Raw genomic sequence first — 115,343 nt, 5'->3', positions numbered from 1 at the left:
ATTTCACAACAAAATACTTAGATAACATTTCAATACGATCATTTGCGATCTATAGTGTCGCAAATTATATCTATATAAGAATAAAATACTTTATGCAATTTGTTTTTCAAATTAAAAGATCTAAAATTTCAATTTTTCGATATAATCATTCTGCATCGTATAAAAACCAACCTTGACCAAACAGGATATACCCGGCAATTCTTTATGACTGAATATACCCGTCATCTTTCAAGTTGCCTCTTTGTTGGCTGCACTCACTCACCCCGGTCACATAGTTATCTATGCTCCCGGGGATTCGCTCCCTTGCCGTCGCGATACATCTTGAAATCCATAGGGTATAAAGCATTCAGATTGCCCTCATGTGTTGAAATTAACCGTTGGATTATCCTAATTACTCAAGATATCCAACTGGGTTCAATAAAGCCTGGAGTTAATATGGAAAACCGGAAAGATTCGACTCAACCTTCCCAGACGGATCAAATACTCAATGTCATATCCGAATTATGTACTATTCGTAAAATGCAAGCGGCTCCCCCACCAGAATCATGGCCTAGTACGCGTGATGTAGCGGAACAATGCGATTTCACCATCTACAAAGCACGTTATCTGTTATTGAAACTGGCTAACAAAGGATTAGTTATGGTAACTCCGTCTCCCATTAAGAATTCTCTCCGATGGTATATACCGGAAGACAAAATTAAGTCTATCTAATGTCAAACAATTCTGAATAAATGGATGTCTGTTCTGTACAGAATGGCCTGTCTATATAGTCGAAAATTTGAAGAAGCAACATACGGCCCTATGGCATTATTCATTCAAATCGCTATATTCTTTCCATGATAAAAGTCTCGGCAAAACATTTAAGCACAGAGATATCATAACCCATTATTATCATTTTATCTTAAGAGGAAGCCTGGCATGGAAAAATTGCATCGTTGGGAAAAGGATGGATATGTTGTCACTACAGATAAAAATAAATTAGATATTATGATCATACAGCAGTTTTTAACGAAATCCATTTGGGCAGAAGGAATTGACAAGGAAACAGTTAAGTTGTCGATCGAAAATAGCTTGAACTTTGGTCTATATAAAAATACTCAGCAAATAGGATTTGCTCGTATCGTGACTGACTTCACAACCTTTGGTTATCTTAGTGATGTTTTTATTTTAGACGACTATCGAGGATTGGGATTAGGGCGCTGGCTAATGACATGTTGCCTGGAACATCCCCAAATAGCACAGCTTCGTCATATTATGCTCGTCACTTCGATGGCACCGTGGCTGTATGAAAAAATGGGTTATTCCCCAGTGAACGAGGAAAACTTTGTTTGGCAAATTGTCCGGCCGGATATTTATACCCTATGGATTTCAAGATGCATCGCGACGGCAAGGGAGCGAATCCCCGGGAGCATAGCGAACTATGTGACCGGGGTGAGTGAGTGCAGCCAACAAAGAGGCAACTTGAAAGATGACGGGTATATAAACAACCCAAGATATGAGGCAATCATCACGAAAAATGCCCGATCACGTTGTCGGGCATTACTACGATAATAGCCACACTATTACGACAAGCAGAGAGCTACTGTTTTATCAACGTGTATCTTTTAACCAGAAATTAGAAACTGGCGTTAACACCTAAGCTGAAAGCATAAGTGTGATTCTGAACATCACCATCATTGCGCGATATTGACGCAAAAGCGCCCCAATCTTTTGTAATAGCAGCATTCATACCGATAACGTATTCACGCCAGTTAGTGTCTTGCTTTTGGCTTTTACTAACGAAAGATGTCTCAGTTGAGTTAATGGCACTACTAATCTGATAATGCCTATCGCCGAACTGATGGTTAAACCGAACTTCGGCATAAGGGTTAAAACGACTAAAATTAGTGTCCAGACGCCAGCCTAATGTTCCGACCTGAGAATCGTAACGTTGATCACCGAAATGCATAGCCGTACTGCTATTACCTGATTCACGATAACCCTTAACATAACTCTTATCCCAAGCGTACTGGATAATCGGGCTGGTCATCACCGTAGATGTCAGCGGAATATCCCAACCCGCGGTAATGCGTCCTCCCCACTGATGACCGGTTGTCGAAGCATGCTCCTTGCGCAGCCACTCATTGAGCACGATACCGCGCGTAATATCCTCATATTTCATGTCCAAATAGTGAAGATCGCCGCTAATCCAACCTTTATCGTAGTAACGCCATAAGCCATAAGTGGTGAATAGATAACCACGGCCATCAGCGCGGAAATGATTAACTGAGCGCTTATCCTGATAACGCGAGATCATCCCGCCTAACAGAATATTATCCGTGAGTTGATAGTCACTACCCAGTGTCAATGTACTGTTGTGATTTCCACTATAACCACCGAATACGCCTATTTTACTCTGCTCGTTACCCACGCTGCGCAGCTGCTGCAAACGGTTGTCAAGAGAGGCAAGCGCTCCTTTCACCGGCACATTGTTGGTATTCGTCAGTGACATAACCTGATGTGGAGCATTAAGGATTGAAATAGTGTACTGACCAACCATACGCTGTGCGTCTGGAGTTGGATGAAAATCGTCAGAGAACAAAAAGGATTTACTGGCATCAAAACCGGTATCATCAGAACTACAAATATTAGCATCCCTATCCCGAACACAAGCATAGCCTAAGGTATTGGAAAAACCGTAGCGTAAAGGATTATCAATGACTTCATGCAAAAGTGCATTAACATCAACCCGAACAATATTGCCGCCCTTCTTGCTAAGTGCGGTATCTTCTAATTTATTATAGCTGTCAACCAATGCTGAAGCGTTGCTACTTAATTTCTTATAACTATCCTCAGCTTTTTTGGCATCTTCCTTTGAAACTACTGACTCCATCTTTTTAAAAACACCGTCGATAATTTTAAGGCGAGTGTCTCTATCAATTGTGGTATATCCATTTAGTATCGCATGAATTTCATCCATCTGTTTAGAAGTGGCTCGTGTACCGATAACAAGCTCCAAAATCTTCGGCGTCATACCAACATCAGGAACCGTAGGCACGATCACTAATCCGGCCCCCTTATCGAGAAGCATATGTACTTGGGATGCAGCCGCTTTAGCGCTCCCTTCAACCATTCTTTGTGCGTCGCCTGGATCTCTCAATGCCGCCTGAATATCATTACCACCAACCCAATGAACATACATACCATTAGGATCAGCACGACCACCGTGGCTTGCCAAATAATTATCTACTTGATTTTGAGTATTGTTATCTTTGTTCACATCAGGAACAGCAGTCGATCCACCCACGGCGTAATTAGTCCCACCTTCATCGAAAGGCTCCAGTTTAGTCCCTAAATGTTGAGCAATAAGATCATTATACAACTTATTAGTTTTACCATTTATCATGTATCGATGACCTTTTCTACCATCACTCAAGCTATCACCAAAAACATATAGATGGTCATAAGCGTGTGCATTCGAAATTGCACTTATCGAAAGTGCTAACATGCCTGGTGTAAATATAAATGCCCTTTTCATTAATATGATCCTCAAGAAGTTATTTTATATTTATCATTGAACTAACCGTCCAACTGAAATGATCAATCCAAATCGAAACTACGTTAATGAGATATGACGCAATCCCCTTTCTGATTAACCAATACCTCATTATAGTTAGTAATAGAGAGAATTCCGCATTGTTTTTTTAGGTTTTAAAGTTTAGTGTTGCTTGATTGTTCAATTAATCAAATTGGTTAAATTTCAACTATCTATAAAAAGTAATATTAGACCAAATAGATTGAATTCTCTCCTTTGTTTCATGAAATAGATCACAAAACAGACAGCATAAGATTCTGATAAGAATAATGGATAGGAATAACGGCTAAGCCTGAGTAATATCTGAAGCGATCCATCACAACAAATGTGATAGTGTTAATTCATCATCGGTTTAGAGAAATAAAAGATTAAGAAGAATGAATATGAGGATTCAGCAAGCGATAAAGGCCGATTTCAATAAACTGATCGAAATCTGGGAAGCCTCGGTACAAGCAACACATGACTTTTTATCTGACGAACATATTAATCAACTACGCCCATTGATTCAGCATACCTATTTACCGATGCTGACGGTTTATAAAGCGATAAATGATAAACACGAAATACGCCATCCCCACATGACGCCACTATTATCAAGGCAGCGACAATCTCTTCGCTGCCCAAACCTTTATTTCAAATTAAATTCTATTGCTAAAGTAAGCTCCCTTGGCAAACCGGCCGGTTTTAGCCCTACCGACCGAGCTTGTTGGATAGCCGCAAGGGCAGCGCGGTCTAATTCATCAGCGCCTGAACTCTGCACTAATTGGTGATTCGTCAAATCACCACTATCCAGCAAGCTAAACCTGACCTGTACGATACCCTGTTGCTTCATCTTCTTAGCCCGACGCGGATAGCGTTTATGTTTTTCAATTTCACGACGTAAGGCGGACTGATAGCTTTGTAACTCATCAGCTCCAACGCCAGTGATCGGTTGACTGGTCGTCGCCTGACGAGCGCCAGCTTGTGAATCCACAGCATCTCTCCCTGCTAACTGAGAACTCCCCTCCGTTTGCTCTGGTTGATTTTGCTCTGCCCCTAGTTTACGCCCGCGCTCTGCTAGTTTTGGTTGAGGATCTTCTACCGGCTCTTTCTGTGGCTGAGGCTTGCTCTTCGGTTTAGCATCCGCATGTTTTTCTGGCGGTGGCTCCGGGCGTTCTTGTTTCCGTGGCTTATCCGCAGGCTTATTAAGGACTATTTTTGCCTCATGTGGCGATTCCGCTACCACTATCTCTGGCGGTAACGGGGGTGGAATAGGTTCCGGTTCTACCGGTTGTTCCTGTCCGGCCGGTGCTGCCGAAGCAACCATTTCTATTGACATACTCATTATTGGCGAATTCACTAATTGATTATTCGCACTGTCATCACGCAGTAAATGCCTCGCCATAAATCCAACAAGACCCGCATGTAACAGTAAAGAAGCAAACAAACCAATATAAAAACGATTTCTCATCATAACTTCAAGCCATCTTTCCGTTCGTTATCTGTGGAGATTGCCAGCGCTCTTAACCGCAACCGGCTAATCTCCCTTAAAGAGTCAGAACCGACTGGTGACACTAAGCTTAAACGTTCGCCCAGGCGCTGGCATCATGGAACGCGTTAACGGGTCCAGATAATAGCGATCGGTTAAGTTGGTGCCAGATAATTCAACAACCACATCTGGTGTAACCTGATAATTAATATAAGCATCTACAGTCATTACCGAGTTCCAACGCATCGGATTATTATTTATCCCTTTATAAACACCGGGTATTTTTTTCATTAACCATTTTTCATCCTTATTCTCCACACTGCTGTGATATAACACTCGGCTGCCGATTTCTAAATTTTCATCTAATAACCGGCCACCAATATTCAGATTAAGAGAATAACGAGGTGGGATAGTTGTCCTTAAAAAACCACCGGGAAAACCGCCATCAATACATTCAGGAACACCAAATTGGTTTCTTGGATCTAACATAAGTGATGCGGTTTTATCGCAAACTTTATTTTTAAGATTATAAGATAGACCAAAATGGGTAAAGAAATTACCGTTATCATAACGCCCCTGTAGTTCTAAACCGGATAATTTCTGTTTATCTAATTGAGTAAATACAAAGTTACTGTCACGGTCAAAAACATTCTCAATGATGGTATTATAATAAGCGAATCTAATATCCGCATTACGTTCCGCACCCAATAACTGACTTAAATCATGCACATAACCCACTTCCACTGTTTTACTACGTTCAGGTTTAAAAGCACATGTAGGCTTATCAGTCAAACCGGAAGAAAAGCCAACGGTATCCTCAAAAATACTTGGCATACGTACTGCTTCGGCATAGCGGGTATAGATACGTGCATTATCACTCACATAGGCTGTTGCGGAAAATACCGGCGCCCAGGCATGATCTTTACGTTTAGGTTGTTTAGACCAACGCTCTTGTTCACTTTTCGCTTTATAAACACCCTTATCACTATTATTTAGTATTTCTCCAGAGTCATCAATATAACGGCTATTCTGTTGAGCAGCACTGTATTCATATTTATACACTTCTTTATTCGTTATAGGATCAATAACGCGCTCATTCATATCAAGCTCCCCATTGAAATAAGGGTTATCTTGTTTATATAACTTACCATCGTCATGATATTTCCAAAGCACATCTACCGGCGCCATAGGGCGAAGAACTGAATCCCGTTCTTTTGATTCTGTGATCTTCTTTTCTTCATATTCTAAATATTCATCTAAATCATCAAAACAGTCATCAACGCAATTACTATATTTTTTATACAACATAGCTTCCTGCTCAGTAAGTGTTCTCAGATATCGTATCCCCTGGCCAACCAATTTTTCACTGTTACTATAACCAATATCACGGGCAGCCAAACGTTCATTTAAAAAATCATCCTTAGACCAATAACTTACCCGTCTAGCGCCAGCACTTAATGCCAACCATGAGGTAGGCCGCCAGTCAAAATTAAAAGCAATATTATTCTCCTGGCGGCGTCCTTTTCTTGGGGGTGATCGAAAACTAGAAAAATTCTTCCCTTTATAATCATCATGGGAACCTAAACGTTCCTGTTGTAGGCTAGCTGACAAGGTTAAATCTAAATTTGAGGTCAATTCGAAAGCATTAGAGAGATCAACACCCCAACGGTTATTATGGGTATTGGTAGAAGCAGTATCTACCAAGCGACCATCTTTATTTGGATCTCTTTCCTTACCATTTACATCCCAAACAGCATCCCGCTCTCGCGGTTCACGTGGATATCCCCCGGCAGTATTGGTATCGCTGATAGTACGGGTAATCCAAAATTTCATATCAAAATCAACCCATTTGTTCCCGTCAGGTTTCCATTTATAATCCAAGTTAAATGCCTGCTGATGTACATTCGCTAGCGGCCACTGTGGTAAAACGTTATTTTCTGCCCGAGCCCAACCAAGCCGCGAAGGCATAATCTCCCCGTAAATCGTTTTAGTATCGCGGATACCAAACCCAATCGTCTGTTGGTTAGCCAAATACCAGTTATTTTTAAACAACCAAGATTCCATTTCACTGGAGGTATTCGGCACTTCATTTCCGGGGCGATATATACGTGCAACAAAAGGCAAATAAGGATCATACGACCGGGTACCACCATCAAGGATCTCTATATCCTTTTTATTAATGGGATCATCATAGCGATGAGCACCCCCCTTACCGGCAAAATAGTTTCCTTTACTGCGATAACTATAAGCTGCCATTAAATCAAAATATTCCTGTCGGGTACCTAACGCTAGACGTATCGCATTATCTTTTAGGCCCAATAATTTATTATCTTTTGACGTTTTTGGCGTAATTTCTAACGCAGGATCAACATAATTAAATCCCTGATTAAAACCGGGAATATCCCGATAATCTTGCCCTAATTCCAGATGCGGTACTCGTTCCTTAACCGCATTACTGCTGGTTTCCAATTTCAAGTTAATACCAAATCGTTCGTCTATTGGTACCACATCATCAATACCCAAAGTTTTGATCATTACCGCCCCACCGATCGAACCTTTTACTCCACGTGTCAGTGATGGGCCTTTTTCTATCTCAATGCTGCTGATCAAGTTAGGATCAATATAATTACGATTATTCGCACCGTTATAACCACGCCAAGTGGTAATTGCCTGCTCAGTACCATCAATGGTAACAGGAACCCGTCCCTGCCCTTGAATACCTCGAATATTAGGATCTAATGCGCCACTGTTTCGCGAATCACCACTAAATACGCCGACTGCACTTTTTAAAACATCCGCTGGTGAAGCACCCTTATAACGTTCTACCAAATCCTTACCCAAGTAAATATTGGTAATATCTTTATCATAAACCGCATCATAACCTGCCTCATCTTTTTCACTGGTCGCTGAAACGTTAATTTTACCAAGGTCAGCCTTATTTTCAGCTGGCTGTTTAGATGATTGAGCCGAGGTTATTAGTGTTTCTGCATCAGAACGATAGGGCATCATACTGTAGGCTAATGCCAGCATGAATGTTATTTTGCTATATTTATTATTTAATTTATACATAGTCATTATCTGCCATAGTGTGGATTGAAATATACCCGTTATCTTTCAAGTTGCCTCTTTGTTGGCTGCACTCCTCACCCCGGTCACATAGTTACCTATGCTCCCGGGGATTCGTTCCCTTGCCGTCGCGATGCATCTTGAAATCCATAGGGTATAACTTGTTACTTCAATCAGTATCAAAAATACTTTTCAAACTTGACTAACACTTCATTTTTATTATAGGAATAGAGCCAATCAACATTACTACTATTTTTTCTAAATCGATAAGTAATTACCGGAGTTAAACCAAAAACTTCAAATTTAGGCATACTCACAATTGCCGCATAGAATTGTTCATTATCTTTACGACGTGCATTTAGAGGTACACTGTAATCACCAAATTGCCGTTGGCGTAATGCAGTAAATACCACTGCATTAATTCCCGGATATAATTGAGTGGAAATGCCCGCTCGCACGCCTTTTTGCTGATAATCATCCGCTTTTTCAACACTGGTTTTATTAACCCAATCACCACCCGCAAAGGTAATGGTTTGATCAGTTAAATAATAAGATAAGGTAGCATAAACAGAAGTCATATTACCGTCATTATGATTATAAAGTTTATGATAACGAAACTGCTTATATTCACCTTCCAAATTTAATGCCAGGTTTTTAGATAGAATATGCATCCATTCGGTTTTCACTCCCGTAGTACGATAACGGGAATGATTACCAACATAATTAAACTCAACGACTGGCCCCATTAGGAAATCATTTTGTTGTGTTTTATAACTATATCCCAAATAAGCAGAAGTAGTATTTTCATTCTCCTCACTGTGATGACGATAGCTTTCTCCATAAGTCATCGAACGTAAAAAAACACCATGATGACCACTTAGTGGATATATCTTACGTAACGTAGCATCATAACTAATACCGTTTGCCTTCTTTGCCATAGGCAACCTACGTTCAGTTATACAACCAACATCTTTATGATATTCAGTACAAGTAGGGGGCTTATCTGGCGACATATTCGTGTTATCGTTAAAGATATATCCCACGGAGAAAGATCCACGCCAGGAATTGCGCAAATTAATCGCCTCCTGATAATTAGTTATATTCTTAATGACTGCCGGTGGTAATTTATTTTCATTATCGCGACTAACTGCTGAAATCTCATTAAATAGTAAACTGGCTTCTCTATTTTTTTGATTCTCATAATAGACCCTGGCTAACTCTAATTTAACCCGGGTAAAATCAGGTTGTTGCTGCAAGATGGCCTGATAATGCAGTTCTGCTGCTGCCAAGTCACCCTGAGAACGCGCCAGATTTGCCTGAGCAAAATGGACCAATTGGGTATCATGTCCAGGTAACTTCTGGTATATCAACAAAAAGCGCTCGACATCCTTCACTTGTTGATGATTAATGGCTAAATAGAGCGCCTGACCAATATCATTCACATTATTTTCAACACTAAACGTTTGACCATTAAGTACTATCGATAAATGATCTGTCTTTTTATTTACAGTTTCATCTGTAACCAGCGCTTTTTCTTGATCTTGCAAATTTCGCTGTACGTTATGCCACAATCTTCTACCGGTATCTTCATCTGCCAACACCAGAGATGGCTTTATAAACAAACAGCTAATGAGTAAAGCAAAACGAACAATTGGGGTATTTAACATCGTTAATATCACTGCTTAATTGTCGAACCAAAAATAAGACAAAGCCCATATGAACTTTGTCTTATCCAGTCACCACAAACTCATATTATGGGTTCTTAATTCCGCCAAAGGCAGTATCTTTACTGTGATCTGCATTAAATTTAGCCACACCAGCTAAACTAGATGCATTATCGCCAAAGAAGTGACCATTGTTTGTCCCGACAAGATTTCCAGCGGTTGCCCTACCCGTAAATGAACCATCAGCTTTAATAACGGAATTAATACCAACAGTGAGCGCACTATTTGCTATTGAACCAGTCAGTCTTTTCTGACCGAAATCCGCAGTAAATGTCCCATGCAGGGCATTGCTACCACTATATTGGTTAACTCCTTTAACCGTATAAGTTGCGATACCACCGGTAGGTAAATTAGTCGTGACATCTTTACCGGAATAATAGGCGGTATGAGTAGTATCAGTCACCTTACCGGTTTGTGACCATTCCCCAAAATAGACATCAGCATTAGCCACTTTACTGAAATTAAACACCCCCATACCATTGTGGCTACCCGATCCAGGCATAGAAATTTTATGAATGCCATTCGCATCCGCTGTGGCATAACGGGTAAGCCCTGAGAAACTAACAATTTGACCACCAGCAATGGAATGTACCCCAACTCCTGGTTCCCCTCCAGGGCTTGCATGACCAGCACCACCCGCCCTAGTCACACCTACCTTAATGCTGGATTTATTCTTATCAAAATCTTGAGTTTGCTCAAAACCTGGGGCCGCTATAGCTTGTGTAACTAATCCACATGTACCTAATACTGCAATTAACACTTTAACCTTATTCATAGCATATTCCTTATGTTAACTAATTAAATGTTAGAGTATTGCTTATTACATAGTTTTAGTACCGTCCGAAGACTGCCGCGCATATTAACGCACTTTTAATAAAAAATGAAATGATAATCATTATCATAAAATAATCTTGTCTATTTGTATAGAATGGCAATTAATACAGCTAACCATTTAATTATTAAATAAATATTCACCATAACCATAATATTATAATAGATATAATCTTAGATGAATCACCAATAATGAGTGTAAAAAAATCAATACATACCGATATATGAATGAGAAATTATTTTAAAAAGAAATTAATGCAATGATTATTATCATCATAGAAACCATTTAATCTGAAATTAACTATTTCACATTAATCAAGAAATATTTGACAATGAGAACTAAAAATCAAAAAGATATATTTCACCTAAATGATTTAAATAGAAAAAACTATTATATCGAATATATACCCAATGGATTTCAAGATGCATCGCGGCGGCAAGGGAACGAATCCCCGGGAGCATAGATAACTATGTGACCGGGGTGAGTGAGTGCAGCCAACAAAGAGGCAACTTGAAAGATGACGGGTATAGAGAATTAAATGTAGATATGATAACTATTAGGCTAATATAGGTATTATTCAGGTTCTTTATATCCTTGCTGCATCAACTATGTGGTTAAATTAAGAAATTAACCGAGAAATCATTCCTCTCTGCCTAACCTTTAATATGATAAACAGCAAAATAGCGTTCACAAAAAGCCCCAAAACCAAGCCATACCAAAATCCTATAATTCCCATTCTCTCGGTTATCCAGTCTGTCAAAGCCAAAATAAACCCTAATGGCAAACCCACTAGCCAATAACCGAATAACGGTGCGTAAAATACCGAGCGGGTATCATGAAAACCCCGTAAAATACCGGATAAAGCTGCCTGGCAAGAGTCAAAGAATTGGAACAGGCATAACAGAAAGATTATGTTAAGCGCAATTATTATGACTCCATTGTCGTTAGTATAGAGTGAAATAAATGAACCTGCGAAATAGTAGATTAAAACACCAATAACTGCGGAAATAGATAAAATTAAAGCAATTGAGATCTTTATAGTACCTGTTAATGATGTTCTATCTCTCTTACCAATATAGGAACCGACTCTCACAGTTACAGCAGCTGCAATTCCCCCAGTTATGGTATAGATGATAGAGGTAATATTAAGCATAATATTATGTGCAGCAATGACTTGCGCCCCCAAAGGAGCAGCGGTTATCGCAATCACATCCAGAAAAACCATTTCAACAAAAAGAGCCAATCCACTTGGAATACCAATATAAAAAGTTTTAATCAAAGAATTATATTTTGGTAAACTGAAATCTGGCCTATATCGCCGATATTCCTTCTTTAGCAAAAAATAGATAACCAAGCATACAGCAATGAGATTATTAATAATTGCAGTTGTAATACCCGCGCCAATGCCCCCCATTTCTGGCAAACCCAGTTTTCCATAAATAAATATGTAATTTAATGGGATATTCAATAATAAAGCACCCGCAGACAAATACATTGCGATTTTTGTGTCTTCCAATCCTTGTAGAAATGAACGAAAAACGTTAAATATCATAACACTAGGAACACCACAGGCCAGAGCAATAACATAGCCCTGTGTGATTTCTAAAATATGCTCATCGATGCCTATAAACGAAAGTAGCCAGCTAACTAATATTAATAAAAGAATTATTGGTATCGAAAGTATCACCGCCAGAAACAAGTAATTTTTAAGACTGTCTTTAATCCCTTCGTCATCATGTTGCGCTTTCTGCTTAGCTACATCTGCGGCCAGCATGATAATCGTCCCATATCCTAATACAAATATAGGAAACCAAATACTACTTCCTAATGTTACGGCTGCTAAATCAGCCGTGGCATAGTGACCAGACATCACAATATCCACAAAACTCATTGCTGTACGTGCTATCTGACTAACGATGATAGGGAAAGAGAAAAATAAAAGTTGTTTTAACTCCCGCCGGTTTGAAAACTTAGCCATAAGAATCCTATTAATTTATTGGTTAGTGCCAATATTGATCATACTAACAATAAATTACGACCAAAATCATTTAAAAAAGTTTGAAAAAATCTGAACGATGAGTATACCTTCTATTTTCATTCAGGCAACAGTGAAGAAATAAATTAAAGCAATCTAACGAAAACTAACTATTTCACAGAAATTTTTGTGATCTTTCTAAAAGATTGGATATTTATTTGTATATTTTGTTCTCATTTTTTATTTTAATAGTTAATGTTACTTGGCTGAAATCGTTGAAGGCTTTTGTGATAATATCCACATTCTTAAAAAATAAAGATGCTAGCATAGCTAAATCAGATAATTAGTAACTTTTTCAAATTATTTCTTTAATTAATAAAGAATTATCGGAAATATATCCTATGGATTTCAAGATACATCGCGACGGCAAGGGAGTGAATCCCCAGGAGCATAGAAAACTATGTAACCGGGGTGAGCGAGTGTAGCCAACAAAGATATATGTCATCTTACCGTAAAAGAAGAGATCGAAAATGAAACCAGAAACTCTTGCTATCCACGGCGGATATTCCCCTGATCCAACAACTAAAGCCGTTGCCGTTCCTATCTATCAAACAACATCCTATGCGTTTGACGATACTCAACATGGTGCCGATCTGTTTGATTTAAAGGTTGAAGGCAACATCTATTCCCGCATTATGAACCCAACCAATGATGTATTGGAAAAACGGGTTGCTCTACTTGAAGGAGGAATAGCCGCTTTGGCCGTTGCATCTGGCATGGCGGCCGTCACTTGTGCGATTCAATCCATTGCTAGCGCTGGAGATAACATTATATCTGTTGCTAAGTTATATGGCGGCACTTATAACCTGCTAGCTCACACATTGCCGCGATTCGGTATTGAAACACGATTTGCTGAACACGATGATATTGCAGCATTGGAGTCACTGATTGATGATCGTACCAAGGCGGTATTTTGTGAATCTATTGGTAATCCAGCCGGTAATATTGTTGATCTGAAAAAATTTGCCGAAGTGGCTCATCGTCATGGCGTCCCCTTAATTGTTGATAACACTGTCGCTACTCCTGTGCTTTGCCGCCCCTTCGAGCATGGCGCTGATATTGTGATTCACTCTTTAACCAAATATATGGGAGGGCATGGTAACTCTATTGGCGGCATCATTGTCGATTCCGGCAATTTCCCCTGGAAAAAATATAAGCAACGGTTTGCTATATTGACTACCCCAGATCCCTCCTACCATAACGTCGTTTATACCGAGCAATTTGGCAAGGCTGCATTTATCGGGCATTGCCGCGTTGTACCGCTACGTAATATGGGCGCTGCACTGTCACCTTTTAATGCTTTCCTTATTCTACAAGGATTGGAAACACTGGCATTAAGAATGGAACGTCATACAGAAAATGCACTGAAAGTCGCTCATTATCTGCAAGAGCATCCTCAAGTTAGTTGGGTGAAATATGCAGGGTTGTCAGACCACCCGGAACATAAACTGGCTCAACAGTATGTGAATGGGAAACCGTCAGCTATCCTCTCTTTCGGTATTAAAGGCGGTCAGCAATCCGGCGCACGATTTATTGACGCACTAAAATTGATTGTGCGACTGGTTAACATTGGCGACGCTAAATCACTTGCCTGTCATCCAGCGTCAACAACGCATAGCCAATTAAATGATGAGGAGTTAATTAAAGCCGGCGTATCTCAGGATATGATTCGCTTGTCAATCGGCATTGAACATATCGATGATATTATTGCCGATCTTGCTCAAGCTCTGGATGCATCGAAATAATGTAAATCTGTCATATTCCCCGTTCCAATGAACGGGGTTCTATTCATCGATCCTCACGGCTTTTCATTGAAAAGTATGGGGGTAATAAGGAGTGGTCAAAGAGATTGTCTACAAATAAACTTGCTGATGGTCAATTCCACAAATTTGCCGTGGCATGGACACCAAGTGGTTATACATTTTATATTGATGATATTCCGCAAAATCTGGCGGGGTTAGATCAAGTTCCAATTTCAATCGCCAACCAATATATTATTTTAAGCTCCGAAGTACCACGCAATTATCCAGCACAAGGTTATGGCTCGATAAATAAAACAACCGCAACATTCGATGTTGATTACGTCAAAGTCTATCCGTATATACCCAATGGATTTCAAGATGCATCGCGGCGGCAAGGGAGCGAATCCCCGGGAGCATAGCAAACTATGTGACCGGGGTGAGTGAGTGCAGCCAACAAAGAGGCAACTTGAAAGATGACGGGTATATCGGTAATAAGAAATAATCATCGATATGGAAAAGGGTAAACAAATATTGGCGTCCAATAATTGGACGCCATTTTCTCATTAAAATTTTACATCTATTTTCGCCCACACCGTCCGGCCGGGTTCATTCACTGAGGTATTCGCTGAATAACCAAAGGTGCTATTACCGGCAAGGTTAAGGTGTTCGCTATATTCTTTATCCAAGATATTGTCAATGCCAGCGCTCACTTTTACATCTTTGTTAACCTTATAGGCAACATTGGCAGAGAATACGCCGAAACCTGAACTATTTTGAAAATCTTTGCCGACGACATTCCCCTGCCCCACGGCAATCCGATGCTGGCTGCTCACCAATCGCCACAAGCCGGTACTACTCCAATCACCACGTTCATAGGTCAAGCCGAAGCGGGCTTCCAAAGGCGGGATCTGAGGCATCGGCTTGTTATCCGTCCGGTTTTCTCCCCAAGCATAGGCAAGGCTGGCATCCGTTTTCCAATGATCTGTCAATTGATAACCAAAGCCCATTTCTCCACCCATGATATTGGCATTAACGTTATCAGCCTGGCTAATACGGGCATTTGTCGGGCTATATCTAAATAAAATGAAATCATTTACACGCCCTACATAGGCGGATACCCAACCATTAAAACGTTCCCCGGTATATTGAGCACCAATATCAAGCTGAGTGGTTTTCTCACTTTTTACCCCATCAAAAGCAGTGGTACTCCCCGTCGGACCATAGGTAGGCGAGAACAGTTCCCAATAGTCAGGGAAACGTTCGGTGTAACCAATACCGGCATAAAACATCATTGGCATAGCCGCCAAAGTATGCTCTAAGCGCATAAAACCACTCGGTAAAGTATCATTACGCTCTTTTTCACTATTACCCGCAAATTTCTTTACTCGGCTGCGATCAAGACGGGCACCGGTTATCAATTCGCTCTGTTCTGTGGCATACCAAGTTAGCTCACTAAATAGGCCATAGTTGTAGAATTGAGCATCCTTTTGCCATACATTACCTGCTTTATTACGATGGGTATTGGTTTGCGTATCTGCGCCACTTTCCAATTTGAAGTCTTGCCATAGCCAGGTGCCCATGACTCGCCCCCCGATAACACGACGATCCAGTTGCATCGACATACCGTGGTTCATATTCATGTGCATACCACATCCATGCTTACAACCCGAAGAAGACATCCCCATTGACATGGCGCTATTCGGAGAACGCAACGTGATATTGTCCATAATATGGTTGGTATAGTTGTAATAAACTTGGGCTTCAACCTTATCAAGCACCTCACCGAGATTAGATTTCTCAAAACGCACACCGAGACTTTCACGTTTGAATTGCGAACCGTCCATGCTACGTCCAGCATAACGCGCTTCTCCGTCCCCTTTTCCTGCGGTCAACTCAAGCAATGTATCTTTATCCGGAGTCCACCCTAACGCCAGATCACTATTCCATTTATCCCAACGTGAAGGAACGCGATACCCACCACCATCTTTGTAGTCATTTGAACGGGATTTATTTGCCATTAAACGTAAATATCCCAATTCATTGCCAATACTGGCATCCACATTGCCATCCCAACGGTCATTTGAACCCGTCAATCCACTGGCATTGATTTTTGCTCCCGGCTCATCAAATCGCGGATGTTCACGTTCAAACCTTATGGTCCCTGCTGAAGCACCGGCCCCCCACAATACCGTTTGAGGCCCTTTAATGACTGTCAGCAAATCATAACTTTCTGGCGAAATATAGGATGAAGGAGCATCCATTCTGCCGGGACAAGCTCCTAGCATTTCTGCGCCATCAGTCAGGAGCTTAATTCTAGAACCAAACATTCCCCGAAATACTGGATCACCATTGGTGCCGCCATTACGGATTTGAGCAAATCCAGGTATGGTTTTTAAATAATCAGAGCCGTCACTTGCCGGAACCGGTTGGCGGGGGGTTTTTGGCGAGGTGACAATTGCCAAAGGAGAATACAAAGGGGCGGTTACGGTAATCACATCCCCATCATTGGTTTTTGAACCCTTTACATGGTCGTGTACATCCGCTGCGGTTTCAGCCGCATAGCCATTAAAAGTCGCTAGCAAAAAAAGTGGCATGGCCGAACGGATACAATGGGATAGCCTGTTTTTTTTATGAGGAGAATTTTTTTCGAACATCATCTTTCCTTAATGTGAATCCACCTTCCGAAGAGATATTTCTATCAACAGCGGAATACGTTATAGAATCCAACCAAATCGTTTTTGGTATGAACACACTTTTCCTGACTCAATAATGAGCAGGACAAGACATTTCATTACGTTTAAATCAATGAGATGAGATCTGTTCAGGCGGAGCACGAGGCAACGAATCAGAAAAGATGAAATGCGGCAGAAAGGAAGCTACGGTTTGAATCGGTGGTGGCCGTGCAGTCAGCGAAGTTGACCAAAATAGCGGTGTATTCGCCAAATCCAGCATAGGTATATGGATCAGAAAAACGCAGTATCCACAGGCAATATCCTCCAACATCGACATACCACTACCATGCATACTCATCTGCATGCCATCATGCTGGTTAGTAACATATGATGCGGAAGAAACGTCAGAATGAGACATATTCCAAGGCATATCACCGTCAGATGACATCACCCTATGGCAATCGACCACTTTCGATGAATGAGCCTCACCAATGCGCACATGTTCCAGTGACCGGGAGATCACTGGCGCAATGAACAACATCAGTATCGCGAAAATACCGAGCCAAGCTGGCAGGCGGCTCCGCGAGGTATAAAATTGGATCAGTGACAAACTAAGCCTATTCTGTAGAGAACACATTCAGGGACGAGATTGTACGTATTTAACGACCAAATGTTAAAACACTTTATGCAGGAATGTCGCTTTGGCGACAGAATTTGTTGTTTTTTTAAAATCTGCAGGATTATTTTCATGAACATCGAGCAAAATCACAGAGATTAACGTCACGGGCAAGGGTATTTCCCCATGTATACCCTATGGATTTCAAGATGCATCGCGACGGCAAGAGAGAGAATCCCCGGGAGCATAGCAAACTATGTGACTGGGGTGAGCGAGTGCAGCTAACAAAGAAGCAACTTGAAAGATAACGGGTATAAAAAGTTTTAAACCACATAATCTCTCCTTATGCTGAATAAGATGATAGAGCAACTTCATTTTCATTAGCTATTCTTCTCATAAGAAGAAGGCAATTTAACAAAGAAGGTGTAGATAAAATAACTCAACAAAAAAACAATAAGTCCTACGCAAAATGCCTTTATCACGCTATTCTCTTTAAAAAATAGGCTCCCTGCTATGGCAAATAATATAATGAAACCAGTAGTCATCGTTTCTACAAAGAGGAAGAAAATAACACTTTTCCTTTCATCAAACTCATAAAGGGCTGTATTGATCGCAATACGAGTCATAATAAGACCAACGGATACACCTATCAGACTAAAAAATGAAAGCGCAATAAACTGACTAGCCCCAAGAGGAGAAATTAACAATAAAGTGGATGCAAGCAATGAAACCAAGACTAATGACTGTTTTAGCTGAACACTGGTCTCGAACCGTTTAAGTCTGACCATAATTTGATTACCCATAACTGCGGAAAAAAGATAAATTACAAATGCAACAGATGAACTGCCAAGCCATGCAAGGTAATTGGGAAGATTAAGGTAAACCTGATATTTGTATAATAAACCAATGGAATACATGAGTACTATAGATTCAAATATATTTCCTGTAATAAAAAACAGGGAATTCGGAACGTTTAATTTTACTACCGATAGAAAGTCTTTGAATTTGTAAAATCCCAATACATTATTATTGTTTTTTTCTTTATGAATACAATCCAGATCCTTTTTAGATTGAAAAATCTGTATCAACCTTAATATCATGATCATAGAAAAAATTGCTATTGCGGCCACTTTCTCATTAAAAAAACCAATCAATACAATTGTTATGCCAAGAAGAACAAATGGCAATATCAATCTGATGGAAAGATAATATTTAAAAGAATTGACATAATCTGCTGGTTCTCCGATTTTAAAAATGCTCATCATATTGTATGAAGGTCTGAATGTCGTTTTTAAGCATCCTGTTCCAGCCGCATCACACACAAATGACATAATAATAATAAACCAAGCGAGATAAAAACAACCAATATAAGATAAAGCAAAACCCGCTAAAAGAAAAAATGCGGATAATAATTTCAACCCAAATCCAATTACAGTTGTTTTCGCTAACCCAAAATTAAAACTCATCAGACTGCCAGAGGCAAACTCGATAATTAACGAAATAACCAATTGGGAAATAAGTGTAAATTCTAGTGAAAAATTACCTAAATGTTCATTGGTTGCAATAAGAGCCAACTCAAGTATCGTTACACTCATAGCAACACTACTATACATAGCATCTGCTCGCGCAATAGTGAGAAGAACCATCTTTACACGCTCTCCTTGTAGATTACACCCGGCTCAGTCAGTATTGTCCTATATAAAAATGAAGGAGCAGAAGCACGAGCGTAAAACATAATACTCAAATAGAGTGACTCTAGATCATAAGGTACCAAAATGTTCTTTTTATCCTTATTATCTTTACTATAAATATAATGTCTCCCTGGATGTTGATTCACATAATCTTCGTAGTCCAGTAATTCGACAAAGAGTTCATTACCTGAACTTTTTATATTGTTATAGAAAATATTACATGATGCTGTTGAAATACTATGGCTTGTAGAAGCTTTTATATGAAATTCATCAAAAACATCAATCAAAACACATTCATTAGAAAGAGAAAGAATATATTTCGAAACATAAATCCACCGTTTATGAATCGCACGAGTTATATCTAAAAACCGTCTGACTCTATCAAATAACAAGTGATTTTCTGCAATGGTTTGGTTGATATTAAACTCTACTAAAGCTCTTCCAGAATAAAGATTCGACATTCTCTCTAAGCTATCTTCATTCAGATGCAAATCTTGGTGACGTTTCATAAATAGCCTCCCAAATGCTATTAATGTTTAGTTTTTCAACTTGATGGTTAGCACCTTCTTGTTCAAGTAACGTGTTTTCTAGTCGTTTGCACCGTGATTTACACTGTTTATATAACGAGATCAAATCCTCATCAAATGGATCTGAATGCTGATCTAACCACACCGATACCCCTCTCCATTTCCATTTTTTCATCCCGGAAATATGTATCGTTATAATTTTATCCCAAATTACATTATCCATATCAGGCAGAACAGTTGCATCGGACTCAAGTGTTCGGCAATACCCAATATAATGCCCTAAATCGAAAGCAAAATAAGCCTTTGATTCTTCACAAAGTTTAACATAATAATCCCAAAAGTTTATATCGCCTAATTCGCTATACACGGGTGGGTTTTCCAAAGCAATCTCTTTTTCAAAAAACTCTCGTGCAAACAAAATATTTTTTGCAGTTACCAAAATACCTTCCTCATTAAGTGCAGGATTCGTTTGATGAGGTCCTAGAAAAAGATCTCCACAACGCCATATACCAATATCCTCTTCTAGATAGGAAATAGGTAGTTTTTTTATCAATTTTTTTAAACTAAGCATTTCTTCCTTAATAAGCTTACCTGAAAAATTGATATCAACTGGATGAAAAGAGATCGTCATGTTACCCATATTAGCCATCGCGACAATTTCATCATCAAACTCATCCCATACCCTTGCCCCCAGACTAAAATGCCCAATTTTATGAAAGATGCTATTCCTATCTTTATTTTTTTCATGATAAACGAAACGAAGTTTTTCAATATCACCACTCACACCAATACACATGTCTTTTATCTCATCCATTGATTCCCCCAATCACTAATCTAATTTAAGAAAAAACTTATCATTGTGTATTATTGCCGTCCACGCTTTGTATCATCACAATTTCTCCTCTTCTTCCACCAACACCTACTGTTTCAATACCAAAATATTTTTTACTTATTCCAAAAAAACGGGTGTTCTCTTTTATGGTGTTGCTTATCACATCTGTGTAGATATTAAAATCTTTGACTGCGGAATTCATATCAGAGAGATCATTTGCATGACAAAGTTCCCACAATACTTTAAATGGAATGTGCCTCAAATATACATTCCTTAACGAAAGAGAAGAAGATAACAATTTATTTTTTCTATTGTTTCTTATTACCTCCAAATTTAATGATATCGCCTCTTCTAACTGATGAAGCCAAGGCTTAGCAAATTTATCGATGAATAAATGATAAATCTTTTTTACCCCATTATCACTAATAAGCTCTCGACTGTTAGGCAGCCTATTTAAACTGAATAATTTTCCTAGCTTTTTTTCGAGATCAATTCTAACTGGAGTACCAGGATACAACATCATTAAATTAAAATAATGATCAAGGGACTCATGTTCAGCCATACCAGATTTGATCAAAAATGTCAGATTCTCGATAATCTCAGTTTTTGTTTGATCATGGTAAAACATGATAAAATCTAATCCAATATCAATTTTATTTTCTTGTAACGCCCTAATAGCATCGATATTCTCCTGTACTGTCACACGTTTATTCATATATTTGAGTTGAGTTTGAGAACCTGATTCAACACCCATCTCAACTAACCTTAACCCCTCTTTAGCCAGAGTAGGTAATTCTTCTCGTAGACGAAGTAAATAGCGAACTGTAGAAGAAGAGCTCCATGTAATATCACCATTTCCAATCTGATGTAACCCTTTAGAAAAGGCTAATACTCTATCTTTCTTCACAAAAAAATTCGCATCCATCATATAGACATGCTGGAAATCGTACTTTTCGCATGCTTCTTTAATCCAATTAACCAAAATATCAGCATCCACAGCACGCCATCTGGGGCCTTCTGCATCTGCGGCAATAATCGCACAAAATGAACAAGTTAGTGGACAACCTCTACTACTGGTAAACGCGATAGCTTTTCTTTTTCGTCCATCCCGTCTGTCAGTAAAAATCAAATTTTGCAAGCGTTCTGAATCATATTCCATGAGAGGGTTTACCCACTCCTCTGAAGGAAGTTGGTATTTCTCAACTCTACTTACCTGCAACTGATCATTTCTGTCGAAATAGACAGCATTCACTATATTTTTTCTAAAATACTCAAAATACAAATAATTCTCTGCTGGTATTGATTCACCATACAGCTTTTTAAACTGCTGGAAAATCTCCGCCAGAATTTTTACAGAATATTCTCCCTCCCCTTTAAAAGCCACACTATAAATATCTCTCCCAGTTTGCATAAAATTTTCTGCGGCTAAACTTATATGCGGACCACCGCAAAAAAGGAGAGAGTTAGGGATTAGATTTTTAATTATTTTCCCCCAAACTAATGCTGTATCAACATGGCTACTATAAATAGAAATCCCAACAATATCTGGTTTCCACTCAATTAAATCAGCTAATTCCTCTGTTCTGTCCTGAGTTAAATCTGAATAATCAAATATTTTGGTCTTGACAAAATTTGTATTTTTCTTAATATATGCGGAAATATTCTGAAGACCCAAAGGCATGATGACCTGCGGCCCTTCTCCATAAGGCAATGCAATTAATGCCAAGCGAATATTATTTTCACAGGACACTATATTATGGCAGTGTAAACCTCTGAACACTTTGTTCATATGAAAATATTCCATCATGAGTTACTTGGCATAATGTGAAAAAAAGTGGATATCTTTCAGCAAGTCGAATAGCCAAATTACTATCCTCAAAACTTTTCATAACCAATATTTTTTTTAGTTTTACCATTAATTCACCATTATGGAAAAAACAAAAACCTAGGTCTTCCAGACAGATAATATCATCCTTAACTTTTAAATACATATTTTCAAGCCCTTAGTGTAGCCTTACTCCTTATAAAAAGGAGTAAGGCTAAAAAATTAAAATTCAGGTGCTGTCTTACCCCCGATCGCTTCATAATCTACTTCAACAACAGCTGTCTCAATATCCATATCAGAAGCAATTTCTTCAAGAATTTCTATGTTTGTTACTTGAGTGATCATAGATACATCCTCCATTGTTATTTATGTGTAATGCAAAATTGGAATTTTCATTACACATAAGTATTGTAGGTTTTTTTTGGCTGTCAAGTCGTTATTGTATTTAAATGTTAATATTCAAAATACAAATAGTCATGGTTATCATTACATGAAACTATTACTTGTAATCACCGATCATACACTGAACCTTAAGTATTAAACCTCTCAAAAATACCCTCCAACATATTGTCTTTATTGGATTTTATTTGTTGAAACTTCAACGCGTTTTCAAGCTGATTCCATTCAATCAATTCAGTTTTTAACTGAGAACTTCGTTGAAGTTACACCTGCGATTTTTCATGCCATTCCATATGGTGCTTCATTAAAAGCTGGCGATCCCGTTATTGGTACAACTGGACAACCTGCCACGTTTCTGCTCAATTCCGCTAAATGGCCAGTAATTGGAATAAAGATAAGCAGAGATAATAAATCATCGTTACACACATCAATTTATTGATATGCTGGGTTTCCATACTACATCATGGTCGTAGACGCAATATTAGGACGTTCACGACCATGTACCGGCAAGAGGAATTTATTAACCGTGTTGGGTGGATTCATTACTTATTATTTGAAAAAGAAGAAACCGTCACTGAATTTTTCCATTCGAGAGTGACGGCTTAAGCAGAATTCAGGTTAACTTAACTCAGGAATCAACATACGAATAAAATTTGCTTGTTCCGGTGATATATCGTCGTCGTTGTTTATGGAATGCTTAACAAGCTCCAAGTTCGTGTCATTAATAAAATTTTCAGTGATTGAAATTCCTGCCACCAAATTTTTAACTTGATGATAGTGTGTACAAGGCGTGAAAACAATATCACCAGGATTCTGTATACAATGAATTCCTTGAGCATGAATGAAATCGGGATATAAGACCAGATCAGGGTTAAAAGCATCAACTTTGCCATAACCTATTTTCATTGCCTCTTCCGGCCCATAAAATATCCACTCTTTTCGACCACTAATCACCGCATTCCAAGCATGAGTAGAAGCAATATCCAAGTGCATACGAGAGCCACTATTTTTAGGCCCCATATATATCCAGCGAAGTAATAGTAATGCTGCTTCATTATGCAAAATATCGTCTGAAACACGTTGACGAATTAAGCAAGAAAAGTAGTCAGGCACCTCATAATCATTCACCAACGCTTTAAAATAGAGCGAAAACGGCCACGCAGAGGCGTAATAAGGATCAGGGTCTTCCACATCTTTTATATAATCAATATAGTCACCAAGAGACATATATTTATTATCTTTATTATTTGATGATCGAAATACTTTTATCAGGTGATGACCAAATTTTTGCTGAAAATAGTCCCATGTCCACTTTGTTCTTGCTACCCACTGTTCAGCGCCTCCTCGAATAATAAAAGGGACTCTATTCAGCATACAAGCAAACACATCCTCTATGGATGGCTCGGTGAACTCTACGCATTTCTGATAACCAGAATTAGAAAAATCTATCATATTTATATCGTTCCAAAGAATAAATAGTCTTTTCTATAACTGACTGAAATAACCAGCCAGTTATAATGCTTATGTTAAAAACATCAAAAAATTTCTTGTGAACCAGTGCCAAGCAATCTTAACTTAATGTTGGATAATTAATTCCGAAATAGTTGATTGCTGAACTTCTTCTAACCCATAAGGCAACGGCAATAGCTGTTTATAATGAGAATAATATCTGCTCTGATCTGCAAAATGAGGCGAATCAATATCAGAAGATTGCGAATAAGTGAGTAACCCGCGCGCATTAGGCCCTTGTTGATCAAATGCCACCAACATTATCCAACTAGAACCATAACGAATATGATATCCTTGATCAGTTAGCTCCGATTCCAATACTTCACCACTCACCACATCATTACCCACAGTATAATGATGTTTAGGAAATAGGGTTTCATCCCCATCCCATGTCGCGATCATATTAAAGCCGCCTTCTTCTTGAAATAATCCCGGCCAACTCATGCGATTACCTGCCGGTTTACCGTCAGGTGCGGTACTTTCAATAAATTGAAATTTACTTACCGGAGTATCTAAAGCCAGCCCCGTATTCTTCACATTAGCAACCGCCCGTGCTAACAAGGTAACAAGCTCTTCACTTTGTTTTAATTGGCGTGGCGTTGTTGCCGGGTGGGCTATATCAAACGGTACGGCAAAATGTTTTTGCTGATCAATTAAAAACGCTAATTCACGGAATATAATCGCGCCCCGACTATCCGCATTAAATTCACCGTTCCATTGTGATAGCAATTGACATGCCAGAGTAATATCCACCTTCATGCCATTCACCAATTTAATTAATCGGTTCTGTGTTTTATCACATAAGGAAATCACATCTTTTAATATCAGTTCAGCTAAATATGAACGCTCAGAGAATAACGCCCTCTCTAACTCCATGAGAGAAAATCGCTTATTATCACCCGCCGCATCCTCTATTAGTTGCAACCCCATACGAGTTCTGAACGACAGGGGTTTTTGTTCATTACCAAGAAGTGGAGAAAAACCTTCGAGCAAATGTTCCAGGTTCGTTGCCCAGTGAGAACCATTGGAATTTTGTACATAGGATGTTTCCACAAGTTGTGGGATCTGATCATAACCCAAGGCTTCGGTAAAAATCATTGATGATGCGTTACCCGGTAAAATAGTCACGCCATACTTCTCACGTGCCGCCGCTAGGGTTTCGTTATCATTCAATAATTGAATAGCTTCAAGAGATAATGCCGGTACAGCTCTATCACCAATAAAAATACCAACGCCTTCTTTACCGGTTAACAACGTGTTATTAAAAGCCAAGCCATTAAAATCTTTATAAGATTGTTTTGCATCGGCAAGACTATCCGCTCGATTCAACGCCAACCAATGATCAATCATATTAAGATTGTAAAGATTGACATCTTTCACGACATAAAATTCAGACTCGGACCAAACAAAGTCTTCATTTTCAATAATGGGCCCAATATCAGTATAAAAATGATCTTTCGTGACAGTTTTAATACCGCTATCGGTTTTGACGTCAATATGAATTGGCTTCGACATTACCGGTTTAATAACGCCATCAATCACATAATTGAGCGGATTGTTAGCAGCAGTTTGCATTTTGTAAACAATGACATGTTCAGCCGATGAATAAGTATGAGTCCAGGCAATGTTGTGATTAAATCCAATATTAACAATACCCGGGAAACCAATTAAAGACGCTCCCATAACATCAATATTTCCGTTCATGACATGATGCACTTGCCAAAAACGCATGTTGCCTTCATAAGGAAAATGGGGGTTCGCCAATAACATGCTATTGACCTCTTCAACTTTGTCACGGCCTAATGCCCAACCATTCGAACCAATGGAATAACCATCATTCCTAGATATATTTAAAGACAATTGTTTTTGATCATCTTTATTGGGATCAGCAGCATAATAATCAGCAAGAAATTGAGCAGAACCAGGAAATACCGCTATAGAAAACACATATGCCAGTACATCCTCACGTTGAATAGGTACTACCCATTCCTTATCTCGACAAGCTTTTGGTAAGGTATAACGCCCTTCCTTTACATGGGACAGGTAGGTATTATAACCTGCAACAAATCCATCAATAATTACCTGTGAATCAGTACTTAATTGCGGCCATTTTTCACGCGCCTGTTCCACCAAAGCTAAAGCTTTATAGCCGAAGTCCTGAATTAAATTCAGTGAGTCACCCACCTGATCTCTATCAGCACCAAAGAAACGCGCACGCTCCCCTCGAATGCGCACATAATTATCCGCCATAATGCATATATTATCTTGTGCCTGAGCATAAGCATTGCCAAAACTCAAGCTTCCCAAGTCTTGCGCATAAATATGAGGAACACCATAATGAGTACGAACAATTTTCGCTTCAAATGCTGTCGTCGTCTTTGCTGAATAACTTTTAAATCCGCCACAACTTATTGTCAACAAAATAGTTGACAGTAATGTGATTGTTTTAAATGATATTGTTTTAAATAATACTGTTTTAAATGATGTCATTTTTATTTTGCCCTTAATGTGCCTGTATAAAAGCAATCTCTGGCTTTGAATTTTGATTCCAATATTAATGCTCTGAGTAACCAACGATCATAACCATCGTATCGAGGTTCATATTCGCTACGCGCATGAGCGACTTTACGGTTATCAAATAGCAACATTTCTCCAGGAGATAATATAAAAGTCTCTCTATTTTCATTAATACACTGATTTAACTTTTCCAACGCGGCTTCTGCCTTTGGTGTTAAACAACGCATATAAGCTGGGTCAAATATCATTTCTGGCTCTTCATGTTGACTTAATATAGCAACACGACGGCGGCCAGCAATATTCGACACAAAGGTTGGATCGACATCGATCTCAAAGTTTGGTTCTTGCAATTCAGCAATGGTTTCAGCATCCAAATGAATATTCTTTGTTTGAAATAAGTAGGTTTCGGCATTTATATCGCCACGCAGACAATATAAAGCAACCCAGTCTGCTTTTGCATCATGGAAACCATCTTCAACATGCCATTCCAAAAACTCTTTATTTGTGCCTACTTGCATATTCTTATATTGTTCCATTGGAAAGACATCATCGATAAAATTAAAGTTCTTTTTATTGACAAACGAATAAATATACCCAATTCGAGATAAGAGCGTTGATATCAAAGTACGAACACCCGCTACCTCAGAACTATTTGTTTGTTCATAAGATAAAGGCGTTAAGCCAAGATCATCAGGGACAGGCAATCCCTTTATCAACAAATAATTTTCATTTTCTAACGCTCGAAAATCAAATAGTTTTTTCTGTAAACGCACAGGCAAATTAAATGATTGATAAAAACATTTCCAATAAAAATCTTCGAAATTATCAATGTCATATTTTAGAGAAGACTTTAAAAATGCCTGCTTTAAATATGTCTGTTCTGCTGAGTCAAGCTCAAAAATGAAGTCATCAAACTCTTGAATATCAGACACGATGCACTGCCCTTTTCTATTCATAATAGGCTGTCCTTCTTGAAATCCATTGGGTATAAACTAACCAAAAAGTTTACGAATACCGGTAATGATCAAAACCAGTGCTTCTCGTTCTGCAAATGATAAATTGGGATGCCAGATATCCATTAATAAACAAATTCTATGTTTATCTGAACGGTTATAAGCTTCATGCTGATAAGAGTAATCAAAAAGTAAACACTCTCCTTCTTTCCAACATCTGGCTTCATTCGCAACAATGATCTCACAATTGCTAGCAGGAATATCGACCGCAAAATGTAAATTAAGGGTGAAATTCCATAAATCACAATGCGGTTTAATCACCGTACCTGGTTGCAACACCGAAAAATGAACTTCCAATAGAGGACAATGCCAATCCCGTAATTCATTATTAAAAATATGCCATGTAGCAGGCAAAATATTGGCAACTGCGTTATTAGGCTGACCATTTTTAAATAAATATAATGCTTTCCAATCTTTTTGCGTTCCCAAATAGTGCTCATAATCGGTGATATATTGGGACTCACCACTGATGACTGCGTTAATTTCCTGTTTTATTTTACCCGCATTATTCATCAATGAGGTGACTAACGGTTGCAACTGCGGAAACGAATTCGTATCCAACCACGGCGTGGTAGAAAGACCGGGCATGATATATTTGGCATCTGCTTGTAATGGCGCTCTTTGTTGTAGTAAAGGATAAAACATATCCTCTACTCTTTTTAAACAGTCACTCCCATATTTTTCTCTAATTCCAGCCAATTGATCTTCAAATAGTTCTAACATGATAACCTCCTGATATTTATGCTTTATACCCATCATCTTTCAAGCTGCCTCTTTGTTGGCTGCACTCGCTCACCCCGGTCACATAGTTATCTATGCTCCCGGGGATTCTCTCCTTTGCCGCCGCGATGCATCTTGAAATCCATAGGGTATATACCCATCATCTTTCAAGCTGCCTCTTTGTTGGCTGCACTCCTTTGCCGCCACGATCCATCTTGAAATCCATAGGGTATATTATGATTACATCTTAGCAATAGCGGGCTCTAAAGCAGTATTTTCTACTTTATCGGGGTGTACGTTGATTTCAATATTATCTACCAAACCATTATCCATCGTGATAACTCTGTCGGCGATATGAAAATATTTATCATCATGACTAATAACAATGATCGTTTTTCCATTGCGCTTCATTTCAGGAAGTAATTCATGATAGAAAAATTTTCTATAATTAGGGTCCTGATCGGCTGCCCATTCGTCAAACAAATAAATAGGCGCATCTTCCATATAAGAGATAACCAGCGCTAAGCGCTTACGTTGACCATGAGAAAGCTTAGTTGTGGATAATCTACCATCTTTAACCGTGACTTTTTCTGCTAAATCCAATTTTTTCAGATATTGACGAGTTAATTCATCATCGGCAAGTTCACCTTTTCGATTAATTACTGTATCAAATAGATAAAAATCCGAATGAATAACACTGTACATATTCAGATAATTCTCTAGGTTATCTTTATTAACCACCTTATCATCTATGAAAATATCACCTTCAGATTTATTCAATAAGCCAATCAACAATTTGGCAAAAGTTGACTTACCGCTGCCATTACCGCCTTTAATAAGGATAATTTCGCCGCGCTGAATATCCAGATTAATCGGCCCAACAGAAAAACAGTTCCCTTCACCGGCATACTTAAAGCTAATGGAACGCAGGGAAATTCGAGACCATTCTTTATATTCTTCTGGGTTGGTTAACGTCGGCTCCATTGATAAGTTTTCAGAAAACCTCAAGCGATCAATCTTACGCAGAGAGATGAGCGCTTTTACTATGGTTTCCTGTGAGGACAGGATAAAATCAACAGGCCCCAGTAAAAAGGTCATAATAAAGATAAAGGTGAGAATATCGTTACTTTCCCCTATACCCCACATCACATGAGAAAATAAAATAGTACCAAGGACCAGAAATAATAGTATTTGCCCCCAATTCTCATTCAATTTCCAGAAAATTTCTGATTTAAGATCAGAGTCATTAATCTTTTCTAATGATGGTAAAACACCCCGATTAAAAAATGAATGTTTACGCTTTTCATTGTTATTAAGCTCTTTAACCCCATCCACCAGGCTTTTAAACTGCTCATGAAGATTATCATAATCATCACGATATATCTCATCATAAGCTTCGGCTTTGCGGATGAAATAACGCGAAACCAAAATCCCTAATGGCAGAATTACCAGCGTGACCATAAATAGTTCAATCGATTTGAATGCCAGAAAACCTAAACATGCAATCACTGTAATGACATGATAAATAAACTGCGGCATGGTAGAAATAGCCCTGGAAATATCACCGACATCAGATGTTAAGCTAGCCTGAACTTTATGTCCTCCGATACTATCCAAAATGGCATAAGGGGTATTCAAGATACGTTTCACTAAGGTACTACGAACTTCAAAAATAATTTTGATACTTAACTTTGTCATTAGGTAATTAGCAAAAGAGCTCACAATAAATAAACATGCTAGCCCGATAAAGAACCTAACTGTCCATGATAATAAGTCAGCACTAATCTGCTCCAATGCATCATCGGTAATCAAGGAAATTAACCAAATACTAAAGAAAGCGCTAAAAGCACCAACAATACTATTAAAAATAATTTTTAACCGATTGGCTTTAACCAAATCAGAGATCATCGAGATTAACTCCTAAATAAGATTTTATTATTGCCAGACTTTAACAATCTTTACTTTGCCATAAAGTGATATTCCATCCCCCCATAAAACCTCGGCTAACTGTTTTTGACGTTAACCAAAAACAGTGTTGATAAAGAGTATCATCACCATTAATTTGCAAAATCAACACCTTATAGCCTTTGTCATAAATATCTGTTTTTAACCGCCCTAGCAGTTGTTTAAGCTGATCATCAAAAAAACGATCAAAGTTATAAATAACCACATTGTTTTCATTAAATTGATAATTATTTACCTCGGTCTGTATTATCTCAATGTGATTTTTTTTATTTATAATGTTAATATTTTTCTGTGCAATTAACGCCAATGATTCAACAATTTCTACTCCGGTAATCTTGCTAAAATTGTAATTAGATGCACATATAATCGCCCGCCCTTTACCACATCCCAAATCGACAAATTCAAAGTCACTGTACTCGATCGGCAGAGATATTAATGCCTTATGAATCACACTGTAATGAGCAGGCATAAAGTAAGTGCCATCGTAAGAATTGATATGACATTTATCGTCAAAAGCAATTCCATCAGTTTGAACACCTAAATATTGATCTTGGCTATCTTGTTGATCAATCCAGTTAAAAATTTCATCAGGTTTCGTGATGCCAAAAATAATCCATAATAAGTGATATAGCTCTTCTCCTTGTTGTACCTGAATTTTATGATCCAATATCGCCTTAGCGATAGCGATTGCGGGTTCCTCGCTGGTTACGCACGCCATTAATAAATCCGTGCTGATTTCAATCTCACTATAAAAATCATATTGTTTATACATTGCATCATCAGCGTTGAAATCAATATGTACACGGCCATCCGCTATTTCAATAAACCAACACCCGACCTGTGATATTCTCACTCGGTGACAATGATTGATGTCATTTACAGGCCGATAAATATCGGCCCGATATTGCACAATGTCGAGCAACTCTTGATAGGTTAAATTCGATTTTTTGAATGCAGGCTCTGGCCGGTAACGTTGTCGTAATATAGCTTCGGCCAGAGATTCAACGTCACCCGGTTTTAATATTGAATAATGATCACCACTTACCATGCCACAAATAATCGGTTGTGTGACATAATCTTGTAAGGATGCAATAATTTTCTCTTTTTCTGCCCGTAGTTGTATAGAAGTTTCGCAATAAATGAATGTCATCTTGCCCTTTAACCTAGCCGATGGCACATAATTGCAAACCATCATAGAGTTGCGTTTATAAACTTCAATAAAGCTTTCTAGGGCTTCACCTTCAATGCCTTGAGCTAACTCGGCACTGACTCCATCGATCTCCTCGCGGGTATAAGGCTGTTGCTCATAGGCGGTCAGAAAACTATCAAGCGTTATCAAGTCAACCGTTTTTCCTTCATTTTCCAACAATAAAGCGACCTCGAAAGCAACACATGCCCCCACACAATCACCCATCAATCGATAATGCGCTTGAGGATAAGTTTGCAAAAGCAATACCGCATAACGTTCAGCCAATGTTTTGACAGTCACTGTTTTCCCTTCCAAGAATAGGGAAGTTGCGTCAAATACTTTGAGGCAGAAATCGTTTTTTATTTCTCGGGCTAAATCAATAAAAGATGAGACTGGAGCACCTGCGCCAGGAACCAAAAATAATGGCGTTCGGTCAGCGCCCAATGACACCAATTTAATGGCGTCATCGGGCACCAAAAAAGCAATAATTTCAGCTTTATTGGCAATCACTAGGTTTTTTAGTTCAGGGGTAAAAACGCAACCTGACATGACTTTAAAACCTAATTTGCCGTGCTCAACAAATAACTGCACCCCCGCAGCCGAAGTTTGACGAATAATATCAACGATTCGCATTATTCCACCTGATTTATCCGCGTCTATTTTTATCATCATAACCAGCCTTCTTCCGCCACAGCGTTATCTCCCTGATTGGCTAGTTCAACCTGTTGCAACTGCTTACGTTCAATGATCAGTGCCAGCATGGCTAGATCACTGGCCGTCATGATATCGGCAACGCTTACCGCTACAGCAAAAGTCTGTTGTATCTGATGTAAAAACCTTAACAAGGTTAAGGAGTTCCCTCCCAACTCGATAAAAGACGCGGTTAAATTCACCATGCTTAACGGTAATTTCAGTGCATCGGCACACAGTTGTACCAATTGTTTTTCAATTTCAGTTTCTGCAACACGCTCTAACCCACTCTTAATGCAAGGTTTTGGCTCAGGTAGGGCAGCAAAATTCACTTTACCATTAGCCGTGGTTGGTATAGCGGCTATCACGGCATATAGGGTTGGCACCATATATTCTGGTAATCGGGTTTTCAGTTGTTCTCTTATCAAGGGGATGACAACATCCGTTTCGGCGCCCTCTGGCATCACTAGCCAAGTACATAGCTGTTTTTCGCCGGTTGCATCGACTGTCACTCGCACAATACTTGTCGCCACGCTATCAATCGCTGACAGTGCTGACTCTATTTCGCGGGTTTCGATACGAAAACCTCTGATCTTGACCTGATTATCAAGACGACCGACATAAACCAGTTCACCTTCGTTATTCCAATAAACACGATCACCGGTTTTATATAAGCGTACTGTTTGTTCCGGCAAGATAGCCATTTCAATAAACTGTGCCGCATTTTGCTCTGGGTTATTCACATAACCTAAGCTTAAAGCATCACCCGCAATGTAGAGTTCACCAATAACATTTGGCGGCACCAATCCACCCTGAGAATCCAAAACATAGGTCTGACAATGCGCCAAAGGACGTCCTATCGGCACCACTGAGTTTGTTGAGGTATCGAGTTGTGTGACATCAATGGCGGTTGCCACAATGGTTGTTTCTGTCGGTCCATACGTGTTGAATAAACGGATCTTTCCGTCTGTTTTTTGTTGCCATAACGCCAATAACTCCATTCGCATGGCTTCACCACCCACGATGCATATCTTCAAATGCTTAACCAGTTGCTCAACATCGTCGGCAGTTAACTGATACGTCCATTCATGCCATAAAGCTGTGGGTACTGAAATCAGTGTGACTTTTTGTGCATCAATGATCTGACATAACTGTTTAACGCTATACGCTGTTTTATGGCTATCCAGAACCAGACAACCACCGGAAAATACCGACAACATTAATTCTTCGATAAAAATATCAAAACCAATGTTGGCAATTTGCAATACACGGGCAGAATTTGTCGGATAACAGCGTTGAACCGCCTCATAATAGCTCAGTAAATTGTGATGACTGATCTTAATGCCTTTAGGCGTACCCGTTGAACCCGAGGTATACATGATATAAGCAACACGCTCTTGCGCTGATAATGCTACGTCTTGTGTCACAACCGCAGTATCAACCGATTCAATCTCATCAACCATAACAATACGCTGTTTATCAACAGGCAAAGTGTGGCTTTCAGAACGCTGTGAAACAATAAGCTGAATATCAGCATCATTAATAATATGGGCAATGCGTTCTGTTGGATAATCGGTTGCCAATGGCACAAACGTTGCGTTCGCCTTCAAAATAGCCAAGACACTAATCACCACCTCAGGACGACTTGATAAATAAATACCCACCGTATCATTTACCCCAATTCCCCGCGCAGCAAGGAGTGCCGCCAGCTTGTCAGCCGCTAACGCCAACTGAGCATAATTCATGCTTCCCCAAGGCCCTGACAAGGCCACTTCATCAGGTATCTGATGCACAACTCGGGCAAATAATTGCGTCAGAGATGGGCAATCATTAGCAATAGATGACGGATTATGGGCTAATTGTTGCAAGTGTTGGATTTGACCTGATGCCAGATAATCCGCATGCCCCAAGCGATGATGTTGTGAAACTAACATCGATTTTATTGCCGTTTCATAATAGGCTAATACTTGACCTGCCTGATGTGCTCCAAACACCGATTGTGTCAACGCTAATTGCAGAACCAGAAAACCGTTAGCTGAACTATGATGGCAAACAAAATCATAACCATAGTCAACTCGTTCATATTCATGATCATAAGCCTGCTCAGGCTCAACATCTTGCGTTGTCTGTAACTCATCAGACACATGAAAATCGACATAGTTAAACAAAGCGCCAGAGTAATCACACTTGAATTCCTCTTGCATCATAGCAACCGGATAATGCCGATAAGGCCAACTTGCCGTGCTATATTCGGTTAATTGCTGAATCAATGACGCCCAGGTTTGTTGATGGATATCGGCATTAACTGGCGGCGTATTTAAGAATAATCCAAGACAAGATTCAGCGCCTTCTACTTCAAGTCTCCCGTGGCTTACCACCGAACTGGTTATGGAATCAGTGCCATTGACTTTCGCCAATACATAAACATGTACCGCCAACAGCAATGTGCGCAACGGCACTTTTAAGCGCATCGCAAGTTGTTGCAAATCGTCATGTAAATAAGATAGCTCAAGGCGAACAGAATAATGTTGTGTTGACCCTTTGCTGGTCCAGTCAGGCAATACCGCAGCGTTGGCTATGTTCTGCCAATAGGCTTTGTGTTCAGGATCATCAATAGCAGCCAGTTCTTCAGCAATGTATTCACCGTAATGCGGTAAGTCAGCTCTTGGTGGAATAGAACCGCCAGACAACACCGATAAATAGTTCTCCATAAACTCAACTTTTAGGTTGGCGACACTCCAACCATCAAGAATGGCGTGTTGATGGGACAAAACCAGAGCAAATGTATTATTAGCATCAATAAATACATTAACTCGCCACATTAATTCATTTTCAGCAAAAAAGTGGCTATTTTCCTGTGCTAAACAGTGCGCTAATTGATGCTCAAATTCCTGCACGGAAAGGTGGCGACAATCATTAAGCGTAACCGGCAAAGCAATCGTTTTATGAATATATTGCAATGCTCTTCCTAATTCGAAGTTGTATGTCGCACGCAATAACTCATGGCGCTGTACTATGGCATTAAATGCCTGACGAAACGTTTGTTCACTCCATACAGCATCAATCGAGTAATGTTCTACAATGTGGTAACTTTTATCTTTTAGCTGATGATAAATAGACCCCATTTGCAAACTCGACAATGAATATGCATCATCCAATGCGGATGGCGCCTTTAATGCCGCCCGTTCGTCATCTGTGAGTAATGAAAAAGCGTGATAAGCATCTTTAGAAGAGACATTTTTGTTGTTTAAATCAGGTAACTGCTGCGTTATTTCATGAATACTTTGATAGGCCAAAATATCTTTTACATTGAGTGCCAACCCCGCCTGTTTAGCCATTGCAACAACACGCACAATTAATATTGAGTCACCACCCAAAGCAAAGAAATTATCGTAACGACTCACTTTCTCCTGCTTCAAAACAACCGCAAAAATAGAGGCTAATGTTCTTTCAACGTCATTTTGTGGCGCAACATATTCAGTACTGGTAAAAGCGCTGGCTTCCGGTGCAGGGAGTTTTTCTTTATCCACTTTTCCGGTAATCGTCATCGGGAAAACATTCAGACAGACAAATGCACTGGGGATCATGTAATGAGGTAATTGATGCCGTAGCTGTTCTCTGATCTGTTCAACCAATAACGGTTGTGGCGTTTGAAGATAAGCAATAATTTGTTTATTACCCTGCTCAATTTCCCGCACCACGGCAATAGCATTCTGCACATCAGGCAATGCACGAAGCTTGGCATCAATTTCAGCCAGTTCAATACGAAATCCACGCAGTTTTATTTGATCATCATTACGCCCTAAAAACGCCAGCGTTCCATCAGATTTTAATCTCGCTTGATCACCTGTGTGATAAATGTAACCACAACGACCAGAAAGGTTGTCTTTAACAAATTTTTGTTGCGTTAATTCGCTATTGCGGTTGTAACCTCTTGCCAAACCTGGGCCGCCTACCGCAATTTCACCCATCACGCCCATAGGCACAGGCTCGCCATAAGCATCAAGGATATAAATGTGGGTGTTGGCAAACGGCGTACCAATGGGAACATAGGCATCATCAGGCAAAGAGAGATGGGTCACATCACCGTAACTGGCATCAATCACTGATTCTGTTTGTCCATAAATATTGAAACAACGGGCATCGGTATGCATCAGTTTTTGCAAGCGGTTCAAATCACGACCATACCAAGCTTCGGAACCCACTAATATATGGCGCAGTGAATTCAATCGGCCCCTGTTTTGTTCAGCATAATCGAGTAAATTTCTCAGAATGACCGGCACAAAGTCACCAAACGTCACTTGTTGTTGTTCGATAAGCTGATACAAAGCCTCTGTGGTAATTAAATCCGACTTGCGGCAAATCACCAAGCGGCCACCGGTGGTCAAGCTCTTAACGATATCACCCAGAAAAATATCTACAGCCAAACCCGCCATTTGTAATACGGTTGGCGGCTTCTGGAATAAACCAAATACGGCATCCCAACCATACAAACGCGCAATCATCGCCGTGTGTTCAACCATCACGCCCTTGGGATGACCCGTTGTTCCTGAGGTGTAAGTCATGTAAGCCAAATTGGTCGCGGTTGAATGACTCTGCGTCACCGCAATATGGGTCTCAATCCGTGACTGGCTTAATATTTCATCCAATCTCCAGACGTTGTACGCCGAAGCCACCTCAGTAGGCAAACGCTGAATATCATCAACCACAACTAATGGCGCACCGCTATTTTGAAGAATGTATTCAATCCGCTGCAATGGCTGATCAGCATCAAATGGCACATAGGCTAAACCCGCCTTCAAGATGCCAAGTACAGTAATCACCGAGGCCGCAGTTCGCTCCATGCAAACCGCAATAAAGGAATCCGGTGTATAACCTTTGCCCAACAAAAAGTGAGCGACCTGATTCGCTTGAGCATTCACTTGCCGGTAAGTGAGATGAAGCTCGCCGTCAATAACCGCTATTTGTTCTGGACTCCGTTCCATTTGTTCTTCAAACAATTGATGAATGCACTTATCAGCCGGATAAGGCTGCCAATTGTCATTGATATCGACCAACAGATATTGTCTTTCCTGCTCAGTTAACACCGGCAGTTTCGTCAAAGGAGCCGTTTGATATTGCTCACTCACTAATGCAGACAATAAAGTCAGGAACCGTTGGCTGAATCGGGTTATTGTTGACCGTTCGAATAGTTCACAGTTGTATTCAAAACTAAAATCAAGAGTGTCCTCACTTTCACTGGCATCTAAGGTCAAATCGAACTGAGCCGTGACATGTTCGCTATCAAGGTACTCAAATTCGACGTCGCTCAATTGCAATACCTTGGATTCATTGGTATCCATCGAGAATACAATTTGGAATAGCGGCGAATAACTTGTACTCCGCTCCGGCTGCATTTTTTCAACCAACAATTCAAACGGCAGTAACTGATGCGCTTGAGCATCAATATTAACTTGGCGAATATGTGACAGATATTCAGCAAAAGTGAGATCGGCTTGGTATTGGGTGCGCAGCACGAGCATATTGACGAAAAAGCCGATAAGCGGTTCAACTTCCGCCTGCAAACGATTCGCAACCGGCGTCCCGATGACAATATCCTTGCTTTGTCCATGACGGGCAAGTAACAAGGTAAATGCCGCATGCAATACCACAAACAGGCTCGTATTATGTTGACCGGCAAGCGATTTAAGCCCAATCAAAAGAAACTTATCAGTACTAAATTCAAATAACCCACCACGGCTGCCAAGTTGTAATGGACGCGGGTAATCCAACGGTAAGTCGTGTACCGGAGGCAATTCATGAAGCTGAGTTAGCCAGTAGTTAAGATCCGTTTGTAACGTTTCACCCTGTAGTTGTTGCCGTTGCCAGACAGCATAATCTTTATATTGAATGGGTAGCGATGGCAAAGCCGGTTGCTGACTGCCTTCAAGCAGTTGGCGGTATATGTCGACAAATTCATCAGCAAGCACTTTGATTGACCAACCATCTGATGCAATATGGTGCATGTTGAAGACCATAACACATTGATCTTCGGCTATCTTCAGATAGGCCGCTCGCAGCATGACATCGTTAGCTAAATCAAATACCTGCTCCGCGTGCTGCTGAATAAATTCTTGTACCTGCTGCTGACAACTTTTTTCTCCAAGGCTTTGATAGTCAATCCGGTCGATCTTCACGATTACTTTGTCCAGCACTTCCTGCCATGCACCGGCGGTATCATGCCGATAGACAGTTCGCAGCACCTGGTGGCGTTGGACAATCATGTTTATCGCACGTTCAGCGATAGCGAGATTGAAATCCCCTTTGACGGTTAATGCCAGCGGCATATTATATTGAGGCGTTTGCCCATCTAATTGGTCAATAAACCAAAGCCGTTGCTGGGAAAACGACAATGGAAGCCGCGCCATTTCAGCGACAGGCGTAATTGGCGCTATCGCTGCATTGCCGCGAGTTGCTCTTTGTTGTTCAACGATCAATTGCGCCAGTTCCGCCAAGGTTTGGCTTTCAAAGACAACCCGAACAGAGATCGATACGGCCAAGGTTTTCTGGATCTCCGATACCAACTTAATCGCCAACAGGGAATGTCCCCCTAGCTTGAAAAAGTTATCGGTACGGCTCACTTTAGGATGGCCTAACAACTGCTGCCACATATCAGCCAGTTGTTCCTCCAGTTCTCCCTTCGGTAGGCAATAATTCTCAGGCAACGGTTCTTGCGTCTCTACACTCAGCAACGCTTTGTAATCGACTTTTCCGTTGACCGTCATTGGAATACTGGCTAGCAAAATAAAGGCATTAGGGACCATATATTCCGGCAAGGTTTGGCTGATTTGTTCCTTCAGCGCAGCTGGCTCCAGCGGCGCATCAGCAACGTAATATGCAATCAGTTGTTTGTTGCCGTTAAGCTCATCAACCGTAACAACTGCCTGCCTTACCCCCTCAATCGCAATAAGTTGGCTCTCAATCTCACCTGGCTCAATACGGAAACCTCGAATTTTTATCTGACTATCCTTGCGCCCGATATATTCAATCTCACCATGAACATTAAACCTCACCAGATCGCCGGTTCGGTAAAGCCGCTCAACCTCACCGTCGAAAAAAGCAATCTGAATAAAACTTCTCTGCTGCTCCTCAAGTCTGTTTAAGTAACCGCGGGAAACACCTTTACCGCCAACAACTAATTCACCAATGACGCCTTGTGGCACCAAATTCAAACGCTCATCAACAATATAGGCTTTAACATGACCACATACCTTGCCAATGGGAACCGATTGCTCAATCTGCAACGCAGATTCAATCAAGTAGTAACTCGCCAAGACGGTTGTTTCGGTCGGCCCATAGGTATTCATCACCGGAGGACGGTTTGCTGATGCGAACCAATGTCTGACAATTTCAGCATTAATGGCTTCACCGCCAACGATAACCAACCGTAGTGTGTCAGGCACCAAAGCGTCGCCACTACTCACCTGATGCCAAAAGGCAGTGGGTAAGCTCATTACAGTGATGTTGTGCTGATGACACTGTTGCCAAAATAGGTCAGCGCTGTTAAGCCAATCATCGTTCCTCAATACCAGAGTGGCCCCTGCACTTAGGGTGACAAAACACTCTTCAATGGAAATATCAAATGCAAATGAGGAGAACTGTAATATGTTGTCGTCAGGTTTAACGGCATACATTGCCAATGCTGCCGCCACAAAATGGCTCAACTGCGAATGCTCTACCATGACCCCTTTAGGTTTGCCCGTCGATCCGGAGGTATACATAACGTAGGCAAGTTGATCCAAACTATGGTTGATATTTGGATTATCCGATGCAGCCTCTGAAAATTGTTCCATTTCCGCAGCTAACCGCTCAACAATGACATTCAGTTCAGCAAACTTGTCTGCATATGTGTTGTTGGTCAACACGATCGCCGGCCGGCAATCCGCAATAATGTGATTAATTCGGGATTGAGGGTTGTCAACGTCAATGGGGGTGTAAGCGGCGCCTGCTTTCAGTACCGCCAATATACTGACAATCATCTCAGGGGAACGAGGTAAACATAACGCGACAATATTGCCCGGCCTAACCCCCTTTTCGATGAGGTGATGCGCCAATCGGTTAGCCCGCTGGTTTAACTCGCGATATGTCAGGGTTTGCTTTTCTCCTGCAACCTGCCATACCAAAGCAGTCGCATCGGATCTTTGTGCTGCCTGACGTTCAAATCGGCATTGCACAGATTCTGTCGTTGTTGCGATAGAAGACGGTATCGCCAATTGTTGATCTAAACGACGTTTCTCGTCTTCATCTAACAACGCTAAAGAGTCTAATGTTTTATAAGGATTTTCGGCGATATCAATCAACAAGACTTCAAATGATTTGAGTAACCTTGCAATCGTGTGTTCATGGAATAGGCTACTGTTGTATACCACTTCAAACAGAATCGTGTCACTGTCATCAATCGCATCGAGTTCCAAATCAAATTTAGAGAATGATTCACCCGAAGATACCGGCGTAAACACCACGTCATCCAATCGCGATTCACTGGCCTCAGTCGTATCCATTGTGAACATGAACTGGAATATCGGTGAATAAGCGATGTTCCGACTCACCGCCAATTTCTCCACGAGAACATCAAACGGCAAATCCTGATTCATTTGTGCTTCAATGTTGACTTGCTTTACATGCTGCATAAACTGCATGAAATCAACTTTGCCCTGATATTCGGTTCTCAGCACCAGCGTATTGACAAACAACCCTATCAGTGGCTGCAACTCTTTTTGTTTACGGTTGGTGGCCGGCGTACCAATGACAATATCTGTTTGCTGGCTATAGCGAGCAATAAATACTGAGAATGCAGCGTGCAATAACATAAACAGGGTCGCACCGGCATTGCCTGCATGCTGACGCAACATTGCCGAAGGCTGCCGATCCAATCGGAATCGCACCTTAACACCATAGTTGGTCTGTTTTACCGGCCGCTGAAAATCTAATGGAAATTGGTGAACTTGCGGTATATCCGCTAATTTTTGTTGCCAATAATCAAGTTGCGCATCAAACACCCCATCAGCAATCCATGACTGCTGAGTGTAAGCATAATCTGCATATTGTACCGGCAATACTGGCAAGGATTCCGGCAGATTTTGCTTAATCGCTTGATAATGAGCGACAAATTCTTCCATCAATAGAGAGAAAGATAATCCGTCTCCCGCAATATGGTGCAAATTGATGATAAGGAATTGCCGCTGAATATCAGTGGTAAAAAAGTCGATCCGCACCATGAGATCTTTTTGTAAGTCAAACTGAGCAGAAACATACTGATAAAGTATCGCTTTCAGCTCGGCAGGTTCACATGTCAAGTGCCGAACATTGATTTTTGCCTTAACATTTGACTGAATCTCCTGCCATACCTCTCCCTGTTCTTCTCGGTAAACTGAGCGCAACACTTCATGGCGTTCGACAATTCGTTGCATGACTTTTTCAGCAATCGTTAAATCGAATGCGCCACTCACTTCCAACACCGTCGCCATATTGTAATGTTCGCTGCTGCCAAAGAGCTGGTCGATGAACCACAGGCGTTGTTGTGCAAAAGAAAGAGGTAATCGAGTCAACCCTCTGTCGACAGTCTTGATCGGTAATGGATTTGATTGTTGCCCTTGCAGATAGGCAATAATTTCTACCTTATGCGCTCTCAACTCAGTCAGTATATCTTGCGATACCGCGCCTTTAGGCGCGTTTAACTTAAGCGAATCAGATTCAAGGTATACCATAATGTCTTGCTGTTTTAAGTCAGCTAAAAATGCGGCGATATTCACAGTTCAACGACCTCCCTTTCTTCCCCACTCTGTTTCTGTTGTTCGGCAAGCTGCTGCTCAACATACTGTGCTAAAGCAAACAGCGTGTCATAGACGTAAAAATCCTTCACGGACAGTTCGATCTTCAATTCTTCGCTGATGGCACTGCCGAGTTTGACAAATTGCAGTGAGTGAATACCGAGCTGTACAAACCGAGCCCCAATATTGATTGGCGTCAACCCAAGCTCCCGATGGAACAATCCAGCTAACTGCTTTTCAGTTGCCGTTTCTGGTGATGTAAAAGGCTCCTTAGCGATATTTTCCATGCTTGGCGCAGGCAGGGCGTTACGATTAACTTTGCCATTCTCAGTCAATGGCATTTCCGGCAATAACACATAGAAGCTAGGCCACATAAACTCCGGCAAGATGCGCTCGACTTTATCGCGCTGTGCACGTATGTCGAGCATCGACGGAGCCACCAAATAAGCCACCAAGGATTGCCGCAGCTTGTCATCCTGTCTCACACAAACCACAGCATCCGTTACATCAAAATTAGCGCGGATACAGTGCTCAATTTCACCCAATTCGAGACGAAAACCGCGCAATTTCACTTGAAAATCATTTCGGCCAATGTAAGCAATTTCGCCTGTTGGCAACACTTTCACTAAATCACCGGTGCGATATAGCCGTTCGCGGTTACCTTTAGCGTCCACATGATCAATAAAACGTTCAGCCGTCAGTTCTGGACGGTTCAAATACCCTTTTGCGAGTCCGACACCACCAACATGCAGTTCTCCAACTACACCAACCGGACATTGGGAGCGATCTTTTGCCAACACATAAAGTGACACATGGGGAGCGGGACGACCAATCGTGACTGGCTCCGTCGCCTTTTCAAAAAGTTTCAACGAAGACCATACCGTGGTTTCCGTTGGCCCATATTCGTTGACAAGCGTTGCCTGAGGCTGATATTGGAAATGTTTTGTCTTTACGTTGTCCGACAAATTTTCACCGGCGCAAATCACCTTACGGAGTGAATGTCCTGCAAGGTAATCAAGCATGGCATCGTAGAAACTGGGAATAAAAAGAGCGTGGCTAATTTGTTGACTGTCTATAATCTTCGCCACATGCGATGCATCTTTCGCATCCTGAGGGGCCATTAAATGCAACGTTGCACCGCTGCCAAGCCCCCAATATATCGCCGGAACCGATGAATCAAAAGCAAATGATGAAACCAGTAAAAATTTCTCCGGCACTATCGAGTATGAATTAAACCGCCCAACAGTGGATGCTCTCAACGCCCCATGCTGGATCATCACCCCTTTAGGATTACCCGTCGAACCCGAGGTATAAATGACATAGGCGAGGGACTCCGCTGTCACACTTGAGGTCAACATCGGTTCAGTACGGGGCTGGGCAGCAATTTCAGTATCATCAAGCAAGATAGTGCAAACGCGACTCGTTGGTAAATCGACCTTATCGATACTCTCGTTATCGACGATAACCAAATCAACATTGCTGTCAGCCAAGATAAAATTTAACCGCGCCACAGAATAAGTGGAGTCCAATGGCAAATAAGCACACCCTGCTTTCAATATCGCTAGCATGCTGACAACAAAGTCAATGCCAGGCGCCATCAAAATCGCAACCAACGGGTTGTTGTCGGCACCTTTAGTCAATAATAATTGGGCGATCTGATTAGCCCTTGCATCAAGTTCAGCAAAACTGAGGCTTTGATCCTGATAGCGAATTGCCACTCGCTCAGGATATTCAGCCGCCCGCTGTTGAATAAGCCGATGCACAAAAGGTTGCTCCTCAGGCAGTTGCCAAGCTGATTGATGAGATTTGTCCAACACAGCTTGTTCCTGCTTACTGACGATCACCAATTGATTAATTGGCCTATCACCATTGACCACAATGTGCGCTAACAACAACTGCATATTTTCGGCAAAACGGGCGATGGTGTCTGAATTAAAGAGCCCTTGATTAAACTCAAAAATCAGTGACAGTTCGTCCTTATCTTCTGCTGCGGTTAAGGTCAAATCAAACTGCGTTTGTCCCCTTTGCTCCATAACCTCTTCAAATTCAACATTAGCAAGTTCTAGCTGTTGAGATTCATAATTTTGCATTGAGAAAAGCACTTGGAATAAGGGAGTAAACGCAGTGCTTTGTCCAGCTAACAACTTCTCAACCAATAATTCGAATGGAATGGCTTGATTGCTCTGTGCATCAAGGTGCACCTGCCTTGCACTCTTCAACAACTCATTGAATGTCAGCGTCGATGTACAATCCAAACGCAATACGAGCGTATTGAGGAAACAGCCAATTAGCGACTCCAGCTTCTGTACCGGTCGACTTGTAATAGGTGTCCCAATAACCACATCCGGGTTATCACTGTAGCGAGCCAGCATCACCGCAAAAGCGGTATGCAACAGCATGAATAACGTGGCATTTGAATCCACAGCTAATCGCTTAAGTTTACTCACCATCTCCATGGGTATCTTTTGCGTGTGTATTGCGCTACGCATATCCAATTTTTGAGGGCGAGCATAATCCAACGGCAATTCATGAACCAATGGCAAGTCAGCTAACTGTTGTTGCCAATATTGCAACTGCTCGTCAAACATTTGCTGAGTTTCAGCTTGATTCTGCCAGTAGGCATAGTCCGAGTATTGCAGTTCAAGCTCAGTCAACAAAGCCGGTTTACCATGAACAATTTGCTGATAAAGAAGGGTAAATTCATCAACTAATATCGCCAAAGACCAACCATCAGCAGCAATATGGTGCAAATCAAAAAACAATACGCCGGCCAACGGCTTATCAGATGTATCTGATTTTAGATCAGATGCCAGATAAGCCACTCTTAGCGGTAAATCCCTACTTAAATCAAATATTCTCTGTTTCTGTCCCTCCAGCCAATCCTCTATGTGTTGCTGTTGGTCAACATCATCGGCAAGGGTGTCTTTGTCTATCTGGAAAACATAGTCGCTCAACACGACTTGTTCGAGCATGCCCTGTGATTCCTGATAAACCGTTCGTAAAATTTCATGTCGCTTAAGAATGGCATCTATCGCCTGGCTTGCGGCTGCCAAGGAAAATTGACCATATAAATTGAACGCGGTTGAAATCTTATACTGACGTTCAATAATAGTAGAAACCTGTTCGACCAGCCAAAAACGGCGCTGTGCAAAGGATAACGGAGCCTTGGTAAGGTGCCGACGTTGTAATAACGAAAACTTCTGTTGCCCCCCGACTTCTGCATAAGAGAGAAAATCAATAATGGCTTGTTTGTTTTGTTTAATAAATTTTCCCTGTTCAGGTGTGATGGCACCCGGAGCAGACTGAGATTTTAGCGTCCCATTTTCAACAAAAAGACGAACTTCCTGCTCGGACAATCTATCAATAAAGCCTTTTAGGTTCATAATCACCACTCGGTTACCTCATATTCTTCCACTACAGCCCCAATTGACTTGTTACGTTGAATAACCATTTCTTTTTCAAGCCAATCACATAACTGTTCTAATCTTGATCTCTCAAACACGATCGCAATCGGTACGCCAACGGAAAATGCCTGTTCAATGCGAGAAATTAGCTTCATAGCTAATAAGGAATGACCACCTAAATCAAAAAAGCTGTCGGCCATGCTTACCCTGTCTTGCTGCAACAACCCCTGCCAAATTTTCGCAACGCTTTGTTCCAGTTCAGTCACTGGCGCGATGTATCTGGCTTTTACAAAGTTATCTGCTCCAGGTTGTGGAAGGCGGCTGCGATCCACTTTGCCATTGGTATTCAGCGGAAAAGCCGCCATCTGCACATACGCAGATGGCAACATGTAATCAGGTAAGCTAGCCGATAAATAGGTTTTAATTTCGGATAAATCCAATGGGTTAGCCGCGATAAAATAAGCGATAAGCTGCTTATCACCGGCTTCTGTATCAATAGCAATGACTACGGTTCCGGTTATTCCATCGAACTTACTCAATTGGGCTTCGATATCACCGAGTTCAATTCTGAACCCACGGATCTTGACCAGATGGTCGTTGCGGCCAAAGTAGTTGATTTCACCGTTTTGATGAAAGCTGGCTAAGTCCCCGGTTCGATACACTCGTTTCCCAAAAACCCAATCGCAATCAAGATAACGCTCTGCGGTAAGCTGGGGCTGCTGATAATAGCCTCTTGATAAACAGTCCCCTGCCAAATACAGTTCGCCGATGGCGCCCATCGGGACAGGCTGCAAATACTCATCCAAAATATAACCAGCCACGTTAGGCAATGATCGGCCAATCGTCGGCAAATCAGGCCATGAAGCAGGTTCTCCCTGTAATGTCTTAGACGTTACGACATGAGTCTCTGCCGGGCCATAGTGGTTCACTAACGTACAGTGACGATGTGTCGTGAAAAATTGTCTGATGGCCGCCGTGATTTTGAGCCTTTCAGCGCTCGAAACAATCACCTTTAATTCAGGGAACTGTAGCCCATTGACACCGCTATATTCAGCCAAATTCTGCAATACCACATAAGGTAAGTTCAGAACTTGAAGTTGCGCCTGCTGGATTTGCTTCGCGAGCAGCCTAATATCCAACTGAGTCGATTTATCAATAAGCTGTACTGATCCCCCGGACAACAGCGGCATGAATATGTCTTCAAAACTGAGATCAAAACCGATTGATGAGAATTGTAACCAACGGTTCGGCCCCGCAAGCGCGGGTTCAAGCTGGCTAATACCTTGTAATAAATTGCTCAGCGCCCGCTGTGGCATTTCAATCGCCTTAGGCTTACCCGTTGAACCTGAGGTATAGAGCACATAACCGAGGTCATCCAAAGAGGATTCGATAGCCAAATTACTGATTGGCTGTTTGTCCAGTATCTCTGCTGTGCAAGGGTCATCCAATAACACCATTTTCTGGCGTTTTACCGCAATCCTATCATTCAAGGCGCACGTCGTGACTAAGATCTCGTCAGACAGATCACTAAGAATGATGTTTAAGCGTTCTGTCGGTAATGAGGTATCCAGTGGCACATAACCGGCGCCCGTTTTTAAGATGGCGATAACAGTGATGACCATCTCGAAGGAGCGTTCAATAAACATCACGACGGGAGTATTCACTTTCGCCCCCCGGTTCAGGAGAGACTGCGCGAGTTGATTGGTTCGTTGATTTAACTCACAGTACGTCATCGTCTCGCCATTAAAATTCAACGCAATCTCATCGGGAGTCGCCTTAACTTGGGCTTCGAATCTATCAATCAGAGTGAGTGAGTTGTCATACGGTAATACCGTTTGATTTAACGAATGCAGCAGGAACGCTCGTTCCTCAGCATCAAGGATGTCGAGTGACAGTGCGGCAACCTGTTCCTGACTTTGTAAAGCAGCAACAAGTTGCCTGCTAGCATTGATGAGATACACCACCAAGCGTTCAGCATCAAATCGACTGTCAATTTGGGCTGCAACAGAAAAATCATCACCAAAATCGTCAATGGATAGGGTAATCGGGTAATTGGTACGTTCTTTTACATTAACTAACTCAATGCCGGTTTTTTGCCAAAGCTGGTTAAGCTCACTTGTCTCGCCACTCACTTCGGAGTGACGGTAATTCAAGATACTGTCGAATAAACGGCTAGAACCGGCCAATTTGCTACACTGTTCAGCAATCGCAGTCGGTACTTGCTCGAATTGTAGCAAGCTAACCAGTTTCTGTTGCATTTCCTGCATTAACTGATCAACGCTCAACTGACTCAAATCAACACGCAGCGGCAAGGTATTGACGAATAAACCAACGACTCGCTCAACATGATCAACCCCTTGCAAGCGACCAGATAATACAGTACCGAATATGACATCTTTAGTGCCGCTGGTTTTTGCCAGAACCAATGCCCATGCCATGTGAAAAATAAGCGCTGGGCTTATCCGCCAGGCAGAAGAAGACCGACGAATCTGTGCGGATAAATCCGCAGGCAAGCCAACTTGGATTTCAGTGAATAAGTTATTGTCAACCATTCCACTTGTGATCCCAAAGGGTGCCGTGATTTCATCAACCCCAGCCAACTGCTCGGTAAAAAACTGCCGCGCCGCTTTCGTGTCGGTTTGGCTGATAGCGTTTAGGACAAACTCCCGATAACTCAACGCTGCCGGCAGTGATTTTTCATCACCTGCCAAGATAGCCAGCAACTCTTCTTGAATAATCTCCAATGACACATGATCACTTATCAGGTGATGCTCCTGCACCATGACATAGCGCTGTTTTTGCTGGCGGTCGATAAACCGGGTTACTCTGACCAACGGTGCCTGAGTAACATCCATCCATTGTTGTGATGGTTCCATAAACTGCGCTAACTGCTGCTGGATATCAACATCATCCCTCAAATCGATGTCAACCACCGGCAATGGTGCCTCTTTGTAGATAACCTGCACCGGTTCATCAATGCCTTTCCAAAAAATTCCGGTTCGCAGCGCATCATGCCGCTGTACTATTTTATCCAATGCGCCAATAAAGCTTTCCATCGCGGTGTTTGACGGAAATGAATACAGCATCGGCGTCACATAAAGGTCAGATTGCTCACACATCATGTGATGGAACAAGATCCCTTCCTGTAATGGCGCCAAAGGATAAATGCCAACAATATTTTGCTCACCTCCCGGCGACTGAGATGCGATCAAGGCCCGCTCAGTTTCTGACAGGGAAACCCTACTTTCCAGTGCTTCATGGGCTGTTAACAGCGGTGATTCCTGCTCAATTGCCTGTAGTTGTTTCGCCATATCCCGCAATTTCGGGTATTCAAATAAGGCTCGAATATCCAATCGATAACCCTGCTTTTTAAGATGGGATAGCATCTTCATGCTCAACAACGAGTGTCCACCCAACTCAAAGAAGTTGGCAACAGCACTGACTTGCACCAATCCAAACAGTGTTCGCCAAATTTCAGCTAGCAGTGTCTCCTGTTCAGTGGCCGGCGCGATATATTCAATTTCTCCCTGAGCAACAAAATCTGGTTTAGGGAGCGCTTTACGATCCACTTTACGGTTGGCGGTAAGCGGTATTTCCTCTAGCACCACAAAAGCGGCGGGGACCATATAGCTCGGTAATTGCTGACTTAATAGGTGTCGGATCTCAGCAATTTTCTGCTGACCATCAAGGGTGATATAGGCCGCCAGATACTTGTGAGCCGGTTCATCCTCCCGAGCAATGACAACCGCATCGCGAATTGTCGGCAAGCTGCGCAACCTTGTTTCTATCTCCCCTAACTCAATACGGAATCCACGGATCTTAACCTGATGGTCATCACGCCCATAATATTGAATATCCCCGGCCAGTGAGTAACGTCCCAAGTCGCCGGTTCGATAGAGCTTTGGATAGCGGCTTGTAAAAGGATTATCCATAAATCGTTCACGGGTTAATTGCTCTTTGTTGATATAGCCCCGCGCAACGCCGTCACCCGCGACACAAATTTCCCCAACAGCGCCAAAAGGCACAAGCTGTTGGTTTTTGTCCAACAAGAAGATGGCCGTATTTTGAATTGGCCGCCCAATACTGAGGGTGTCTCCCTGAAAATCGTAGGCAATGCAAGTATTGACCGTGTATTCCGTTGGCCCATAGGCATTGACTAAACGGGGTAAATGCCCCGGTCGCCGGTACCATGCAACCACTTTATCCGGCTTAATCTGCTCGCCTCCGACACTGATTTGGCGAATATGCTCAGGGACCAATACCGTCTCTTCACTGACTACTTCGTGCCAGAACGTGGTTGGCAAATTCACCGCGCTGATCTGGTATTCCCGGCATCTTTGCCAGAAAGTGGCGACATCCATCAACCAATCTTCGCCACGTAAGACTAAAGTACTGCCATTACCAAGGGCGCCAAATATCTCTTCGATAGACATATCAAAACTGAGGGCGGCAAATTGCAGTACCCGATCCTGCTTTGAATAAAGATAGGCATCCGCAAGCCCCACCACCAGATTCACCAATGCCTGATGTTCAATCATCACACCTTTCGGCATGCCCGTAGAACCTGAGGTATAGAGAACATAGGCCAAGTGGGTAGAACACAAACTTAATTCAGTGGCGGGAATATTATCGGTTGAAAGCCCGGCAAACGAGGTTGTCGTCACATCAATGCTAAATGGACTGTTTTCAGGCAATAATTTCTGGTTATGGCTGTTGGTTATCACCATCAAAGGCTGTGCATCATCAATAATATAAGCAAGCCTTTCTTGCGGATAGGCAGGATCGAGCGGTAAATAAGCACTACCCGATTTCAAGATGGCAAGTACCGACACAATCATCTCAATACTTCGCTCAATACATATCGCAATCATTGAATCCGGTTTGGCGCCCTGAACAACCAAATAATGTGCCAACTGATTGGCTCTGGCATTAAGTTGTGCATAAGTCAACTGTTGTTCACCAAAGACCAACGCAATGGCATCCGGCGTTTGTTCAGCAAACGCTTCTATCCGCTCATGGATACATTGGCTACGGTCATACTCCACTGCTGTCTGGTTCAAACGATGCAGCAGGTAATCCTGCTCTTCCGGTGGCAACAGATCCAAATTGCCAAGCTTTTCGGATGGAGAAGCCACTATGCTCATCAACAAGGTCGTAAAACGTACCACCAGCCGCTTTATTGTCTCTTCTGCAAACAAATCCGTGTTGTACTCGAAATTAAAAGTCAGACCTTCCTCTGTCTGGCTAGCATCCAGTGTCAACTCATACATCGCATTGCGGGTCTGCTCCGGCCTCGGACACAAACTGACCTCTTCCAATTGCAGCGCCACACTGTCATTCGTATTCATAGAAAACATGATTTGGAACAACGGTGAATAACTGGTGCTACGTTCCGGCTGCAACCGCTCCACTAATAACTCAAACGGGACATTTTGATGCCGCTGGGCAGACAGGTTTATCTCCCGGACCGATCTCAGGTAATCGATAAACGATCGCTCCAGCTCACATTCGCTGCGCAATACCAGCGTATTGATAAAACAGCCTATCAACGGCGTTAATGATGTCTGCAAACGGTTAGCTATCGGGGTTCCCACCACAATATCTCGTTGCCCGCTGTGACGACCGAGCAGTACCGTAAACGCCGCGTGCAACACCATAAAAAGAGTGCACCCTTGTGTCAGCGCCAGTTGCTGCAACCCTTTGCTAACCTCATTGTCCAGACTAAATTCATAACTGCGGCCATGACTGGTTTGGTTGGCTGGTCGCGCGTAATCCAGAGGCATTCCGTGTACCGGGGGTAAATCCGACAACTGTTGCTGCCAATATTCTAACCCTGCCGCTAACTGAGATTCTCCTTCTGCACTGTGTTGCCAGACCGCATAATCGGCATACTGTATCTCCAGCGCCGGTAACGGGTTAGTTCGGCCTTGACGATAAGCCCGGTACAAACTCGTAAATTCCTTAACCAATACCCCCATTGACCAGCCATCAGAAGCGATATGATGCATGTTAAATAACAGCACACCTTGCTCCATCGAGGTGATGATGTAGTGACAACGCACCATCACATCCTGTGCCAAATCAAATCGGTAGGTCATTTCATGCTGAATGGCCTGTTCAATCCGTGCGTCTTGCTCAGCTTTGCCTATATCACTGATATCCGATTGAGCTATCCCAAACGACCACTCCGGCTTGATAATCTGCCAGGTTCCATTTTCATCGCTGTGGTAAACAGTACGCAGCACTTCGTGCCGATCTATGATGGTTTGCAGAGCCCGATTCGCGGCCGCCAGTTCAAATTGACCGCTTACCGTATAGGTTGACACCATGTTGTAGGCGGTGCTATCACCGCCAAACTGCTCAATAAACCAGATCCGCTGTTGAGCATAAGATTGCGGTAATAAATTTGTCTTGCGTTCAATAATAGGAATCGTCAGATAACGCTTATCCGACGCTGCATAAGGCACTCTTTCTGCAAGTAAAGCCACTGTTGCAGCCTCAAAGATATCTCTTACCTGTAAATGGCATTGACACTGCTCATTAACCTTTGTGATCACCTTAGTCGCAATTAATGAGTGGCCTCCAGCCATAAAAAAGTTGTCATCCCGGCCTATTTGCTCAATACCGAGCATTTCGCACCAAATAGCTGCCAGTGCTTCTTCTGTCTCGCCGATAGGTGGCGTACTGGCTTTAATCGCGATATCACTGTCTTGCGGTGCCGGAAGCGCTTTGCGATCAATCTTGTTATTTAACGTCAGTGGCAATGTTTCGAGCTGAATAATTGCCCTAGGCAACATATAGGCTGGCAATTTCTGTTCAAGATGTTGACGTAGCGCATCAATATCAATTTGTTGCTCGGCGACCACATAACCCACGAGATACTGTTGTGTTTGCTGATCGTTTAGCGCAACCACAACAGAACGGGTTATTTGTGGAAACAGGTTAATAACCTGTTCAATTTCGCCAAGTTCAATTCGATGGCCCCGTAATTTCACTTGGTAATCATTTCTGCCCAGATAGACAAGTGAACCCTCGGTAGTGTAACGGGCAAGATCACCCGTTTTATAAACCTTAGCGGTTAAACCGTCAGAGAATGTCAGGTTAATGAATCGCTCAGCAGTCAGATCTGCTCGTTTAAAATAGCCTTCAGCAAGCCCATCACCGCCGATGTATAACTCTCCCACCGCCCCAAAAGGCACCGGCTTTAATTGTTCATCAAGTAAATAAATCGTGGTGTTGTTTAACGGTAACCCGATAGTAACAAGTTGCTGCTCAAGCCGTTGTGCGTCCAGTTTCTCAATGGTTGACCAAACCGTGGTTTCCGTCGGTCCGTACATATTCCAGAGCGCGTTGCCTTTGCTCAATAATGCCGTTGCTGTCGCTAATGGCAAAGCCTCGCCACCACTGATCATTTTTAACGACGAGCGCCCCTGCCAGCCCGATTCAAGCAACATATTCCACGTTGTTGGCGTGGCTTGTAACAACGAAATGTTATGTTGTTCGAGTAGCGCAATCAGCCTGGCGGGATCAGTCACATCCTGCTGCGCCGCCACTACACAAGCGGCACCAGACAGCCAAGGCAGATAGAGCTCTAACACTGCAATATCAAAGGAAATCGTCGTGATGGCTAAAATATTGTCCTGTGCCACACACTGCAAGTTATCTTGCATTGAGATCAAGAAGTTATTAACCGCAGAGTGGCTGACCATAACACCTTTGGGCTTGCCCGTAGAACCCGAGGTGTAAATCACGTAGGCCAGAGCAGATGCGGCTAAACTGATCGACTGTTTAGGAATATTTGTGGTGGGTGATTGGCTAAGATCAAGGTGATCCAGTAAGCAGGTGAGTTCCGCAAAACCGACTAATCGAGGTGCACATTCGCGGTTGCTTATAATACATTGTGGCTCCGCATCGCTCAGCATATACCGCACTCTGTCGGCAGGAAAGCTGGGATCAACCGGAACATACGCAGCGCCTGCTTTCATCACTGCCAATAGTGCGGTAACCATGTCGATGCCTCTGTGCAACAACACCGCAACTCGTCCACCCGTTGAAACGCCCTGAGCTCTTAATTGATGCGCTAACTGATTAGCGCGAGCATTGAGTTGAGCATAAGTCAACTGTTGGTTGCCAAAGATCAGCGCAATGGCATCCGGCGTTCGTTCAGCAAATGCTTCTATCCGCTCATGAATGCATTGGCTACGGTCATACTCTGCTGCGGTCTGGTTCAAATTGTGCAGCAGATAATCCTGCTCTTCCGGCGGCAACAGCGCCAAATCACCAAGCTTTTCGGTCGGAGAGGCCACTATGCCCATCAGCAAAGTCGTAAAACGCGCCGCCAGCCGCTTTATTGTCTCCTCTGCAAACAAATCCGTGTTGTACTCGAAACTAAAAGTCAGACCTTCCTCTGTTTGCTGGGCCTCTAACGTCAATTCATACATCGCATTGCGGGTCTGTTCTGGCCGCGGCTGCAAACTTACCCCTTCCAGTTGCAATGCCACACGGTCATTCGTATTCATAGAAAACATGATTTGGAATAACGGTGAATAACTGGTGCTGCGTTCCGGCTGCAATCGCTCCACTAATAACTCAAATGGGACATTTTGATGCCGCTGGGCAGTCAGGTTTATCTCCCGGACCGAGCCTAGGTAATCGATGAATGATTGTTCGAGATCACACTCGCTGCGCAACACCAGCGTATTCATAAAGCAGCCTATCAACGGCGTTAATGATATCTGCAAACGGTTAGCTACTGGGGTTCCTACCACAATATCCCGTTGCCCGCCGTGGCGACCGAGCAGTACCGTAAACGCCGCATGCAATACCATAAAAAGAGTGCAACCCTGCGCCAGCGCCAGTTGCTGCAACCCTCTGCTAACCGCGTTGTTCAGGCTAAATTCATAACTGCCGCCATGACTGGTTTGATGGGTTGGTCGCGCGTAATCCAGAGGCATCCCGTGTACTGGGGGTAAATCCGACAACTGTTGCTGCCAATATGCTAACCCTGCCGCTAACTGAGCTTCTCTCTCCGGGCTGCGCTGCCAGACCGCATAATCGGCATACTGAATCTCCAGCGCCGGTAACGGGTTAAACGGGTTAGCCCGACCTTGGCGATAAGCCTGATACAAGCTCACAAACTCTTTAACCAATATCCCCATCGACCAACCATCGGAAGCAATATGATGCATGTTAAATAACAGTACGCCCTGCTTCATCGAAGTGCTGATATAGCGACAACGCACCATCACATCCTGAGCCAAATCAAATCGGTAGGTCATTTCATCCTGAATGGCCTGCTCAACCCACGCCTCTTGCCCGGCTTCGCCTATATCATGGATATCTGATTGGGCTATCTCGAATGACCACTCCGGCTTGATAACCTGCCAGGTTCCATTTTCATCGCTGTGGTAAACAGTACGCAGCACTTCGTGTCGATCTATGATGGTTTGCAAGGCCAGATTCGCCGCCGCCAATTCAAATTCACCACTTACCGTATAGGCTGACACCATGTTGTAGGCGGTACTCCCACCGCCAAACTGCTCGATAAACCAGATCCGTTGCTGTGAAGAACTTAGTGGCAACTCTTGGGTTCGAAGAGCCGGTTCAATCACCATTTCATTACCAGGGATATCCACTCTGCCTTTATCGAGAAAATCAATCAGCTCAGCTTTGTGTGCTTTAATCCTGGCTTTTAGTTCATCAGGGAAGTCAGCCCCTTTTAGCTTAAACCCTAACTTACCCTCTTTACTGAATAGCAATACACCCTGCTCATAAGCATCTTTAACTAATTTAAACATGTCCATCATAACCACCCCTCTTCACCTGCCGTTTCAAGCTCACTTTGGATTTGTCCTTGTAATTGCTGGTTGCAGATTAATTCTGCAAGCTCATGCAAGAGAGGTGTCTGGAAAACCTGCATAGCACCAAGCTCAATGACAAATGCAGCATTGATTTCCGTGACTAATTTGATTGCCAATAATGAGTGACCGCCTAGTTCAAAAAAGTTATCGTTACGCGATATTTGTTTGACATTCAGTACCCTTTGCCAAATTGCCGCCAAAGAGATTTCCGTTTCACCAACCGGTTCAATAAAATTATCGCTTTTATCATGCTCTGTATTGAGTTCAGGCAGCCTCTTACGGTCAATCTTGCCATTAGGCGTCAACGGCCATTCTTCAACCACCACCATGACTGACGGTATCATGTAGTCTGGCAAGGATTTGGCTAATGCAGATTTGATACCCTGAATAAACTGAGTTTGAGCCTGCTGCCATTCCTCTGCACGCTCCCTCTCATTCGTCAGCTTATCCGATACCTGTTTGATATAGGCAACCAGTTGTTTGTCGCCTGTCAAAGTTGTCTTGACCAGCACCAGAGACGAGTTCACTCCGGCCTGCTGATTGAGTTGATACTCAATCTCACCCAACTCTATTCTGAAACCACGGATTTTCACCTGATCATCAATACGACCAACGAACTCCAAATTACCGTCTGACAGGTAGCGCACCAAATCGCCGGTTCTATACAAACGCTCACTACTATTGATATTGGTCAGATCATGCAATGGGTTGGCAACGAAGCGTTCCTTCGTGAGTTCAGGACGATTGAGATAACCACGGGCTAAGCCCGCGCCGCCGATATAAAGCTCCCCCGTAGAGCCGTAAGGCACAAGTTGCTGCTCTTTATCCAAAATATAAGCCTGACTATTGCTAATAATCCTGCCAATAGCCGGTGTGGTGTGCACGGGAGAATCCAATTTCGCCCAAGTAGAATATGTCGTATCCTCTGACGGTCCATATAAGTTATAAACTGTTACACCTTGATTTTTCTCATATATTGCATTGACCAAATTTGCAGATAACGCCTCGCCGGCCAAATTAATAACCCGAGTCCCCTTCGGTATCGCATTTTGTTCAACCAGAGAGTTCATTGCCGAAGGTACTGTATTTATCAGAGTCACCTTGCGGTCAATGCCTTGATGTAGAACCAGAATGTCCTCAACAATACACGCCCGTGTACCCGAGACTAAAGGTAAAAACAGTTCAAATATTGATAAATCAAAGTTCAGAGACGTTGACATGAGAACACAAGCAATGTCCTCCTTGGTATATTGCGAACAAGCCCAACTGAGCATGGCAATTGTATTACTATGCTCAATCATCACCCCTTTAGGTTTACCCGTTGATCCTGAGGTGTAAATTACATAGGCCAGATGACCGGCAGTCAACGCCAATGAATGCTTATCCAGATTAGTGGTAGGGTAGTGGCGGTATGCCGTGCTGATTTGACCATTCGCACAGCCAAGGTTATCTAATATCACCCGATGACCATTGAAGCCTGATAGTACCTGCTCCAGATGTGATTGGATCAGCACCACCTCAAGCTGAGCATCTTCCAACATGTAACCCAAACGTTCCTGAGGATATCTTGGGTCCAGCGGCACATAAGCTCCCCCCGCCTTGAGGATCGCCAAAATGCCAATTACCATCTCCAGTGAACGCGCCACGCATAAACCGACTAGCGTATCCGGTTCAATAGCGTGGTGTTCCAACAGATAGTGCGCCAACTGGTTGGATTTTTCATTGAGCTGCCTGTAAGTCAATTGGCGATCACCGCACTCCAGCGCAATGTTATCGGGGTTTTCTTCGGCCTGTTGTTCAAACAGCTCATGGATACATTGGTTCTTTGGATATTCTACATAAGTATCATTGAGAGTATGCCGCAGGTACTCGATCTCCACATTTGACAGCATCGGCAAACTGGCAAGCGAAACCCGTGTATCGTCATCGGCCTTCGTCGCTTCGGCCAGCCCTACCAGTAAACGTGACAGGTGATCATTGAGCTGCTCAATATGTTCATGACTGAACACGCTGGTGTCATAGACCCAGTGCAAATGCAATCTATGTTCACTAATACTCAAGTCAATATTGAGATCAAACTTGGTTTGGATATGGTTCGGAGCTATTGAATTCAGCTTCATTCCCGGCAGGCTGAAAGTCACCTCGCCAACGTCACTAGTCAGTCCATAATCTGTATCGGTCGTCAACATGATTTGGAACAATGGCGTATATGCTGTACTCCTTGTTACTTGTAACTGTTCAACCAGTTGTTCAAACGGCACGTCTTGATTGGCCTGAGCATCCAGATGCACCTGTTTGACATGAGAAAGGTAATCACTAAGCATCGCGTGCCGAGTATCCACGCGTAATATCAAGGTGTTGACAAAGAAGCCAATCAGCGTTTCCAGCTCTGCCTGCAAACGGTTCGCCACCGGCGTACCTATCACAATGTCATGGCTGTTGCTGTGACGAGATAGTAATAATGCCAATGCAGCATGGAACAGCATGAACGGAGTCAGTTGATGCTGTCTGGCCAAACTGACAAGTGCTTGCGTCGTCTCCTCCAGCAATGAGCCTGTCACCACGGCACCTTGATGTTGTCTCACCTTCGGCCTCGGCCTGTCCAGCGGTAAACCGTGTACGGGTGGTATCTCATCCAACTGCCGCTTCCAATAGCTGATCTGCGACGCTAAATACTCACTTTGCAACCTGTCACGTTGCCAAACTGCAAAATCAGCATATTGAATATCAAGTTCCTTTATGTCGACATTATTCCCATTGCGTAAAGCATCATAATAAGCAATAAACTCATGGGTAAGAATATCTTCAGACCAGCCGTCAGACGCAATATGATGAGCATTAAATAGCAATACGCCATTATTGACTTGACGTTGAATAAAGGTGGCTCGAATCATTAAATCACGGCTTAGATCAAAAATTTGTTTAGCGTCTTTTTCCATTAATTCAGCTACATGCTGACTTTGTTGCTCCTTAGGCATACAGGTTAAATCAATATAATTAAGCGTCAGATTTCTCCCAGATAAAATTTTCTGGAACGGTTTGCCATCTTTCTTAATGTAGACCGTACGTAATATTTCATGACGCTCGATGATTTGATTAAGTGCGAGTTCAGCTACGCCAACATCAAATTCGCCCTCAACAGCAAATGCAATCGGCATATTGTATTCCGCACTACTTTGATCAATTTGGCTAAGAATCCACAAGCGTTCTTGCGCAAATGACAGAGGCAGTAACTCACCAGTTCGTGGCTGTTTGGGAATCGAATCCACTGTCGTCACCGCCCGCTGTTCAAGCATAACCGCAAGCTCGGCAAGCGTTGGATGATCAAAAATAGCTTTAACGGCAATTTCCCGTCCAAGTTCTGCACGTATTTTTGAAATGACCCGAATAACCAATAAAGAGTGGCCGCCGAGGTAGAAAAAATTGTCGTTTCGACTGACCCGGTTAACATTGAGTACTGATTGCCAAATACCGGCTAATGCTCGCTCGATCTTGTTGGCAGGTTCAACCCACTCAACGTGATGATTCACTAAACAAGGCTTCGGCAATGCATGGCGATTAATTTTATCCGCCGCATTCAATGGCATCTTATCCAGAATCTCATAGTAGCCGGGGATCATATAATCCGGTAAGTGATGGCTTAATCCCTGCTTAATGTTATTAATAATCTGCTCAACCTGAGCAACATTTGCAGTTAATACGAGATAAGCAACCAGGCAATTTTCACCCGTTCTGTCTTTATGAACGAGTACCGCAGCTTCCGCCACTTGGGGTAACTTCACCAAAGCCGACTCAACTTCCCCCAGTTCAACACGAAAACCGCGAACTTTTACTTGATTATCAATACGCCCGATGAGTTCGAGATTGCCATTGGCGTTCCAATAACCTAAATCGCCGGTGCGATAAAGCCGGGCCCCATGCCCGTTCATGGTGTGGAAGGGATTATCTTTAAAACTTTCTGCCGTTTTTTCAGGTTTATTCCAATAACCTTTGCCCACACCAACACCGGACACACATAATTCGCCAATAACATGAGTCGGCAGAATTTGCATATGTTGATCCAGAACATACATGGTCAGGTTTGGCAACGGCTTGCCTATAGGAATATTTTTAACCCGCTCTTCTAGCGGTTTGTTAATAATAAAATAGGTAATATCGTCCGATGCTTCGCTAGGCCCGTAACCATTCATCACCGGAATCTCAGGGTAATATTGCAACCAGCGATTAACCAAAGGCACAGGACAAGGTTCAGCAATAATCATTAACCATTTCAGATCCGGCAACGGCGTTGCTGCCTCACCCTGACTAAGCAAGTGTTCTAACAATATTTTCAACACGGACGGAGCGGTTTGAATCAGATGAATTTGTTCGTCTTGCAACACACGAACATATTCAGGCAAATCCATCGCATCAGGCAGAATGACTGTTTTGCCCCCACTTAACAAAGACGCCAGAAATTGCCACACAGATACATCGGAAGAAGAAGCTGCACTTTGTAGAAAGTTACGTGATAACAGTTGGTTATCACTCCCCATAAAACCGAGAACATCAAATTCAGCATCAATATGATTCAAAGCCCCGGCATGGTGCACCAACGCACCTTTAGGTTTGCCAGTAGAACCGGAAGTATAAATCATATAAGCCAGATCATCAGGATAACACTCGATCTCCGGGTGAGTATTTGGGTAATGATCCAATGAGGGCCAGTCAACATCCAACCAAAAACGTTTCTGACCATTGAAGGTTAACCCATTTAAATGGCTTTGCGTTAAAACCACATTAACCCCAGAGTCAGCCAACATATACGACAAACGCTCAGGAGGATTAGTGGGGTCCAAAGGAACGTAAGCAGCGCCGGCTTTCATAATGCCAAGCATGGCAATGACAAACTCAATGGAACGTTCTGCATAGATAGCAACAATATGATTGCGTACCACGCCTTGTGCTATCAAGTAGTGAGCTAGCTGATTAGCACGCTGATTAAGTTCAGCATAAGTGATGCGATTTGTATTACATACAGCCGCAATGGCCGCCGGTGTTTTTACTACCTGATGTTCAAAGCGTTGATGAATCGCCACTGTTTTATCATAAGCAACGACAGGACTATTAAATTCATTAATAATCCGCTGCTGTTCGCGAATAGGCGTTATGGATAATGTCAACAATGGTGTTTGCGGAGCTTGACCAAGTGCATGAATAATCGCTTCCAATGCTGTTCTTATATACGTCAGAACATTATTCGCCCCGACTTGTGACTCAACATGAACTTGTATTATGAAATCATCATCGAGTTGCTCAACACCCATTTCTAACGGATAGTTGGTATACTCTTTAGTGTCTATCATTTCAAAATGATGGCTTTGGTTGGCAACAGCTAATTCGCTTTTATGACTGAAATTCAACAAACTGGTAAACAAGGGCGTGCCACCCGGCAAAGCGCTGTAACGCAACGCCTCGGAAAGCGGAAAATGCTCATAGTCAGCTAATTCAATGAGCTCATCATGAATCTGCTTTAATGCTTCGCTTACCGACAAATCCGCCAAATTGATGCGTATAGGCAACAAATTGATCAACATGCCCAGAATACGATCACTACCACGAATAGCTTGCTGTCGTCCTGACATCATGGAGCCAAAAACAACATCGGATTTACCGCTGCATTTGGCAACCACCAACGCCCAAGCCAAATAAAAAATATTCGCAGCGCTGATACGGTGTTGAATAGACAGGCCAATAATCTGTTGCGCTAAACGCGGACCGACCAATTCTCTGACAGTCTCTATTTTCAATCCGTCGTTATAAACATCTAATAACCCGAAAGGCGCGGTGGTTTCAGCAACATCAGACAGTTTAGCTTTAAAGTAATCAACACCGCTATTGGATTGATTAGCGCTTAACGAATAAGCAACAAACTCACGATATTGAACCGGGGTGGGCAATAATACATTTGGATCTTCAAGCAAAGCGTGCATTTCTGCAATTTGCAATAAGACAGAAATATGATCACTTAATAAATGATGTTGCTTTAATAGTAGAAAACACGCATCGGTCTTCGTATCTTTGGCCGCAATCGCTTGCATCATAGGCGCACGATCCAGCTTCATATGGTGGTGTTCAATAGCAGATAATTCCGCCAACGTTTCCAATGCTGAGAAACCTGGAGCAACAGCTTGCCATTGTAAAGGAACAGCAGCGGTTCGATGAACAACCTGAACTGGCGTGGTTAAATCATGCCAATGAATAGAGGTGCGGAAAATATCATGACGCGCCACTATCTTATCAAGCGTATGTAGAAATGCGGTCAGCTTTTGCTCATTAGTAAACTTTATCAGAATGGGAATGATATAAGTATCATGCTGTTCATTCATTCGATGGTGAAAGAAAATGCCTTCCTGCAACGGCGATAATGGGTAAATATCTTGTATGTTACTGGCGCCGCCCTCAACTTGTTGGCAAATAACTGCGATCTCTTTTTCATTCAAAATCACCATATCCAACATATCAGGCGTAATATGTTCAACATGCTCTGCAAGCTTGTTAACCGCCACCTCTTGGTGGGTTAACGTTTCCTCATCCTTACGGACACAAGATAAATGTAATGCCAGTTCTGCCAGCGTGTTAGTTCGGTAAATCGTGCGCATAGGCAGTTCATAACCACGTTGAGCCAACTCTGCTCGCATTGACATAATTAATAAAGAGTGACCGCCCAGAGCAAAAAAGTTGTCATGGCGACTGACTTTATTTAAAGCTAATAGCGACTGCCACAGTTGTGCTAATACCCGCTCAGCTTCGCCTTCAGGGGCAACAAATTCCTGCTGACTATAATCTTGTTTTTGTGGTAGCGGCAATTGCTTAAAGTCTAATTTGCCGTTTTGTGTCAGGGGTAATTTTTCTAACTGCACAACGGCAACAGGCAACATGTAATCAGCCAGTTTGTTCTTCATCGCCAGACGAATGGCATTAATATTGATGGTTCCTTCAGCAACAACGTAAGCAATTAATTGCAGTCGATCATCAGAGCCAAGCTGTCGAGGATAAACAACCGCTTCATGAATGCCGGGATAATCCATTAATTGATTGCTGATTTCTTCCGGTTCAATACGAAAACCGTTTATTTTTACTTGGTTATCATTGCGCCCAATAAATTCTAAATTACCATCGGGTAACTGACGTACGATATCTCCCGTGCGGTAAAGTCGCCCCGAACCAAAAGGATTAGCCACAAAATACTTCGCGCTATCTTGTTCACGGTTAAGATAGCCACGTGTTACACCTGTTCCACCAATATATAATTCCCCCTGAAACCCTAAGGGGACACTTTTTAAATTCGTATCTAATATATAAAGCTGAGTGCCATAATTAGCTTTACCAATGGGGATCATCGCCGTGACCTCAGCCAAGGATGTCATGCAGTAAGCAGACGCGGTTACGGTTGTTTCGGTCGGGCCGTATGTGTTGATAAGTTCGATAGCAGGACCACGCTCGAACCATTCGCGAGCACTAACCGATTTAACCATTTCGCCGCCTAAGATCACTAAACGTAGTGACGAATCAATAGGTTGACGACTGTAATTCACCAGTTGATGCCAAAAAGCGGTAGGTAAACTGGTCACCGAAATTTCATGATGTCGGCAAAATGCCCAAAATGCATCAAAATCGTAATGAATATCATCAGCTCGTAACACCAGAGTGCTGCCGTTACATAAGGAGCCGAAACATTCTTCCACGGAAATATCGAAGCTGACCGAAGAAAACTGCAAAAACTTATCATGTTCAGTCAGTCTATAAAACTCTGTAATGTGTGCAATAAAATGACTCAACTGTTTATGTTCAACCATCACCCCTTTGGGCTGCCCCGTTGTGCCGGAGGTATAAATCACATAAGCCAGATGTTCCAACTGTAAGCCAATATTGCTTGCAGATATGTTTGCCACAGAACGCAAAGCCAAATGTTCATTAAGCTGAGCATCATCCAGCAATAGTGTTGTGATCTCGCATGCTGCGAATCGATACGCAATGGAAGACACTGTTATGCAAACAACAGGTTCAGCATCGGTCAGCATAAACTGCAAACGAGCATCGGGATAATCAGGGTCCATAGGTACATAAGCAGCTCCGGCTTTCAGCGTCGCCAACATCGCCACGACCATCTCGCTCGAACGCGGCAAGCAAATAGCAACACGGCTATCAGGCCGAACCCCCTGCTCAATTAAATAGTTAGCTAACTGATTGGCTTTATCGTTCAATGCGGCGTAAGACATTTGTCGTTCGCCATCCACGATAGCAATGGCATCAGGATGCCGTTTTGCATATTGCTCAATTTGCTCATGCACTAATGTGATGGTCGGACAGACAGGTTTTTCTCTTGGCACAGCCGATTGACTAAGATGCCATAACGCCTGTTCAACGTCTTTACTCACCAGATCAAGTGAAGTTAATAACGCTTCAGGCTGTGCAACCATTTGTTCAACCAAAGTCATAATGCTTTGCAATAAATGTTCAGCCTGATGTGACGAGAAATAATCATGACGATAATCTAGTTGAAGCTGAGTGCTTTGCTTGTCACCGTAATCACATAATATAATGGTGAGAGGAATATCTTCACGTCCATGGCTAAGGTAATGAGTCTCCGTATCCAAGCCACTAGCACTGAAATCAAAATCAATCTGTTGATAGTTAAAAACAATATCAAAAAGACGTTCACGACCTTGAGCACGTAAAGACAAATCCTTATATAAGGCACTCGAAGGATAAGAGCGATAACGGTAGCCACTTTTTATAGTACGTGCTGTCATTGCCACTGATTCAGCCACCGACATCTGCTCATTTTGCACGCACATTACCGGTAGCATCGATATAAACGAACCAACCATATTGCGTTGAGCTGATGTAGTACGATTATGTAAAGGCGTCCCGATAAGGACCCCATCACTTTGGTTGATACGGTTTACTAGAGAAGCAATAGCTGTAATAAAAAGTGGCGATATGGGTAAATTGCACTGACTCGCCTTGGTTAAAAATGACTGATATCTATCAGGTTTGATAAAGTGTACAAGCCTGCTGTTTTTTCTTGAATCAGCAGTTCCAAAGCCTTCTTTCCTACATTGGAAAGGCACATCCGGCAAGTGATGAAGCAACTCTTTCCAGTATTTAGCTGCTTTGGCGAGTTGCTGACTATAATTCTCCGGTAACGGTTGTGCCGCAAGATCGAGAAACCGTACTCCCGTGTTTTCTTTAGGCGTATTTCCCAGTTCCAATTGCTGGTAGGCGTCGAAAATACTTCGAAACCAGTTAGCATAACCGACACCATCAATGATGATATGGTGAGAAATAAAGTATAGCCAGAAACGATTTGCAGCCAACTGAATTAAGCCGACTCGATAAAGCACATCCTGTGCTAATCTAAATGGCTCAGAGAATATCCGTTCAACAATAGCCAAAGCTTTAGATTCCGCCTCTTCTTCACCCGAAAGATCTAAATGAGACAGTTCAAAGTGATGGTCTTGAACAATATGAGCAAACTCAACTGTACCTTTTAGCGCATCCGAATCAACATGATGCGGCATTGAGTACTTATCAACTATTAAGCATCGAAGTACAGCGTGTTCTTGGATAGTGTGTTTTATGGCGCATTCGAGATTCTTTATATTAATAGACTGTTTAATCTCAACATAACCACCTATATTGAACGCTGAGGTATCCTCTCTATTTATATGATCAAGATAAATTTCCTTTTGCTGTTGATTTAGTGGAATAACAAGCTGTTCAACTTTATCTAGAAACATACTATAATCCCTTTGAAAGATGTTATTTTTAGTTTTTATTATTTACAAGCTCATTAAAATCATCCCCTAACAATAATTTCAGCCAGCATTTCCTCATATTCATCATAATAGCCCACTTCCACAAAACCAAAACGTTGATAAAATGATTTATGGCGTTCGCTAGTTTCGTCATAACAGACAGTAATCCTGTGACAATCAGGCTGCTGTTTCATTTCATCCAGTAATAACTGCATCGCCGCTCCGCCAATACCTTGGTTTTGGTAAGACTTATCAATCATCATTCGATACAGATTATATTCGTTGGGTTTGCCTTCATTAACGCAGCGCTCATACATTGCAAAACCCACCACCTCCTCGTCGTAGCAGATCACTCTTGCTCTGCAATATTCATTAAAATGTGATTCGACAATTGACTCTGAATTTGGCGCGACGAAAACTTCCTGTCCAGGTTCAACTTCAAGAGACATTACATCCTCATAGTTGTCTTTATCGACATCAATCAAAGATACTTTCATAATTAACCTACTTGCTTTCTAAGAAATATAATTAAGATACGGGCGGTACTTCTCGAAAAAATTTTCGCGCTTCATTAATCCCAAAAGTCCACATAAACTTAGCCAATTGTAATACAAATTTTCACGCGGCATTTTTTCTTTAATGCTCCTAAAACTGACAAGGGCCGAAGATCGAGTATGAAAATCGATATTAAAAGAAATGCTATCAGTCAACGTTCTTACATGATGAAGCATACCCGCTGGCATGATTAATATATCGCCTTGATGCACCTCAATCGTGGATTTGTTTATCTCACCCACATGCTGAATTTCAGGATTATACTCAAACCAGCGCCACCCTCGACGAGAACAAGCATCTCTTTCTTCCCAAGGAATAAAAGAGAATCTTTTACTTCCCTTTATCTGAAAAAATAGATTGTTCGTTCTTAAAGTATCAAAATGCAGTGGCGTTATAGCGCCGGCTGGAGACATAAAAAATTGAACAAATTTCCACCATTCATTGCGATAAAGCTTTGGCAAAATAGTTAGAGGAAAATCACTAACATCATCAAGTAACTGCTGAGCTTGTAAAAAGATAGGAATGTCATGACAATAGGGAATATCGTTACCCATCTCCCCTTTTTTATATGCATTCAGAATTTCTAAATAACGATACATTTTGGTTTGCTCAGAACGCACGCCATTTGCATCAAAAAATTTGATCACAACGTCAATTTGAGGACACTTATCTTGAAAGTATTTAGCATCCCATTGTCTTATCGCAGGCCAGTCTTGCAATAATCCTCGGTAAACAATTACGTATCCCCGAGCAAGTGTCTGATGAAATTCAAGCTGATTAAACTTAGTAAGTTCTACTACACGGCTCATAATTCTACACTCCTAGCTAATAATTGCTGCTAACCGGTAACCTTTGAACTTTACTTTCGACGTGATCACTGTTCCTCGCTTTTAAACTGGCGAGAGCCTGTTCTATAATCTTCAATCCTTTTACAAGTGTCTCTTCATCAATAGTCAAGGCAGGCATCAATTTCAACACTTCATCATTGGGGCCGCACAACTCCACAATCAAACCATTTTCAAAGCAATGCTTCACCAAATACTGTGTTAATGAGGAATCCATCATTTCTATACCTTGCATGAATCCAATCCCTTTAACTCGCAGTACAAGTTCATGATACTCTTTAGCTAAAGCGTTCAAGTGCGTTCGGATTAATTCAGCCTTATACTGAATTATTTTCTGAAAAGAGCTGTCGCCCCAATATTCATTTAACATCGCTTTTGAAGCAACAAATGCTAAGTTATTACCTCGAAATGTGCCGTTGTCTTCTGCCGGTTTCCACACATCGATATCGGGAGAAATAAGCAGTAAAGACATAGGCAGCCCAATACCGCCAATAGATTTGGAAAGACAAACGAGATCAGGTTTAATATTCGCGCGCTCAAAACTAAAGAATGTTCCGGTACGACCACAACCAGATTGAATGTCATCAACGATTAGTAGAATGTTGAACTCTTCGGTCAATTCTCTCAACGCTCTCAACCATTCAACAGAAGCAACATTTAATCCGCCTTCTCCTTGTACAGTCTCAAGAATTACCGCAGCGGGAAGATCAACCCCTGAACTGGAATCGGTAAGTAACTTTCTAAAATATCCTATATAATTAAATTCTCCATCGATATAACCATCAAATGGTAAGCGCGTAATCTGAGAATATAACCCAGGTTGGCGATGATGTTGACTACCTGTTAAACTGAGCGACACCCCCGTCATACCGTGAAAGGCGTTGGTAAAACAAACAATATTTTCTCTTTTTGTATACTTTCTTGCTAATTTTACCGCAGATTCAATGACGCTCGTACCCGTAGGGCTGGTAAATTGTAAACGATATTCAAGCTGCCTTGGTTGCAAAATTTTATCAACAAATGTCGATATAAACTCCATTTTTGCTTCCGAGTACAAATCAAGCCCCATAATAATACCATCATCTTGAATATACTTAAAAATTTGTTGTTTTATGATTGTATTATTATGTCCATAGTTCAGCGCGCCAGCGCCACATAAAAAATCAATGTAACTGTTACCCTCTATATCGATTAAGGTAGAACCTATACCACTTCTAAATACTACGGGAAATCTACGGCAATATGAACGAGCTTTAGACTCATAATTATTAAATATTTCTTCTATTTCCATAATAACTCCACAGTAATTCAGATAAAAGCCAAATTGATTTAAGTCGGAGTAATCTGTTTATACCCGTCATCTTTCAAGTTGCCTCTTTGTTGGCTGCACTCGCTCACCCCGGTCACATAGTTATCTATGCTCCGGGGATTCACTCCCTTGCCGTCGCGATCCATCTTGAAATCCATAGGGTATATCACTATTTTATTCCCTAATCTATTTTTCTAAAAAATAGCCATTTCTGCTATCTGTAATTGTTGCCTGTAATTATTTCCTGTAATTTCTATCTATAATTGTTGCCTTTATAATAGGTATGGATAGACTTGTATTCACATAATGGTTTTGTAAACATAGAACTCCGCATATTTCTAATATCTTTTTTATTCCATAATGTCATTTTTAAATCCACTGCGGTTATAACCCCATTCAAATTATAGCCAATTAGCTTTGTGCTATTTAATTCTCTACTTCGATATATGTTGAAAAATAATAGCCAGCCAACTTATGCGAAGGCAAAAGTAAAACACATCTTGAAATAATTTTTTATATTTAAAGTACAAATGGAACATTAACATAGGCTGAACATTAACACAAACAAAACACTAATAAAAGCCAAACACTAATCAAAAAAAAACGAATATATTAGAAAGAAACCCTCGGAGTTAATTACAAGAGTTATAGTTGTGCTCAACAAACGAAATCATTCAGATATTCAAATGCCACTTTCCTCTTTAACAAAAACCTCCGTAAACCCTTGCCCAGTCACGAAGCTGAGAGACAAAATAAATCCGTGCCGGGCGGCCCACACTACCAATTTGTTTAAGGCGTTGAATGAAATAATCTCTCCTAGTGCTGCCGTAGATGATAGAGCGGCACTTGGGAGAGCGGCGGCCGATAGTATTGGAAATTCAGATAACGTATAAGTCGAGGTATTCGTTTACCGGCATGTTTTCTAGCAACGAACAGTCAAGGGAAACAGACAGGATTCTCCTCTGTTGCGTTTCAGGGAACTGACGTGCCAGGTTGGTTCTGAATTTTTTCAGCAATAATGGAATGCCTTCCTTACGGCGACGAGCATGGCCGATGGGGAATTCAACTTTGACTTCATCGAGCTGGCTGCCATCTATAAACGTAACAGTTAATGCGTTAGCAATAGAGCGTTTTTCCGGATCATGATAATCATGGGTAAAATCAAGATCTTCAACACACACTATTTTTTCCCGCAGTGCATCAATGCGGGGATCTGCCGCAACGCTATCTTCATAATCCGCCGCAGTAAGATGACCAAAGATCAAAGGAATCGCAACCATGTACTGAATACAGTGGTCTCTGTCCGCAGGATTGTTTAACGGGCCTTGCTTATCGATAATCCGTATACAAGCTTCATGGGTACGAATAGTGATTTTTGTAATGTCATTGATAGTCTTACCAGCGTCTTTCAGTTGTTGATGCAGACTCATTGCAGCTTCCACCGCAGTTTGCGCATGAAATTCTGCCGGGAAAGCGATCTTGAACAGCACGTTTTCCATCACATAAGAGCCATATGCGCACTGGAATTTGAAAGGCTGACCATTGAACGAGACATCATAGAATCCCCACGTTTTTGCGGTTAATACCGAGGGATATCCCATTTCACCCTTTTGCGCCATCAGGGCCAAGCGAACCGCGCGGGATGTTGCATCACCGGCAGCCCAAGATTTACGTGAGCCGGTATTGGGAGCATGACGGTAAGTTCGCAGTGATTGACCGTCAACCCAAGCCAATGATACCGCACTCAGGATCTCTTCTCGGTTCAACCCCAACATTTCAGCAACAACCGCCGTCGAAGCCACTTTTACCAGCACAACGTGATCTAAACCGACTTTATTGAATGCATTCTCCAGTGCAAGACATCCCTGTATTTCATGTGCTTTAACCATACCCGTCAAAACATCTTTGATCGTGAGCGGCTTTTTCCCACCAGCAACAGCATTTCTTGATAGCCAGTCAGCCACTGCCAAGATGCCACCGAGATTATCGGATGGATGCCCCCATTCAGCGGCAAGCCATGTGTCATTGAAATCTAACCACCGGATCATCGTACCAATGTTAAATGCCGCCTGTACGGGATCGAGTTGAAACTGGGTTCCCGGTACCCGCACGCCATTGGGCACCACTGTCCCCGGCACAATCGGCCCTAGTAATTTCTTACAGGCCGGGTATTCCAGTGCCTCTAACCCACAACCCAACGTATCCAGAAAACAGTAATAAGCCGTTTCATAGGCAACGGATGATGTGATGGCGTATTCCATAACATAATCCACAATATCCGCAATGACCTGATCATATTCAGGATGATTGCTTGCAACAGAGGTAGACATAATAATTCCTTGTTAAAAAAACACCCATGCAGGAATCTCTGCATCAAAAATAGCGTTACCCACGTTTACTTATTGGCGTAAATACTCGATTTTCTGGCCCGGTATAGTTGGCTGAAGGACGAATAATTTTGTTATCAATACGTTGTTCAATGATGTGAGCAGCCCATCCTGCGGTGCGGGCAATCACAAACAACGGTGTAAACATCGCCGTTGGCACGCCCATCATGTGATAGGAAACCGCTGAGAACCAATCAAGATTTGGGAACATTTTTTTATTGGCCCACATCACCGCTTCTAGTCGATCCGCAATATTAAACATTTTGGTGGTTCCTGCCTCTTTAGAAAGTTGCAGGGCCACATCTTTAATCACTTTGTGACGGGGATCAGAAATAGTGTAAACCGGATGACCAAAGCCAATAATGACCTCTTTTCTCGCCAAACGCGCCAGAATATCACGCTCTGCTTCATCAGGATTTTCATAGCGCTGTTGAATTTCAAAAGAGACTTCGTTTGCTCCACCGTGTTTTGGCCCTCTCAGTGCACCAATCGCCCCGATGATGGCGGAGTAAATATCTGTGCCAGTTCCTGCAATAACCCGGCTGGTAAATGTCGAGGCATTAAATTCGTGTTCCGCATAAAGGATTAGCGAGGTATGCATGGTCTTTTCCCACGATTCATAGGGTTTTTTACCATGCAGAAGGTGCAGAAAATGCCCGCCTATCGACACATCATCAGTTTCCACCTCAATGCGGCGTCCATTGTGGCTATAGTGATACCAATAGAGCAACATGGAGCTGAGAGAGGCCAGTAATCTGTCAGCAATATCACGCGCTCCCGCGAGGTTGTGATCGTCTTTCTCAGGCAATGTACAACCCAGAACGGAGACGCCGGTACGCATAACATCCATAGGATGGGCGGCTGCGGGTAATGTTTCCAGTGCGGCCTTTACGCTACCCGGCAAACCTCGCAGTGCGGTTAATTTCGTTTTATAGGCAGCCAATTCAGCACGGGAAGGCAATTTTTCGTGGATCAGTAGGTATGCAACTTCTTCAAATTCACACTGGGTTGCAAGATCAAGAATATCGTAACCACGGTAGTGCAGATCATTACCGGTTTTTCCAACTGTACAAAGTGCAGTGTTACCCGCACTGACGCCAGAAAGGGCTACCGATTTTTTAGGCTTAAAAGTGGTTAACTCAGTCATCGTGTTCTGTTCGCTCATGGGTATCACCTCTACGGTTTTTATGCCATATAAAACGACGAAATTAGGTGGGGATGTCCGTCATTGAGATTTTTTCTGGGAGAAAAGCACGTCCAGTTTTTGTTCAAAATCGTAGTAATTGATGCTTTCATATAACTCGTTGCGAGTCTGCATCATGCTGATCACGCTCTTCTGTGTCCCTTCTCGGCGGAGTGTGGTGTAAACCTGCTCGGCTGCCTTATTCATTGCCCGGAAAGCAGAAAGTGGATAAAGCGCAATAGAGACATCCACACTTTTCAACTCTTCTGTCGTGAAAAGTGGAGTCGCACCAAATTCAGTGATGTTGGCTAATATAGGAACCCCGGTTGTTGACGCAAATGCTTTATACATATGTAATTCGGTGATCGCCTCAGGAAACAGCATATCCGCCCCGGCTTCAATATAGGCTTTTGCCCGATCAAGCGCCGCGGCTAATCCTTCAACAGCCAAAGCATCGGTACGAGCCATAATGACAAAATTTTTATCAGTACGGGCATCGACAGCGGCCTTGATGCGATCAACCATTTCCTCTTTGGATACAATCTCTTTATTCGGACGATGACCGCAGCGCTTCGCGCCGACCTGATCTTCAATATGCAACCCCGCCGCCCCCGCTTTAATCATGGAACGCACTGTGCGAGCCACATTAAAGGCAGAAGAACCAAAACCGATATCAGCATCCACCAACAATGGCAAATCGCATACGTCCGTAATACGACGAATATCTGTTAACACATCATCCAGCGTTGAAATTCCCAGATCAGGCATACCCAACGAACCCGCCGATACACCGCCACCAGAAAGATAGATAGCTTTATAGCCCGCCTGTTTTGCCAGCAACGCATGATTCGCATTAATGGTACCGACAACCTGTAGCGGGGATTCAGCTTCTATAGCCTGACGAAATGCCAAACCGGCAGAGGAAAGAGTCATATAAGACCTCATTGTTATTATAATGAAACACGTTTGTTATCCAGCAATATACGTACCAATAAAGTCAAAAATAGCTAATGGTTTTAAAAAACAAACACAACAAAAAGTTAATGATTTGTTTTTAAATTAAAAAATAGCACTAAAAATATTTATTAGCTTGTAGGAAAGTACCATTGATAGAAAAACTCATCTGTTCCATAATGAATCAATTACGTTTTATGAAACATGAATGAAACAATTGCGAAACATTGAATTATTGTGATAGGAAAAGCGAATAAAGTTCAGCTAAGAAAAACGAAAACAGCGTACAGAAAACAGCACACAGATGAGGAATCGCATGGCAGAAGCACCATCAGCAGAACGTGATAACCGTGATAAACCGGTCATTTGGACAGTCTCTGTTTCCCGTCTTTTTGATCTCTTTCGTGATATCACACCAGAGTTCGATCATCAGGCCAATATCACGCCTATCCAACTTGGGTTTGAAAATGCGGTTCAACATATTCGTCAGCGGTTAACAACTGAATGTTGTGATGCCGTGCTCTGTGCCGGCTCTAATGGCGCCTATCTTAAAAGCCGTTTGTCAGTACCCGTCATCATTGCTAAGGCCAGCGGTTTTGATTTTATGCAGGCATTGGCCCGTGCACGACAAATCAGCTCCCGTATTGGTGTTATCACCTATCAGAATACATTACCTGCGCTAGAAGAATTTCAGCAACGGTTCAACTTGCGTATTGAACAACGCAGTTACGTAACGGAAGAAGATGCACGGGCCCAAGTCAATGCACTAAAAGCCATTGGCATTAAAGTGATTGTCGGTGCCGGGCTAATTACCGACCTCGCCTATGAAGCTGAATTGGTGGGTGTTTTTGTCTACTCTGCTGATTCTATTCGCCAGGCATTCCATGATGCACTGGATATTGCCAGAATGACCAAGCTCAGCCAAGCTTCAATTTCTGCCTATCCAACCGAGAATAGTTTACGTACCCGCCATACTCTCAATGATATCCGGGGAGATTCAGCGGTAATGGAACATGTGCGCAACACTATTATGCTATACGCCCGCTCGCCTGCCACAGTGCTAATACAAGGGGAAAGTGGTACAGGGAAGGAGCTGGTGGCACAAGCCATTCACCATGAATATGCCCTGCGGTATGGTCAGATTACAGGTAAACATCAACGGCCATTTGTCGCCGTTAACTGTGGCGCCATTGCTGAATCCTTACTGGAAGCTGAATTGTTTGGTTATGAGGAAGGCGCTTTCACCGGATCTCGGCGGGGAGGTCGTGCAGGTCTTTTTGAGGTTGCGCATCGAGGCACACTATTTTTGGATGAAATTGGTGAAATGCCACTGCCTCTTCAAACACGGCTATTGCGGGTACTGGAAGAAAAATCCGTTGTCAGAGTAGGAGGACACCGCCCTATTGCCGTTGATGTTCGGATCATCTGCGCCACACATTGCGATTTGGATACCTGGGTTCAAGAAGGGCGTTTTCGAACAGACCTGTTTTATCGCCTAAGTGTATTGCGCATCAACATTCCGGCCCTCAGGGAAAGAGGTCATGATATTGGTATATTGGCGCTGGAATATCTGCGACGAGCATTTGCTGCATTAAATTTGCCGGTATCACAATCAAGAGTGCAAGAGCTTGCTGCTTGTCAGGAGGCATTGCAAGCCTATCATTGGCCCGGTAATGTCCGGGAACTACGTAATCTTATGGAGCGGCTCACGCTATACCTTAGTGCCCATCCTGAGCATACCTTAACACCGGAATTGATATTAGCGCTTTCACCGGAGCGCCAATCTACACTCAAGCTGGCAGAACAAAGTATGAAGTCTTTCCCCTCTTTAACTCAACAATCTTCACTTGTTGCACCACTTTCAGCTCATGAAACCTTGAAACGATTTTCTGGCAATCACCATGCAACCGCGGAATATCTGGGGATTAGCCGTACTACGTTGTGGCGACGATTGAAGAAAGAGATGGCAGGGAATAAATAGCTAAAATGTTGCCTTGAAGTGCTTACGGTAGTCCTGTGGAGTGCTACTGAACGCCCGGAAGAAACTGCGGCGTAAAGTATCTTCACAGCCGAAACCGCAACGGGAGGCTATGCACTTGAGCGATAGCGTAGATTCAACCAAAAGATGACGCGCCGCTTCTAGGCGGAATCGCTCCACCGCTTTGGCTGGCGTAATCCCTGCATGTTGGCCATAGTGGCGCACGAAACTACGCTCACTCATATTGGTACGAGCAGCCAAAGCTGCCACTGAAAGGTCTCCCGCCAAATTGTTAATCATCCAAGCGTGCAGATCTGCAAATTTACTGGTACTGCTTTGTAATGCCAGTGGAGCACTAAACTGTTCCTGTCCACCAGGACGTTTGAGAAACATAACGAGATCCCGCGCAACATCCAGTGCCAGTTTATGACCGAAATCTTCCTCCAGCAATGATAGAGCCAAATCAATTCCTGCGGTGACACCAGCAGAAGTCCACACCGGACCATCCTGAATAAAGATAGGATCACATTCTACCCGCAACTTACTGTAACGCCGGGCCAGTTCGGCACAGCTATTCCAGTGCGTAACGACTCTGCGGCCATCAAGCAACCCGCAAGCAGCCAGAATGAATGCCCCGCTGCATACAGACACAATACGCCTAGCCAGCGATGCATGTCCCTTTAACCAATTACGCAATGGCGGATGGTTCGCCGCTGACTCAACGCCAATGCCCCCTGCAACAATCAGAGTATCGGCAGGAGAATCCAACTTAGGTAAAGGTTCTGCCTGCACAGTTATTCCAGCCTGCGTCATTACCTGTCCGGGATCACAAGCCACGACTTTTATGGCATAAGGCCGTTTGTGACCAGATTTCTCTGCTAGCTCATTAGCTGTGGTAAAGACCTGCAATGGCCCTGAAAGGTCCAGCAGATTTACGTTGGGGAAGATCACAAAATAGAGAGTTTTAATGTCCATAAGGCAATTATGGCACTTGGCGTAAATCGTCGCAATATTGTCATATACGCCAATTAGTTTACGGTTACAGTTGTTCTATACCCAATGGATTTCAAGATGCATCGCGACGGCAAAGGAGTGAATCCCCGGGAGCATAGCAAACTATGTGACCGGGGTGAGCGAGTGCAGCCAACAAAGAGGCAACTTGAAAGATGACGGGTATATCAATTTACTACCGGGAATACAGATGTTCAGCGATCGCTAAAAATAGCGGCATATGAATTTCAGTTCTCTTTTCAATCTCGATAAGGAAAACTTCTCCATGAAAAACACATCTAAGGAATATCCTGCGACATTATCTTCATTAATGAATACATCGTCTGGAGAAAAACCCACTCTCGCTTTTGTCATTTTCCCAGGCATGACGCCACTTGATATGATTGGTCCCGCGACAGTTCTTGAAGTAGGAGGATGGTTAAATATTGAATATGTCTGGCGCGATTTACTTCCGGTGCGTACTGAGCTGGCACATATATCATTTTCACCGAGCACTACATTTGAGCAATTAAATAAAGTGGATATTTTGTGTGTTCCCGGTACAGGAAATCCTTATGCTTTGCTTGCCGAATTAGACATGCTTGATTGGATACATAAAGTGGGAAGTAAAGCATCTTGGGTCACCAGCGTGTGTACAGGATCTATCCTGTTAGGGGCCGCAGGCTTGCTAAAAGGGTATCAGGCGGCGACTCATTGGTCGATGATAGACGATCTCAACAAATTCGATGCAATACCGGTTAATAAAAGAGTCGTTATCGATAGAAACCGGGTTACAGGAGGTGGAGTCACCGCAGGTATTGATTTCGGTTTAACATTGCTTGCTGAAATCAAAGGTGAAGAATATGCCCAAGCAGTCCAACTAGCGATACAATATAGCCCAGAACCCCCGTTCAATAGCGGCATGCCAGAATTCGCCGACAAAGAAATAACCCATGCCACACTTCAAGCTATATTTTCCAATGTGGAAAAACAGACGCCTGATTACAAAGAAATCTTAATTAAAAGCGCCAAAAGAATATCAGATATCTACTGAATCTATTTTCGTATGATGGCTTAATTCAACCTGTTTCAGCATTCGCTTATTTACCAATAACGGAAATATTTCCTATTCTAAGAACGGCTAATTCAGAGGTGCATACATCCAGATTTGTTTTTTTTAGATTAAAAGGTATAGGCAACCAATCCGGTTGCCGCTTCCAAGAGAAAATTTATCGAATTACGATGTTTCAAATATTCTATTTGAGGAATATTCTTTAATTATTCAAATACTATTTCAATTAAAAAGCTTAATACCCGACAGAAAAAGTATGATTTCAAACTTATCCAAATAATATACCGCTTATATGTAAAGTTTTGCCCACTTATTTACACGAATTTTCATGCCAATAAAGTGTCAGCATAAGTTAATCGGCTATTTGTTCAATCTTATTCCGGCTCATCACAATGATTTTAATTATCGTTTCATGGTCTATACCATTGTCTATCATTGCATACACGATTTTCACAAGCGCCAGTTTTCTACCTATCTGTAATCCTTCTTGGTATGCCTCTTGGTATGCTTCTTGGTATGCTTCCTGAAATCCTTCTTGGAACGCTTTCTGCTCCAGTTTTTGCGCTATTGTCACCAATTACCTCCTCATATTTCTAGGGGACGGTCCCGTTACTCGCTGGACAAGCCCCTCTTCTAACACGAATCTTTAAATACCGATTACGGCTCTCAGCACGAATCAGTGATGTATTTGTTCAAGTTCTTTCTGGCTCAACCCTGTGTTTTTCATTATTGTTTCACGATCAATACCATTGTTCATCATTCTACAGGCGATTTCCAGAATCGCCTGTTTTTTACCTTTCTCTTCGCCTTTTTTTTCACCTTTTTTTTCACCTTTCTGTAATCCTTCTTGAAGCCCTTCTTCGCGTGCTTCTTGACATTTTTGAAGCCCTTCCTTAAGCCCTTCCTGACGTGCTTTATGTTCCAATCTTTGCACTATTGTCATCAGTACCTCCTCATACTTCGGGAACTGTTCTGCCAGTTGCCGGATAAAACCTTCTGGATCGGCGGTATCTCCCACCAGTAATATGTAGTTTAGCATGCTTTCTAACTGCCCTTCCGCATAGTAATCATACGCCAGCAGTATGGCCAGTTTTTGCTGTAACTCCGCCATATCACGTTGCCGGATATGTTTTTGTACTATTTCCAGTAATGCAACCCGTTTGTGCGTCAGGATTTCATCATCCGGGATTACCGTCACATCTACCAACGGAAACGCGCTGGAATAGATCTCTTCCGCCAGAGCCGAAGCATCGAAGCAGTCGAACCAGTTGGTGCTCCACGGATACGGCCGTATTTTTCCGTGATAAAACAACACTGGAATAACCAGCGGCAATTTTTCATGTCCCTGCTCCAGATGCCATTGCATTGCTGAAATACTGTAACGCATCAGCCGGAATGCCATCATCTTATCCGGGGAACTCTGATGTTCAATCACACAATACACATAACTCTCACCCTGTGTAGTTTTTAGTGAATACAGAATGTCGGAATAATGTACCCGCAGATTGTCCTCAATAAACGACCCCGATTCCAATCGCAGTGTATCAAGATCACAAACTGCCCGTAATGTCGCAGGTAAGTGTATCTCTAGAAAATCTCTGGCGGTATCAATATGACTTAAAAACTTTTTAAAAATAGCATCATGTGGCGTCGGTGTATTTTTTATTTTCATAAGAGGATAGTAGCATATTTTATATTGAAGGAATATTAAATAAATACCGTTTGCGGCTCGAATGCCGAAACGGTATTTAAGCTAACAATTAATGGACTTCGGTTAAATAATTCAGCAATAGAACATTTTTAAAAAACATACTTAATTAATCTAATCAAACCTAATTAATTATTTTACGGAATTAATTAACTGTTTTTCTTAATATGATCTTACAGCAGATTTTAATGCCTTAATATCCGAAGAACAGAGATAGGGTTTTAAAGCATTAAATTTCTCTTCTGACCAATCATATATTTTTAACACAAGTAACTCATTGATAATGTGCGGCTCAAAGCGATATTTAACTAATTTCGCAGGCGTTCCAGCAACAATACTATATGGCTCAACATCTTTAGTGACAACGCTATTAGCAGCAACAATAGCGCCTTCTCCAATAGTAACACCTGGCATAATCATTGAACGCATACCAAGCCACACGCCATCATGAATATGCGTGTCACCTTTGCCTACATATGCCTCTTCGATATATTCCATGAATGGATATAAACAGAACCAATCCGCTCTGTGCGTATTATTTCCACCCATAAGAATGATGGTTTCAGCACCTATGCAAACATAATCGCCAATATACAATTTATCAATTGGCCACTTAGATTCCCATTGAAGACTGATCTTATCACCATACAAATAGCGAACGACAGATTCTTCAAAACCGCCACTCCAGCAATCGCTATAATAGCTATGGGTTCCTTTGATGACAATACTCTGATTAGTTACAGCTTCATGTAGGAATTGAATTTTTGACCAATGTTTTTCTTTCATGGTAAATAGTCTCTATTAATTATTCATTTACCATATACCCGTCATCTTTCAAGTTGCCTCTTTGTTGGCTGCACTCACTCACCCCGGTCACATAGTTATCTATGCTCCCGGGGATTCGCTCCCTTGCCGTCGCGATGCATCTTGAAATCCATAGGGTATAGAATGCTTTCTATGGTGATGTATCCGCATTCAAAAATACATCACGCCTAGCTGATTCGGGGTTGATTTAATAACGGGATTCTTTTCATATTAGACAATGAGTTAGTTATTAACTTATATACCCGTTATCCTTCAAGCTGCCTCTTTGTTGGCTGCACTCACTCACCCCGGTCACATAGTTATCTATGCTCCCGGGGATTCGTTCCCTTGCCGTCGCGATGCATCTTGAAATCCATAGGGTATATACCCGTCATCTTTCAAGTTGCCTCTTTGTTGGCTGCACTCACTCACCCCGGTCACATAGTTATCTATGCTCCCGGGGATTCACTCCCTTGCCGTCGCGATCCATCTTGAAATCCATTGGGTATATCAATTATCATTCGTAAATTCTTTTGATTTAATTTACATCATATCAAAAGGTATATTTTCAATGCGACAGCATTTTTTAGAAAGACTGGAGCGAGCGAAGGGAATCGAACCCTCGTATAGAGCTTGGGAAGCTCTCGTTCTGCCATTGAACTACGCTCGCTTAGGGATAACATAAATTATTATAGCGGTTTCGTTGGTATCAGCAAGTCATTATCTGTTTAAATTGTCTATATTTCAGTCAGTTGAAAATAAAAACTCCCCTGCCGGCCATGCCACAGAGGAGTTAAAATTTGAAATTTAATTCAAACTGTTATTTCTGCGGGCGCATTGCCGGGAACAGAATGACGTCACGGATAGTATGACTATCTGTCAACAACATAATCATACGGTCAATACCAATACCCAAACCGGCGGTTGGTGGCATACCGTGTTCCAAAGCCGTTATATAATCTTCATCGTAGAACATGGCTTCGTCATCACCTTCGTCTTTCTGGCGAACCTGTTCAGCAAAACGTTCAGCCTGATCTTCGGCATCATTCAATTCCGAGAAGCCATTACCAATCTCACGTCCACCAATAAAGAATTCAAAACGATCAGTGATAAACGGATTTGCATCATTACGACGCGCTAGCGGAGAAACTTCTGCCGGATATTCAGTGATAAAAGTGGGTTGAATCAGGTGGCTTTCCGCCGTTTCTTCAAAGATTTCACACTGAACACGGCCAAGGCCCCAACCTTTTTCCACTTCAATACCAAGAGATTCAGCGATAGCCACCGCTTTATCCATATCATCCAAATCAGCTATGTTGGTTTCAGGACGATATTTACAAATGGCCTCTTTCATGGTCATTTGGGCAAATGGTTTACCGAAATCAAATTCCTGCTCGCCATATTTAACCAGGGTATTCCCCAAAATATTCTGCGTCAGGGTACGGAACAGCTCTTCTATCAGAACGATCAGATCTTTGTAATCCGCATACGCCATGTAGAGTTCCATCATGGTGAACTCAGGGTTATGGCGCGGAGATACACCTTCGTTACGGAAGTTGCGGTTAATTTCAAACACACGCTCAAAACCACCAACAACCAGACGTTTCAGGTAAAGTTCCGGCGCAATACGCAGATACATATCAATATCCAGCGCATTGTGGTGAGTAATAAATGGACGTGCCGAGGCACCACCAGGAATAACCTGCATCATTGGTGTTTCCACTTCCATAAAGCCTTTACTGACCATAAAACTACGCAGAGCCAATAAGACTTGAGAGCGAATTTGGAAAGTTTTGCGCGATTCTTCATTCGCGATTAGATCCAGATAACGCTGGCGATAGCGAGTCTCCTGATCAGCCAAGCCGTGGAATTTATCCGGCAATGGACGCAGCGCTTTTGTCAGCAGACGCAATTCAGTACAGTGAATGGAAAGTTCACCGGTTTTGGTTTTAAACAGTTTGCCACGAGCCCCCAGAATGTCTCCCAGATCCCATTTTTTAAACTGTTCGTTATAAATACTTTGCGGCAGATCGTCACGGGCAACATATAACTGAATACGACCGCCCATATCCTGTAGCGTGACGAAAGAAGCCTTACCCATGATGCGGCGCGTCATCATACGACCGCCAACCGTCACTTCAATATTCAGTGCTTCCAACTCTTCCTGAGTTTTGTCGTCGTATTTCGCGTGTAGATCTTCTGAAATATTTTCACGATGGAAATCATTCGGGAATGCAATTCCATTCTCCCGTAAAGCTACGAGTTTTTCGCGGCGAGTTTGCAGTTCATTATTTAAATCGGGAGCCTGTTCCGCACCCTGTTGTTGTTGTGACATTTTAGTTCCTCATAAGCCAGCTTTAAGGCTTGCTTCAATGAATTTGTCCAGATCACCATCCAGCACCGCTTGTGTATTGCGCGTTTCAACGCCGGTGCGCAAGTCTTTGATGCGTGAATCATCCAGAACATAAGAGCGAATTTGACTACCCCAACCAATATCGGATTTATTCTCTTCCATTTCCTGTTTATTAGCGTTCTGTTTCTGCATCTCCAGTTCATACAGCTTCGCTTTTAGCTGTTTCATCGCCTGGTCTTTATTTTTATGCTGAGAACGATCATTTTGACACTGCGTCACAATGTTGGTTGGAATATGGGTAATACGCACCGCAGATTCTGTTTTGTTAACGTGCTGACCACCCGCACCGGATGCGCGGTAAACATCGATACGTAAGTCTGCTGGATTAATTTCAATATCAATATCATCATCCACTTCAGGATAGATGAAAGCAGAACTGAATGAAGTATGGCGACGACCGCCAGAATCAAATGGGCTTTTACGTACCAAACGGTGAACCCCCGTTTCAGTACGCAACCAACCATAAGCATAATCGCCCATGATCTTAATCGTCGCTGATTTCAGGCCAGCAACTTCACCGTCTGATTCTTCAATGATTTCCGTTTTAAAACCTTTGGATTCAGCCCAACGCAAATACATACGCATCAGCATACTTGCCCAATCCTGAGCCTCAGTACCACCAGAGCCTGCCTGTAAGTCAAGATAACAGTCAGCACTGTCGTACTCACCAGAAAACATGCGGCGAAATTCTAACTGACCTAGCTTTTCTTCGAGCTGTTCCAGCTCTACCACGGCTTCATTAAAAGTCTCTTCATCGTCTGCTTCTATTGCCAGTTCCAGTAAACCTTGTACATCTTCCAGACCCTGCTCAAGCTGATCGATAGTTTCGACAATCTCTTCTAATGAGGAACGCTCTTTACCCAAAGCCTGTGCCCGCTCCGGTTCATTCCAAACATCAGGCTGTTCCAATTCAGCATTAACTTCTTCTAAACGCTCTTTTTTGACATCGTAGTCAAAGATACCCCCTCAGAACCATTGTCCGTTCAGACAAGTCCTGAATGTGGTTTTTTACCGGATTAATTTCAAACATATTTTAGTGTCTTACGTTGTGTAGTCGGAGATAAATGGATAATTTTCGAACCGCGTATTGTAGCGGATTTGGCACAGGGTTTATAGCACTTCAACAGATTTGTCACGTATTCATACGAGAGTACGTGACAATGACTGACTACCTGCTGATCAAACGGTTAATAAGGCCAGAGATGTTGGATCAAAAGCTGTACATTACGGTTGCCACGAAATTCATTAACATCTAGTTTATAGGCAAGTTCTACTTCGCGGACACTGTTATCCGGCCAGCGGGTAGGATCGATATTGAACGCAATACCATCCAGCATCGGCCCACCGTTTAATGGCTCCACTATCACTTTTAAATGACGCTCTCCAACAATGCGCTGTTGCAGTAGTTTGAATTTACCGTCAAAAATAGGCTCCGGGAATGCCTGCCCCCAAGGACCGCCATCACGCAACATTTCTGCAATGTCCAATGACAGTTCATTAATTGCTAATTCCCCATCACTCCAGATAACACCTTCAAGTTGCGAAATATCTAACCAATCCGCCATTAGCGTAGAAAAGTGATACTGAAATTGTTCGAATTTATCCTGTTCAAGTGACAAACCGGCCGCCATTGCATGACCACCAAATTTAAGTATCAACCCCGGATGCAAAGTATCAAGCCGCTCAAGCGCATCACGCATATGCAATCCCTGCACTGAACGACCAGAACCTTTCAAAATACCGTCACCGGCCGGTGCAAAAGCGATAACAGGCCGATGAAAACGCTCTTTAATCCGGGAAGCCAAAATTCCAACTACCCCTTGATGCCATTCTGGATGATAGAGCGCTAGCCCATAAGGCAGTTCAGTGCTGGTACGTTCAAGTTTGTCACAGATTTGCAGTGCTTCCTGCTGCATTCCCTGCTCTATTTCACGCCGAGTCTGGTTAAGACCGTCCAGTTCACAAGCTATCTGACGCGCCTTTGTTATGTCGTCAGTTAGCAATAAAGTGACGCCAATGGACATATCATCAAGGCGACCAGCGGCATTCAGTCTTGGCCCCAGGAAAAAACCCAAATCGCTGGCTGTCAGCTTATAAGCATCACGGCTGGAAATTTCCAATAATGCACGAATCCCCACACAACAACGTCCTGCACGAATCCGGTTCAAGCCCTGATAAATCAGAATCCGGTTATTAGTATCTAAAGGTACAACATCGGCAACAGTTCCTAGCGCAACCAAATCCAACATCTCGGCCAGATTCGGCAGCGCAATTCCTTGCTTTTCAAACCACTGATCTTTCCTCAGCGCCGCCCTTAAGGCAGACATCAGATAAAATGTGACACCCACTCCGGCCAATGATTTAGACGGGAACGAACAATCGGCAAGATTAGGATTAATAATGGCATCAGCCGCCGGCAAAACGTCACCCGGCAAGTGATGATCCGTGACAATCACTTTCATACGGTGCTGATGGGCAGCCGCAACCCCTTCATGGGAAGAGATACCATTATCCACGGTAATAATCAGGTCAGCGCCTTTTTTGACGACCTCTTCTACCACCTGTGAGCTTAAACCATAACCATCGTCAAAACGATTTGGTACCAAATAATCCAGATGGCGATATCCCATCGAGCGTAATGATCGGATCGCCAATGCCGTGCTAGTTGCCCCATCAGCATCAAAATCACCGACAATAACGATACGCCAGTGTTCATGAAGTGCAGTCAACAAGAGTGCCACCGCCTGTTCCACACCACTCAGATGCTGATAATTCAATAACCCTTGGACACCACGTTCCAATTCATTAGCTTGCTGGATACCACGAATGGCATATAAGCGACGCAGTAGTGGATGAATCTGTTGTGGAAGGTGACTGTCATCCACCACCGGGCGGCGGCGGAGTTGTGTTTCAATATTCACTAAACTTATTTACCACGTTGCGCCAGTGCCGCTGCCAAAGCCTCTGGTGGCATATATCCACCTAACAGACTGCCATCCTTAAGGACAATCGCCGGCGTTCCTTGGACGCCAAACTGGAGACCCAATTTGTAATGGTTAGCAATATCCACTTTACAGCTCTTAATTGGCAAAACATCTTCATTTTTAAACGCAGCATCTAATGATTTCTGCGGTGTTGCGCTGCACCAGATAGATTGCATATCTTTAGCAGATTGGTGCTGCATACCCTGACGAGGAAACGCCAGATAGCGCACAGTAATACCCAGTTTATTGTACTCTTGCATGTTTTCATGCAATTTATGGCAATAACCACAGGTAATATCCGTGAAAACGGTAACGACATGCTTCTCTTTTGGCGCTTTGTAGATGATCATTTGATCTGTCATTGCTTCCAGCTTTTTCATCAACAATTGATTACTGACATTCACAGGAGAGCTACCACTGACATCATAAATTGGCCCTTGCAATAAATATTTCCCGTCATCAGATAGATAAATGATCCCTTGCTCGGTCACTACCGTATTTAAACCAACAATAGGTGATGGCTGGATGTTCTCTGCTTTTATCCCTAGTTTCTGCATTGTTGTATGGACAGCACCATCATCAGCAAGCGCATTTCCATTAAACCAGGCCAGCAAAAGAGGGAAACATAACACGCTTTTTTTCATTTTCGGTTCCTTTAAATCCGTGCTCACCCTCGCGGATGATGTTGTTGATGTAGCAATTTGAGCCGTTCTGTTGCTACATGAGTATATATTTGTGTTGTAGATAGATCACTATGCCCCAATAACATCTGCACAACTCGCAAATCAGCGCCATGATTTAGCAAATGCGTGGCAAATGCATGACGTAAAACATGAGGAGATAACCGTCCAGTATCGATTCCAGCCAGCAACGCATAATGTTTAATACGATACCAGAATGTCTGTCGGGTCATTTGTCGCCCTCGGTTGCTCGGAAAAAGGACATCCAACGTTGCACCATTTAGCAGCCCAACTCTCCCATATTCCAGATAATTCTCTAGCCAATAAATTGCTTCTTCCCCTAAAGGCACTAATCGTTCTTTATTCCCTTTACCAATCACTCTCACCACGCCTTGACGCAAACTGACATCGGAAAGTGTCAACCCTACTAGCTCAGATACCCGCAAACCACAGGCATAAAGCACTTCAAGCATGGCTTTATCCCTTAACTCTACCGGCTGATCTGTACAGGGCGCATTAAGTAGATCTTCTACCTGCTTTTCACTTAAATCTTTAGGCAATCGCTTTGGTAATTTCGGTGCAGACAAAAGTGCTGTCGGATCATCTTCCCGCATTTTTTCCCGATAAAAATAGAGAAACAATTGGCGCATGGCACTGAGTAAACGCGCCGAACTACTGGCTTTATATCCTCCATCCACGCGTTCTGCCAGAAAAGAGTGCAAATCTATCGTCTGGACAGATAATAAATTATGACCATGATGTATCAACCAGTTATCCAATGCCTGCAAATCCAACCGATAAGAAGCAAGCGTATTTTCCGCAAGATCATGTTCTAACCAGATAGCATCAAGAAATTGTTCTATCAGTGGATTAGTCAACTGAGTTGGTTGTTTTGACACGAAATACTTTCCTTAAATCTGTACATCTCTGCTGGCTATTATACCCTATGGATTTCAAGATGCATCGCGACGGCAAGGGAGCGAATCCCCGGGAGCATAGATAACGATGTGACCGGGGTGAGCGAGTGCAGCCAACAAAGAGGCAACTTGAAAGATGACGGGTATATGCCTGAAAAAGCCATTATTCTGTTACAATGCCAACCCAGATATTCAAAAACCATAATGATTAATGATGAAGATTGGTCTTTTTTACGGCTCCAGCACCTGCTACACCGAGATGGTAGCAGAGAAAATCCGCGATATCCTCGGTGAAGATTTGGTTGATCTCCACAATATCAAAGAGACAGCACCTGAATTAATGGAAGAGTACTCTGTACTGATTCTCGGCATCCCAACATGGGATTTTGGCGAATTGCAGGAAGATTGGCTGGTTATTTGGGATCAAATTCCTTCCCTCGATTTACAGGGGAAAATTGTCGCCATGTATGGTATGGGGGATCAAATTGATTATAGCGATTGGTTTCTTGACGCTCTCGGTATGCTATATCACCATTTACGCCCTTCAGGCGTGCATTTCATTGGCTTCTGGCCGACCGAAGGTTATGAATTTACCAGCCCGAAACCATTAACGGATAATGGCTCACAATTTGTCGGGCTGGCATTAGATGACGTAAACCAGTATGAACAAACTGATGATCGTTTATCGCAATGGTGTATGCAAATCCTGCAAGAAATGGAGCCTCTGCTTTAAGTCAGAAAAATTTCAGCTCAATCAGATATCAGGATATTGCAACAATAGTTGATTAATATGCCTCCATTCATCCTGTGACATACCATCGGATGCGACCCATAAACGGATTTTTTTCTGGTTATAAAAAGATTGAGCCGTAATTAATATGCCATAACGACACAGCCACGGTCGTCGGATAATTTGCCACTCATGCTTCTTCCATTGCAACTTATTATCACTGAGCAGAACTAAAAGCCCTTGTGATTTACGGATATTTTTCTGGCTACGCCCCCAACTGGCAATAATCAACAGTACTAAAGGAAGCCAGAAAATCCAGAAAATAGCATCATCCGCAGGCCACGGAGCAAGTAGTACGATAAGCGCTATTGCACCATGAACACAGGTAGAAATTAGCTGGGTATGCCAAGATACCCTGAGATCACATTTCCACAGGACCACGATCTTTATTTCTATTCTGAATAAGTTTAATCATACGAAATAACTCTTCATCTTCTGGACGCCCATGATTCATTAGCCAGTTGAACAGATCAGGATCAGCACATTCAAGTAAGTGAATAAAAAGTCGTTTATCATCATCGCTGAGTGAGTCATATTCATACTTAAAAAACGGCATAATTGAAATATCCAGTTCACGCATTCCACGCCGGCATGCCCAATGAATACGTGCTTTATTATCAATATCCATGTTCAAAAGATCCCCTTTTTAATTCTCATTGTTTGTTTTAACACCATTAGCCATATAAGTCGCCCGGCAAACTGATGCATCATGCCAGCTAATAGCAATAATAACTACTTGCATTATGCTTCAGCTCTTTTACCATTATGCATCATTGGCTCAAATATCTGACTGGCAGGATGTGTCATGGCTTATAAAACTCCGTTCTCTTCACAATCTCCATTGTCTTCATCAACCCTTCCCCTGACGTTAATATCACTGGATGACTGGGGACTGGTAACCGCAACTGGACCAGATACAGAAAAATATCTACAAGGTCAGGTTACAGCAGATATTTCCGCACTTGCAACGAATCAGCATGTGCTTAGTGCGCATTGTGACGCAAAAGGCAAAATGTGGAGTAATCTGCGCCTCTTCCATCGTGGTGAAAGCCTTGCTTATATTGCGCGTCGTAGTGTGCTGGAAAATCAGCTTACAGAACTGAAAAAATATGCCGCATTCTCTAAAATTACACTAGTTCAGGATGAAAACGCGGTACTGCTCGGTGTTGCAGGTAAAAACTGCCGGGAAGCATTAAGCAGCTTCTTCCCAACTCTGCCGGATGCTGATAACGCTGTCGTTGCACATGAAACTACAACTTTGCTCCACTTTACCTTGCCGTCTGAACGTTTCCTCTTGGTAACAAACACCGCAACCGCTGAGCAGTTAACAGAAAAACTTCAAGCTCAACTTAATAACAGCGAACAGTGGTTAGCTCTGGATATTGAAGCAGGCTTCCCAGTCATTGATGCCGCAAATAGCGCACAATTTATTCCCCAAGCAACTAACCTTCAGGCATTGACAGGAGGGATATGCTTTAAAAAAGGGTGTTATACCGGTCAGGAAATGGTAGCCCGTGCTAAATACCGCGGAGCAAATAAACGTGCCATGTACTGGCTGGCTGGCAATGCCGCCAAAACTCCTATGGCTGGAGATGATTTGGAATGGCAATTAGGAGATAAGTGGCGGAGAACGGGCACCGTTTTGGCTGCCGTTAAGCTGAATGAGAATAGTGTCTGGGTACAAGTCGTCATGAATAATGATATGGAAAGTCATAGTGTATTCCGTGTCCGTGACGATGAAGGGCATTCACTCACCATTCAGCCTCTGCCTTATTCTCTCGATGAAGAAAAATAATTAATGAGGTTTATATGTCGTTAGCAGTACCTACCGTTGATTTTGGCCCTTTTACGAATGTCATCAGTTTTTTGATGGAGTTGGATAAGCTGAAAAAAGTTCAGCGGAGAACTAAGTTATTGGATAACCATCGCCAGGAAAATTCAGCCGAACATAGTTGGCATTTTGCTATCGCCGCAATGAGTTTTGCTCCCTATGTAAAAGGGGTAGATATCCAGCGGGTTATTCAAATGGCATTAATTCACGATATTGTAGAAATTGATGCGGGTGATGTAATGGTTTACGATTTGGCAGCCCGTGAAGCCATTCATGAACAGGAAATCAAAGCCGCTGACCGTCTTTTTGGTTTACTCCCTGAACCACAGAAAAATCATTTTATGTCACTTTGGCAAGAGTATGAAGCAGAAGAAAGCCAAGACGCCCGCTTTGCTCTTACACTGGATAGACTAATGCCGATGCTAATGAATCTGTACAATAAAGGGCAGAGTTGGGTAGAAGATGGTATTCGTTTCGAGCAAGTAATTAACCGCAATAAATTCATTGCCGATGTCTATCCTGAATTATGGCAATATCTGCTGCCGCAATTGGAAACCGCACAGAAGAAAGGTTGGTTGAAATAACTCTTCTCGAAAATTTTACACTATAAGTTCAGTGCACAGATTAACCATACGGTGCACTGAGTTAACTACAGACTACAGTTGTTTTGATGAAAACCTTAGATTTCACCTCGATAATCTCACTATCCCTAATCTACTTGTTTCCAAACAGTTCTTTCTCAGAAAACGGCAATATATTTTGGCTCATCTCTCTCAATTTGCCGTTGACATATACCCGCCCATCCTTTCCTTCCCCACCTAACAATCCATTCTTACCCTTTTTACCCGCCTTTCCGGAACAAGCTACATCTTGACTTACGTCTCCACCCTTACCCTGTCTGACATTACCGAGACCACCATCACCGCCTTTCCCTGCATATCCTCCCTTACCGCCAGGTGCTCCCATGCCTGGTGCTGACTGACTAATAATGGATGGGTTACCAGTAGAATAGCTAAAATCTATGTCACCCCCATCTCCACTACAACCTCCATTACCCCCATCCCCTCCATCCCCGCCATCTCCTCCGCACCCGCCAATCGCAGGCTGACACGGTGTGCCAACAGTAACATAATGACTATAATCAGCAACATTACCATAAAAACTACCATACCCCCCATTACCTCCATTACCACCATTACCGCCACGACCACCATTCCCCCCCATGCCACCATCACTACCCGCCGACCACAACTCTATCTGCCCATCCACATTATCACATACGACAGTTAGTCTCGGCCCCTCTCCACCTGGTGCGCCACCCGATCCCTGCGCTCCCGAAGAACCTTTAATTCCATCAGTACCTGATGTAGGGGAAATTAGACAGGTATGTTTATTCTGACGACCAGGTGAACCATCAACGCCATCAGTTCCGCTATTTCCAGTTGCACCAGGAGCACCAATTTCTCCATCAAGCCCTTTACTGATAAAGTGCTGTGGACCGCTTCCAACCCCTTGAATGATATTCGCTTCAATCCTACCGTTGGTGTAGCAAATAATTTTGCCTTCCGGTTCAATGGTTATCTGGTTGTACACCAAGACAACCGGTTCACCAGCGTGTTCTTTATCTTTAATAATCAATGGATTACTGTTAGTAACAGTGATATTTTCGCCACTGAATACCGCAACTTTCATCGGAAAACGCTTAGCATTAAGCATTTCTTCATAATCTTTGACCAAAGCAGAATCACCATAGATATAGGCACGAAAGGCTTTGCACAAATCAATATGATTACCTGGGACATTTGCCAGTCGTTCAGCAGAAAATGGTTCAGGTAATGGATGATATGATTCCATTTTTCCAGGGCCATACCGACTATCAGGAACACCTCCGAGTAACTTCATCTCTTGTATGGTTTGTACCGTAAAAAATGCAGGTGGCACAGTAGACGTTTTCAGATCATTAGAAAATATTACCGGCCCGTCAAAATCCGAGGTCTTAAGTTGCTTTGGCTGTCGTTCCAGACCAAACGGATGATGATTCTGATGTAATATTGCCAAAGTTTCAGCAACTGTTCTTATTTTATCCATGAAAATTCTCCTGAGTTTAAATTTATACATTTAGAATAACTTCATATATCAATTATCCATCTGACCAAGTTCCAGAATCTCTATTGCTATCCCTACTGGTATGTCACCAAATTGAATTTTACCCCTGGCTAATCACCAGATTAGCCATAGCAAAAACATCGACTTTTTCTGGCAAGAAAATATAGGTTCTTCAACAATAGGCATGCCAGAAAAATAATTCCGATGAGAATTAATTATGTAAGTATTTATTCACTTTACAGAAAAAAATTAGATGCAACATTTAAATTACGCAATTTAAAATACTAATGTAAATTCTCACTTTTTCCATTAATTATGGAGAGTTTTTCTGTGATACATCACGATCTTTCAATAGGTACTTATTAAAAATTTCAATTTTACATTTATCTCATGAGGTATTATTATAAAATACAAATAAAAAAATAAATAGGATTGTATTTTTCAAAAATTACCACAAGATAGAAACCTATAGATAATATTGAATAATAAAATCATGAACATAATATACATTTAAGCGTAAAAAAATAATTTTTCTTTACTAGAAGAATATTTTTTTACAAGGTCTAAACCAAATCGTTGCACTATTATAGTAGTCAATCTCACTATCCAATAAGCTAATGCAATACAGGCGAAACCCCGAACTCACTCATTGCCAAATAATTTGTGTTTAGGAAACAAAAATAAACTTTTTTTAATGGCAATCTTGCAACTTGCCGTTAACATATATCTGGCCCACATTTCCTGTTTGCTCTCCTGGCTCTCCTGGCCCTCCATCAATACCCGCCCGACCAAACTCTCCGGTAAGACTCAACGCATTACCTCCATTCCCAATATTAACCCATGAGGAACCACCATCACCGCCTTTCCCTCTCTTTCCGGGCATACCGCCAACTCCCGCAAAACCTAGTGATGCCAAACACTTAATGTGTGGATTGCCTTCGGAATAGCTAAAATAGATGTTCCCTCCATCTCCGCTACGACCTCCATTACCCCCATGTCCTCCATCGCCTCCATTGCCTCCGTTCCCTGCACGCCCAGACTGCTGACATAATGATCCAGTAGTAATATGACGATGATTATAGTCCATAGAATTAACATAACTACCATAACCCCCGTCTCCCCCCTTACCACCAGAGCCACCATGACCGCCATCACCACCATGACCACCATTACCCCCCGCCGACCACAAAGTTACTGTTCCACTCACGTAAGGGCACGCGATAGTGAGTTTCTCCCCCGTTTTACCGGGTTCGCCATCCGATCCATGCGCTCCCGAAGAACCTTTAGTTCCATTAGATCCTGATGAAGGGTTAACTACACAGCTATGTTTATTCTGAAGACCAGGATTACCCTTAGCGCCATCAGCTCCATTGTTTCCATCTGTACCAGTAACACCATGTTTTCCATCTTCCCCTGTACTGGTAAAGTGATATGAGCTCCCTTGAATAACATTCGCTTCAATCCTACCGTTGGTGTAACAAATAACTTTGCCTTCTGGTTCAATGGTTATCTTGTTGTACACCAAGACAACCGGTTCACCATAGCTATCTTTATCTCTAATAATCAACGGATTATCTTCGCTTATAGTGATCTCGTCTCCACTGTAGAACGCAACTTTTATCGGAAAACGCTTAGCATTAAGTATTTCTTCATAATCTTTGACCAAAGCAGAATCACCATAGATATAGGCACTAAAGGCTTTGCACAAATCAATATGATTACCCGGGACATTTGCCAGTCGTTCAGCAGAAAATGGTTCAGGCAACGGATGATGGGGTTCCATTTTTCCAGGGCCATACTGACTGTCAGGTATACCTCCGAGCGCTTTCAACTCTTGTATAGTTTGTACTGTAAAAAATGCCGGCGGCACAGTAGCGGTTTTCAGATCGTTAGAAAATATTACCGGCCCGTCAAAGTCCGAAGTCTTAAGTTGTTTTGGCTGTCGTTCCAGACCAAATGGATGATGATTCTGATGTAATATTGCCAACGTCTCAGCAACCGTTCTTATTTTATTCATAAGAATTCTCCCAAATTTAAATTTATGCATTTAGAATAACTTTATATATCAATTATCCATCTAACCAAGTTCCAAAATCTCTATTGCTATCCCTACCGGTTATGTCACTATACCCGTCATCATTCAAGTTGCCTCTTTGTTGGCTGCACTCGCTCACCCCGGTCACATCGTTATCTATGCTCCCGGGGATTCACTCCCTTGCCGTCGCGATCCATCTTGAAATCCATAGGGTATAAATTGCTAATAGTCAAAATTTTGCCTCTGGCTAATCACCAAATTAGCCATAACGAAAGCACCGATTTTTTCTGGCAAAATATACAGCTACTTCAACAACAGGTAGGCCAGAAAGATAATTCCAACGAGAATTAATTAGGTAAATATTTATTCACTTTACAGAAAGCAATTAAATACGACATTGAAATTACACAATTTAAAATATTAATGTAAATTCTCATTTTTTTCATTAATTATGGAAAATATTTCTGTGATACGTCACTACCTTTTAATAGATACTAATTTCAATTTTATACTTATCTCATGAGGTATTATTATAAAATACAAATAAAAACAATAAGTATAATTGTATTTTCAAAAATTACCATAAGATATATACCCATAGATATTATTGAATAATAAAATTATTAATATAATTTAAATCAAAAGTAGAAAATAATTCTCTTTACAAGAAGAGGATTTTTCCACGAATAAACTCAACCTTTAAATACGCTACATTCTTGACCATCACGAGTTGTGTCGTGAAGACGTTCAAGTTTGATTTTTTGTTCTGATGTAATAAATATTTTCATGGCGAGAATAATGATCTCCATTTCGGATAAAATCAAGCATCTTCAATGATTACGGGTATACAATTAAATATTGCTGGCACAGAAAAATAAGACCGCCAATTATGCAGGCTGGATTCAACTAATAAGTGAATTTTTCAGGAAAGGCGGTCAGTTGCTATACTTCAGCTTATTTATAGTCTTCAAGCCAGTCTAAAGTCTGATTATCACTATGCTGCCGTGCATTACCGTTAACATATATCTTGCCAGAAGTCCCAGCGTTGCCGGATATCCCATCATTACCCGCTTCACCAGATACTCCGGGATGACCATTAGTATTTAATCCTCTACTATTAACACCACCTACCCCACCTGCTCCGCCTATTCCTCCCTTACCACCGCCCCCTCCATTACCGCCATCACCTCTATATGACAGAGCATTAATTACTGGCTGACCCTGAGTGAAATTAATATATATGTTACCACTGTCCCCACCGTTACCCCCATTACCGCCATCCCCTCCATTACCGCCATCCCCTCCCCTTCCTCCATATCCCGCACTACATTTGTTTGTTGCAGCTCCTCCATTTCCACCATTCCCGCCATTCCCGCCATTACCGCCATATCCACCCTTTCCACCCTTACCACCTATCGATGCCGCATTGACTACTCCAGTAAAAATGTCAACATTAATAATTACGTCATTTGCACTGCCACCTCTTTTGCCATCCATCCCTTGTGCTCCCGAAGAACCGCCAGTTGCATCAGTACCTGGTGTGGATTTAACAGAGCAACCATGTTTATTCTCTGAACCAATATTACCATTGCTGCCATTAACCCCATTACTTCCCTGCTCACCCTCAAAACCATCGTCTCCATCAGTGCCTTTACTGATAATGCTCTGCTTTTTATCATTATTGCTGTTCCCTACAACAGTATTAGCTTCGATCTTACCATTAGTGCGGTAAATAATTTGACCTCCCGGTTCAATGATTATCTGGTCATATACCAAGACAACGGGTTCGCCATAATCATCTTTATCTTCAACAAGCAATGGTGCATCTGCGGTAACAGTGATTCTTTCGCCAACGTATAACGCAACCTTTATCGGGAAACGCTTAGCATTAAGCATTTCCTCATAATCTTTGACTAAAGCAGAATTACTATACATATAGGCCCTAAAAGCTTTACACAAATCAATATGATAACCCGTGACATTTGCCAGTCGTTCAGCAGAAAATGGTTCAGGTAACGGATGATGAGGCTCCATTTTGCCAGGGCCATACTCACTGTCAGGTACACCGCCGAGTGCCTTCAACTCTTGTATGGTTTGTACCGTAAAAAACGCAGGTGGCACAGTCGCTGTCTTCGGATCGTTAGAAAATATGACCTTGCCGTCAAAATCCGAGGTCTTAAGTTGCTTTGGCTGCCGTTCTACACCGATCAGATGATGATTCTGATGTAATATTGCCAAAGTTTCAGCAACCGTTCTTATTTTATCCATAGATATTTTCTCCAGAGTTTAAATTTATACATTTATACCCGTCATCTTTCAAATTGCCTCTTTGTTGGCTGCACTCACCCCGGTCACATCGTTATCTATACCCGTCATCTTTCAAGTTACCTCTTTGTTGGCTGCACTCACTCACCCCAGTCACATAGTTATCTATGCTCCCGGGGATTCGCTCCCTTGCCGCCGCGATGCATCTTGAAATCCATAGGGTATATACGCATTTCAACAACGGGTATGCCAGAAAAATAATTTCTATAAGAATCAATTAGGCAAGTATTTATCCACGTTACAGAAAGCGATTGAATGCGATATTTAAATGACACAATTTAAAATATTAATGTAATTTCCCAATTTTTTCATTAATTAAAGAGAATATTTCTGTGATACATCACGACCTTTTAATACGTGCTGACTAAATGCTTCAATTTTATATTTGTCTCATTAGGTATTATTAGGAAATACAAATAAAAGATAATAATCATGATTATATTCTTCAAAAATCACATTGAGCAACAGACACTATTGCCATGCCGATAACAATCGCCATTAATTTACCCAGGAACCAATGCAAAATCGGCTTCATACTCAGCACACTTGTAAAACCTGAGTGGCAAAAAACGAAGCCAACCAGCAAGGCCGTCGTTCAAACCCGTCTGATTGCGGTACCACTAGCGATTAAGTTTCCGAGCAGATTCCCGTTCATGACCGTTGACATATATCTTACCGGTGTTACCGTCATCTCCAAATTCTCCGTTAAGACCATCTTTACCATAGGCTCCCTGAAAACCATGTATACCGAGTACTCTGGTACTATTTCCAGGTTCACCCCCTATTCCTCCCCAACCGCCCTTCCCACCTTCCCCACCAAGACCATTAATTGACACAACCTGAAGTACTGGATTACCGTCAGAGTAATTAATATATATGTTACCACTGTCCCCACCTTTACCCCCCCTGCCTCCATTCCCTCCATTCCCTCCATCTCCTCCATTTCCTGCCTCCCCAGCAGGACACCACTTGATTGTTCCATTGCCCCAATTACCTCCATTACCCCCATTACCCCCACGCCCCCCAAGACCGCCTCTTCCACCGTTACCACCGTTACCACCTATCGTTGCCGCATTTACTGTTCCAGTAAGAGATTGACTAGTAGTAATAGTCAGGTCATTCGCATTTCCAGCCGCTGCACCATCCCCCCCTAATCCTCCGACAGAACCGCTGGCTCCATCAGTACCTGATGTGGCGCTAATTAAGCAGCCATTTTTACTATCTTTACCATCTTTACCATCACTGCCATTAGCCCCTTGATTTCCTGGAGCACCATCAAGACCATCGGCACCATTACTGCCTCTATTGACAACATTCTCCTTTCCAGTATTTTCATTCCCTACAATAGTGTTAGCTTCGATTCGACCATTAGTGCGGTAAATAATTTGACCTCCCGGTTCAATGATTATCTGCTCATACACCAAGACAACCGGCTCACCATAATCATCTTTATCTTCAACAACCAATGGATTATCGGAGGAGATAGTCATTTTCTCGCCACTGTATAACGCAACCTTCATCGGGAAGCGCTTAGCATTAAGCATTTCTTCATAATCTTTGACTAAAGCAGAATCACTATAGATATAGGCCCTAAAAGCTTTGCACAGATCAATATGATTACCAGAAACATTTGCCAGTCGTTCAGCAGAAAACGGCTCCGGTAACGGATGATGGGGTTTCATTTTGCCAGGACCGTACTCACTGTCAAGTACACCGCCGAGCGCCTTCAACTCTTGTATGGTTTGTACCGTAAAAAATGCCGGTGGCACAGTCGCTGTTTCTGGATCGTTGGAGAATATTACCTTACCGTCAAAATCCGAGGTCTTTAGTTGCTTTGGCTGCCGTTCTACACCAATCAGATGATGATTCTGATGTAATATTGCCAACGTCTCAGTAACCGTTCTTATTTTATCCATAGATATTCTCCAGAATTTAAATTTATACATTTAGGATAATTTTATATATCAGTTGTTAATTTAACCAAGCTCCAAAGTATCAACTGCTATCACTACCGATTGTGACACTAAATTGCTAATAGCCAGAATATTGCCCCTGGCTAATTACCAGACTAGCCATAGCAGAGACATCGATTTTTTCTGGCAAAAGATATAAGCGATTCAGCAACGGATATGCCAGAAAAATAATTCCTGTGAGAATCAATTAGGCAAATATTTATTCACTTTACAGAAAGCAATTAAATACGACATTGAAATGACACAATTTAAAATATTAATGTAAATTCTCATTTTTTCCATTAATTATGGAAATATTTCTGTGATACGTCACTACCTTTTAATAGATACTAATTTTATACTTATCTCATGAGGTATTATTAGAAAATACAAATAAAAACAATAAGTATAATTGTATTTTCAAAAGTCACCATAAGATATAAATCCATAGATATTATTGAATAATGAAATTATGAATATAATTTAAAAGTAGAAAATAACTCTCTTTACAATAAGAAGATTTCTTACAAATAAACGCTTAAATGACCGATAAAAAAACCTAATGAAACAGGCAATAATTATCACGATGCAGTGCAGCCATTTCCAATGGCTGCACGTCAAACTATCAATACTCAAGCACCTGTTCTTTCTGCGGAGCTTTCAGCAAACGCCAAGCGAGCAATACCACTCCTGCGGTTAATACCACTGTCATCCAGCTCATCATATGAATAGCGCTGGTGAATGATTCCGCCGCCGCTGTCATCAGCTTCTGCCCCTCTGATTCAGCTAATGAATTCGCTACAACGTAAGCTCCCGCTAAAGTCTCTAAAGCTAATCCCGTCTGTTCCTGAGAGATCTCATTTGGTAATTGCAATGTCATACGATAGAAAGCAGTGACCAATCCCCCCAGAATAGTCGTGCCAAGTACAACACCCACTTCATAAGCAGTTTCGCTTATTGATGATGCCGCTCCTGCTTTAGAGGAGGGTACTGACGAAAGTACCAAATCGTTAGACACCGAAGCAATTGCTCCCACACTAATATCTAATAATGCGAAAGCAACAATCAGAGTGACTAAATCACTGCCGATACTCGCTACCAGAAGAAATGCAATACCTGCAACACTCAGCAAAATTGGCACCAGATAATGAGCAGGCACCCGTTGAGCAATAGGCACTATCGCCATACCCATAACAATTGCCATTATTTGTCCGGGAACCAATGCCAGGCTAGCCAAAATCGGCTCCATACCGAGTACAATTTGCAAGACCTGTGTGGCAAAAAAGACAAAACCAACCAGCAATGCCAAACTCAGTAAGTTAACAATAATCGAACCAGTGAACATACCATTGCGGAACAGGGAAAGATCCATCAACGGCACAGGCAGATGCTGTTGTCGGCGAACAAATAGTACGCCAGCAATAAGGCCAACCGACAGTTCGAGTATTACACTGATTTCAAACCCATCACTAGCAAGGTGTTTAATCGCGTAAACAATACCAACCATAGCAACGATCGATAACAGAACGCTATACACATCGATAATGCCCGTCTGTTTTTTATCGGACTCTGGCAATAACATCGGTCCGAAGATCAACAATGGCACTAATACCGGTACTGCCAATAGAAAAATTGAACTCCAATCGAAGAATTGTAATAGAACACCACCCACTACAGGACCTACGGCCGAACCAATAGTTAATGTTGTCGCCCAGATAGCAACAGCCAATCGACGCTGTTCACGATCCTCAAAAAGAACGCTGATCAAAGCCAAAGTTGAAGGCATCAGCATCGCACCAAAAAATCCAAGTACGGCTCGCCCTAAAATCAATTGCTCAGGTGAAGTTGACAGTGCCGTGAACACCGAAATAACCGTGAATCCCAAAGATCCAAATAACAGTAATGAACGATGACCAACACGATCACCAATACTTCCCATTGATACCAGCAAACCTGCCAATGCCAATGAATAAGCATCAATTATCCATAATTGCTGGCTTGCACTCGGTCCCAGAGCTTCAGCTATTTTTGGTAAAGCAAAACTTAAGATCGTATTGTCCACAGTCACTAGCAATACTGGTAACATCAATATCAGTAATCCCAGCCAATTTCTGAGTCCTGCCCGCCCGTTAGCCTCAGCAACTCTATTTAACGACATCCCCTCAACTCCTTTCCATATCATTCAAGCGTTGAAAAAATATGCTGGCAATCAGCAGCACTGATATCAAGCTGTTCCCCCAGTTGTTGCGCAATATCTCTGAGGTTATAACCAAATTCAGTTTGATCGCCAACCTGTACTATCGAATCTAACTGTTGTATGGCATGTAGCAACTCCCGACGCGGTTCGGCAGCCATCGGATTTTCATATTGAACGTCCCAGTACACTTCTATTGGATTGCGTAAGATCCTTGATAATAACGCCAACATTGTACGCATGGGCGGTGGCGCAATAGTTGCCAAGGTACGAATATCTAACGGACTTTTCGCCAACACCAAGCCAAAAATCAGTATCGCGGCATGGGGCAAAGCCTGACAAAGCGCCATAACCCGATCGTGTTCCTCCGGCATCATCCTACTGATACGCATATCAGCCTGCATCAATACCTGCTCAATCCAATGTTCACTAACATGACAGTTATCGAGAATGACTGCAACTGGCCTTTTTTGCTCCGGCAAAGATGGCGAGAACATCGGGTTAACACCCATGAAAGGCTGCCCGGGAGCGGCAGTTCTTAATACAGAATAGAAAGGGGCCTGAACTGAACAGGTTGACACGATCTGTACATCATCACCAATAGCAGATAACACCCAAGGCAACGCTTGTATGGCAACCGCTTCCGGTAAGGCAAAGACTACCGCCTTTGCCCCACTAAAAACCGCTTCAGCATCAACAGCCGGATTTAAGATATCAATCTGATAATAATGAGAATGATCGTGATGAGAACGCACTCCCTGCGTTCGTTTGTCAACACTGTATACAATGTGACCACAGCGAGTAAAAAGGCGCTCTAATAAAGAACCAATAGCACCTTGCCCACCAAGAATGACCACTTTATGGTTACTCACACATTTCCTCCGCCAATATGGCTAAAACTGAAATATGGCACGCTAGCTTTGACCAATGTCTCTTCAAATTCGCCATAAGGATCAGAGTGAGCAACAATTGCACCCCCAATGCCAAATTCAGCACACTCTTGATGTAACACAGCCGTACGTATCACAATGCTCAATTCCACTTCACCGCTGAAAGACAACCATCCAAGCGCGCCGGAATAAACACCACGTGCCGATGACTCCAACGTGTCAATAATCTCCATCGTGCGCTTCTTCGGCGCTCCGGTCATTGATCCTCCAGGAAAACATGCCCGGATAGCTTCCATCGATGACGTTTCTTCACATAACTCACCACGTATGGTTGAAACCAATTGATGTACAGAAGAGAAACTCTCAACTTTAAATAATTCAGGTACATGCACACTGCCTGGACGACATACCTGATTAAGATCATGGCGCACCAAGTCCACTATCATCAGATTTTCTGCTCTGTCCTTAGTGGACTGACTCAATTCCATCCGCAAACACTGATCATCCGCTGCCGTTTTTCCTCGTGGCCGGGTCCCCTTAATCGGCCTGGATTCAATATTTCTGGCCTCATCAATACGTAAAAACGTTTCTGGTGATGCGCTGAGTACAAAAAAATCTCCACAGGCTAAATAAGCGCCATAAGGTACAGGGCTGGCATGACGCATACGCCGATAAGCGTCCAATGGATGCCCTGAATAAGTCATCTTTGCCCTATTCGTCAGACAGATTTCATAGGACTCACCATCTGTGATGTATTGGAGTGATTTATGGATTCTATCCATATACTTCTCAGCGCCATATTCCAGACAAATTTTATTCTGATCGATAGCTCCGGGAATAAAATCAGGTATCACTTCACCGGTATTTTTTGCAATGGTCACTAAAAGTTCCGGTGACCAATTATGTGGCTGCCCTATCGGTGTGATAAAACATTCATAAAGTTTATTCTGCTGATGATCGAAGACAAAAAAATGCGGAGTAAATATTAAGCTGGCATCAGGATATTCTGAGCAGTATTTGTTGCTGCCAATTGTCAGCGCCTTTAATTCATATCCTAAATAGCCAACAAATCCGCCTTTAAATACAAATGGCATCGATTTTGGTGTCAAAATTTCCACCCTATCAAGCAACTCAGACATCTGTGAGAAAAAATCTCCCTGAATAACCCTCTCGCCATCAGGACCGGTTAAACGCAAACTCTCCGTCTGTACACAGTATTCAAGCCTGATAGCGCCCTGTTCATTACCGCTTCCAATAATTGAGAAGCGGGCATTGGGTCTATCAGAATTTTCACTATCAAGCCAGAAAGCATGTGTATCATTGCCATAGCGTTGAATGAACAAGGATTCAGGATCGACTATCTCCTTACACTCCCGATAATTCAGGTTAAGATATTGTCTTCCACCTACTGCAAGATAGGCATCATTGATATCAGTACATATATTCTGAGCGGTAACTTCCTGTTCGTTATTCTCTTTATACGTCTCCGCTATCCGCACGAAATTACTAAGTAGCTCACGCCCATATTCAGAATCAATCGATTCAGGATGAAATTGAACCCCCCAGATTGGCCTTTCAGTGTGCTCAATTGCCATGATTAAGCCATCATCAGTCCAGGCAGTACATTTTAGACTGTCAGGCAACCGGGTACATACCAACGAGTGATATCTGACCACTTCAAACTGTTCAGGCAAACCAAGGAATAATCCTTCTCCGGTGTTCCTGATACGACTGCGATAGCCATGTACCGGATTGGGGGCATGTTCTACAAAGCCGCCAAATGCCAGGCAAATACCCTGATGACCGAGGCAAATACCTAACAGTGGCACTTTGGCACGTGCAATAACCTCAGCACAGACCCCAAAATCACTGCTTTCAGCCGGATGTCCTGGCCCTGGAGAAAGGACTACCGCATCATATTCGTCTATCGTTAACTCTTCATAAGTCAAAGAATTGGTGACTACGGATGGCACACTGCCCGTTACTTCATACAGATATTGAGCAATGTTTTGCGTAAAGGAATCATAATTATCAATGAGCAGTATTTTCATTATTTTTTACTTTCTCGTGTAATAACTGGTCAATCAGCTCTTCTTCTCGACGGCAAGTCTCTTCGATAACTAGTTGAAATATTGATTCAATATATTCAGGCCGTAACCCAAAATCTGTTGATTTATCCCGCAACATATTCAATAACGAGGTAATACGTTGTGGCTGCATCATCGGAATATCCTGTTCCGCTTTTATCTCAGCGATTTTCATGCAAACTTTCATACGTTCAGAAAGCAGTGCCAAAATCTGCATATTAATAACATCCAGAGATTCCCTGTAAGGTTGTAATATGTCCTGTTTATTTATTATTGCTTGAGTCATATGTTTGATCTTCGTCACTGATTTATTTCATTTATCGGTAAGCTGGTGTCATTTATACCTGTGGAACTACAGCCTGTGGCTCAACCCAATTCAGTCCTTTTTCCCTTATTTCAAATAAAGTATTTGCTAGCTGCTTGATTTCACCTGCCTTATGCTCACTAGAGAAAGCAAAGCGCAACATTGCGTTGCCATCCGGGACCAGTGGATAAAATACTGGGAATAATAAGATGCCATTGTCACGCAGCAAACGAGCAGCTTCAAGCCCTTCCGCTTCATTTTCGAATAAAGCGCCGCGAACGGGAGATTGCACACCCGCATTCATCAAACTGTTCTCCATCAGAGAATCAAACAGATTGATGTTTTTCCATAACTGTTCCTGCCGGATTTCTATCTCAAGGCTGAGATGAAGTCTTGCAGAGGCAACGTTAGCGGCCAACATCGGCACCATAATCGAATGACCAAAAACCAGAGGATTCGCTAAAGTACTAATCACTTCGACATCATCGGCACCTGCAACCACCACAAAACCCCCGGCACCACCAAAGGCTTTGGATAATGAACCGGCAAGTATGAGGTTGGATGGCAAAATATGGTCAAGTGCGGCAAAAGCATAACCCGCACCATGACGTCCCATAATGGAAATACCATGAGCATCATCTACATAGACATAGCCTCCAGCAGCGGCCAATTGTCGCGTTAATTCCGCAACCGGAATTAAACCATTCATTGAACCAATACCATCAATCAGCAGGACAGGTGTACGCTGATTCTCCTTACAGTTCTGCAAAGCTTGCTGTACTGACTGTGCATCAACACTATCAACCCGCGATACTGGTCCGAACTGTTCGAGAATACCGCGTAATACCTGCATAGAGGCATGAGCAGTTTTATCCATCAACCAATGTACCGGCCGGGAAAGAGGATAGTTAGGTAGAGAGCCACTCCCCAATAACGGCAATACACCAAGATGAACATTACTGGTGGAAGTAAACACCGCAACGGCACCACCCTGATAAATCTCTTCCAGCAGTTTCTCCAATTGCCCCAAATATTGTGGGCGCATCGCACCACGGGACGATGACAAATGTATCCCTGTGCGGGACATTGCCTGATTTGCCGCTTCAATTAAGGCAGGATGATGTTCTAATCCCAAATAAGAGCAGGAAACAAATTCAGTAAAGACTTTTCCTTCCTCTGTAATAACTTGCTTACCTTGACGCTCAACTACAGTGAAACTGGTCAAACCTTCGTCGATAGCTTGCGCTAAGGCGCCGGTTGTCCGTGACCGGCGAATTGTCATCCAGTCCTGCTTGTGTTTTACATTCATTATCTAGACTCCAACTGTCTAAGTTCAAATGAGCTTACAACCAACAGTGATTACCGAACTGCCTGTTGTATCAGAAATATCTTCATCGATAATGGTTCGTACCGAGGAGAAGCCAGACGCTGAAAATAATGTTCTGACACACTCTCCCTGGTTTTCACCATGTTCAATAATTAACCAACCTTCTGATTGCAGTAGCTGTTTAGCTTGTTTGATAATCAACCGCGTTAAGTCAAGCCCATCATCTCCCGAATACACCGACGCATAAGGATGATGCTTCTCCCATTCCGGCAATATTTCCTGCTGTTCCGGCACATAAGGTGGATTAGCCACAATCAACGCCACCGATCCATTAAATTGAGAAAATGCTTGCCAATCCCGTAAATCTGCTTTTAATGCATCGGCTTTAATCGCCCAATTCGCCAACCGATAGATATTGCGTGTCAGGTATTGAAAAGCCACATCATCATATTCGACGCAAGTGACCTTTAAATCCGGGCGACGTTTAGCAATAGCTAAACCGATAGCACCACTACCGGAGCATAAATCCAGAACCACTGCCCCCGGAGGTGTTTGATATTCATTCTCCAGCCATTTATGAATAACTTGACTATGAGGGCGCGGGATAAATACCCCGGTCCCCACCGTCAGAGGCAATCCATCAAAATCCACAGTACCGACAATATGCCCAAGAGGGACCCGGTTACAGCGTTCATGAACCGCAAGCATAAATTCATCACGGGCGCGATCTTTACAACGCCTTTCCAGATAACGGTCAATCAGGCACGTGAGATCGGTTTCCACATCCCAAACGCCGGCCTCTGACAGTAACTCTCTGGCTTTATCAATAACAACTTGATCTTTCAGCGAAAAACTCATGACCATGCCTCATAATAACTACGTAACCGTTCACGCATGGATTCATAAATATGAGAGAAAGCAACCAACTCTGGCGGTGGCGTGAATTGAGGGTGAAGAGACTCAATTAAATTCTGATAATTGCGCATCATCCCTTCATTCAGCAGTGGCAGCCAGTAAGGTTTGATATCCCAACGATATTCGTAACCGGTAGCAAACATTTGTTGGGTAGTTTCTTTAGCCATCACGTCACGGGAGAAACCGACCAACGGAGGACGAACGGGATTGAAATCATCAAGATTAATGAGTGTATTTTCTACTCCCGTCAAAGCATTAGCCACATAATCCGCTAATAACGGTGATTGATGTAAGCCATCACGGTAAGTTCCGGTAGCCAACCAAAGACCATTTACGCCACATTCGCCAATCAGCGGGAACCCATCAGCAGGAATTGGCCGGTTACCAACCTGAATTGAGAGGATCTCAGCATCATGTAAGTTAATATCCAACTGATCTAACGCACAATCCAACAAGAACTGCACATCAGAAATCAATGCCTGACTGCGTGGTTTTTCAGACAGAATATTGGTGGCGCCAAGATACAGCACACCATCACCACGTGGCACACAATGCAGCCCGCAAGCAAATGCCCGGTTAGGGGTACGGATGACTGAGGTCGGCAATTCTCTGCCTTTCGGCATCTTGACCAGAATGGATACCCCATAACCGGCAAAGATTGGCGGAATTAGACGAACAACTGAAGGTATATTTGATAACAGATCCAACGAGTGTGCACCGGCAGCCACGACGACCTTATCTGCCATTAAACGTTCGCCACTGAGCAATTCGACACCAGTAGCTAACCCCTCTTCAATCAGCACACACTTAACATTCTCTTCTTTAAGACATCCACCTTCAGCCACAAATGCCGCATCCAGCTTTTCCAGCAATAAATGCGAGTTCAGCGCATGCTCATCAGGGATATACAAAGCACGCAGCGGACGCACTAAATCGTTGGGCTTTAACCACTCAATTTCACGCGGATCAACGGTTTCATAAGGCGCCGCATAATCGTTCAGGGTTTGTTCGATAGCGTCATAATTGATAGTGTCAATCTCTTCCATCCCGGCAGTGTTCAGTATCACGTGAGTGCCTTTAGCAGTGAACAGCGATCGGGTATCACCGGAAGCGTCAGCTAACCGTTGCGCCCAAGCCGGCCAAAGCTCTTTGGAAATACAATCCATATTCAATTTCAACTTACCGTGTTCACTCGCTAATAAGCCACTGGTAATTTCGCCAAAACACCCATTCATTGCACCCGCCGCTTTGGAAGCAGCATTGGTTCGATCAGTCTCTCCAACCCTACAAACCGAAAGATTTCTGCTTGCCAGCTCATAGGCGATTGAACCTGCAATTGCCCCTGAACCAACGACAATAAAGTCATATTTCACTTATTTACTCCTATATGGCCTGCGGCCAATTTATTTTAAATATGTTGTCAACAACGACGAAAAAAATAATTACCGACCTCTTATAGTGAAAATATTTTTACTGATTTACATCAATTATAAAAAAATAACTATGTATTCATCAGTAATTAAAATGACGAATCACTCTCAGATTTACACTAAATTTAAAAACAAATATGCAATAACAAATTATCACGTTAGAAATAGTTTCCATTTATTATCAATAAAATATAATCACCCATATTAATTAATTTATGAAAATTAAAATTCATAATAAAAACAACAAATTGAAAAACATCACAAAATGCTATTTATATTGAATGTATATAATAACTAAAGATATTATTATATTTGAAATAACATCCGCAAATCAGGAAAGAACAATAGTCATCAAATACAAAACTGTCAAATAAATTTAGTCTTATATTATAAACAAAAAAATCATATAAATATTTTCAGTACAAAATAAAAACAATTTATTTTTAAATTGTTACGGGGAACAATATTCTAAATGCCTTTTATTCTTCAATAAAAAAACAAAAATTCTCAAGAAAGGTGTTTTTTTAAATTTATATTTTCCATCAACGTTCACTAATATATACCCTATGGATTTCAAGATGCATCGCGACGGCAAGGGAGAGAATCCCCGGGAGCATAGATAACTATGTGACCGGGGTGAGCGAGTGCAGCCAACAAAGAGGCAACTTGAAAGATGACGGGTATAGATGAATAAACACATAAGTTATTATATCTTTATTGACTATAATATTGGTGATTATTTATGATCACCATGAACGTGCTGAACATGCACATTTCAGATTATTGACTCCAACGATCCAATTTGCTCAGGTTAAATCATATGGATTGCCATTTTTCATTCCATTTGAAAGCAAATGGTTGTAGTAGTTTTCACTCATTAAGATAATGATTAACCACATCTTTATTCCAAGGTGATAAAACAGGTGTTAAGAAAATCCGTTTTTATCTGTCAGTGTGGTTTTAAAATCAGGAAAAAAGAACAAGCACATTATGTTTTTAACATTATTCACTTTCTCTTTTTACTTTCATTTCCCTTTTTTAGCGATCGTAAACACCTTTTTGTCGACAATGATTTAACTAAGGATTAAAAAAATCAGCACATTATTAATGCCCGTTTTTAAAAGGTACAGCGTGATTTTAAAAAGCTTATCTATACCCTATGGATTTCAAGTTGCATCACGACGGCAAGGGAACGAATCCCCGGGAGCATAGATAACTATGTGACCGGGGTGAGTGAGTGCAGCCAACAAAGAGGCAGCTTGAAAGATGACGGGTATAAACATAAAACACAATATGCCATGATGATTAAACTTAATAAAAAACAGGCGAAAAAAGGGTTTTACAGGTTAAAACTATCGTTAAAACTATCGTTAAAACTTTATACCGATTAACCCAAGAGTTAAGAAAATGATTTTTAATAACAGTCTAAAGCCTACCTATTATAATGCCATCAGTGAAAAATTGAAAACAAAGATTGATTTTATTGATGCTTATGTCTCCTAGAGAAAACGGATAAATAAAAACATGAATAAGTTAATCAGATAATTTTTTTCAAAAGGAATCGCCTTTAATAACGCCTTAAACCAAAGAATAAAATTTTTCATAAACCAATTAAATCATCAATCATGAAAAACATGAATAACACCCCCCTAAAATAAATGATTTAACGGCATACGGATTAAATTACTTTCAGCGTTATTATTTTACATTGATTATATAAAACCGTGATAGCTTAAACCAGCTTTACACCGTTTTAGCCCATCTAATAACATCTCTTTTTTACTGTTTGATTTAAACCATTTCTCTTTTTATACCGTCAGTGTAATTTAACGCTAAAATCAATTTAATATCATTATTTTTACGAGTTGTTTTCACTCGCTGTTAACGGTTAAACACCTGTTTAACCGTTATCATATTTCTGACTTATTAATCCTAAAAACTTTTAACCTTTGTTGATAGAATAAAGCGTTATTAAGCATTAAAGAAAAGCTAATTAACCAACAACACGTTATTAAAAATTTTCGATGATTTAAGAATATTCGTTATTTTGAATAATGGATTAACATAGATATCAGGTTCAGCATTTCTTAACAACGGTTTTGAGGTATGACTCAATCCTTCTGCCAGATTCTTGGCACCTTCTTTGCTGTTACCTAATACTTTTACAGCTCCTGTCGCGCAATGACACGCTCTTCCGCAGCTTTATCCCCTTTTCCTGCCGCTAAGATATCTTTTTGATTATCTACCGATTAACTGATACAGCATGTGCTCAATCATGTTGTCTAGCTGTGTCTAGAAGGACTAAACATTGAACCGTTTAGCCCCGGCACAGCTCACGGTGCCGGGATTGTTGTTTAATTTAGAAGTTCTTTGGATACATTGCCTGTGTTAAAAAATTCTTTGAATACGCGATATATAAAATCGAAATTTTGAACTAAGGTTTTATCACTATGCATTTCACCTAAAATATCAATGTAATTTCCAGAGGCATTATTATTATTTGGTGTTCTTACATTATGTTCACCATCTATATCAAATTCACTTAATATTAGTAGGTAATTATTATCTTGTGAATACAAAGATAATTGATAAGGGCCTAATTCATCAGCGAAATTATTTCTTATAGTCAATACACCGGTTCTATCACGCATATATTCTAACAATCGGTATAGGTCCTGTTCAGAAGGTTTTATAACCGGGGAGAGCTGCTCTCTCTCTCCTAAACATGTAAGACTAAATCCCCCAATAACCATATCTATATTCATTTAACCTCCCGTAAGGATTTCATTCCTGATTGCCAAATATATGTTTTCGGTAAACCAGTTATATCATCTACAGCATTGACAGTAACCGATTTTGCACCTGCAACATCGGCTGCTGCTGCAATATCCCCTTTGCAATAACCACAAACATCTTTTCCTACCACTGTTATTTTTAAATCAGCACCTTTTGAAACACCTGCATCATAGGCTTGTTGGATGGCACCGATCTCCGCATGAGCAGTTGCCATATTACCGTTTGGTAATTCTTTACCTTTAGCTATTTTTTTTGCCAAAATTCTGTCAGCAATTAGAGTACCTTGTTTCGCATTTGCCTGTTCAGAAGCTCTTGCTGTTTGATTCGTATCAATAAATATTTTTCCATTCACTTCTAATTTAGCCGTAACTACTGGGGTTATGGCCTCTTTTGTAGATACATTCTTCACCAAACTAGCTACGGCATCAGTATCAGGTTTAGCATTTCTTAACAGCGGTTTTGAGGTATGACTCAACCCTTCTGCCAGATCCTTGGCACCTTCTTTGGTATTACCTAATACCTTTACCGTTCCCGCAGCCAAAACGCCGGTCCCAACCGCCGCTTCTGGCGCAACCGCATCAGCGACAAAAATGCCCACGTTATTCAGGCACAGCGCCGGATTGGTTTTACAGCCTTCAAGATTTCCCTGTACGATTTGATGCCCAACCTACAACACCCCGACGCAACTTTTCAGTCCAATAAGCCACTTCGCCTTTGTTGTAATGAACCGTGCTTTTAAATGTCAGATGGTAGTCTGACATTTAAAAGCACGGTTCAAACCGGGGCTACCTTTACTCAATGAAAGGTGTTATTAAAATGCTCTTACGTGTATTGATAGCTTCAAAAATCATAGATGCAATTTGTTGAAGATAATCATTTATTTCTTTGTTATGCATTTCTTTACGTAGTTCACTAACCTCTGCTAATAGTTTTTCCAATGCTTCTTCATTGCTATATAACTCTTCATCACAGTTTGTAAGCCCAGATAAAAGTGGATATTGCACCTGATCAATTGGAACTAAAAACGCTTCATTCCCTACACAGTTTTCAATTAGCCTAATTGACTGATATTTATCAATATCCCACAACACAAAAGTAAACATATTCAGTTAACCCCCGTTTTGCCAAGAAATGTATTGACCAAGTTTCCATTCTTATCAGTAATAACAGTCATTATAGATGTAGGTTTACCTCCACTCTTGGCGTCAATTCCTATTGGACGACCCATATCAATAGAACGCATGTAATTACCTGTTGTTTTGGAATATTGCACAGGCGACTTAACTACAATATCCGATTGAAGGATTGCTTTCAGCTCATCTTTACTAACAGTAAAATGAGATTTATTTGCTCCCCACTCACCACCATGCTTTTTCCAAGCATATTCTAGTCCACTACCCGTTGAGCCGTCTCCGTTTCTGAGATTAACCCTTGATTGAACAATAGAGCCTTGCCAAACAGTATTTTTCGTCGCATTAACCACCACAACTTCAATTTTCGCAACCGCTGCTTCCGTCGCAACCTCATCATACTCTGTCAAGCGAGGTCAGAGATCTCACAGCTTAGTGTAATCCAACTCTTTAAGATCACTTCACAATGACTAAGAGCTAATCTGCCGTTAGGAGCCTAAATAATTGCCAGTACCATCTGACCATAGAATGGCTGGAACTTCATAAAAATATGTGATCAGATTTTCATCATCTTCATGAGATATACCTTCTGGCCAACATTCACGAAGATAGCGGATTATTGTATTACTATCAGTGTTCCAATGAGTAATATCATGACCTAGAGGATCTGTTGGTTCACAAAAACGTATAATATCCTTATCCAACAATATTTTCAGTGTGATAAAAAACATTTCCTTATATGCCGGTAAATCATAACCAGGATTCCAGCCTATAATTGAACTAAACAGGCCAGACAACCATAATCCTCTAGAGTCATTAACTATTTGCTCAAAATTAGGTACAAGTTTCATAAAGCACCTCACTTCAAAAATTTAATTTCAACAGGAGCGTTAGGTTTACCTACACCTCTTGGTATATCAATGGTCCACGCGCTTCCTGTTTCACTGGATGATGCTGAAAAATCCCTTAGGTTAAATGTACCTTTAGGGGTTTTAACTGTATAAATATTTCCCTTACCAGGAATGCTTCTCCCTGCTGGTAAATTTTCACTTCCAGTAAGCTCCATAAAATACTGTTTAACTTCAGCTTCTGAAGCACCACTAAATATTTTCGCATTTCCTTTATTTGGCATCTCAATCAATGTCCTATCACCGATCTGGATCCCCGTTCTTGGGTGATTATATTCAAATAATTCTGATATTTCATTTACTCGTATATTTGTAGATTGATTCCGTGTATTATTCACCAAACTAGCTACAGCATCAGTATCAGGCTTAGCATTTTTTAACAGCGGGTTTGAGGCATGACTCAATCCTTCTGCCAGATTCTTGGCACCTGCTGCATTCCACCGCTGATATATCCTTTTGATTGTCAACCAATAACTGATACAGTATATGCTCAGTCATGTTATTACGATAGACAAACTCTGCGCTGTTCGCTGCACTGTAAGCGCCTTCCGGGGTATAGCTAATCAGTGCCCAGACCTCAACTCACTATTAAAGGGTTCTGACTGGAACAGCTCGGTTTTTATGCTGGTAGACCGGTTGTCATAAAAATAGAAGAATATAGCCCCCGATTGGATGAACTTTCCCCCGAATGTTATATGTTTGTCTAACATTCGGGGGAGGAGTTCATGGGTGATCGTGGAACAATATTTAAATTAAAATTTCACCTTCAAAAAGAACAATAATATTTGAAGCACCTAACTCTTTTTTTAATAAATTAGCCATATCTGTTATAGATATTTTTGATTCTTTATTATTCATCGCAATCCTAAATATAGACAAAGGATCTAAATTGTTTTCATTTGAAATCTCTTTTTGAATCTCATCTGGTTCTCTAACTGGATATACAATATATTCGCCAGGGAATAAACTTGAATATTTAGAAACAAACTCATTTACCTTATTTTGTAAGGTTGAGGGTCCTATAGTTGTATAACATACTAAATTAATAGCCATTTTATCCTCATTTCAGTTTAATTGGTTTGCCAAGTTTATCTATTACTATGATTTTATCAAGACCATTAATTGGGTATTTACTGAATTGATTTTTTAAATCATTTAAGGTCACTTTAGTATCTGATATATTGATGACAACATTTTTAGTTTGTCCTTCATCTACTTTACCTTTTACTTCACTCCAAATATTCCTAACACTGCTAGAGCTAGGGGCATAATTATCGAAAATTTCCCCGTTTATTTTATAATCGGGGTTTTTATCTCCTATAACTTTCGGATTTTGTTCGACATGATAACCATTTTGAGCCAATATCTTGGCACTCTCATTTTCCCTTGTTAATGAACGTATTTGTTCTGTAGAAGCATTAGGAGATATTTTGGCTGGGTATCCTGTTAATGAACCTGCATCTTTTCCAGCTTGTGTCGCCCCCTTTCCAGCATACAACTTCTCATTTTCGATCAAACTAGCTACAGCATCATTATCAGGCTTAGCATTTTTTAACAGCGGGTTTGAGGCATGACTCAATCCTTCTGCCAAATCCTTGGCACCTTCTTTGGTGTTACCTAATACCTTTACCGTTCCCGCAGCCAAAACTCCGGTCCCAACCGCCGCTTCTGGCGCAACCGCATCAGCGACAAAAATACCCACGTTATTCAGGCACAACGCCGGATTGGTTTTACAGCCTTCAAGCGCAACACGCCCTGCCGTTGCCATTTCAGCCGAGGCGGCAATCAATATCTGACCGCCATAAACCAGCGCGTAACCGCCTGCCGCCACTGCGGTGACGGCAATCGCGGCATTCCGCCGCGCAATGACGCGCTCTTCCGCAGCTTTATCCCCTTTATTTTCAACTAAGGCTCCCGTAACACCTGTCGCCCTTAGCTATACCTTTAGTAATATTAGCCTTATAAGGTCATATCGCAGTCTAGTGTTTTGCTTAACCAAAATCCCCCAAGTCTGAGCCAGTTGCTGCTCCTAGAACATTATTTTCAGCAACAACATTCTCTATCATGAAATCTGACCATAAACATGCTTTTTCCTTAATACACTCAGTTAGTTATATCTGGTCTGGACCTAAACAAAGTTAGCCGCCGATGAAACTGCCCAAAAATTAAGGTTCAGTTCACAAAGCAAGAGCGAGTTCAATTGTTCAATAAATGTTCTTTGGCTTTTGATAAAGCATATTGAAGCCAATCAAGATCAATTATTCTGGTGCTAGGAGAAAATTCTACCTTAATATTTTCAACCCCCTCTTCTTGTTGCAAAAGAGCAAAAAACTCTCCATTACAATAAATTTCAGCTACCAAACATTCGTAATCTATATCGCTTGCTATGACAATTTTCAGTTGATACCTATTATTCATTATGGCTCCAAAAATCCACGAAAGTTACCTTGAGGATCAAATCTCGCCCCACGACCATCCGGTGCTACTATATCAAAACCACCAAAACGATTACCTTGTTGAACCTTAGCTCTTGGTGTTTTAATTATCTCCTCCAAGATTTTTTGTCCTTGCTGATTAACCTGTTCTGGATTTCCTTTAGCAGCAGGGAATGCGCTGCCCTCACGGCTTCCATGCTTCTGCAAAGCTCTACCAGCAACAGTGAAATTTCCAGCTTTAGCTGCCGGATCAATTTTAGTTCCTGTTTCAGCAAGTTCGGCTAACCCTAATTTGCCAAATTTCCCTGCATCTATTTTTTGAGCAACAGACTTATTAAGCAGATTTTTAGCTGCAATAACCGCTACAGCTTCTGTTTGTACCGCTTCCGCCGCAGTTTTACCCGCACCGATTATACCCGCAGCACCCACACCACCCGGTGTTAATGCCTCAGCGACCTGCATACCCGCATGACTCAATCCTTCAGCCAAATCCTTGGCACCTTCTTTGGTGTTACCTAATACCTTTACCGTTCCCGCAGCCAAAACTCCGGTCCCAACCGCCGCTTCTGGCGCAACCGCATCAGCAACAAAAATGCCGACGTTATTCAGGCATAGCGCCGGATTGGTTTTACAGCCCTCAAGCGCAACACGCCCTGCCATTGCCATTTCAGCCGAGGCGGCAATCATTATCTGACCGCCATAAACCAGCGCGTAACCGCCCGCCGCCACTGCGGTGACGGCAATCGCCGCATCCTGCCGTGCAATGACGCGCGCTTCCGCAGCTTTATCCCCTTTTCCTGCCGCTAAGATGTCTTTTTGATTATCTACCGACAACTGATACAACATGTGCTCAGTCATGTTATTACGATAGACAAGCTCCGCGCTGTTTGCCGCACTGTAAGCGCCTTCCGGGGTATGGCTAATCAGTGCACCTGACAATGCCCCGATAAATTTGGCTGTCTGGGCCTTAACTTCATTACCCGTCAGCGCTTCCTGAAGCTTATGGATTTGTCGCTCTGTTTCATTCTTATACGCCGGTTCAAATAGCCGGCTTTCCATTGTGATTGCCGCTAATTCAGCCGCCAGCGCACCTACAGCCGCCCCTTTAGCATCCCCGCCGGCAATTTCAGCGCTAATGCCTGCCACAACCGTATGGCTCAATATCTTGCCTGAATGGCCTAAAATCTCCCCATTATCACCAATCAGTTTGGCACCTTCCGCATTAATCTGGTTACCTATATTGCTCAACAACGCGGTTTGCAGGTTATCCGTAAAACTGCCGCCGTTAATCGCCGTCCCTATTGTCGAGCTCACGATGGATTGTGCCGCAACACGCTGGGCCACCTGACTCCAATTCTGATTACTCAATAAGGGAAGCTGCGCTTTTAGCGGATCGACAACGCCTTTTCCCTCCACTAATTTTCCCCAACCCATCGTGTGGTCTAAGCCCCCTAATGCGCCACCCACGGCGATTTGAGTCACGAGGGATTTGACGGCTTCGCGCTTCGCTAAGGCAGCCAGTGTCTTGGTAAGATCCCCTTTATTTTCAACTAAGGCCACCGCCGCCTGTGAGGTCAACCCTATCATTCCGCCATAAGCCGCCCCATAAACCGCGCTCGCCGTGGCT

Annotated in this window: 75 protein-coding genes, 1 tRNA gene and 1 pseudogene; 11 read left to right on the top strand and 66 right to left on the bottom strand. The window is 42.2% G+C overall.

Annotated elements, in window-relative coordinates; all coding sequences use genetic code 11:
- Nucleotides 1–202: 202 nt before the first annotated feature.
- The gene (locus ACGF49_RS09565) at nt 203–346 is read right to left on the bottom strand and encodes a hypothetical protein (RefSeq protein WP_158536503.1); all 144 of its coding nucleotides are present in this window, start codon (nt 344–346) and stop codon (nt 203–205) included.
- 89 nt (nt 347–435) lie between these two features.
- Here ACGF49_RS09565 and ACGF49_RS09560 point away from each other — a divergent pair, with 89 nt between their 5' ends.
- Together ACGF49_RS09560 and ACGF49_RS09555 are read left to right on the top strand one after the other, a co-directional pair.
- Entirely contained in the window at nt 436–711 is a 276-nt protein-coding gene (locus ACGF49_RS09560; protein ID WP_112876683.1) for a FaeA/PapI family transcriptional regulator, read from the top strand.
- Nucleotides 712–918: 207 nt separating this feature from the next.
- A pseudogene (locus tag ACGF49_RS09555) lies at nt 919–1,356 on the top strand (GNAT family N-acetyltransferase); the annotation flags it as partial.
- 259 nt (nt 1,357–1,615) lie between these two features.
- Here the strand turns inward: ACGF49_RS09555 and ACGF49_RS09550 are convergent.
- From ACGF49_RS09550 to ACGF49_RS09520, 7 genes are all read right to left on the bottom strand, one after another.
- Nucleotides 1,616–3,517 (bottom strand): autotransporter outer membrane beta-barrel domain-containing protein, encoded by a 1,902-nt coding sequence (locus tag ACGF49_RS09550; protein ID WP_228902643.1) that lies wholly within the window; start codon nt 3,515–3,517, stop codon nt 1,616–1,618.
- 685 nt (nt 3,518–4,202) lie between these two features.
- On the bottom strand, nt 4,203–5,027 hold the full coding sequence (locus ACGF49_RS09545) for an energy transducer TonB (RefSeq protein ID WP_113041418.1): 825 nt from the start codon (nt 5,025–5,027) through the stop codon (nt 4,203–4,205).
- Nucleotides 5,028–5,108: 81 nt separating this feature from the next.
- Complete coding sequence (locus ACGF49_RS09540; RefSeq protein WP_113041419.1) at nt 5,109–8,111, bottom strand: TonB-dependent receptor domain-containing protein; 3,003 nt, start codon at nt 8,109–8,111, stop codon at nt 5,109–5,111.
- Nucleotides 8,112–8,156: 45 nt separating this feature from the next.
- The gene (locus ACGF49_RS09535) at nt 8,157–8,291 is read right to left on the bottom strand and encodes a hypothetical protein (protein ID WP_262405120.1); all 135 of its coding nucleotides are present in this window, start codon (nt 8,289–8,291) and stop codon (nt 8,157–8,159) included.
- A complete protein-coding gene (locus tag ACGF49_RS09530) occupies nt 8,288–9,775 on the bottom strand; it encodes a surface lipoprotein assembly modifier (RefSeq protein WP_113041420.1) in 1,488 nt (495 codons plus the stop codon). Before ACGF49_RS09530 ends, ACGF49_RS09535 begins: the two co-directional genes overlap by 4 nt.
- A gap of 85 nt (nt 9,776–9,860) precedes the next feature.
- The gene (locus ACGF49_RS09525) at nt 9,861–10,607 is read right to left on the bottom strand and encodes a Slam-dependent surface lipoprotein (RefSeq protein ID WP_387490710.1); all 747 of its coding nucleotides are present in this window, start codon (nt 10,605–10,607) and stop codon (nt 9,861–9,863) included.
- A 676-nt stretch (nt 10,608–11,283) separates the two neighbouring features.
- The gene (locus tag ACGF49_RS09520) at nt 11,284–12,642 is read right to left on the bottom strand and encodes an MATE family efflux transporter (RefSeq protein WP_113041422.1); all 1,359 of its coding nucleotides are present in this window, start codon (nt 12,640–12,642) and stop codon (nt 11,284–11,286) included.
- Nucleotides 12,643–13,169: 527 nt separating this feature from the next.
- Between ACGF49_RS09520 and ACGF49_RS09515 the strand changes: the two genes are divergently transcribed.
- Nucleotides 13,170–14,444 carry a bifunctional O-acetylhomoserine aminocarboxypropyltransferase/cysteine synthase gene (locus ACGF49_RS09515; RefSeq protein WP_113041423.1) on the top strand — a complete coding sequence of 425 codons (1,275 nt, stop codon included), beginning with the start codon at nt 13,170–13,172 and terminating at the stop codon, nt 14,442–14,444.
- Nucleotides 14,445–14,449: 5 nt separating this feature from the next.
- The gene (locus ACGF49_RS09510) at nt 14,450–14,860 is read left to right on the top strand and encodes a glycoside hydrolase family 16 protein (protein ID WP_113041424.1); all 411 of its coding nucleotides are present in this window, start codon (nt 14,450–14,452) and stop codon (nt 14,858–14,860) included.
- A gap of 144 nt (nt 14,861–15,004) precedes the next feature.
- On the opposite strand, the gene ACGF49_RS09505 is transcribed toward ACGF49_RS09510, so the two are convergent.
- The 24 genes from ACGF49_RS09505 to prpB all read right to left on the bottom strand — a co-directional run bounded on the left by ACGF49_RS09505 (nt 15,005) and on the right by prpB (nt 72,694).
- The gene (locus ACGF49_RS09505) at nt 15,005–17,098 is read right to left on the bottom strand and encodes a TonB-dependent copper receptor (RefSeq protein ID WP_387490706.1); all 2,094 of its coding nucleotides are present in this window, start codon (nt 17,096–17,098) and stop codon (nt 15,005–15,007) included.
- Between the two features lie 145 nt (nt 17,099–17,243).
- Complete coding sequence (locus ACGF49_RS09500) at nt 17,244–17,723, bottom strand: DUF2946 domain-containing protein (RefSeq protein WP_058588903.1); 480 nt, start codon at nt 17,721–17,723, stop codon at nt 17,244–17,246.
- A gap of 386 nt (nt 17,724–18,109) precedes the next feature.
- Nucleotides 18,110–19,375: a hypothetical protein gene (locus ACGF49_RS09495; RefSeq protein WP_113041426.1), complete on the bottom strand. Its 1,266-nt coding sequence runs from the start codon at nt 19,373–19,375 to the stop codon at nt 18,110–18,112.
- A 2-nt stretch (nt 19,376–19,377) separates the two neighbouring features.
- Nucleotides 19,378–19,929: a hypothetical protein gene (locus ACGF49_RS09490; protein WP_271859171.1), complete on the bottom strand. Its 552-nt coding sequence runs from the start codon at nt 19,927–19,929 to the stop codon at nt 19,378–19,380.
- Complete coding sequence (locus ACGF49_RS09485; protein WP_271866100.1) at nt 19,898–20,761, bottom strand: DUF692 family multinuclear iron-containing protein; 864 nt, start codon at nt 20,759–20,761, stop codon at nt 19,898–19,900. The genes ACGF49_RS09490 and ACGF49_RS09485 overlap by 32 nt, the downstream gene beginning before the upstream one ends.
- A 40-nt stretch (nt 20,762–20,801) precedes the next feature.
- On the bottom strand, nt 20,802–22,568 hold the full coding sequence (locus ACGF49_RS09480; RefSeq protein ID WP_271859172.1) for a B12-binding domain-containing radical SAM protein: 1,767 nt from the start codon (nt 22,566–22,568) through the stop codon (nt 20,802–20,804).
- Between the two features lie 258 nt (nt 22,569–22,826).
- On the bottom strand, nt 22,827–22,949 hold the full coding sequence (locus ACGF49_RS09475) for a hypothetical protein (protein ID WP_258152180.1): 123 nt from the start codon (nt 22,947–22,949) through the stop codon (nt 22,827–22,829).
- Between the two features lie 672 nt (nt 22,950–23,621).
- Nucleotides 23,622–24,455: a cupin-like domain-containing protein gene (locus ACGF49_RS09470; RefSeq protein WP_271859173.1), complete on the bottom strand. Its 834-nt coding sequence runs from the start codon at nt 24,453–24,455 to the stop codon at nt 23,622–23,624.
- 123 nt (nt 24,456–24,578) lie between these two features.
- A complete protein-coding gene (locus ACGF49_RS09465) occupies nt 24,579–27,002 on the bottom strand; it encodes an acylase (protein WP_387490699.1) in 2,424 nt (807 codons plus the stop codon).
- A 2-nt stretch (nt 27,003–27,004) separates the two neighbouring features.
- Nucleotides 27,005–27,961, bottom strand: a complete 957-nt coding sequence (locus tag ACGF49_RS09460) for a TauD/TfdA family dioxygenase (protein ID WP_228899654.1) — start codon at nt 27,959–27,961, stop codon at nt 27,005–27,007.
- Between the two features lie 60 nt (nt 27,962–28,021).
- Entirely contained in the window at nt 28,022–28,765 is a 744-nt protein-coding gene (locus ACGF49_RS09455) for an aspartyl/asparaginyl beta-hydroxylase domain-containing protein (RefSeq protein WP_112894430.1), read from the bottom strand.
- Nucleotides 28,766–29,002: 237 nt separating this feature from the next.
- Nucleotides 29,003–30,670, bottom strand: a complete 1,668-nt coding sequence (locus ACGF49_RS09450; protein ID WP_387490695.1) for a cyclic peptide export ABC transporter — start codon at nt 30,668–30,670, stop codon at nt 29,003–29,005.
- Between the two features lie 40 nt (nt 30,671–30,710).
- Complete coding sequence (locus ACGF49_RS09445; RefSeq protein WP_113041433.1) at nt 30,711–32,588, bottom strand: thioesterase domain-containing protein; 1,878 nt, start codon at nt 32,586–32,588, stop codon at nt 30,711–30,713.
- Complete coding sequence (locus tag ACGF49_RS09440; protein WP_113041434.1) at nt 32,585–42,397, bottom strand: non-ribosomal peptide synthetase; 9,813 nt, start codon at nt 42,395–42,397, stop codon at nt 32,585–32,587. Before ACGF49_RS09440 ends, ACGF49_RS09445 begins: the two co-directional genes overlap by 4 nt.
- Complete coding sequence (locus ACGF49_RS09435; protein ID WP_271859182.1) at nt 42,394–45,798, bottom strand: amino acid adenylation domain-containing protein; 3,405 nt, start codon at nt 45,796–45,798, stop codon at nt 42,394–42,396. Before ACGF49_RS09435 ends, ACGF49_RS09440 begins: the two co-directional genes overlap by 4 nt.
- A gap of 2 nt (nt 45,799–45,800) precedes the next feature.
- Nucleotides 45,801–55,625 (bottom strand): amino acid adenylation domain-containing protein, encoded by a 9,825-nt coding sequence (locus tag ACGF49_RS09430; RefSeq protein WP_387490691.1) that lies wholly within the window; start codon nt 55,623–55,625, stop codon nt 45,801–45,803.
- A complete protein-coding gene (locus ACGF49_RS09425; RefSeq protein ID WP_387490688.1) occupies nt 55,622–65,464 on the bottom strand; it encodes an amino acid adenylation domain-containing protein in 9,843 nt (3,280 codons plus the stop codon). Before ACGF49_RS09425 ends, ACGF49_RS09430 begins: the two co-directional genes overlap by 4 nt.
- A 59-nt stretch (nt 65,465–65,523) precedes the next feature.
- The gene (locus tag ACGF49_RS09420) at nt 65,524–65,979 is read right to left on the bottom strand and encodes a GNAT family N-acetyltransferase (protein WP_113041437.1); all 456 of its coding nucleotides are present in this window, start codon (nt 65,977–65,979) and stop codon (nt 65,524–65,526) included.
- An 18-nt stretch (nt 65,980–65,997) separates the two neighbouring features.
- The gene (locus tag ACGF49_RS09415) at nt 65,998–66,846 is read right to left on the bottom strand and encodes a cupin-like domain-containing protein (protein ID WP_228899639.1); all 849 of its coding nucleotides are present in this window, start codon (nt 66,844–66,846) and stop codon (nt 65,998–66,000) included.
- A gap of 16 nt (nt 66,847–66,862) precedes the next feature.
- Nucleotides 66,863–68,173 (bottom strand): diaminobutyrate--2-oxoglutarate transaminase, encoded by a 1,311-nt coding sequence (ectB, locus tag ACGF49_RS09410; RefSeq protein ID WP_191214776.1) that lies wholly within the window; start codon nt 68,171–68,173, stop codon nt 66,863–66,865.
- 38 nt (nt 68,174–68,211) lie between these two features.
- Entirely contained in the window at nt 68,212–68,337 is a 126-nt protein-coding gene (locus ACGF49_RS09405) for a hypothetical protein (RefSeq protein WP_262405122.1), read from the bottom strand.
- Between the two features lie 732 nt (nt 68,338–69,069).
- Nucleotides 69,070–70,521, bottom strand: coding sequence for a bifunctional 2-methylcitrate dehydratase/aconitate hydratase (locus ACGF49_RS09400; RefSeq protein ID WP_262977617.1), 1,452 nt, complete (start codon nt 70,519–70,521; stop codon nt 69,070–69,072).
- A gap of 55 nt (nt 70,522–70,576) precedes the next feature.
- Entirely contained in the window at nt 70,577–71,743 is a 1,167-nt protein-coding gene (gene prpC / locus ACGF49_RS09395) for a 2-methylcitrate synthase (protein ID WP_228899630.1), read from the bottom strand.
- A gap of 60 nt (nt 71,744–71,803) precedes the next feature.
- Nucleotides 71,804–72,694 carry a methylisocitrate lyase gene (gene prpB / locus ACGF49_RS09390; protein ID WP_113041441.1) on the bottom strand — a complete coding sequence of 297 codons (891 nt, stop codon included), beginning with the start codon at nt 72,692–72,694 and terminating at the stop codon, nt 71,804–71,806.
- A gap of 337 nt (nt 72,695–73,031) precedes the next feature.
- On the opposite strand from prpB, the gene prpR reads away from it, so the two are divergent.
- Entirely contained in the window at nt 73,032–74,696 is a 1,665-nt protein-coding gene (prpR, locus tag ACGF49_RS09385; protein WP_228899628.1) for a propionate catabolism operon regulatory protein PrpR, read from the top strand.
- Here prpR and ACGF49_RS09380 read toward each other — a convergent pair whose 3' ends face one another.
- The gene (locus tag ACGF49_RS09380) at nt 74,697–75,668 is read right to left on the bottom strand and encodes a GlxA family transcriptional regulator (protein ID WP_113041443.1); all 972 of its coding nucleotides are present in this window, start codon (nt 75,666–75,668) and stop codon (nt 74,697–74,699) included. It abuts the gene before it with no gap.
- A 301-nt stretch (nt 75,669–75,969) separates the two neighbouring features.
- Here ACGF49_RS09380 and ACGF49_RS09375 point away from each other — a divergent pair, with 301 nt between their 5' ends.
- The gene (locus ACGF49_RS09375; RefSeq protein ID WP_113041444.1) at nt 75,970–76,737 is read left to right on the top strand and encodes a DJ-1/PfpI family protein; all 768 of its coding nucleotides are present in this window, start codon (nt 75,970–75,972) and stop codon (nt 76,735–76,737) included.
- Nucleotides 76,738–77,107: 370 nt separating this feature from the next.
- Here the strand turns inward: ACGF49_RS09375 and ACGF49_RS09370 are convergent, their stop codons facing one another.
- From ACGF49_RS09370 to xerD, 9 genes are all read right to left on the bottom strand, one after another.
- Complete coding sequence (locus ACGF49_RS09370) at nt 77,108–77,329, bottom strand: hypothetical protein (RefSeq protein WP_262977618.1); 222 nt, start codon at nt 77,327–77,329, stop codon at nt 77,108–77,110.
- Nucleotides 77,330–77,431: 102 nt separating this feature from the next.
- Nucleotides 77,432–78,427, bottom strand: a complete 996-nt coding sequence (locus ACGF49_RS09365; RefSeq protein WP_387490680.1) for an Rpn family recombination-promoting nuclease/putative transposase — start codon at nt 78,425–78,427, stop codon at nt 77,432–77,434.
- Between the two features lie 198 nt (nt 78,428–78,625).
- Complete coding sequence (locus ACGF49_RS09360) at nt 78,626–79,249, bottom strand: CatB-related O-acetyltransferase (protein WP_228899611.1); 624 nt, start codon at nt 79,247–79,249, stop codon at nt 78,626–78,628.
- Between the two features lie 614 nt (nt 79,250–79,863).
- Nucleotides 79,864–79,937, bottom strand: a tRNA-Gly gene (locus ACGF49_RS09355).
- A gap of 150 nt (nt 79,938–80,087) precedes the next feature.
- Complete coding sequence (gene lysS / locus ACGF49_RS09350) at nt 80,088–81,602, bottom strand: lysine--tRNA ligase (RefSeq protein ID WP_113041448.1); 1,515 nt, start codon at nt 81,600–81,602, stop codon at nt 80,088–80,090.
- A 9-nt stretch (nt 81,603–81,611) separates the two neighbouring features.
- Nucleotides 81,612–82,710 (bottom strand): peptide chain release factor 2 gene (gene prfB / locus ACGF49_RS09345; protein ID WP_112894413.1). Its coding sequence is split into 2 segments (ribosomal slippage): nt 81,612–82,634 and nt 82,636–82,710, totalling 1,098 coding nucleotides; the frame shifts between segments, so codons are not numbered across the junction.
- 157 nt (nt 82,711–82,867) lie between these two features.
- The gene (recJ, locus tag ACGF49_RS09340; RefSeq protein ID WP_113041449.1) at nt 82,868–84,601 is read right to left on the bottom strand and encodes a single-stranded-DNA-specific exonuclease RecJ; all 1,734 of its coding nucleotides are present in this window, start codon (nt 84,599–84,601) and stop codon (nt 82,868–82,870) included.
- Between the two features lie 5 nt (nt 84,602–84,606).
- Nucleotides 84,607–85,308 (bottom strand): bifunctional protein-disulfide isomerase/oxidoreductase DsbC, encoded by a 702-nt coding sequence (gene dsbC, locus ACGF49_RS09335; protein ID WP_113041450.1) that lies wholly within the window; start codon nt 85,306–85,308, stop codon nt 84,607–84,609.
- Between the two features lie 23 nt (nt 85,309–85,331).
- Entirely contained in the window at nt 85,332–86,243 is a 912-nt protein-coding gene (xerD, locus tag ACGF49_RS09330) for a site-specific tyrosine recombinase XerD (RefSeq protein ID WP_011147732.1), read from the bottom strand.
- Between the two features lie 108 nt (nt 86,244–86,351).
- Here xerD and ACGF49_RS09325 point away from each other — a divergent pair, with 108 nt between their 5' ends.
- Together ACGF49_RS09325 and fldB are read left to right on the top strand one after the other, a co-directional pair.
- Nucleotides 86,352–86,555: a hypothetical protein gene (locus ACGF49_RS09325; protein WP_146748063.1), complete on the top strand. Its 204-nt coding sequence runs from the start codon at nt 86,352–86,354 to the stop codon at nt 86,553–86,555.
- Nucleotides 86,476–86,994: a flavodoxin FldB gene (gene fldB / locus ACGF49_RS09320; RefSeq protein WP_113041451.1), complete on the top strand. Its 519-nt coding sequence runs from the start codon at nt 86,476–86,478 to the stop codon at nt 86,992–86,994. The genes ACGF49_RS09325 and fldB overlap by 80 nt, the downstream gene beginning before the upstream one ends.
- 21 nt (nt 86,995–87,015) lie before the next feature.
- Here fldB and ACGF49_RS09315 read toward each other — a convergent pair whose 3' ends face one another.
- Together ACGF49_RS09315 and sdhE are read right to left on the bottom strand one after the other, a co-directional pair.
- Nucleotides 87,016–87,432, bottom strand: coding sequence for a protein YgfX (locus tag ACGF49_RS09315; RefSeq protein ID WP_113041452.1), 417 nt, complete (start codon nt 87,430–87,432; stop codon nt 87,016–87,018).
- Complete coding sequence (gene sdhE, locus ACGF49_RS09310) at nt 87,413–87,679, bottom strand: FAD assembly factor SdhE (RefSeq protein WP_112876720.1); 267 nt, start codon at nt 87,677–87,679, stop codon at nt 87,413–87,415. The genes ACGF49_RS09315 and sdhE overlap by 20 nt, the downstream gene beginning before the upstream one ends.
- Before the next feature lie 177 nt (nt 87,680–87,856).
- Between sdhE and ygfZ the strand changes: the two genes are divergently transcribed.
- The gene (gene ygfZ, locus ACGF49_RS09305; protein WP_113041453.1) at nt 87,857–88,846 is read left to right on the top strand and encodes a tRNA-modifying protein YgfZ; all 990 of its coding nucleotides are present in this window, start codon (nt 87,857–87,859) and stop codon (nt 88,844–88,846) included.
- A 14-nt stretch (nt 88,847–88,860) separates the two neighbouring features.
- Nucleotides 88,861–89,466: an HD domain-containing protein gene (locus tag ACGF49_RS09300; RefSeq protein ID WP_228902483.1), complete on the top strand. Its 606-nt coding sequence runs from the start codon at nt 88,861–88,863 to the stop codon at nt 89,464–89,466.
- A gap of 130 nt (nt 89,467–89,596) precedes the next feature.
- Here the strand turns inward: ACGF49_RS09300 and ACGF49_RS09295 are convergent, their stop codons facing one another.
- The 12 genes from ACGF49_RS09295 to ACGF49_RS09240 form a co-directional block, all read right to left on the bottom strand.
- Entirely contained in the window at nt 89,597–90,970 is a 1,374-nt protein-coding gene (locus tag ACGF49_RS09295) for a hypothetical protein (protein WP_158536506.1), read from the bottom strand.
- 709 nt (nt 90,971–91,679) lie between these two features.
- On the bottom strand, nt 91,680–93,005 hold the full coding sequence (locus ACGF49_RS09290) for a collagen-like protein (RefSeq protein ID WP_113041457.1): 1,326 nt from the start codon (nt 93,003–93,005) through the stop codon (nt 91,680–91,682).
- 972 nt (nt 93,006–93,977) lie between these two features.
- Nucleotides 93,978–95,291 carry a hypothetical protein gene (locus ACGF49_RS09285; RefSeq protein WP_113041458.1) on the bottom strand — a complete coding sequence of 438 codons (1,314 nt, stop codon included), beginning with the start codon at nt 95,289–95,291 and terminating at the stop codon, nt 93,978–93,980.
- Nucleotides 95,292–95,382: 91 nt separating this feature from the next.
- Nucleotides 95,383–95,529 carry a hypothetical protein gene (locus ACGF49_RS09280; protein ID WP_158536507.1) on the bottom strand — a complete coding sequence of 49 codons (147 nt, stop codon included), beginning with the start codon at nt 95,527–95,529 and terminating at the stop codon, nt 95,383–95,385.
- Between the two features lie 439 nt (nt 95,530–95,968).
- Nucleotides 95,969–97,264 carry a hypothetical protein gene (locus ACGF49_RS09275; RefSeq protein ID WP_262978367.1) on the bottom strand — a complete coding sequence of 432 codons (1,296 nt, stop codon included), beginning with the start codon at nt 97,262–97,264 and terminating at the stop codon, nt 95,969–95,971.
- A gap of 661 nt (nt 97,265–97,925) precedes the next feature.
- On the bottom strand, nt 97,926–99,458 hold the full coding sequence (locus tag ACGF49_RS09270) for an MFS transporter (RefSeq protein ID WP_113041460.1): 1,533 nt from the start codon (nt 99,456–99,458) through the stop codon (nt 97,926–97,928).
- Between the two features lie 20 nt (nt 99,459–99,478).
- Nucleotides 99,479–100,366, bottom strand: coding sequence for a prephenate dehydrogenase dimerization domain-containing protein (locus tag ACGF49_RS09265; protein ID WP_113041461.1), 888 nt, complete (start codon nt 100,364–100,366; stop codon nt 99,479–99,481).
- Nucleotides 100,363–102,435 (bottom strand): aminodeoxychorismate synthase component I, encoded by a 2,073-nt coding sequence (pabB, locus tag ACGF49_RS09260; protein WP_113041462.1) that lies wholly within the window; start codon nt 102,433–102,435, stop codon nt 100,363–100,365. Before pabB ends, ACGF49_RS09265 begins: the two co-directional genes overlap by 4 nt.
- Nucleotides 102,416–102,775, bottom strand: a complete 360-nt coding sequence (locus ACGF49_RS09255) for a chorismate mutase (RefSeq protein ID WP_113041463.1) — start codon at nt 102,773–102,775, stop codon at nt 102,416–102,418. The genes pabB and ACGF49_RS09255 overlap by 20 nt, the downstream gene beginning before the upstream one ends.
- A 34-nt stretch (nt 102,776–102,809) precedes the next feature.
- The gene (locus tag ACGF49_RS09250) at nt 102,810–104,084 is read right to left on the bottom strand and encodes an aminotransferase class I/II-fold pyridoxal phosphate-dependent enzyme (protein WP_113041464.1); all 1,275 of its coding nucleotides are present in this window, start codon (nt 104,082–104,084) and stop codon (nt 102,810–102,812) included.
- Between the two features lie 24 nt (nt 104,085–104,108).
- Nucleotides 104,109–104,960, bottom strand: coding sequence for a HemK/PrmC family methyltransferase (locus ACGF49_RS09245; RefSeq protein ID WP_113041465.1), 852 nt, complete (start codon nt 104,958–104,960; stop codon nt 104,109–104,111).
- Complete coding sequence (locus tag ACGF49_RS09240) at nt 104,957–106,390, bottom strand: FAD-binding oxidoreductase (RefSeq protein ID WP_113041466.1); 1,434 nt, start codon at nt 106,388–106,390, stop codon at nt 104,957–104,959. Before ACGF49_RS09240 ends, ACGF49_RS09245 begins: the two co-directional genes overlap by 4 nt.
- Nucleotides 106,391–107,667: 1,277 nt before the next feature.
- On the opposite strand from ACGF49_RS09240, the gene ACGF49_RS09235 reads away from it, so the two are divergent.
- Nucleotides 107,668–107,838 carry a hypothetical protein gene (locus tag ACGF49_RS09235; RefSeq protein WP_387490665.1) on the top strand — a complete coding sequence of 57 codons (171 nt, stop codon included), beginning with the start codon at nt 107,668–107,670 and terminating at the stop codon, nt 107,836–107,838.
- A gap of 963 nt (nt 107,839–108,801) precedes the next feature.
- On the opposite strand, the gene ACGF49_RS09230 is transcribed toward ACGF49_RS09235, so the two are convergent.
- The 10 genes from ACGF49_RS09230 to ACGF49_RS09185 all read right to left on the bottom strand — a co-directional run.
- A complete protein-coding gene (locus ACGF49_RS09230) occupies nt 108,802–109,212 on the bottom strand; it encodes a DUF6911 family protein (RefSeq protein WP_271866076.1) in 411 nt (136 codons plus the stop codon).
- A complete protein-coding gene (locus ACGF49_RS09225; RefSeq protein ID WP_271866075.1) occupies nt 109,209–109,841 on the bottom strand; it encodes a hypothetical protein in 633 nt (210 codons plus the stop codon). The genes ACGF49_RS09230 and ACGF49_RS09225 overlap by 4 nt, the downstream gene beginning before the upstream one ends.
- Before the next feature lie 193 nt (nt 109,842–110,034).
- Nucleotides 110,035–110,346: a hypothetical protein gene (locus ACGF49_RS09220; RefSeq protein ID WP_387490662.1), complete on the bottom strand. Its 312-nt coding sequence runs from the start codon at nt 110,344–110,346 to the stop codon at nt 110,035–110,037.
- A gap of 2 nt (nt 110,347–110,348) precedes the next feature.
- A complete protein-coding gene (locus ACGF49_RS09215) occupies nt 110,349–110,783 on the bottom strand; it encodes a hypothetical protein (RefSeq protein ID WP_387490660.1) in 435 nt (144 codons plus the stop codon).
- A 78-nt stretch (nt 110,784–110,861) separates the two neighbouring features.
- Nucleotides 110,862–111,224 carry a hypothetical protein gene (locus ACGF49_RS09210; RefSeq protein WP_387490657.1) on the bottom strand — a complete coding sequence of 121 codons (363 nt, stop codon included), beginning with the start codon at nt 111,222–111,224 and terminating at the stop codon, nt 110,862–110,864.
- A gap of 8 nt (nt 111,225–111,232) precedes the next feature.
- Nucleotides 111,233–111,685, bottom strand: a complete 453-nt coding sequence (locus tag ACGF49_RS09205; RefSeq protein WP_387490655.1) for a hypothetical protein — start codon at nt 111,683–111,685, stop codon at nt 111,233–111,235.
- 343 nt (nt 111,686–112,028) lie between these two features.
- A complete protein-coding gene (locus tag ACGF49_RS09200; protein WP_387490652.1) occupies nt 112,029–112,334 on the bottom strand; it encodes a hypothetical protein in 306 nt (101 codons plus the stop codon).
- 7 nt (nt 112,335–112,341) lie between these two features.
- Nucleotides 112,342–113,070 carry a hypothetical protein gene (locus tag ACGF49_RS09195; protein ID WP_387490649.1) on the bottom strand — a complete coding sequence of 243 codons (729 nt, stop codon included), beginning with the start codon at nt 113,068–113,070 and terminating at the stop codon, nt 112,342–112,344.
- A 407-nt stretch (nt 113,071–113,477) separates the two neighbouring features.
- The gene (locus tag ACGF49_RS09190; RefSeq protein WP_011147751.1) at nt 113,478–113,699 is read right to left on the bottom strand and encodes a hypothetical protein; all 222 of its coding nucleotides are present in this window, start codon (nt 113,697–113,699) and stop codon (nt 113,478–113,480) included.
- A partial coding sequence (locus tag ACGF49_RS09185) for a DUF637 domain-containing protein (RefSeq protein ID WP_387490646.1) occupies nt 113,699–115,343 on the bottom strand: 1,645 nt, incomplete at its 5' end. The genes ACGF49_RS09185 and ACGF49_RS09190, both read right to left, overlap by 1 nt.

Source organism: Photorhabdus sp. RM96S, from assembly GCF_042879335.1.
In the GTDB taxonomy this organism is placed as follows: Bacteria; Pseudomonadota; Gammaproteobacteria; order Enterobacterales; family Enterobacteriaceae; genus Photorhabdus; species Photorhabdus kayaii.
The sequence above is the reverse complement of the archived record's forward strand: the minus strand, read 5'-3'. Positions and strand labels throughout refer to the sequence as shown.

Bases quoted from the DNA above. Each gene is read 5' to 3' on its own strand.
- ACGF49_RS09565 (WP_158536503.1), bottom strand. From the start codon at position 346: ATGCTTTATACCCTATGGATTTCAAGATGTATCGCGACGGCAAGGGAG.
- ACGF49_RS09560 (WP_112876683.1), top strand. From the start codon at position 436: ATGGAAAACCGGAAAGATTCGACTCAACCTTCCCAGACGGATCAAATA.
- ACGF49_RS09550 (WP_228902643.1), bottom strand. From the start codon at position 3,517: ATGAAAAGGGCATTTATATTTACACCAGGCATGTTAGCACTTTCGATA.
- ACGF49_RS09545 (WP_113041418.1), bottom strand. From the start codon at position 5,027: ATGATGAGAAATCGTTTTTATATTGGTTTGTTTGCTTCTTTACTGTTA.
- ACGF49_RS09540 (WP_113041419.1), bottom strand. From the start codon at position 8,111: ATGTATAAATTAAATAATAAATATAGCAAAATAACATTCATGCTGGCA.
- ACGF49_RS09530 (WP_113041420.1), bottom strand. From the start codon at position 9,775: ATGTTAAATACCCCAATTGTTCGTTTTGCTTTACTCATTAGCTGTTTG.
- ACGF49_RS09525 (WP_387490710.1), bottom strand. From the start codon at position 10,607: ATGAATAAGGTTAAAGTGTTAATTGCAGTATTAGGTACATGTGGATTA.
- ACGF49_RS09520 (WP_113041422.1), bottom strand. From the start codon at position 12,642: ATGGCTAAGTTTTCAAACCGGCGGGAGTTAAAACAACTTTTATTTTTC.
- ACGF49_RS09515 (WP_113041423.1), top strand. From the start codon at position 13,170: ATGAAACCAGAAACTCTTGCTATCCACGGCGGATATTCCCCTGATCCA.
- ACGF49_RS09505 (WP_387490706.1), bottom strand. From the start codon at position 17,098: ATGATGTTCGAAAAAAATTCTCCTCATAAAAAAAACAGGCTATCCCAT.
- ACGF49_RS09495 (WP_113041426.1), bottom strand. From the start codon at position 19,375: ATGGTTCTTCTCACTATTGCGCGAGCAGATGCTATGTATAGTAGTGTT.
- ACGF49_RS09490 (WP_271859171.1), bottom strand. From the start codon at position 19,929: ATGAAACGTCACCAAGATTTGCATCTGAATGAAGATAGCTTAGAGAGA.
- ACGF49_RS09485 (WP_271866100.1), bottom strand. From the start codon at position 20,761: ATGGATGAGATAAAAGACATGTGTATTGGTGTGAGTGGTGATATTGAA.
- ACGF49_RS09480 (WP_271859172.1), bottom strand. From the start codon at position 22,568: ATGAACAAAGTGTTCAGAGGTTTACACTGCCATAATATAGTGTCCTGT.
- ACGF49_RS09475 (WP_258152180.1), bottom strand. From the start codon at position 22,949: ATGATCACTCAAGTAACAAACATAGAAATTCTTGAAGAAATTGCTTCT.
- ACGF49_RS09470 (WP_271859173.1), bottom strand. From the start codon at position 24,455: ATGATAGATTTTTCTAATTCTGGTTATCAGAAATGCGTAGAGTTCACC.
- ACGF49_RS09465 (WP_387490699.1), bottom strand. From the start codon at position 27,002: ATGACATCATTTAAAACAGTATTATTTAAAACAATATCATTTAAAACA.
- ACGF49_RS09455 (WP_112894430.1), bottom strand. From the start codon at position 28,765: ATGTTAGAACTATTTGAAGATCAATTGGCTGGAATTAGAGAAAAATAT.
- ACGF49_RS09450 (WP_387490695.1), bottom strand. From the start codon at position 30,670: ATGATCTCTGATTTGGTTAAAGCCAATCGGTTAAAAATTATTTTTAAT.
- ACGF49_RS09445 (WP_113041433.1), bottom strand. From the start codon at position 32,588: ATGATGATAAAAATAGACGCGGATAAATCAGGTGGAATAATGCGAATC.
- ACGF49_RS09435 (WP_271859182.1), bottom strand. From the start codon at position 45,798: ATGAACCTAAAAGGCTTTATTGATAGATTGTCCGAGCAGGAAGTTCGT.
- ACGF49_RS09430 (WP_387490691.1), bottom strand. From the start codon at position 55,625: ATGATGGACATGTTTAAATTAGTTAAAGATGCTTATGAGCAGGGTGTA.
- ACGF49_RS09425 (WP_387490688.1), bottom strand. From the start codon at position 65,464: ATGTTTCTAGATAAAGTTGAACAGCTTGTTATTCCACTAAATCAACAG.
- ACGF49_RS09420 (WP_113041437.1), bottom strand. From the start codon at position 65,979: ATGAAAGTATCTTTGATTGATGTCGATAAAGACAACTATGAGGATGTA.
- ACGF49_RS09415 (WP_228899639.1), bottom strand. From the start codon at position 66,846: ATGAGCCGTGTAGTAGAACTTACTAAGTTTAATCAGCTTGAATTTCAT.
- ectB (WP_191214776.1), bottom strand. From the start codon at position 68,173: ATGGAAATAGAAGAAATATTTAATAATTATGAGTCTAAAGCTCGTTCA.
- ACGF49_RS09405 (WP_262405122.1), bottom strand. From the start codon at position 68,337: ATGGATCGCGACGGCAAGGGAGTGAATCCCCGGAGCATAGATAACTAT.
- ACGF49_RS09400 (WP_262977617.1), bottom strand. From the start codon at position 70,521: ATGTCTACCTCTGTTGCAAGCAATCATCCTGAATATGATCAGGTCATT.
- prpC (WP_228899630.1), bottom strand. From the start codon at position 71,743: ATGAGCGAACAGAACACGATGACTGAGTTAACCACTTTTAAGCCTAAA.
- prpB (WP_113041441.1), bottom strand. From the start codon at position 72,694: ATGACTCTTTCCTCTGCCGGTTTGGCATTTCGTCAGGCTATAGAAGCT.
- prpR (WP_228899628.1), top strand. From the start codon at position 73,032: ATGGCAGAAGCACCATCAGCAGAACGTGATAACCGTGATAAACCGGTC.
- ACGF49_RS09380 (WP_113041443.1), bottom strand. From the start codon at position 75,668: ATGGACATTAAAACTCTCTATTTTGTGATCTTCCCCAACGTAAATCTG.
- ACGF49_RS09375 (WP_113041444.1), top strand. From the start codon at position 75,970: ATGAAAAACACATCTAAGGAATATCCTGCGACATTATCTTCATTAATG.
- ACGF49_RS09365 (WP_387490680.1), bottom strand. From the start codon at position 78,427: ATGAAAATAAAAAATACACCGACGCCACATGATGCTATTTTTAAAAAG.
- ACGF49_RS09360 (WP_228899611.1), bottom strand. From the start codon at position 79,249: ATGAAAGAAAAACATTGGTCAAAAATTCAATTCCTACATGAAGCTGTA.
- lysS (WP_113041448.1), bottom strand. From the start codon at position 81,602: ATGTCACAACAACAACAGGGTGCGGAACAGGCTCCCGATTTAAATAAT.
- dsbC (WP_113041450.1), bottom strand. From the start codon at position 85,308: ATGAAAAAAAGCGTGTTATGTTTCCCTCTTTTGCTGGCCTGGTTTAAT.
- fldB (WP_113041451.1), top strand. From the start codon at position 86,476: ATGAAGATTGGTCTTTTTTACGGCTCCAGCACCTGCTACACCGAGATG.
- sdhE (WP_112876720.1), bottom strand. From the start codon at position 87,679: ATGGATATTGATAATAAAGCACGTATTCATTGGGCATGCCGGCGTGGA.
- ygfZ (WP_113041453.1), top strand. From the start codon at position 87,857: ATGGCTTATAAAACTCCGTTCTCTTCACAATCTCCATTGTCTTCATCA.
- ACGF49_RS09300 (WP_228902483.1), top strand. From the start codon at position 88,861: ATGTCGTTAGCAGTACCTACCGTTGATTTTGGCCCTTTTACGAATGTC.
- ACGF49_RS09295 (WP_158536506.1), bottom strand. From the start codon at position 90,970: ATGGATAAAATAAGAACAGTTGCTGAAACTTTGGCAATATTACATCAG.
- ACGF49_RS09290 (WP_113041457.1), bottom strand. From the start codon at position 93,005: ATGAATAAAATAAGAACGGTTGCTGAGACGTTGGCAATATTACATCAG.
- ACGF49_RS09285 (WP_113041458.1), bottom strand. From the start codon at position 95,291: ATGGATAAAATAAGAACGGTTGCTGAAACTTTGGCAATATTACATCAG.
- ACGF49_RS09275 (WP_262978367.1), bottom strand. From the start codon at position 97,264: ATGGATAAAATAAGAACGGTTACTGAGACGTTGGCAATATTACATCAG.
- ACGF49_RS09270 (WP_113041460.1), bottom strand. From the start codon at position 99,458: ATGTCGTTAAATAGAGTTGCTGAGGCTAACGGGCGGGCAGGACTCAGA.
- pabB (WP_113041462.1), bottom strand. From the start codon at position 102,435: ATGAAAATACTGCTCATTGATAATTATGATTCCTTTACGCAAAACATT.
- ACGF49_RS09250 (WP_113041464.1), bottom strand. From the start codon at position 104,084: ATGAATGTAAAACACAAGCAGGACTGGATGACAATTCGCCGGTCACGG.
- ACGF49_RS09245 (WP_113041465.1), bottom strand. From the start codon at position 104,960: ATGAGTTTTTCGCTGAAAGATCAAGTTGTTATTGATAAAGCCAGAGAG.
- ACGF49_RS09230 (WP_271866076.1), bottom strand. From the start codon at position 109,212: ATGAATATAGATATGGTTATTGGGGGATTTAGTCTTACATGTTTAGGA.
- ACGF49_RS09220 (WP_387490662.1), bottom strand. From the start codon at position 110,346: ATGTTTACTTTTGTGTTGTGGGATATTGATAAATATCAGTCAATTAGG.
- ACGF49_RS09210 (WP_387490657.1), bottom strand. From the start codon at position 111,224: ATGAAACTTGTACCTAATTTTGAGCAAATAGTTAATGACTCTAGAGGA.
- ACGF49_RS09200 (WP_387490652.1), bottom strand. From the start codon at position 112,334: ATGGCTATTAATTTAGTATGTTATACAACTATAGGACCCTCAACCTTA.
- ACGF49_RS09190 (WP_011147751.1), bottom strand. From the start codon at position 113,699: ATGAATAATAGGTATCAACTGAAAATTGTCATAGCAAGCGATATAGAT.